This is a genomic window from Pedobacter petrophilus, assembly GCF_009674725.1.
GTDB classification, from domain to species: Bacteria; Bacteroidota; Bacteroidia; order Sphingobacteriales; family Sphingobacteriaceae; genus Pedobacter; species Pedobacter petrophilus.
The window spans coordinates 1-111,074 of record NZ_WKKH01000016.1 but is presented as its reverse complement, the minus strand read 5'-3'; the positions used below and the strand labels follow the sequence as shown (position 1 = coordinate 111,074).

General features: G+C 40.8%; 63 protein-coding genes. 15 read left to right on the top strand and 48 right to left on the bottom strand.

Annotated elements, in window-relative coordinates:
- Nucleotides 1–1,081: 1,081 nt before the first annotated feature.
- From GJU39_RS12195 to GJU39_RS12175, 5 genes are all read left to right on the top strand, one after another.
- Nucleotides 1,082–1,456 (top strand): hypothetical protein, encoded by a 375-nt coding sequence (locus tag GJU39_RS12195; protein ID WP_154281078.1) that lies wholly within the window; start codon nt 1,082–1,084, stop codon nt 1,454–1,456.
- An 89-nt stretch (nt 1,457–1,545) separates the two neighbouring features.
- The gene (locus GJU39_RS12190; RefSeq protein ID WP_154281077.1) at nt 1,546–2,241 is read left to right on the top strand and encodes an ABC transporter ATP-binding protein; all 696 of its coding nucleotides are present in this window, start codon (nt 1,546–1,548) and stop codon (nt 2,239–2,241) included.
- 13 nt (nt 2,242–2,254) lie between these two features.
- Entirely contained in the window at nt 2,255–4,762 is a 2,508-nt protein-coding gene (locus tag GJU39_RS12185; RefSeq protein ID WP_154281076.1) for a TonB-dependent receptor, read from the top strand.
- A complete protein-coding gene (locus tag GJU39_RS12180) occupies nt 4,762–6,207 on the top strand; it encodes an ABC transporter permease (protein WP_154281075.1) in 1,446 nt (481 codons plus the stop codon). Before GJU39_RS12185 ends, GJU39_RS12180 begins: the two co-directional genes overlap by 1 nt.
- 4 nt (nt 6,208–6,211) lie before the next feature.
- Nucleotides 6,212–7,591: a DUF3526 domain-containing protein gene (locus GJU39_RS12175; RefSeq protein WP_167515680.1), complete on the top strand. Its 1,380-nt coding sequence runs from the start codon at nt 6,212–6,214 to the stop codon at nt 7,589–7,591.
- Between the two features lie 166 nt (nt 7,592–7,757).
- On the opposite strand, the gene GJU39_RS12170 is transcribed toward GJU39_RS12175, so the two are convergent.
- The 5 genes from GJU39_RS12170 to GJU39_RS12150 all read right to left on the bottom strand — a co-directional run bounded on the left by GJU39_RS12170 (nt 7,758) and on the right by GJU39_RS12150 (nt 19,814).
- Nucleotides 7,758–10,856, bottom strand: a complete 3,099-nt coding sequence (locus GJU39_RS12170; RefSeq protein WP_154281073.1) for a glycoside hydrolase family 2 TIM barrel-domain containing protein — start codon at nt 10,854–10,856, stop codon at nt 7,758–7,760.
- A 190-nt stretch (nt 10,857–11,046) separates the two neighbouring features.
- On the bottom strand, nt 11,047–12,309 hold the full coding sequence (locus GJU39_RS12165) for an NAD(P)/FAD-dependent oxidoreductase (protein ID WP_154281072.1): 1,263 nt from the start codon (nt 12,307–12,309) through the stop codon (nt 11,047–11,049).
- Nucleotides 12,310–13,255: 946 nt separating this feature from the next.
- The gene (locus tag GJU39_RS12160) at nt 13,256–15,085 is read right to left on the bottom strand and encodes a glycoside hydrolase family 35 protein (RefSeq protein WP_154281071.1); all 1,830 of its coding nucleotides are present in this window, start codon (nt 15,083–15,085) and stop codon (nt 13,256–13,258) included.
- Nucleotides 15,086–15,180: 95 nt separating this feature from the next.
- Nucleotides 15,181–16,806 (bottom strand): RagB/SusD family nutrient uptake outer membrane protein, encoded by a 1,626-nt coding sequence (locus GJU39_RS12155; RefSeq protein ID WP_154281070.1) that lies wholly within the window; start codon nt 16,804–16,806, stop codon nt 15,181–15,183.
- 11 nt (nt 16,807–16,817) lie between these two features.
- Nucleotides 16,818–19,814, bottom strand: coding sequence for a SusC/RagA family TonB-linked outer membrane protein (locus GJU39_RS12150; protein WP_154281069.1), 2,997 nt, complete (start codon nt 19,812–19,814; stop codon nt 16,818–16,820).
- 538 nt (nt 19,815–20,352) lie between these two features.
- On the opposite strand from GJU39_RS12150, the gene GJU39_RS12145 reads away from it, so the two are divergent.
- The 4 genes from GJU39_RS12145 (at nt 20,353) to araA (ending at nt 24,783) form a co-directional block, all read left to right on the top strand.
- Nucleotides 20,353–20,577, top strand: coding sequence for a CDGSH iron-sulfur domain-containing protein (locus tag GJU39_RS12145; RefSeq protein ID WP_154281068.1), 225 nt, complete (start codon nt 20,353–20,355; stop codon nt 20,575–20,577).
- 153 nt (nt 20,578–20,730) lie between these two features.
- The gene (locus GJU39_RS12140; RefSeq protein ID WP_154281067.1) at nt 20,731–22,431 is read left to right on the top strand and encodes a ribulokinase; all 1,701 of its coding nucleotides are present in this window, start codon (nt 20,731–20,733) and stop codon (nt 22,429–22,431) included.
- The gene (locus GJU39_RS12135) at nt 22,428–23,129 is read left to right on the top strand and encodes an L-ribulose-5-phosphate 4-epimerase (RefSeq protein WP_154281066.1); all 702 of its coding nucleotides are present in this window, start codon (nt 22,428–22,430) and stop codon (nt 23,127–23,129) included. Before GJU39_RS12140 ends, GJU39_RS12135 begins: the two co-directional genes overlap by 4 nt.
- Nucleotides 23,130–23,292: 163 nt before the next feature.
- Entirely contained in the window at nt 23,293–24,783 is a 1,491-nt protein-coding gene (gene araA, locus GJU39_RS12130; protein WP_154281065.1) for an L-arabinose isomerase, read from the top strand.
- A gap of 304 nt (nt 24,784–25,087) precedes the next feature.
- Here araA and GJU39_RS12125 read toward each other — a convergent pair whose 3' ends face one another.
- The 16 genes from GJU39_RS12125 to GJU39_RS12050 all read right to left on the bottom strand — a co-directional run bounded on the left by GJU39_RS12125 (nt 25,088) and on the right by GJU39_RS12050 (nt 51,724).
- Entirely contained in the window at nt 25,088–26,101 is a 1,014-nt protein-coding gene (locus tag GJU39_RS12125) for a zinc-binding alcohol dehydrogenase family protein (RefSeq protein ID WP_154281064.1), read from the bottom strand.
- A 103-nt stretch (nt 26,102–26,204) separates the two neighbouring features.
- Nucleotides 26,205–26,993 (bottom strand): L-fucose dehydrogenase, encoded by a 789-nt coding sequence (locus GJU39_RS12120; protein ID WP_154281063.1) that lies wholly within the window; start codon nt 26,991–26,993, stop codon nt 26,205–26,207.
- Nucleotides 26,994–27,096: 103 nt separating this feature from the next.
- Nucleotides 27,097–29,349, bottom strand: a complete 2,253-nt coding sequence (locus GJU39_RS12115; protein ID WP_154281062.1) for a DUF5703 domain-containing protein — start codon at nt 29,347–29,349, stop codon at nt 27,097–27,099.
- A gap of 127 nt (nt 29,350–29,476) precedes the next feature.
- Entirely contained in the window at nt 29,477–30,904 is a 1,428-nt protein-coding gene (locus tag GJU39_RS12110; protein ID WP_154281061.1) for a sialate O-acetylesterase, read from the bottom strand.
- A 165-nt stretch (nt 30,905–31,069) separates the two neighbouring features.
- On the bottom strand, nt 31,070–33,301 hold the full coding sequence (locus tag GJU39_RS12105) for an aceric acid hydrolase (protein ID WP_245227851.1): 2,232 nt from the start codon (nt 33,299–33,301) through the stop codon (nt 31,070–31,072).
- Nucleotides 33,298–36,702 carry a glycosyl hydrolase gene (locus GJU39_RS12100; RefSeq protein WP_154281060.1) on the bottom strand — a complete coding sequence of 1,135 codons (3,405 nt, stop codon included), beginning with the start codon at nt 36,700–36,702 and terminating at the stop codon, nt 33,298–33,300. The genes GJU39_RS12105 and GJU39_RS12100 overlap by 4 nt, the downstream gene beginning before the upstream one ends.
- A gap of 96 nt (nt 36,703–36,798) precedes the next feature.
- A complete protein-coding gene (gene fucP, locus GJU39_RS12095; RefSeq protein WP_154281059.1) occupies nt 36,799–38,091 on the bottom strand; it encodes an L-fucose:H+ symporter permease in 1,293 nt (430 codons plus the stop codon).
- 94 nt (nt 38,092–38,185) lie between these two features.
- The gene (locus tag GJU39_RS12090; protein WP_154281058.1) at nt 38,186–38,650 is read right to left on the bottom strand and encodes a MaoC/PaaZ C-terminal domain-containing protein; all 465 of its coding nucleotides are present in this window, start codon (nt 38,648–38,650) and stop codon (nt 38,186–38,188) included.
- 81 nt (nt 38,651–38,731) lie between these two features.
- Nucleotides 38,732–39,799: a Gfo/Idh/MocA family protein gene (locus GJU39_RS12085; protein ID WP_154281057.1), complete on the bottom strand. Its 1,068-nt coding sequence runs from the start codon at nt 39,797–39,799 to the stop codon at nt 38,732–38,734.
- On the bottom strand, nt 39,800–41,035 hold the full coding sequence (locus tag GJU39_RS12080) for an extracellular solute-binding protein (protein ID WP_154281056.1): 1,236 nt from the start codon (nt 41,033–41,035) through the stop codon (nt 39,800–39,802). It abuts the gene before it with no gap.
- On the bottom strand, nt 41,028–42,191 hold the full coding sequence (locus GJU39_RS12075) for a CaiB/BaiF CoA transferase family protein (RefSeq protein ID WP_154281055.1): 1,164 nt from the start codon (nt 42,189–42,191) through the stop codon (nt 41,028–41,030). Before GJU39_RS12075 ends, GJU39_RS12080 begins: the two co-directional genes overlap by 8 nt.
- A 751-nt stretch (nt 42,192–42,942) precedes the next feature.
- On the bottom strand, nt 42,943–44,118 hold the full coding sequence (locus GJU39_RS12070; RefSeq protein WP_154281054.1) for a CaiB/BaiF CoA transferase family protein: 1,176 nt from the start codon (nt 44,116–44,118) through the stop codon (nt 42,943–42,945).
- Entirely contained in the window at nt 44,115–45,275 is a 1,161-nt protein-coding gene (locus tag GJU39_RS12065; protein WP_342448206.1) for an ABC transporter substrate-binding protein, read from the bottom strand. Before GJU39_RS12065 ends, GJU39_RS12070 begins: the two co-directional genes overlap by 4 nt.
- A 61-nt stretch (nt 45,276–45,336) precedes the next feature.
- On the bottom strand, nt 45,337–47,871 hold the full coding sequence (gene galB / locus GJU39_RS12060) for a beta-galactosidase GalB (RefSeq protein WP_245227844.1): 2,535 nt from the start codon (nt 47,869–47,871) through the stop codon (nt 45,337–45,339).
- Between the two features lie 6 nt (nt 47,872–47,877).
- Nucleotides 47,878–48,972: a glycoside hydrolase family protein gene (locus GJU39_RS12055; RefSeq protein ID WP_154281053.1), complete on the bottom strand. Its 1,095-nt coding sequence runs from the start codon at nt 48,970–48,972 to the stop codon at nt 47,878–47,880.
- On the bottom strand, nt 48,959–51,724 hold the full coding sequence (locus tag GJU39_RS12050; RefSeq protein WP_154281052.1) for an alpha-L-rhamnosidase: 2,766 nt from the start codon (nt 51,722–51,724) through the stop codon (nt 48,959–48,961). Before GJU39_RS12050 ends, GJU39_RS12055 begins: the two co-directional genes overlap by 14 nt.
- A gap of 282 nt (nt 51,725–52,006) precedes the next feature.
- On the opposite strand from GJU39_RS12050, the gene GJU39_RS12045 reads away from it, so the two are divergent.
- Complete coding sequence (locus tag GJU39_RS12045) at nt 52,007–52,780, top strand: IclR family transcriptional regulator (protein ID WP_154281051.1); 774 nt, start codon at nt 52,007–52,009, stop codon at nt 52,778–52,780.
- Nucleotides 52,781–52,951: 171 nt separating this feature from the next.
- Here the strand turns inward: GJU39_RS12045 and GJU39_RS12040 are convergent, their stop codons facing one another.
- The 20 genes from GJU39_RS12040 to GJU39_RS11945 all read right to left on the bottom strand — a co-directional run bounded on the left by GJU39_RS12040 (nt 52,952) and on the right by GJU39_RS11945 (nt 90,122).
- On the bottom strand, nt 52,952–55,126 hold the full coding sequence (locus GJU39_RS12040; protein WP_154281050.1) for an alpha-L-rhamnosidase-related protein: 2,175 nt from the start codon (nt 55,124–55,126) through the stop codon (nt 52,952–52,954).
- A 70-nt stretch (nt 55,127–55,196) separates the two neighbouring features.
- Complete coding sequence (locus GJU39_RS12035) at nt 55,197–56,786, bottom strand: sodium:solute symporter family transporter (protein ID WP_154281049.1); 1,590 nt, start codon at nt 56,784–56,786, stop codon at nt 55,197–55,199.
- A 148-nt stretch (nt 56,787–56,934) separates the two neighbouring features.
- Nucleotides 56,935–58,020: a Gfo/Idh/MocA family protein gene (locus GJU39_RS12030; protein WP_154281048.1), complete on the bottom strand. Its 1,086-nt coding sequence runs from the start codon at nt 58,018–58,020 to the stop codon at nt 56,935–56,937.
- Nucleotides 58,021–58,061: 41 nt separating this feature from the next.
- Nucleotides 58,062–60,572 carry an L-rhamnose mutarotase gene (locus GJU39_RS12025; protein ID WP_154281047.1) on the bottom strand — a complete coding sequence of 837 codons (2,511 nt, stop codon included), beginning with the start codon at nt 60,570–60,572 and terminating at the stop codon, nt 58,062–58,064.
- Entirely contained in the window at nt 60,572–61,465 is an 894-nt protein-coding gene (locus GJU39_RS12020) for a sugar phosphate isomerase/epimerase family protein (protein WP_154281046.1), read from the bottom strand. Before GJU39_RS12020 ends, GJU39_RS12025 begins: the two co-directional genes overlap by 1 nt.
- 9 nt (nt 61,466–61,474) lie before the next feature.
- Entirely contained in the window at nt 61,475–62,968 is a 1,494-nt protein-coding gene (locus tag GJU39_RS12015; RefSeq protein ID WP_245227841.1) for an acetylxylan esterase, read from the bottom strand.
- Nucleotides 62,965–64,101 carry a sialidase family protein gene (locus tag GJU39_RS12010; RefSeq protein ID WP_154281045.1) on the bottom strand — a complete coding sequence of 379 codons (1,137 nt, stop codon included), beginning with the start codon at nt 64,099–64,101 and terminating at the stop codon, nt 62,965–62,967. Before GJU39_RS12010 ends, GJU39_RS12015 begins: the two co-directional genes overlap by 4 nt.
- A gap of 62 nt (nt 64,102–64,163) precedes the next feature.
- Nucleotides 64,164–64,829: a DUF3826 domain-containing protein gene (locus GJU39_RS12005; protein ID WP_154281044.1), complete on the bottom strand. Its 666-nt coding sequence runs from the start codon at nt 64,827–64,829 to the stop codon at nt 64,164–64,166.
- 199 nt (nt 64,830–65,028) lie between these two features.
- On the bottom strand, nt 65,029–67,764 hold the full coding sequence (locus GJU39_RS12000; protein ID WP_154281043.1) for an alpha-L-rhamnosidase: 2,736 nt from the start codon (nt 67,762–67,764) through the stop codon (nt 65,029–65,031).
- A gap of 370 nt (nt 67,765–68,134) precedes the next feature.
- The gene (locus GJU39_RS11995) at nt 68,135–70,903 is read right to left on the bottom strand and encodes a glycoside hydrolase family 2 protein (RefSeq protein ID WP_154281042.1); all 2,769 of its coding nucleotides are present in this window, start codon (nt 70,901–70,903) and stop codon (nt 68,135–68,137) included.
- Nucleotides 70,903–72,231, bottom strand: coding sequence for a sialate O-acetylesterase (locus GJU39_RS11990; protein WP_154281041.1), 1,329 nt, complete (start codon nt 72,229–72,231; stop codon nt 70,903–70,905). The genes GJU39_RS11995 and GJU39_RS11990 overlap by 1 nt, the downstream gene beginning before the upstream one ends.
- Nucleotides 72,232–72,403: 172 nt before the next feature.
- On the bottom strand, nt 72,404–74,236 hold the full coding sequence (locus tag GJU39_RS11985) for a sialidase/neuraminidase family protein (RefSeq protein WP_154281040.1): 1,833 nt from the start codon (nt 74,234–74,236) through the stop codon (nt 72,404–72,406).
- 155 nt (nt 74,237–74,391) lie between these two features.
- Nucleotides 74,392–75,321, bottom strand: coding sequence for a glycoside hydrolase family 43 protein (locus tag GJU39_RS11980; RefSeq protein WP_245227839.1), 930 nt, complete (start codon nt 75,319–75,321; stop codon nt 74,392–74,394).
- Between the two features lie 97 nt (nt 75,322–75,418).
- On the bottom strand, nt 75,419–76,819 hold the full coding sequence (locus tag GJU39_RS11975) for a glycoside hydrolase family 140 protein (protein WP_154281039.1): 1,401 nt from the start codon (nt 76,817–76,819) through the stop codon (nt 75,419–75,421).
- Between the two features lie 3 nt (nt 76,820–76,822).
- Nucleotides 76,823–79,975, bottom strand: a complete 3,153-nt coding sequence (locus tag GJU39_RS11970; RefSeq protein WP_154281038.1) for a DUF6298 domain-containing protein — start codon at nt 79,973–79,975, stop codon at nt 76,823–76,825.
- Between the two features lie 110 nt (nt 79,976–80,085).
- A complete protein-coding gene (locus tag GJU39_RS11965) occupies nt 80,086–81,717 on the bottom strand; it encodes a pectate lyase family protein (protein ID WP_154281037.1) in 1,632 nt (543 codons plus the stop codon).
- Nucleotide 81,718: 1 nt separating this feature from the next.
- Nucleotides 81,719–83,374, bottom strand: coding sequence for a pectate lyase family protein (locus GJU39_RS11960; RefSeq protein ID WP_154281036.1), 1,656 nt, complete (start codon nt 83,372–83,374; stop codon nt 81,719–81,721).
- A 389-nt stretch (nt 83,375–83,763) separates the two neighbouring features.
- Nucleotides 83,764–85,779 (bottom strand): RagB/SusD family nutrient uptake outer membrane protein, encoded by a 2,016-nt coding sequence (locus tag GJU39_RS11955; protein WP_154281035.1) that lies wholly within the window; start codon nt 85,777–85,779, stop codon nt 83,764–83,766.
- 39 nt (nt 85,780–85,818) lie between these two features.
- On the bottom strand, nt 85,819–89,016 hold the full coding sequence (locus tag GJU39_RS11950; protein ID WP_154281034.1) for a SusC/RagA family TonB-linked outer membrane protein: 3,198 nt from the start codon (nt 89,014–89,016) through the stop codon (nt 85,819–85,821).
- Between the two features lie 437 nt (nt 89,017–89,453).
- Nucleotides 89,454–90,122, bottom strand: coding sequence for a DUF3826 domain-containing protein (locus tag GJU39_RS11945; protein ID WP_154281033.1), 669 nt, complete (start codon nt 90,120–90,122; stop codon nt 89,454–89,456).
- Nucleotides 90,123–90,540: 418 nt separating this feature from the next.
- On the opposite strand from GJU39_RS11945, the gene GJU39_RS11940 reads away from it, so the two are divergent.
- Nucleotides 90,541–91,410 carry an AraC family transcriptional regulator gene (locus tag GJU39_RS11940; RefSeq protein WP_154281032.1) on the top strand — a complete coding sequence of 290 codons (870 nt, stop codon included), beginning with the start codon at nt 90,541–90,543 and terminating at the stop codon, nt 91,408–91,410.
- Nucleotides 91,411–91,598: 188 nt separating this feature from the next.
- Here GJU39_RS11940 and GJU39_RS11935 read toward each other — a convergent pair whose 3' ends face one another.
- The 7 genes from GJU39_RS11935 to GJU39_RS11905 form a co-directional block, all read right to left on the bottom strand.
- Complete coding sequence (locus tag GJU39_RS11935) at nt 91,599–92,531, bottom strand: dihydrodipicolinate synthase family protein (RefSeq protein ID WP_154281031.1); 933 nt, start codon at nt 92,529–92,531, stop codon at nt 91,599–91,601.
- Between the two features lie 59 nt (nt 92,532–92,590).
- Nucleotides 92,591–94,159 (bottom strand): sodium:solute symporter, encoded by a 1,569-nt coding sequence (locus GJU39_RS11930; protein ID WP_154281030.1) that lies wholly within the window; start codon nt 94,157–94,159, stop codon nt 92,591–92,593.
- 284 nt (nt 94,160–94,443) lie between these two features.
- A complete protein-coding gene (locus GJU39_RS11925; protein WP_245227837.1) occupies nt 94,444–97,893 on the bottom strand; it encodes a malectin domain-containing carbohydrate-binding protein in 3,450 nt (1,149 codons plus the stop codon).
- Between the two features lie 50 nt (nt 97,894–97,943).
- On the bottom strand, nt 97,944–100,760 hold the full coding sequence (locus tag GJU39_RS11920) for a glycoside hydrolase family 95 protein (protein WP_245227835.1): 2,817 nt from the start codon (nt 100,758–100,760) through the stop codon (nt 97,944–97,946).
- 9 nt (nt 100,761–100,769) lie between these two features.
- A complete protein-coding gene (locus GJU39_RS11915; protein ID WP_154281029.1) occupies nt 100,770–102,347 on the bottom strand; it encodes a glycoside hydrolase family 28 protein in 1,578 nt (525 codons plus the stop codon).
- A gap of 111 nt (nt 102,348–102,458) precedes the next feature.
- Nucleotides 102,459–104,006 (bottom strand): MGH1-like glycoside hydrolase domain-containing protein, encoded by a 1,548-nt coding sequence (locus GJU39_RS11910; protein ID WP_209437634.1) that lies wholly within the window; start codon nt 104,004–104,006, stop codon nt 102,459–102,461.
- Nucleotides 104,003–106,741, bottom strand: a complete 2,739-nt coding sequence (locus GJU39_RS11905) for an alpha-d-galacturonidase (RefSeq protein WP_154281028.1) — start codon at nt 106,739–106,741, stop codon at nt 104,003–104,005. Before GJU39_RS11905 ends, GJU39_RS11910 begins: the two co-directional genes overlap by 4 nt.
- A 381-nt stretch (nt 106,742–107,122) precedes the next feature.
- Here GJU39_RS11905 and GJU39_RS11900 point away from each other — a divergent pair, with 381 nt between their 5' ends.
- From GJU39_RS11900 to GJU39_RS11885, 4 genes are read left to right on the top strand one after another with little or no spacing between them, the layout of a single operon-like run.
- The gene (locus GJU39_RS11900) at nt 107,123–107,887 is read left to right on the top strand and encodes an SDR family NAD(P)-dependent oxidoreductase (RefSeq protein ID WP_154281027.1); all 765 of its coding nucleotides are present in this window, start codon (nt 107,123–107,125) and stop codon (nt 107,885–107,887) included.
- 31 nt (nt 107,888–107,918) lie between these two features.
- Nucleotides 107,919–108,773, top strand: coding sequence for a fumarylacetoacetate hydrolase family protein (locus GJU39_RS11895; protein ID WP_154281026.1), 855 nt, complete (start codon nt 107,919–107,921; stop codon nt 108,771–108,773).
- Nucleotide 108,774: 1 nt separating this feature from the next.
- On the top strand, nt 108,775–109,104 hold the full coding sequence (locus GJU39_RS11890; protein WP_154281025.1) for an L-rhamnose mutarotase: 330 nt from the start codon (nt 108,775–108,777) through the stop codon (nt 109,102–109,104).
- A gap of 23 nt (nt 109,105–109,127) precedes the next feature.
- A complete protein-coding gene (locus GJU39_RS11885) occupies nt 109,128–109,949 on the top strand; it encodes an amidohydrolase family protein (RefSeq protein WP_154281024.1) in 822 nt (273 codons plus the stop codon).
- Nucleotides 109,950–111,074 lie beyond the last annotated feature (1,125 nt).

The following is a 111,074-nucleotide window of genomic DNA, read 5'->3' as shown; positions in this document are numbered from 1 at the left end:
CCTGCAGAATTGGAACTTGACATTATCTCAGCTATACATTATGTTTGAGGATAGAATAAAGCTGCATTTGCAAAATGGTTAAACTGGCTGACACAGTTCAATTTACACTACCGTCCTCCAGTATAATTGCCATTTATTAAATCGCTTCATTCATTATGCAAAACCCTCTCGATCGTCTTCCTAAAACCCGCATACGTCCTCCTGAACTTCTTTCAGGATCTTTTATCACAATTATTCAAATTAGAAACATTAAGAAATTAAGGCCATTAAGATAAGTCCTCCCGTATAATCGTCATTACGAAGCAAATTTTCCATTAGATGAAGCAATCTTTATTTAAATGTTTAAAAGCAGTTAATCACTATTGCCATTTATTAAATCGCTTCATTCATTATGCAAAACCCCTCTCGATCGTCTTCCTAAAACCCGCATACGTCCTCCTGAACTTGTTTCAGGATCTTTCATCACAATCCTTCAAATTGAAACATTAAGAAATTAACGCCATTAAGATAAGTCCTCCAGTATAATTGCCATTTATTAAATCGCTTCATTCAATATGCAAAACCCTCTCGATCGTCTTCCTAAAACCCCCATACGTCCTCCTGAACTTGTTTCAGGATCTTTATCACAATCCTTCAAATTGAAACATTAAGAAATTAACGCCATTAAGATAAGTCCTCCAGTATAATTGCCATTTATTAAATCGCTTCATTCAATATGCAAAACCCTCTCTCGATCGTCTTCCTAAAACCCGCATACGTCCTCCTGAACTTGTTTCAGGATCTTTCGTCACAATCCTTCAATTGAAACATTAAGAAATTAAGGCCATTAAGATAAGTCCTCTCGTATAATCGTCATTACGAAGCAAATTTTTCATTAGATGAAGCAATCTTTATTTAAATGTTTAAAAGCAGTTAATCACTATGGCCATTTATTAAATCGCTTCATTCAATATGCAAAACCCTCTCCATCGTTTTCCTAAAACCCGTATACGTCCTCCTGAACTTGTTTCAGGATCTTTATCACAATTCTTCACATAATTCAAAAAAATTGCTGAAAGTTTTTTTCATAAATGTATCTTTGTTGCAATTGAATCACCTAAGTAAAACATATCGCCAGCAAGTACTCACCAAAATTTGGGCATTTCTCTTATTGATCTTGTTTACTAATGCGTTGTTAATTCAGGCGCTTCACCACCATGATCAGGATGCTTCCGATTTGTGCAAAACCAAATCAGAGCAGGTGCAATCGTCCTCTCAGTTTAAAGTAAGCAAAGTAAATTGTAAACTGTGCGAGGTATTAAAACACCAATCTCACGTTTATACATTGCCAACTGCCTGCGAAACAGCATTCAAGTTAGCTAAACCAGCTGATAATCAAGTTGGTTATTTAGGGAAACATCCCGTTGCCTATATTCTTTCTGCGGCCAACAAAGGTCCGCCAAGCCCAATCGCCTAATACCCTAACCAGGGTTTCTTCTTTCCAATCACAGATTTTATTTAATGTATTGCCGCCTGCGGTATACAACCATTTATTATATTTTTTTTATGCTTCAAGCCATTTCGCTATCCAAAAATTATGGATCGTATCAAGCCCTTAATCAATTAAATCTAACCGTTAATCCAGGTGAAGTATATTGCCTGCTGGGGCAAAACGGTGCCGGAAAAACAACAACCATCAACTTGTTTCTGGGTTTCATTGAGCCCAGCGCCGGGAAAATTCTGATCGATAACGAAGAAATTTCTGCTAGTGATGATCAACGGAGAAAGCACCTTGCCTATATTCCGGAAGTGGTTATGCTGTATGGAAACCTCTCTGCAATAGAAAACCTTGATTATTTCTCCAAATTGGCAGGTTTTGATTATAGCGAAGCCGAACTCATGAAATTCCTTTCCAACTGTGGCTTACAGGAAGCTGCACACCATAAACATCTGGCAGGTTTTAGTAAAGGGATGCGCCAGAAAGTGGGGATTGCCATCGCTGTTGCCAAAAATGCAAAAATCATTTTAATGGATGAACCGACCAGCGGACTTGATCCAAAGGCTACGGCGGAATTTACGGAACTAGTCAAAAAACTTGCTTCAGAAGGTAAATCCATTCTGATGGCTACCCACGATATTTTCAATGCGGTAAGCCTGGGCACACATATCGGCATTATGAAACAAGGTGAACTGATTCACACCCTCCTGGCCAGCGAAATTTCGGCTTCAGACCTTCAGGAATTATACTTACAAACCATTTAACCAAACATTTTTAATGTATCAACAATATCAGTTTCGCCGAATATGGCGGACAGTTTGTCTTTTTTTATTCATCATTACCATTAGCTCTGCAGCATTTGCCCAGGTTAAAGTAACCGGAAAAGTAAACGATGCGCAAGGCACAGGTATCAATAAAGCAACCATCAGATTTAAAAGTGGTAAAGATCAGTTAAACCTCAGTAGCGATTCAGCCGGGAGCTTCTCTATTGTGTTGCCTAAAACCGCTACCTACACCATTACCGTTTCCGCAATTGGCTACAGTACTTTCTCTAAAGTTATCCCGGTCAATGGCTTAGGAGATCTCAACATCGATCCCATTGTTCTGGCAGTAGCCAACGAGGAGTTGCAGACCGTAGAAATTGTCGGCACGAACGGGAAAAAGTATTATGGAAACTACTCTTTCTCGGCAACAAAAACGGCTACTTTAAATAAAGATATCCCGCAGGCCATTTCGTCTATTTCGAAAGAGTTAATAGCTGATAGACAGGCCGCAGTATTGGCTGATGCTATTAAAAACGTAACCAGTGTATCTCAAAGTAGTTTTTACAACCAGTTTTCTATTCGCGGCATTAATCAAAATGAAGAGGGAACCATTATTAACGGGATGCGTACGCGTCAAAACTATTTTAACCAGCCACTTACCAATAACCTCGAAAGAATTGAAGTAATTAAAGGTCCTGCGAGTGCTACATTTTCAAGTGTAGACCCTGGCGGAAGTATCAACCTGGTGACTAAAAAACCGTTAACGGAAGACCGCAAAGAGATCAGTATTTCTGGCGGAAGCTTCAGCACGGTTCGTGGCGCACTGGATTTTACCGGTCCTGTTAATACGGAAAAAACCTTGCTTTACCGGTTAAATGTGGGTTACGAAGACAGTAAAAGTTTTCGCGATCTGCAATTTAGAAAAGGTTATATGATTGCCCCGTCCTTCTCTTACATTCCGAATGATAAAACCAGTTTAAATGTAGAGCTGGTGCTGAATAACAGCAATTCGAGGTTAGATCGCGGACAGGCAATTTTCGGTGCAGCAGCCGGGCAAACCGATTTGAACAGCACCCCAATCCGGTTCAATATGGGCGCTAGCAATGATAAATTCAATACACAAGACCTGATGCTAATGGCGAATTTTGCGCAGAAGCTTACTAAAAATATAGCGTTTAATGTGGCTTATATGAAACAGAACTGGAACGAAGATCTCTTAGAACACCGTACCAATAATGCTTTCGCCACCGATGAGAACAATCAGCCGATTCGTTCCCTTGCGGGAATGATTGCTGTTCAGCGCCAGCAAAAATATTCGACAGACAATATCAGTACTTACTTCAGCATCAATGCGAAAACTTTTGGCCTTGAACATAAATTAGTGGTCGGTTATGATCGCATCATTACCCAAAAATTACGGGGTGGCGGCATCAATACTGCGCAGGGCTACCGCCTGAAAGATGGAACAATTGCAGCAAGATATGATGTAACGAAGAAAGATTTGTACCGGTTTAGCGTAATTAATGGTGTAAATGCGCCTGTTCCGAATGTGGAACATTTTAACCTTTCCAATCCAACGTATACGTTAAAAACCCTAAGCGATTACGTGTTTTCAAAAGCGGAGATTCCACCTTCTTACTACCTCATCAATGGTGTTTATCTTCAGGATCAAATCAAATATCAGCAACTTACTTTAACGCTTGGCCTGCGCCAGGAATGGTATGAAGATTATGGCAATTACAGGTTAACCAATGAAACTAAAATCAGTCAGCACAAACTGTTGCCAAGGTTGGGACTTACCTATGCCGTTAACAGCCACATCAATATTTATGGCACTTACCTTCAAGGTTATCAACCACAGGGTAATACCTCCAATCTGGTTATTGTTCCACCGCCTGCAGGTACTAATTTCAAACCTTTGGAAAGTGATTTGAAAGAGCTTGGAGCCAAATCTGAATGGCTTGATGGTAATTTAATGGTGAATGTTGCGATGTTTGAAATCAACCAGAAAAATCTGTTAATGAATGCCAATGATCCTTTGGATGTGAACCGTTTAATTGAACGTGGTGCGCAGCGAAGCAGAGGAATTGAGGTAGAGTCATCTGGCTTTATTAAACCGAACTGGCAATTTAATGTGGGTTATAGCTATGTAGATGCCATTGTAACTGAAGATTTGAATCCTTTAGTTGTTGGCGAACGCGTGCAAAACACACCAAAACACAGTGCCAGTTTATGGACCCGTTATGATTTACAAACCAACACACTGAAAGGACTTGGTTTTGGTGCCGGCGTACAATACAGCGGAAATAAACTGCCCTTATACATCAGAGACTTTACCCTGCCGGCCTATACTATTGTAGATGCTGCAATTTATTATTCGCCTGCAGCATCTAAAGTTCAGCTATCTATGAACATCAACAACATCCTGAATAAAACCTACTGGGTTGGTGCACAAAATTATTTACGCCTCTTCCCGGGTACGCCCAGAAATGTCATGTTTAATGTAACCTACAGAATATAATGCCGAATATAACCGTTACAATCGCCAAACAAACTTACAAATCAACCTTTGGTAATCGGGCAACGCTAGTTCTCACTATTTTATTGGGGCTTTCGCTCTGTCTGGCCACCTATGTAGGCTGGCAAAATTTCAGAACACAAAATAATCAACGTTTACATTATAAAAACCTGGTGCGGGAGCAGTGGCTTTCCAAACCAGACAAACACCCGCACCGGATGGCGCATTATGGCTACCTTGCTTTTCGGGAGAAACATGAATTGAGTTTCTTCGATTTCGGGATAGAAAGTTTTGCCGGTGTATCCATATTTCTGGAGGCACATAAGCAAAATACCGTTAACTTTAGCGAGGCAGGCTTTTCTAACGGAATGTTGCGCTTTGGTGAAATCAGTATTGCAATGGTACTGCAATTGCTGGTGCCACTGCTCATCTTCTTTCTGGGTTATAACAGCATTTCCGCAGAGCGGAAATCTGGAACTTTGAAAATTTTACTTTGCCAGAATGTAAGCTGGAAGAGGCTGCTTTGGGGAAAGACTTTCGGAATTATTGGCGTGGCTTTAACCATTTTTATTCCACTTATTCTCCTCACTATTTTACTTTGGGCATCTTTAAGTAACTGGGAGATCAGCATGGATGCTGCATTGCGCCTCCTGATCCTGATCATAAGTTATTCGGCTTATTTTTTTGTCGTTTCGGCCATTACCGTATTGGTTTCAGCATTTCAGCGCAGTTCCAAAACGGCATTAATTACGTTATTATCCTGCTGGATCTTTTTTGCCGTGCTGATGCCAAGAATTGTTCAGGCAATGGGTTCCAAAATACACCCCACACCATCCAAAATCGAATTTGCTGATGCCGTTTCTGCAGACATTCACGAGCAGGGCGATAGTCATGATCCGAATGATGCCCATTACGCAGCCATCAAAGATTCGTTGCTCCGGAAATATCAGGTTACAGATGTAAAAAAATTGCCCTTTAATTACGGTGGATACATCATGGCCGAGGGCGAAAAAATTACTTCGGCCATTTACAGCGACCATCAACGTAAGCTGAATGAAACCTTCGGGAAACAAAACAGCTTTACTGTATTTGCGGGTCTGCTTAATCCTTACTTATCGTTGAAACAAATTTCGATGGCTTTAACCGCTTCAGATTTTAAGACTTATGTTAATTTTCAAAACCAGGCTGAAGCTTACCGCTACGGACTGGCGCAAAAAATGAATAAACTTCAAATTGATAAAATCAGTAATATTTCGCCTGGCGAGCATGAAAAACCTTTATCCATCAGCAAATCCAACTGGGCCGAACAGCCAGATTTTAATTACAAATTCGATCACTTAAACCACGTTCTGGCACACGAATCGCTGGCGCTTATTTCCCTGCTGTTCTGGTTATCTGCAGTTCTTTTCTTGCTTCAATATGCACCAAGGTGGATTAAAACAATATAACTACATGAAAAAAAGCACTTATAATTTAGAATTCAAACTTTTCTTCAGAAATCATTCTGCCTGGATCGGCATTATTGTACTGCTCCTTACCGGCTTTGCAGGTTTATATTTTGGAAAATCTTTCATCGCCAACCAAAAGGCAGTAATTGAAAAGGCTGCCGTATTGCAAAAGAAAAATACACTGGAAAATATTGAGCATTTTAATAAAGATATCGGACTGATTTTCTTCCACAATAAATTCTCTTCTGCTAACCTGCCAGATCAATGGGCAGCTTTTGCCAATGGCCAGAGAGACGTAAATCCGTACCTGATTTCGGTTACCATGCTTGCGGTAGAAGGTCAGCTTTATGATACCGATATCAACAATCCGGTGAGCATGCTCTTGGGAAATATGGATCTCAGTTTTGTTTACATCTTCCTTTTCCCACTGGTGATCATTGCCTTTACCTACAACTTAATTTCCGAACAGCAGGAAAATGGCGTGTGGTCATTACTAAAATCTCAAAGCAACGAGTTGGCTAAAGTGATCTGGCAGAAATTTCTGATCAGAATTGCAGCTGTTTTCACTGTAGCTTTTTTACTTCTTGTGCTTGCAATTATCTATCTGCAACTGCCAATAGATACTACTTTGTTTGCCGTTACAGGATTAATTGTGCTCTACCTCGCCTTTTGGTTTGCGGTTTCGATCTTTATCATTTCTCTGGGTAAATCTTCTAGTTATAATGCTTCGGCATTAGTGGCCATTTGGGTAGCCATTTGCATTGTGATTCCGGCATCGCTGAACCTGTTGCTTACCCAAAAATATTCTGTACCCGAGGCTTTGCAGAATGTGATTAATCAACGCGAAGGCTATCATGAAAAATGGGATCTGCCAAAGGAAGTAACCATGAAACCGTTTTTTGAGCATTATCCGCAGCTGAAAAAATATCCTTTTCCAGCTGACAAAAGTTTCAGTTGGTTCTGGTATTACGGCATGCAGCAAATGGGCGATGACCAGGCTTTAAAAAGCAGATTGGCCGTTGCAGATAAACTGGCCGCCAGACAGCGGTTTACCAATATTGCAGCTTTGTTCTTCCCTACTATTCAAACGCAACTGACGGTAAATGAACTGGCAGGATCAGATCTTGGTGCCCATCTGGAGTTTCAACAGGCCGTGAGAAATTATCATGAGCAAATCCGTTTACATTTTTATCCGGCTATTTTTCAGGAGCAAGATATCGCATCAACAGATATCAAAACAGTTGGATTGAAAGCTTTTATGATCCCGAAAGTTCAGGATTGGAGCAGATTGCTCCCACTCCTCATCTGGACATTAATTTTCTCCTTAATCGCTTTTAAAAACCTAAAAAGCAATGCCCTTATCAAAAATGCACAGTCTGTTTAAACATAAATATAAGATTAAAGTGTCGTAGCCTCGCGCTACGACATTTTTCTAATTAGATATTAATGGATAAACGGTTAGGCTTCCTGTCATTCCGATTGCAGCGGAGAATCTCACACCTACAAAATACCAAACCCAACTTACCCTACCACGCTCCCTGTCTCCCAAATTACAAAACCCTGATCACAAAACCATAACTATATGATTTGCCTGAAAACCGATATTCATTTAATGGTTTAGCGCCCCAGGAGTTCAGTCCACCAACTCCTCGTTGAAACAAATCAACCGCCAGGATCGAATCTGAATTGGGTACAACATCAGATGGGTGCTGCTGTTTCTTCGTCACACCAGGATCCAGATCTTCCGGCAGGTTATTCGTAGCACTCACGGAAAGCGGTTGCAACCCGATAATCTCAACACCATTACCTTTTTTATTCAACAATTTTAACCAACGGGTATCGGTTTTATTTCCTGATTCCTGCGGACGGTAATATGGGTGCAGCTGATCTTTTACTTTACCAGTCCAGATTTTCATAAACGCATCTGCATTTCTGTCGATGTAATTTTCATCAGGGCCGCGGCCGTACCAGGTAAACTGATCATGGTCGCCAGACAAATTCATCAGCATGCCGAACCTCATCATTTCCGGGAGATCATCCGCAAGGGCCTGGTAAGCAGCCTGAACCTTTAAACTTCCATCACTATGAACGGTATAAATGAGGTTTACGATGGCAGAGATGCCCCTAAGTTTTGCCTCATACGAAACAGAAACACCCTCCGCACTTTTTTTCATGCCTTTATAATTGTAATTGATATTGAATCCGGCAGCTTCCCACAAACGCAAACTGCGTTGTGCACCCTCACCAAATTCGTTATCTGTTGGCGCGCGCCAGAAATTAAGACGCGGCAGTTCATTGAAAACATTTTTCCCATCTTTCGTCATTTTTAATAATCCCTGACCATTCTTTTGGGCGAACTCATATGCCACCTGATGGGCGTTCACTACGATTTTATCTCCCTGCTCTTCAGTTACGACCTCGCCAGCTTTAATTTTTTCGGTTTCAAAAAAGCGATTGGATTCAAAAGCAAATTCCTCTTTCGCCACCTCGAAACCAGCAGGAATAAACTGATCACCTTGTTTACGATACGCAAATACCTGAAGGAAATATTCTACCCCAGCTTGCTGTTCCATTTTTGGCAAATTGAGCTTAATGTCTTTTTTAGTATCGGCTGGTATGTTCATATTGAATTTGCCTTTTGCTACTTCCGCTCCGTTCTTCAATAAAACCCACTTATACTCGTAATTCTTCGACGTTAAATCTGTGAACTTAAAATCATTAATCACCGTAATTATTCCATTGGAGATGTCTTTTGGTTTGAATAAAATATTCTGATAAACCTTTTTAACAATGGCGGTATGTGGCAAATACTGCTGATCGGGCGAGATGATTCCATCCATACAAAAATTCTCACTATTCATTTTCTGGTAACCATTTAAGTCGCCACCATAAGCCCAATAAGCCCTTCCCTGCTCATCAGTTGCTTTAAACCCGTGGTTATACCACTCCCAGATAAAGCCCCCCTGCATGTTTTTGCTCGATCGCATCAAATCCCAATAGTTTTGAAAGTTACCCATGCTATTGCCCATGGCATGCGCATATTCGCACATAATGTAAGGGCGGCCGAGGTCTTTTTTAGCATCGCGCAGCATGCTTTCCCAGGAAGGATACATCGGGCAAATGATGTCTGTATTTCTATCTTTTTGATGCGCCTGCTCATATTGCACCGGCCTACTCGGATCGCGTTTCTTCGCCCAATCGTACAGATCGAAAAAAGCTTTCCCATTACTGGCCTCATTCCCCAACGACCAGAAAATCACCGAAGCATGGTTTTTATCCCGCTCCACCAAACGCACCATTCTATCCAGATGTGCATCATGCCATTCGGGAAAGTTCGATACATTTTCCGGTCCGTAACCCAATCCATGCGATTCTAAATTGGCTTCATCTACCAGATAAATTCCATATTGATCACATAGCTTGTACCACAATGGCGGTTGAGGATAGTGCGATGTACGAACGGCATTGATGTTTAATTCCTTCATTAGCTGAATATTCCGCATCATTACCTCTTCAGAAACCACCTGTCCGGTTTTAGTATTAAACTCATGTAAGTTTACGCCTTTAAAATAAATCTTCTTTCCATTAATGAAAACCTGCCCATCTTTGATCTCGATTTTCCTGAACCCAATTTTGTGGCTGGTAGCCTCAACAACATCGCCGGCACTGTTTCTTAACACCAAAAGCATGTTGTATAAATTTGGCGTTTCGGCAGTCCATTTTAAAGGAGCAGCCACTAAACCTGATAAATTAAGGTTCACTTCTTGTTCGGCCGGGAGTGCAACTGTGTGCTGCTTTTTAAAAACCGGATGATTTAGCTGATCCATCAGAACCACTTCTATGGTTTGCTGTTCGGGTTTTTTGCTATAGTTTTTTAAAGTGAGATCAACATCAAAAAGTCCGTTTTTGTAAGCTGCATCCAGGGTTGGGTGAGCGAAAAAATCAAGGATTCTGGTTTGGGCTGTGCTATACAAATACACATTACGATTGATACCGCCCATGCGCCACATGTCCTGATCTTCCAGGTAATAGCCATCACTAAATTTATGAACTTCGCAAGCCAATGTATTCATACCGGGTTTCAGGTATTGGGTAATGTCGAACTCTGCCGGACTTTTCGAATTTTCTGTATAGCCTACTTTTTGTCCGTTCACCCAAATATACATGGCATTTGTTCCGCCCTCAAAGTGAATCATCACCCTGCGGCCTTTCCAGTTTTCATCAACGGTAAACTCACGGCGATAGGCACCAACCGGCGAATCATTGCGATCAATAAAAGGTGGATTCGGCTTGAAACCAAAACCCTCACTTACGTAGATTGGGGTGCCAAAACCATTAAATTCCCAGGTACCAGGAACTGGAATAGTTGCCCAGTTTTTAACATCGAAATCCACTTTGTAAAAATCTTTCGGCGTTTCGCTAACTTTAGGCACCCATTTAAACTTCCAGAGCCCATTTAATGATTGGTAAAAACCAGAAGATTGATAATCATTTTTTAGCGCCAGATTTTGGTTGGCATAAGGGAGCGCAGTAGCACGGGTATTTTCTTTGTTAATGGCGTAAACCTGTGGATTTTCCCATTCGGGTGTTTCTTGTGCACAAAGATTGATGCTGAAAGATAGCAGCAACCATATCAAAAATTTATTCATTTGCCGTAATATTTTTAAAAGACAGGATCTTGGGTTTTATTTATCCCAATATACACCGGATGTCTCCTACTTCTTACTATCCTTTTAAAAATGGCAAAATCAAATGAATATTTGTCAAAATATGGTATTTCGGCTAGCACAATTATTGCGCTGATTCATCACTTGTTGAACCAGCGCAATGGGTTTTAATCTATTTTTTATCGTCTTCGCCATCCGGGCGGATAATTAAGCGTAAAGTAGGATCATTGGTAATGAAACTCCACAACCAGTTGAATGCCAGTTTTGCTTTATTACGGAAACCTGCAATTGGAATAATGTGGATGAACAACCAAACCAGCCAGGCGAAGAATCCCCTGAAAAATCCTTTAGGCAAATCTACTACGGCTTTGAATTTAGCAATAATCGCCATCGATCCTTTATCATTGTATTTAAAAGCTTTCATCGGTTTGCCCTGCTCCACCGCAGCTAAATTTTCACCGAGCAAATCGCCTTGCTGAATGGCTACCTGCGCCAGCTGAGGGTGACCGTTGGTAAATGCTGCATCGGTAAGTTGCAAACATTGGTCGCCTATGGCATAAACCCCTTTCAGGCCTTCTACATGGTTAAAAGCATCAACCAGAACGCGTCTTCCTTTTCCAACCGCCTCTTTCGGCAAGCCTGGCACTTCACGTGCAATTACACCAGATGCCCAGATTAGGGTGCTAGCTTCAATCTGTGTACCATCGGAAAGTGACACCACATTACCATCGTAATTCTGAACCAGCTTACCCAGCATAATTTCTACACCCAGATTTGTAAGTACTTTGATGGCTTCGTTCTGGCTTTTCTGACTCATCGGTGCCAAGAGGGTTTGTAAACCATCTACCAGGTAGATTTTACCCAGACCAGATTTTGCTTCCGGATAATCTTTTTTAATGATGTGACTTCCCATTTCGGCCATCATCCCGGCAAGCTCTACGCCTGTCGGGCCGCCACCGGCGATAACGATACTGGATAGCCTTTTCTTATCACTATCCTGCTCAGACCGTACCGCTTTTTCCAGTTGAAGAAGAATGTGGTTCCGCATCCGCAGCGAATCATCAATACTTTTCATCGGCAAGGCGTGTTCTTTAATCTGATCATTACCGAAGAAATTAGTTTCCGTTCCCATCGCCAATACCAGAACATCGTAATCAAGCACGCCATTATCGGTTACTACCTGCTGCTGCGCGGGAAGAATCTCTTGCAAAACCCCCATAAAAAACCGCGTACTGCTGTTGTGAAACATTTTACGGAACGGATAGATAATGTTCGATGCTTCGATAAAGGCTGTTCCAACCTGATATAATAGTGGTGGAAAGAAATGGTAATTATGCTGATCTACAAGGGTAACCTGATGAGACGTGCTTTTTGATAGCTTTTTAGCAAGATTTAAACCTGCAAAGCCACCGCCAATGATGACAACTTTTTTCATATAATATTTTTAATGCTAACCACGCCAGGTTCAGATTGTACAAATTAATTGAACATCAGCGCTCTTTTTTTGCCTGTTATCAACAGAACAAATTTAAAAGGATAAAGTTAGTATTTATTCATTTTATCCGAAGCGGATGCCAGGAATTACCTAATTTTCACCACTTGAACAGTGTAATATTTATAATAAAACTGATAGCGGATTAGCATTTGATATATAGTTCAGCTTATATGTCCTTCTTTTTCTTAGATGGTAAGGAAATATATTTAATTATCTATTTCGCAGATTAAAAATCTGCAGTTAGGTAGATCCGGATTATAAATCCGGACCAGCGCAAACAGTGTAATATTCATATTAAGGCTAATAGTGGATTAGCATTTGATTATAGTTCAGCTTATATTTCCTTCTTTTTCTTAGATGGTAAGGAAATATATTTAATTTCTATTCCGCAGATTAGAAATCTGCAGTTAGGTAGATCCGGATTATAAATCCGGACCAGCGCAAACAGTGTAATATTCATATTAAGGCTAATAGTGGATTAGCATTTGATTATAGTTCAGCTTATATTTCCATCTTTTTCTTAGATGGTAAGGAAATATATTTATAAATCCGGACCAGCGCGAACAGTGTAATATTCATATTAAGACTAATAGTGGATTAGCATTGGATATATAGTTCAGCTTATATTTCCTTCTTTTTCTTAGATGGTAACGAAATATATTTAATTATCTATTCCGCAGATTAGAAATCTGCAGTTAGGTAGATCCGGACCAGCGCGACCCTCGATCGTCTGCTTAACTTGATTCAGCATCTTTATCCACTCAATCAGTTCCTGAAATAAATTCAGGACGACACCTCGAATAGCCGCCATGGAATGATACTACACCAGCTAAAAAAAATGCCATCCTGAAACAATCAGAATGGCATTTAAAAATCAGCTAATTTTTTATTTTCTCACCTGATCTAAAATTGGTGTTGTTCTGGCTTCAAGCTCATTTTTCTCTGGCCTAAGTAATTCCAAAACGGAAATCTCATTCACCCCTACTTTCAACCACTCTTTCGGCACATAAATAGTCTGCTGTGGTCCGATAGACCAATATTTACCTAAATTGTGCCCGTTTAACCAAACCACACCTTTCCCCCAATTGGTCATATCCAGATACGTATCTTCAGCTTTGCTTAATTTAAAAGTTCCTTTTTGAATTACTGGTCCGTCCCCTGTTTTTAAACCAGACTGAGATTTTGCAGTAACGGCATCGATATGATTAAAAGGCAAACTGAATATTTCCCAGTTTTTAACTTCTGTTCCGGCGAAAGATACACGTTCGGTAATGCCTTTTTTGTTATCGAGCAGGTACTTGCCAAAATTGATCCTTCCCATATTCTCTACAAAAATATCAAGCTGCACCTCTCCTGCCGGCAATTGCATTTCCAGGCTATCCAGTAATGTTCTGCGGTCTAAAATTCCTACCCGCTTTTGATTTACAAATACCAGGGCATAATCCCTCAACTGTTTTACCTGCAGCAAACCTTTTCTGCCGCCGGCAATTTTGGCACGGTAAAGTACGTAGCCATAATCCTGTTTCAGATCTTCAAAAGTTAATGGTTTTTCACTTTTAACGGCCTTCGGAAGTGCGTTAAACACATTAACTTTATTGGTCAGCTTAAAAGGTTTGATCGCCATACTCGGCTTGTTTTTTGGAATCTCCGGAAGTTTTTCCCCTTTGGGAAGATGCTTTTCGATCACCGATCTAAACTGCCTGAATTTTTCGGTTACATTTCCGGCTTCATCCACAGGCGCATCATAATCATAACTGCTGGTCTGCGGTTCGTAGGGAGAAATATCTTTGTAGTTTGCACCATTCATAAAGCCCCTTGTGGTACCGCCATGAAACATATACATATTGATGGAAATACCCGCAGCAAGTACCGCATCCAGTTTATCTACATACTTTTCTACAGGAACCGTGTGATGTGGCGTTCCCCACCAATCGAACCAGGCCGGGTACCACTCTGCAATAAAATAGGGGCCTTTACCTTCGTGGTATTGATTAATGCCTTTTTTTACCCGTTCTGGATTATCCTGCCCGTTAATGGCTGGCAAAAGACCTTTTAAATGTCCGCCAACAATATCACTTTCGGGATCACAGGTATACAGTAGGCCATCAAAACCGGCTTCGATAAACATCTTTCTGTTGATGTCTAAATATTCTTTATCTGCAGCGTAAGAACCATATTCATTCTCCACCTGAACCATTAAAACATTGCCACCGTGATTAATTTGCAACGGCGCCAGTTGCTTTCCAACTTCGATAATGTATTTTCTATATTCTTCGAGATATTGTTTTTCCTTGCTTCGTACTTCCAGCCCTTTTTCGGTAAGTAACCAATAAGGATAGCCACCAAACTCCCACTCTGCGCAAACATAGGGGCTGGGTCTGAGGATTACCCATAAACCTTCTTCGGTCGCAATTTTAACGAAAGCGGCAATGTCGTTATTTCCGGAAAAATCAAACTTTCCCTTTTCAGGTTCGTGCAGGTTCCAGAAAACGTAAGTTCCGATGGTGTTTAAGCCCATGGCTTTAGCCATTTTCATTCTTGCCCTCCAGGCTTCGCGTGGCACACGTGGGTAATGAATCTCTCCTGAAATAATTTGAAAGGGCTGATCATCCAGCAGAAACTGAGCTTCGCCTAATTTAAAAGTGTGTTTTGCCTGCTGGCTAAATCCCTGAAGCGAAAGGCACAACAAGGTAATTAATAATAATCTGTTTTTCATTTAGAAGTATGGTAGTGTATCAGAGGCGTATTTTGTTGGGAAGAATAATAATCGGGCCATCCGCAGACGACCCGAAAAACTAACCAACTTTCTTTTTAGTAACCCGGATTTTGCGTTAATACCGCATCCTTGTTCAACTGGATCTCATTTAATGGAATTGGCAATAACAACGCTTTTGTAGTTAAGCCTGTAATGGGTTTAGAGGCATCGTTCGAGTTTAAACGAAGCGCACGTTCTACCAAAGTTCCGGTCCTCATTAAAGTCATTCTCCTGTTTTCTTCACCAATCAGCTCTCTTGCTCTTTCGTCAAGAATGAAATCTTTTGTCATTTCTGCGGCAGTAACCTGAGCGGCATTTGCCCTTGTTCTTAGTACATTAATAGAAGTAGCTGCCTGTGCTGTTTTACCTTGCGCTACCTGTGCTTCGGCAAGTAAAAGATATGTTTCGCCTAACCGCATTAAGATAAAATCTTTAATCATGGCATATCCAAAAGTATCATTAGGATCAAAAGCGCCCCACTTGGTGGTACTTGGGCAAATGTTAATTAAAGTATCGGGACCAGTGAATGGAACTTGTTTGCCATATCTTGCCGCATATATTGGGTTTGGATCGTTATAATAGTATTTTCTACGGATATTGTATTGAGAGTTACGGATATCGTTTCCTTTATACAAACCATAGAGTACCCAGTTGCTCAAACGCAATCTACCAATCGAACGACCACCTAATGAATCGGCCACTGCCATACCGGCAATATTATAGTAAGCTGCACCCCAAACCCTTCTTTGCTGTGGGCTATCGGTACTACCACCCACAACGGTATTAGGATTTTCTTGCTCTAATACCCAAATGACTTCTGTATTTCCTTGTGATCTTCTCTGGTTTCCGTATAGGAACATGTCTGAATAGTAGTCTCCCGCCTGGCTTGTTTTTACACCGTAACGACTTTTAATTAAGTTAAATTTACCACTGTTGATTATGGCCTGTGCCTGTTGCTCAGCCAAATCTGGTTTGCCTATTCTTAAATAAACTTCTGCTAAAAGCTGCATGGCCATAAATTTATTGGCTCTACCATACATTTTGCCTTTGGTATTGTTTTTTACGGCCTCAATATCTGGAAGATTTGCAGCAGCAAAAACTAAATCTGCCACGATAAAATCGTTTACATCTGCTATTGGTGCCCTAACAAAATCGATTTTTGGACCAGATAAGGCGTGTGTAATTAAGGGTACACCTCCAAATAGGGTTGCCAGGTTGTTATACGCATAAGCCCTGAAAAATTTAGCCTCAGCACTAATCAGGTTTTTACCATTTGCACTTATTGTTGTGGTACTTGGATTTTCTATTCCATCTACAATGATATTCGTTAAATTTACCATGATGTAATTTCTGTTCCAGGCTCGTGCCGCGCCGCCATCTGTGGATGCTAATGTTGCGTAATTGTAGTAAGGTATTTCTACACCTTGCTGGTTATTTGTTGCATTGGCAACATCTGTTCCTACTTGCCAAACGCTTGACCAGCCCTGCTGGTCAGACCAAGAAAATATGGTACCGGTGTGGTTATACAAACCAATTAATGAAGCCTCAAAACCAAGCGAATCGGTAAGGGTTAACGGTGTGTATGAAGAAAATGGTTTTTCATCCAAAAATGCTTTTTTGCAGGATGAAAATGCAAAAATTGCAAAAGTGAGTGATGTTATAATGGTTATATATTTTTTCATGATGATGATGATTAACGTAATGAAACATTTAAACCGAGAACGAAAGTTCTTGTTAAAGGGTAGTTATTGGTCCAGTCGCCAGATCCTCTTGAAGAATAATTATTTTCAGGATCCCAACCAACCCAATTAGTAAAAGTATGCAGGTTACGTCCGCTTGCATAAACGGTTAAGCTGCCTAAATGAAGCTTATCCAAAAGATTTTGTGAAAAAACATAACTTAAAGTCACATCTTTAATCCGGGTGTAACTGGCATCAGATGCATAACCGTAGCCTAAAGTATTGTTGTAAGATAACGCCGGGCGGGTTTGGCTTTGATTCTCCGGAGTCCAGTAACCAATTTCTGCAGGGGTATTTCTTCTGCCAGTTTCATCGCCATAAGTTAAATCCTGATTGTTTTTCGTCATGCCCTGAGCAGTTTGAATAAAAATGCTCAGGTTAACATTTTTGTAGTGAAAAGTATTCGTTAACCCTCCAGTCCATTTTGGTGCCGTTTGACCTAAAATCATCCTATCACCATCACCAGTTATTTTACCATCACCATTTAAATCGGCAAATTTCAAACTACCTGGTTTGGCTGTTGGATCTTGCTTAGACGCATCCTCTCCCGTTTGCCAAATGCCAGTCATTTTGTAATCGTAAATAACGCTGATTGGTTTTCCTAAAAACCATGTGTTTCCTAAATCGTCTTTACCATCACCATACAAATCGGTAATTTTATTTTTATTGGTTGCAAAAACAACCATGGTTTCCCAACGGAAATCTTTGCCTGTAAAGTTTTGAGTGTTTAGAGTTAGCTCCAAGCCCTTATTTGTAGTTTTGCCTATATTTCCCAGTACATTACCATAACCAGTTATAATAGGTAAGCTTCTTTTCAATAATAAACCGCTCGTTTTATTTTGATAAGCTTCTATGGTTCCAGAAATTCTGTTATTCAAGATTCCAAAATCTAAACCAATATTTGCAGTTTTTGTAGTTTCCCATAATAATGAAGAATTACCTAAGTTATTAGGAATTACCCCAATTGTACTTATGCCATTAAAAGGAAAGCGAACAGAGCCTTCTGTTGTAATTGTTTTATAAACATCAACTGCCTCATTACCCGTTTTACCGTAAGAAAGTCTCAATTTCAGGTTATTGATCGCTTTGATGCTTTTCATAAAGCTTTCATTGGTAATATTCCAGCCAATAGCTGCTGATGGGAAAACGCCGTATTTAGTTGTATTAGAACCAAAGACAGATGAACCATCTCTACGAGCAGTTAAAGTTAATAAATAACGGCTATCATAGGAGTAAAATAAACGTCCCATTTGTGAATTTAATCCATATCTATCCCGATAAGAGCCACTAGTTTGTGTAGCACCAGCACCAATATTATCTAATCCTAATTCATCATTGATAAAACCGACAGCACCTGCAGTAGTTGAATTATATTTACGTTCCTGTGAACTGTATAAAGCCGTAAAATCGAAATGGTGTTTTTCAATATCTTTAGAATAGGTTAAGATATTCTCAATGGTATAACTATTTGTAGAAGCATTAAAACTACTTGCTGTACCATTTAAATCGTTGGCTAAACGCCCCACATAACTGCCTCTTCTTTCAGGGAAATAAGTATATCCTGCATTAAATCTATATTTTAATCCCGTTAAAACACCAGGAAACTTAATCTCAGCATAACCATTGCCATTAATGTTTGTTGTTCTGCTAATCTGCGTAGTATTTAAGCCCAATAATGGATTGGTGTATAATAATTCAGGCTCCATTGGGAAAATCTTGTAAGATCCGTTTGGATTATATTCCTGTCCATACGGACTCATTGCGCTTGCCAGTAGCAAATTTGCCCTTCCACCATCAAACTTATTACTGGTTAAAAATAAAGAAGTACCTACTGTTAAAAAACTCGTTACATTGATATCTAAGTTTGACCTTAAACTCACACGGTTAAACTGATACCCTTTAATTACGCCTTTTTGATCAAGATAATCACCAGAAATGAAGTATTTTACATCGGGAGATCCTCCAGAAATGCTTAAATTATGATCCTGGATTTTACCCTGTTGCGTAGATTCAGCTATCCAATCAGTGGTTGTACCAGCATTATAGGCTGCAAGTTCACCATTATTCGGCACCGGTTTGGTTTGCGTCTGGTTGGTTTGTTTCAGGAAATCGGCATATTTCTGAACATATTCTGCACCGCTACGGGGTTCTAAAATATGAGCTAAATTATCTATACCTGCATAACCACTGTAACGAATAACAGGTTTACCGGATGTTCCTCTTTTAGTTGTAATTAAAATAACTCCATTAGAACCATTTGTGCCATAAATTGCTGTAGCACTCGCGTCTTTTAAAACTTCTACAGATGCAATATCGTTCGGGTTGATGTCATTTAATGAACCGCCTGTTTTACTTAATGGTACCCCATCTACAACAACGTATGGTCCACTGCTTGCTGTAATAGAGTTTTGGCCCCTGATTAATGCATTTGGCTGGCTACCCGGTACAGATGAAGTTGTAGTTACATTCACACCTGCAACAGCACCTTCTATGGATTGAAGCACATTCGTTACCGGAAGCTGAGATAGCCTCGCTTTCGGTACAGATACCACAGAACCTGTTACATCTGATCTTTTTTGTGTACCATAACCTACTACAACCACTTCGTTAAGTGTTTTGTCTGATTCTTCTGCAAGCGAAAAATTTAGTTGAGTTTGATTTTCTAACACAACTGTTTTCGGTGCATAACCAATAAAGGTAACCACCAAAGTTTCGCCTTTGGCTGCAGCAATTTTATATCGTCCATTGCCATCTGAGATAGCGACTTTCGATGTTTTTTGATTTTTTATGGTTGCACCGGGAATTGGCGAACCTTTTACGTCAAGAATAACACCTGATATTTCTGCGTTTGTGGTTTGGGCATATAGACTGTTGCCGCTGATACTTAAAGAAAGTAGGATGGCAAAAAGTCCAAATATGCGCCCTAAAGGGGATAGTAATTTTTTTAGCATAATTGAATTTGGTTAGTTTATTTGTTTGGAGTGGATTCGATTTTCGAACCAGATTACCGGCGCTTTTTTTAGTTCAGTGCCTTTTTTTGATCGCCAGATGTGGCGCTTAAGCGTAGCCGTTATAAGTCATAAATTTTTATATTTGATTAAATCAAAGAAACCATAAATATTCCATCATAGTGAGGGGCAATACGGTAATTAATAGGGGTTAAATTGATAATATTCATCAAAAACACTCCTGATGTAACATTTAAATAGCTTTGAAAAAACTTTTCCAGCGTTCTGGAAAGAAAGTTATCAAGGCTGATTTAGTGCATTTAAACAGGAATATTGAAAGTTAGATGGTTAATAGCTTTGACCACTTTTATAGCGTTCCGGAAAGAAAGTTATCAAAGCTGATTTCTGAAAGTTCAAAACACTTGATTTTTCGCTGCAATTTTGCTAAATCATCAACCGAATGGAACGTTTCTAAACTGCATTATCATTATTTAAATCAACAAACTTTGCTTTACTTTTGGGCCATACAAACAAAACAAAAATGGCTAAAACTAAACTAACAATAAACAACAACGGGTCGGTAAAAATTGAAGGAGATTTCGAAATTGTTGACAAAAACGGAAACAATTACGGATTACAGGGAAGAGAAGTATTGTCAATTTGCCGTTGCGGTCTTTCTCAAAATAAACCTTTTTGCGATGGCGCACATAAAGGTCATTTCGAACACGATGCAATAGCTTTTGATTTGCCTCCGAAAAAAGTATAAACAATAATCTTACGCAGAGCCTTACAGAAATGTAGGGCTTTTCTTTTGGCTAAACTTCTTAAAAACAACATACTTTAAAATTTCTTTTAACAAAGTTTCATAAAATTTTTTAATCCGAATAAATAAACGTTAATTAGACGATTATTTATTGTTATGAGCGCAGCAAACTATGTAATTGGCGTAGATTACGGAACGGACTCTGTTCGTTCGGTTCTGGTCGACACCGCAGATGGAAAAGAAATTTCAGCTTCTGTTTTTCTTTATCCCCGATGGCAAAAAGGTTTATATTGTAAACCATCAGCCAATCAATTCAGACAACATCCGTTAGATTATATTGAAGGTTTAGAACACACCATAAAAGCCTGTATTGAAAAGGCTGGCGGTGCAGAAATCGCTCAATTGGTTAAAGGAATCTCTATTGATACCACAGGTTCCAGCCCCGTTGCTGTTGATGCCACTGGTACTCCACTGGCACTAACCCCAGGTTTTGAGGAAAATCCAAATGCCATGTTTGTGCTTTGGAAAGACCATACCGCGGTTAAAGAAGCGGCTGAAATTAATGAGCATGCAACTAAATTCCCGGTTAATTATTTAAAATATGTTGGTGGAATTTACTCTTCTGAATGGTTTTGGTCGAAACTTTTACGCATTCTTCGTATAGATTCTTCAATTAAAAAAAGTGCAGAATCGTGGGTTGAACATTGCGATTGGATTCCATTTCTACTTTGTGGCGGGAATGATGTTTCCGCTATGAAACGCAGTCGTTGTGCTGCCGGGCATAAAGCTTTATGGGCTGAGGAATTTGATGGATTACCTCCAGAGGGTTTCTTCAGCAGTCTGGATCCATTATTAGCCGATTTTAGAGAGAAATTGTTTGCTGATACTTACACATCCGATGTTGCTGCCGGAACATTAAGCCCTGAATGGGCAAATAAATTAGGCTTAAGTATAGATGTGGTTATTGGCGTGGGTGCCTTTGATGCTCACATGGGTGCCGTTGGTGGCCAGATTGAACCTTACTACTTAAGTAAAGTAATGGGCACCAGTACGTGTGATATTTTAGTTGCCCCTAACCAGGATTTACACGGTAAACTGATTGGCGGTATCTGCGGACAGGTAAATGGTTCGGTAATTCCGGGGATGGCTGGATTAGAAGCGGGTCAATCTGCATTTGGTGATGTTTATGCCTGGTTCAAAAACTTAATTAGCTGGCCGTTAAATCATTTGCTTACTGCATCTGATTTAATTGACGAAGCCACAGCAATTGCTTTAAAAGAGGAACTGGAAGGTAAAATCATTGCCAATTTAAGTAAACAGGCTGAAGCGCTGGAAGATGATGACTACGCTGAACTGGCCATTGACTGGTTAAACGGCAGAAGAACGCCGGATGCTAATCAAGAACTTAAAGGTGCCATTACAGGTTTAGGTTTAGGGACAGATGCTCCAAGATTCTTCCGCGCTTTGGCTGCTGCAACCTGTTTCGGTGCTAAAGCCATTGTAGATCGTTTTAAAGAACAAGGCGTACCGGTAAAAGGAATTATTGGGATTGGTGGTGTGGCTAAAAAGTCGCCTTATATTATGCAAATGATGGCTGATGTTTTGGAAATGCCGATCAGAATTCACCGTTTCGAACATACCTGTGCTTTAGGTGCAGCCATGTTTGCCGCAGTTGCTGCTGGTCTTTACCCAAATATTGAGGCTGCAATGGCCGCTATGGGAACCGGCTTCGAAAAAGAATACATCCCAAATGTTAAAAAGCAGAAATTGTACCGCCAACATTACCAGGCTTATTTAGGTCTCGGCAGATACCTGGAGAAATACAATAAAAAAGACGTTAAACCTTACTTGTCATGAGCAATTACCAGGACATAAAAGAACAGGCTTATCAAGCCAATATGCAATTACCCAAGTTGGGTTTGGTGCTCTTTACTTTCGGAAACGTGAGTGCAGCAGACCGGACTAAGGGTGTTTTTGCCATTAAACCGAGTGGTGTACCTTACGAGGATTTATCACCAGAGAAAATGGTAATCGTAGACTTCGACGGAAACACCGTTGAAGGTAGTTTACGCCCATCTTCAGATACCAAAACCCATGCTGTTTTATATAAACATTGGGAAGATATAGGTGGAGTAGTACATACCCACTCTACCTATGGAACGGCCTGGGCCCAGGCGCAGAAAGCCATTCCTATTTTCGGAACTACCCATGCCGATCATTTAACCGTTGATATCCCTTGCGCTGCACCAATGGATGATGCCATGATCAAAGGAAACTATGAATATGAAACTGGCTTTCAGATCATGAACCATTTTCAAAGCCTGGGTTTGAGTTACAAAGAGGTAGAAATGATTCTAGTGGGTAACCATGCGCCCTTTACCTGGGGAAAAACAGCTGATAAAGCCGTTTACAATAGTGCCGTTTTAGAAGCAGTAGCGCAAATGGCTTTACTCACGCAACAGATTAATCCACAGGCACCGAAGCTGAAGGATTCTTTGATTGAGAAACACTTCGAACGGAAGCATGGTGCTGGTGCGTATTATGGACAGGTTTAGTTAGTCGGGAGTCTTTATTTCAGAGTCTTTAGTCCTGAGTCTTTAGTCCTGAGTCAATGGTTATGAGTTGAAAGTGCCGGATCATAGATATGGAGCGGAACTTAAGAGTTGGGCAGTTGGAACTGGGCTTAAATAAAAAGAATAAATTAAAAATAATATAGTAATGATTGATTTAAAGAAATTACAAGTGTGGTTCATCACAGGTACACAACATTTGTACGGTGAAGAAACCTTAAAACAAGTAGCAGATCATGCACAGGAAGTTGCTGATTCGTTAAACCAAAATGGAAATATCTCTGTATCGGTAGTGTACAAACCAATTGTTAAAACAACTGAAGAGATTTTCGAAACGCTGCAGCAGGCAAACATTGATGAAAATTGTATCGGTGTAATGACCTGGATGCACACCTTCTCTCCTGCTAAAATGTGGATCAGGGGTTTAAATGTTTTACAAAAACCACTCCTCCATTTACACACGCAGTTTAACCGCGATATTCCATGGAATACCATTGATATGGATTTTATGAACCTGAACCAAAGTGCTCATGGCGACCGTGAATTTGGTTTCATCGTTTCGCGGATGCGTAAAGACCGTAAAGTGGTGGTTGGCCACTGGCTGGATGAAGAAGTAGCAAAACAAATTGATACCTGGTGCAGGGCTGCTGCCGGATGGAACGACTGGCAAGGTGCTAAATTTGTTCGTTTCGGTGATAACATGCGATTTGTTGCCGTTACCGATGGCGATAAAGTAGAGGCTGAAATGAAATTTGGTTTTTCTGTAAACACTTACGGAATTGGTGATCTTGTAGCGGTAATTAATGAGGTTGGTGAAGATGCTGTGCAGGCTTTATTGAAAGAATACGAAGAAACCTACGACATGGCTGACGATTTAAAAGCTGGCGGTGCGAGACATCAGTCGGTTTACGATGCGGCAAAAATTGAGTTAGGTTTAAGAAAATTCTTAGTTGACGGGGGTTTCAAAGGTTTCTCTGATACTTTTGAGGATTTACATGGCATGATTCAGTTACCTGGAATTGCTGCGCAACGTTTAATGGCAGATGGCTACGGTTTCGCCGGAGAAGGCGATTGGAAAACAGCTGCGCTTGTTCGTGCCTGTAAGGTAATGGGCGCTGGTTTACCGGGTGGAAATGCATTTATGGAAGATTATACTTATCATTTCGATCCTGCTGACTCCATGGTACTAGGTTCGCACATGTTAGAAGTTGATGCTTCACTCGCAAATGGCAAAGCAAGTTTAGAGGTTCACCCGCTGGGGATCGGTGGCAAAGCAGATCCGGCACGTTTGGTTTTCAACGTGGGTAGCGGCGATGCTTTAAATGCTTCTTTAATTGATATGGGAAATCGTTTCCGTTTGTTAGTGAACGAAGTAACCGCTGTAGAAGCAGTTCATGATTTACCTAATTTGCCTGTTGCACGCGTGCTTTGGAAACCACTTCCAGACATGAAAACGGGTTGTGCAGCCTGGATTTACGCAGGTGGTGCACACCATACGGCTTATAGTCAGAATTTAACCACAGAACATTTATCAGACTTCGCAAACATTGCTGGTTTGGAATATATCAACATTGGTGCGGAAACCAAAATCAATCAATTCAGAAATGAGTTGCACTGGAATGAGGTTTTCTACAAATAGTCACATTAAATAGACGCTCAATCGGGAGGCTCGGGATAAATCCTGAGCCTTTTTTGTTGGCCACCGGATTTTGCCGCAGATTCGCTTATTATAAAATTGATAATCTGCGAATCTGTGGCTATTATTAATGTAATACTACCCTGAATATTCGGAGTAAGCATCCATTAAGGCTAAGAAAGATGCTGAAATGAATTCAGCATGAAGACCGACTAAGTAGACCCAAGCGAAAATATTTGCCAGGATAATGCAAATTAATGTCAGATAACTTCAATTTAATCTGCATAGAAGCGAATTCTGCAGGATACTACATTTTAACCATCGCCTTAATTACACCGTTTTTCGGGTTTAACCAGCTTTTGAAATTATCTTTAACTTCCTCAAAAGAAACCTGGTGAGTAATATAAGTCGTTGGCTTTACTAAACCAGCTTTCATGGATTTAATTACATGCCCGAAATCTTCCATATTGGCATTTCTGCTGCTCATTAAAGTAGATTCCCTTTTATGAAACTCAGGATGGTTGAAAATCAGATCGCCTTTTTGCAGGCCGATTAATACAAACCTGGCACCATGCGCCATATAATTAATGGCATTATTAATGGCTTTCTGGTTTCCGGTGGCATCAATCACTACCGTAGGCATGTCACCATTCGTAATTAGACCTAACTGTTCCGTAACATCTGGTGAAAGCGCATTGATGGTATAAGCCACGCCAAGTTTTTCTTTACAGAAAGTCAGTCGGTCGTCATTGATATCCAAAGCAATTACATTTCCTCCTGCAATTCTTGCAAATTCCATCGTACCTAAACCAATCGGACCAGCACCAATCACCAAAACAAATTCACCAGGTTGCACATCAGCTCTGCGAACTCCATGTGCACCAATTGCCAGTGGTTCTACCAAAGCCAGTTCATCATAACTTAAGCCTTCGCCATGTAAAAGTGTTCTGGACGGAACCTGCAAATATTCACGCATACCACCGTCTACATGTACTCCGCAAACCTGCATTTTCACACAACAATTTGGCTTATTCATCCGGCAGGCAATGCATTCGCCACAGTTAAAATATGGAATAAAAGTTACTGCTTCTCCGGTCTGGAAATCGTTCCGTCCATCAATTTCTACCAGTTCGCCCGAAAGCTCATGTCCTAAAACCCTTGGGTAATTGAAAAAGGGTTGAGTGCCCTCAAAAGCGTGAAGGTCGGTTCCACAGATGCCGATTCGTTTTATTTTGATAATTGCATGGTCCTTCTTTAATTCAGGTCTTGCTGTTTCTGAATATTCAAAAGTTCCGGGAGTTGTACAGGTTAAGGTTTTCATTTTTTTAATGATTGAATTTTGAAATGAATGAATTATTGAATGTTTTAATAGCAATTGGCAAAAACCACTCTATCATTCAAAATTCAATCATTCTCTAATTTATTTACGCGTTTGCAAGTGCCCTGTCTAAGTGAACGTAACCACCATCTACATGAATAATTTGCCCGGTAGTGTGGCTTGATTTATCCGACAATAAAAAGGCGGTCATGTTAGCGATTTCTTCTGCAGTTGTCATTCTGTTTTCCAATGGGATTTTAGCCGTAATTTCATCCAGTTTCGCCTGAGCATCCGGCAAGGTTTCAATCCAGGTTTCATAAGCGGGCGTCCAGCATTCTGCCACCACTACAGCATTAACCCTGATACCATACTTCAGCAGCTCCACAGCCCACTCGCGGGTTAAAGCATTACGACCACCGTTTGCAGCGGCATAAGCAGAAGTATTACCCTGGCCGGTTTCGGCTGTTTTTGAGGTAATGTTTACGATAGCCCCCTTACTTTTAATCAACTCTGGTAGCGCATGGTGCGCCATTAAATAGTAATGAACGACATTTTTATGCAAAGAGGCCATGAAATCTTCATAGTTTCCGTGCTCCAGGCCTACGCCGTCATTTACTCCTGCATTATTCACGAGCCCGTCGATTCTGCCGAATTGTGCTACAATGGCTGCAATTACATTTTTACAATCTTCGGGATTAGAAAGTTCCGCAACAAACTGAGCTGCCTGTCCGCCATTTTCTTCAATTGCCGCAACAACTTTTTGGTTGTCTTCCGCTTTTCTGCCTACAATTACTGCAATCGCATTTTCTTTGGCAAATACTTCTGCGATGCTCCGGCCGATGCCTTTTGCCGCGCCAGTAATTACTACAACTTTTTCTTTTAAATTTAAATCCATATTTTTTTTTCCTAATTATTGAATTAATGAGTTCTGAATTAGAGAATGTGTTAAGCATATCGCTATGACATTCTATCCATCTCTCATTCAAAATTCTCTCATTCTATTGTTTTATCAGTATTTTCACATCTGCCTTTCTCGATTCTGGCAGCACTTTTAAACTTGCTATTTTCCCATTTTTTAATTCTACTTCAACGGTTGTTTGATAAGGTGCGTGAAGTTTGAAATGCACATCCCAATCTTTCGGCCACGCCGGGAACAAAAATATTTTCTTTCCATCTACCTGCATCAGCATTTCCTGCAATCCAATCATTCCGGAGCCGCCCCAGTTGTGATCTGGTGTCCAATCGAAGCCAGGCCCCCAAAAAGCAGGGAATCGGCGACCAGAATCTTTTAGTTTTTCAGTTGTCAATTTAGCAGCATCTTCTGTTAATCCTAATCTTGCTGCAAAAATATTATCCTGTTTCCAGCCCACATGGCTTCTGAATTTAAGCACATCGGGATCAAATTTGAACGTATTCACTGCGGTATCCAAACCTGATTTTCCTATACCATAAATCCCCCAGGGGTACACCGGATACAATTGTGGACTTTCAGTATTATTAACACGCTCCCAAACTTTTGCCGGGGAAATAGTGGTCTTCCCGTCGAACTGCCGAAAGTTCATCGGCGGAATCATCTGAAGCATTTCCGCCCATTCCTTTTTCTTACCCTCAGGCAAAGATGGGTGTTCTATAAGACGCTCCAATACTGTTTTTAAGCCGGCAATGGTGGACGTAGAATTGTATGCCATCTTATATGTTTCGGCACCAGAACCGGGATAGAATACCAAATGACCGTTTGCATCCAAAGCCTTCGCGCCACGTTGCTTCGCCAGATAAGTATAGTGTTCTTTGAAAAAGGTCAGCGAACTTTCGATTAGAGGAAGGTAACCATCAATGTTACGATGATCATATCTCTCTGTTTCAAGGATCATCATACAGAATTCTAAAACCGTATCCCATTCATATTCCAGCCAGGCATTGTATTCCATTCCCTGGTTATAACCAGCCGGCCGTTTCCACCCATATTCAGCCGGGTTTGGCAGGCCAAAATTTTCAAACTGTTCGGTGAAACTGGCACCTTTATGTCCCCAGGCAGCTTCCGTTCTGATTTCCGCATTTTTCAGCAAGTTGAGGTAGAAATCAAACTGAGGTTTCATCAGATCAAAATCGCCACTTTTTAACATTGGCCAATACACCAGTCGCTGGTTTTGAGCAGTATGCGTGCCTCCTCCCCAATTTCTAAAATCAGGTGTGTAATTTAAGGTAGAATCTGTAAGCTGGGGATCATAAGTAAATAAGCCACCGTTGAATTTGGTTGGGTATTTACCGAAAGCATTACACCCCAACATATAGCGAAATAACTGATAGTTTCTGGATGATTGATTGGCTCGTTCATCTTTTGAACTGATATCAATAAAACTCTTATTCCAGTAATCATTCCACCATTTTATGCTTGCTTTTTGGTTTGAATTTAGGTTTACCGCATATAATTCTCTTTCCCAATCCGGGATTTCAGTTTTGCTTGTGTTTAAAGTGATTGTGATCTCTTCGCTTAGGCCTGGCGATTTACTTTTTAATTTCCAGCCCTGAAAAGGTGTATTTAAATACGTTCCGGCGTAATTACCAGATGGAATCATATTCTTTCCTTGCATTGAACCGCCGAAAATCAAGTTTTTCAATGGATTAAATAAATTAGTTTTTCTATCTTCCAAACCTTGTTGCTTTACAGCTACATCGAAAACAGTTTCAGGTTTATTTTGATGATAAAACTGAATGCCATTATTTTTAAAGGCAATGTCATCCTTAAAAGTTTTTATGATGCCTTGTGGTGCCCATTTATAGGAATTCTGGTTGTTCTCTTTACCTTTAGTAATCCGGTCTTCGAAACGCCAGCTTTCGTAACTTGCCTCAGTCGTTATTTTTTGCTTTGATTTAATATCGAGATGAATAACCGGAGTAAACACATCAACCCAAACTTTAATTTGAATGTTTGAACCTCTGATTTGAGCGTAACCATCTTTCCATACCAATTCTTGCTTAAAGGTATTGCCTGCAAAAGGATTCGGGCTAAATTTCAGTTTTACCCGGCCAAGTTTGAGCAAGGTATTGTTTTCATCAAAGGTTCCGCTACGCGATAAGTAGAGATAAACTTCGCCTTTCTCCACCCAAAGGTTTAAACCTATATCGCCACCACCAACAGGCATCGATTCGGATGAATTTTTGCTTTGAGTAGTCCAGATTACGTCTTGAGCTTGTATTTGGCTTGTTGGAATGAAACACAAAAACACGAAAACCGCTAAGAAATGGTTCAAAAATAATGCTGAAAATTTCGACCATATAAGGCCTTTAAGGACAGTCAAGTTCTTAGCGCAAGTACTTGATGTTCTTTGAGTCTTTATAGTCAATTTTATATCAGTGGTAAAAATCATTCTTCTCTTTCTAGTTATCCCAATCATCCGTACGGAACGAAGAAACTGGCAAACCATCGTTACCGAATAAATCGCCATTTACAAAATCTTTAAATGCATACCGCACTGCTACCGGCACTTTCACTGCTGCTGCTGATACCGATACGCTACTTCCATTTATTACTGCTTTCGCAGGATAAAATTTCTTATCCGCACCAGCAATCTCAAATAAAGACAATGTTTTACCAAAGGAAGTTATACCATTTGGAACGTTCTGAAATTTCACAATTGCTTCGCTTTTCTCAACGGTTAATGAAACATAGGCCGGACTTACACCCCCAAAGCCTTTTACCCCATAGGTTTGTGCCAGCGCCAGATAAGCCAACCTTTCACCGCCTTGCTTTTTATTGGCAGGATGAATGGAGTTTTCTTCGCCCAGATCCAACAATACGGCCATGCCGGAATTGGAGATCGTGGATAACGACTTGCGCTGTGCATCTCTGATAAAAGCAGAATTGTTAATCTTCGTTCCTTTACCAGCAGTGGAATAATTGTAGCTAAAAGGCGCGATCTGCGCATAATAGAAAGGAAACTCACCAATCTTCCAATGTTCGCGCCAGCTGGAAACCATTGCCGGGAAGAGTTTTTCATATTGATCTGGTCTTTCAAAGTTGGATTCGCCCTGGTACCAGATTGCGCCCTTTATGCTATAACCAATTACGGGGTATAACATGCCGTTGTATAATGTGGTTGGCGTGCGGCTTACTTCTTTTATGGAGTCTCCTTTAGATGGGATTTTAATCTCTGGAAAGGGTTTTAAATCTTCGGGCGACATCCACGCTTCGATTGTTGACCCACCATAACTATCATTGATGATCCCGATAGGAACCGTTAACACTTCACTCAGCAACTTGCCAAAGAAATACCCTGTTGCACTAAAATTCGACACGGCTTCTGGTTCGGCCATTTTCCATTGAGAAGGTTTGCTATTGTCTTGTTTTTCGGTAATTGAAGAGCGTGGGACAGTATATAACCGGATGTTTTTGTTTGTAGATTTCAGAATCGCTTCGGCAGAACCTACAATGGGCTGACTTTTAAAGCCTTTCATCGGCATTTCCATGTTCGATTGCCCGCCACAGAACCAAACTTCACCAATCAGGATATCTTTTAAAACCAACTTCTCCCCATCATCGAATTCCATTTCGTATGGGCCGCCGGCTTTAGGCGTAGCTACTTTTACCCCCCATTTTCCATCCTGACCGGCTGTGATTTTATAAGTTTTTTTATTCCATGAGGTTTTTACTCTCACGCTCGAAGATGGTTTTGCCCAACCCCAAATGGCCACTTCACTTTGCTGCTGGAGCACCATGTGATCGGTAAAAATTGAAGCGGGTTTGACCGTGGCAGATGCAACGAGGCAATAAGCAAGATTTAAAAATATCGTAAGTTTTAATTTCATATTAATTTTATGGTTTTAAAGCATTCGTCACCCTGAATTTTTCATTTTTACTATACTGTTTTTTGGTATTCACGAGGGCTGCACCGTTCATTTCAGGGTCTTATTTGCAGTTAAGATGCTGAAATAAATTCAGCATGACGAACTGCATAAAAATTCCCAAGCTGTTTACCGACTAACCGGTAACCAGACAGACATTTCCGAATGCCCGCGGTTGCCCCAGGCAAAATAAGGAACTAATCTAATTTCCTTCTCCATATTCTTGCGCTCGACTGGTCTGTACAACACATTTTTCCAGGTATTATCTGCAACCATTTTTGCAGTACCCACTAAACTCATCATTTCAGCACCACTGATAGTTATGGCCTTTGCTTCAAATTTAGTTGAAGCCGGTATAAACGTGTTGAAAATACTTTGGCCTGGCAAGTCAGTCGATTCCAGGCAATATACAACCGGACCGCGTTTCACGGCAATTTGATTTCTGTTTTCTTCAACCAAAGGGTTTGCTTCTATCAGCGTCGCCTCCATCGGGAGGTTCAATTCTATTACATCGCCCTTTTTCCAAGCGCGGTTTACTTCTGCATAAGCACCCGAAGTAGCCTTGATATGCTGCGCTTCCCCATTGATCAAAATCTGTGCATCATGCGTCCAGGCTGGAATTCTGAGGAACATCGAATAGGCTTTGTTAGTCGTTTCGTTAACACTGATTTTTATTTTACCATCCCATGGATAATTTGTTTCCTGACTTAAAGAAACTCCACTGCCGTCACTTAATTTCGTTGTTAAGTTATTTTCACCATATAAGTTGAACCACAATCCTTTATCAGAAGCACTATAAGCATAATTACTGACTTCTGCAATGGTACGAACTACGTTTGGAGGACAGCAATTAGACAGGCCGATGTAAGGCACGCGATCTTTAGACCAACGTTGTTTGAAAGGTAAATCATCAGACTGAGCGAGTGGATTGGTGTATAAAAAATTCTTTCCATCCAGGCTAATGCCGGACAAAACACTGTTATGTAGCGCCAGTTCCATCACATCTGCATATTTGGCATCGCCGGTAATTTGCAACATTCGCCAGTTCCAAAGCACATTCCCAATATTGGCGCAAGTTTCGTTATGAGCCGTAAAATTGGGCAACTGGTAATCGCGACCGAAAGCCTGATGGATTTTCTGAACATCGGCAGGATTATATGAAGTACCATCGGGCGATGTGCCATCGTAAAGTGATCCGCAACCGCCGGTGATGTACATTTTGTGCTGATTGACATCATCCCACATTAAATTCAATGTTTTAAGCAACGATTCTTTACCGGTTTCTGCATATAAATCGGCAACGCCAGCATATAAATAATTTGCCCTGACTGCATGTCCCATGGCTTTTGTTTGTTGCAGAAAGGGAATCCGGTCCTGATTGTCATCTGTACCATCTTCTATTTTACCTTTGATGGCAATAAGGTGGTTGGCCAGTTCCAGGTATCGAGGCTCTTTCGTGGTGCGGTACATCTCCACTACTCCCATATAATGCGAGGGGCAAATGGCATTCCGTGCTAAAGTTGGAGACGCTGATTTATAAAACTTATAGAGATAATCGGTTGCTTTTTTAGCGATGTTAAGCAATGTAGTTTTGCCGGTAGCACGATAATGAATGCATCCGGCAGTCATCAAATGACCTATATTGTACGATTCAAAACTCAACCGATCCTGAAATTGATTACTAGCACCTGTTTTACGCTGATCAATCATCGCTTTGGTGTAGATATAACCATCTTCCCGTTGCGATTTCCCAATGACCACAATGGCCTTATCCATCATTGCGTTCAGTTTTGGATCTTTTGTGGAGGCATAAAGTACCGCAACGGCTTCTAAAGTTTTATAATAGTCACCGTCGTGAAACGATGGTCCGGAGTGCGAACCCGTATCTAACCCAGCTGCAATTTCGAAGTTCTTAAAAGCATGGCTGATTTTTGGATCATTATAAATCGCCCACATGTTTGGCACCATGGTTTCTGTAGCCACTTTAAAACGATCTGCCCAAAAACCTTTTGTCCATGTTACATCGCTCATATTGATGCTGTGCAACCTGGCATAAGGACTATTGGATGTATTCACTAAAGCCTTGTCCTGCGCTTTTACATTTAATCCCGGAGAAAGTAAGATTAGTAGTCCGAAGGTTGCCCCATATTTAGATTGAAGAAGGAACGAAGAGTATACCCGTCTTTTCGACTGGAGCGCAGCGAAATAGAGAAATCTTTGAACGAAGCTTATTACAAAATTCGAAGATTTCCCGGCTACGCTCGGAATGACGATGAGCACAAGATTTTTCAGAAACTGAAATTTGCCTGCGTCAAAGTACCTCGCCTTAACCTTTTTTATCATTACTAAATTCCTCATCATTTTTCTTCAATTTGAATAACCACTGGTCCGAATAATCCGGCAGGATTTAAGGGTTTACCTTCTAAACGGAATGGTGCAGTTGTTTTTGTAATTCTTTTATCTTCAGGTAATTTATTATCTCCAGTTAAACGATTAGCCCAGGTATTTACAACCTCAATCGTAATTTCATTCTCCCCTTTTCTGATCGCCTTACTTACGTCTAGTCTGAAGGGAGCCGTCCACAAGGTACCACAGGATATGCCATTAATTTTTACTTCTGCCATAGCGGAAAAACCACCTAGGTCTATCCAGGTATTTGGTGTATCGCCCTGATAATTAAATTTACTGGCGTAAGTTGCTGTACCTGAATAATACCGGATGGCACTATCGGCATTTTTAGTCCAGTCGGTTAATTCGTGAAATATAACTGGTTTTGCAGGGCCGCCATAAGCAGGATCGAATTGTACCTGCCAGTCTTTTGAAAGCTTATGAATAGTTCTGAAAGTTGACCAATTCTGGCCTTTGCCAGTTGCTTTGCTGGCTGTGGAAGGTTCAAAAATGACAAACAGCGATTGATTTGGCGCAAACCTAAGGCTCAAATTTATCCGGCCATTTGAGGCAGACCAGTTTTTAATTTGGCTGTATTGCCCGCTTACCGCATCATATAATTTAGGAACCATTCCACTAACCCTGAAAGAGAGTGCTAAATTTCTTTCGGTATCTATTTGATTAGAAATAAAATAAATCTCCTGGCTGTCAGCCGAGCGATGAAAAAAGGCCACTTTAGCTGCATCATCATTTCCATTTTCAAGCACATAAAGATCTTTCTCTACACCCAGCTGATTGAAATTTTCACCATAAAAAGGTGCTTTAAAAACCGTACCAGCGCCTAGTTTCTTCACTGCTAAAGTTTGATCGCCTTGCTGAACAGCAGTAAAGTGTCCAGACCAAATTGTTTCTACGAGATGATTAAATACTGATTGACTCACCTGCTTTATTCCAGATTGGTACAAAGGCTTATCTGCTACAATTACTTTAGCTCCGGAATGAATGAGATCTGAGAGTTTTTTCAATGTTTCATAGCTAATATACTGATAGTTGGGATTTAGTTTTAGTGAACCGGTAAAGACCAGAATCTGATAGGTTGCGCCACTCCCGAAAACTACATTTCCGTCTTTAACGGTTGCACTGTGCAATACATCGGGATTAAAGCTATCATAAGCATAACCGTGGAGTGGGTTTACCCAATTTTGAGGGTCGGCCATGTTTGCAGAATGCGTAACACCTGCCGGAATTTGCCTTAAGGGCTCGCCAACATTTGCCAAACGTTTTTTTTCAGATTCTACCACTTTAGCGCCAAAAATTCCGGGTAAGGTTTCAACCAATCTATCCGGTAAAACCGAACGGCGAGGCAACTCTTCGCCGGTAAAAACTGCAATATCTATTATAGGTTTACCCTGTTGCAGCAAATTCTGCGTACGTTCTGCATAATCAACCCATGCTTTTCCTAATTTCCACCAGGTTTGATCGCGTTGAAAGTATAAACCCACGCCATCTAAAGTCATTCCAGGTTTTCTATCCGTCCACGGGTTTTGGGTAAACACATGATAAACCAATTTATTGATTCCCAGCGCGTAATTCCGATCCTGCAGGGTTTTCATATTTCCCGGATTTTCATTCCAATCCATCCGAACAGTGGTAAAAGCTTCTGCCTGGATAATATTTTTACCATAGATATGTGCACCGGAAATGGCATCGAGCATATCGTTTGGCTTATCGTGCGTGGGACTGTTTAACCAGAATTCGCCCATGGGCACATCGACAGTTTTATAATGCATGAGACCATCACTCATCATTGTAGGTGCTATGCTTTCTGCGGTAAAAGTTACACCCTGCTCCTTTGCAAGCTTAGCTAACGTTTTATAAAACTGATCGACAACCAGTTCTGAAATCGTTTTTCTTACATCATATAGAAAATCCTCAGATACTTTTGCACTTTCAACGGGCAATCCGGTTATGATGGGTAAATAAGGTGTTAGGTCGTAACCTCTGCGTTTTAAGAACTCGGCTTTGAATACCGGCGACCAGTTCTGGCTGCCACATTCCCAGCTATCTACATGAAAAACACTTAAAACTTTTTTGGCAATTTCTGGTCCGCCGTGCTTAAGGGCTTCACCATACCAATGATTAAACTGCAGTTTTACTGCTTCCGGATTAAACTTATCACATTCTAAACCCATTCCACCGCCAGCGGTTGCGTTGGTGTGTCCGGTCGAAGTATGTCCGATTCTCAGAACCGTCCAGTTGCCTTTTGGGACTTTCCAGTTTAACGTTCCATCAGGATTTAATTTATCTGTTAGGTTGATTATTTTATTTAAGGGAACGCACAGGTCTTTAGCAATCTGCTGTGCAGTGCTCCTTTTGCTTACCCGCCAAACTGAGCCATTTTTACCTTCGTATTGATTGATTTGGGCCGCTGAGGATAATTCCAGATTGACCAGTTTTAAAGAAGGTTTCCACTTCGCTGCATCTAAATCTTCTGCGCCGGGTTCAGATCCTTTTTTGTCATAAATAAACCTGAAAAACCTGGCAGTTACAGGTACAATAGAATGCGTAACATCTTCATCGGTGTCTTGCCAGCCATGACGTGGCGGCTCTAAACGACCGATAGAACGATACTTTTTTCCATCATTACTCACTTCGATGGCTAATCGTTGCGCCTGATAGTTGTTTCCGCTGATTTTGATGCTTACCGACCTACAGGTAAATGGCTTTTCGAATTCGTACTGAATATAACAGGGCTCATTCGAAGCGAAGTTTTTCTTATTTCCAGGTAGTATTAAACCGGTGGCATCTGCCCCATTACTTGCCGTAATTTTCGGCACTACGGTTCTTGTAGAAATGCTTTCGCCAACTGGCGACCGGTAAGCGTAAACGGCAATATCTTTATAATAATTTTCTTTATGTATGGGTTTAGGTAACTTAGCTTTAGGAGTTGAACTATTGATTATTATTTTTGACCAAACTACTTTCTGCATCGATAATTCTGGGGTTATCCAGGGCCCACCTGCAAGTGCAAAACCATCGCTTACATGCATGCCTAACTTCAAATTCAGTCGCTTGGCTTCAGCCATAGCAAACTCCACCATTTGCCACCATTCTGGTGTAAGTTGAATTGCTGGCGGAGTATATACGGGTGTTTTATCAGGCCCCTGAATACTCATTAAGTAAGCGCCCCCTATTCCATTGGTTTTCATTGCTTCTAAATCAGCAGTGATGCCCGCTTTGGAAACTGCTCCCTTTACCCAATACCAGAACACCCAAGGTTTCGCATTTTCATTTTGTTGCGCATAAACGCTTGCAGAAAAGCTAAAGCTGATCAGTAAGGCAATCAAAAGAATTTTACTAAACCTTAATTTCATTTTAATTTTTCATTTTCTTCATTTCGAGATATGATGCAATCTATCCGACAATTAAAATCAGATTGCTTCGTACGTCGCAATGAAGACTTAATAATTTTATTTATGAGCGACTTTGTAGCCTTTTAATCCAAAATAAAGCACTACAACAAAGCAAACCAATGGAATGCTGTAACCAATTTGAATGTTATCGCCGTACCGATCGATTAAACTTCCCATTCCAAATGGCAAAATTGCACCACCAACAATCGACATGATTAACCAGGAAGAGCCTGGTTTGGTATCATCGCCAATTCCATCAATACCCAAAGCAAAAATGGTTGGAAACATAATTGACATAAAGAAACCAATAGCGCCCAACGCATAAACTACATAAGAACCTTGCCCTAAAATAGCCACTAAACAAAGTAAAATGGATACAACAGCATAAATTGCCAGCAGCTTGTTTGATGCGATAAATTGTAAAAGTGCAGTTCCTGCAAAACGACCAGCGGTAAACAAAAATCCATAAATAGCTAAATAGGATGCCGCTGTTTTCTCATCAAAACCACCCCCTTGTTGTGCCATTCTGATAAAGAAGCTGGTAACACAAACTTGTGCACCCACATAGAAAAACTGGGCAACTACCGCCCACCTCAAATGTTTATGCCGTAATGCGCCGAAAAAGTTACCATTCGCCTCACCATCAACACTTTTTGTTTTGATTTCGGGTAGATGAATAAAATAAAATATGACAGCTATAACCAATAAAATGATTCCTAATGTAATGTAAGGAGTTTTAACAGAAGCGGCCTCTTCCAGGAAATAGCTATTTCTGCTGGCGTCTGTCATTGCCGCAAGCTCTTCCTTAGTATGTGATTTTCCAGAAAGGATAAATAAACCGCCAATTACGGGCGCAACCATTGCCGCTAAACCATTAAAAGATGCTGCTAAATTTAATCTGCTTGTTGCTTTGGATGGGTCGCCTAAAACTGCCGCGTAGGGATTTGCAGAGGTTTCTAGCATGGTTAAACCACAACCAATAATAAAAAGTGCAATTAAAAACGTGAGGTATGAAAGGTTATTTGCTGCAGGTACAAATAGGAAGGCACCAAATGCAAATGCTAATAATCCTGAAATCATGGTTGCTTTATAGCCCCATTTTTTCAAAATCATTCCCGCAGGGATAGCCATTAAAAAGTAGGCAAAGAAAACAGAAGTATCAATTAATGTTGATTGACTATTACTTAGATTACAAGCTTTTTTTAAATGCGGGATCAAAACTGAATCCAGATTATGGGCCATTCCCCAGAGAAAAAACAAGCTCACTACGAGAATAAACGGCAATAAATATTTCTTTCCTGATGAGGGATCGCCCTCAGTTACAATTTCTGGCTGTGTGTTGTGGTTCATTATATTTGGTTGAATTGGTTTAATTGTTTATTGGTTCATTAGCTCATTGGTATCAATACGTTCATTGTGCATTGGTTCATTATTAAAACTCTTATTAAGCATGTTGACTAATGAACAAGTGAACTTTTTTAACTACCAGTAGATGGTCGCAAACGAGTACCACTTCTCCGTGCTGGTTAATTATTTCTACGTGCTCAGTTACGGTACCGTATTCCGGTCTTTTACTTTCTGCTTTTTCAGAAATGGTGATTTCTGAATGAATCGTATCTCCAATAAAGACAGGTTTTACAAAACGCAATTTATCATATCCTTTTGACATTGCCTCAGGATTAATTTCTGATGCCGTTAATCCGATACCAATACTAAAAATCATGGTTCCGTGCGCTATCCGCTGTTTAAAAGGCTGCGTAGCACACCATTCTGCATCCATATGATGTGGAAAGAAATCGCCTGTATGACCGGCATGAACCACGAAATCAGTTTCCGTTATCGTTCTACCTAACGTAACACGCTTATCTTGTAACTGGTAATCTTCGAAAAAGATTGATTTGAAATACATTTTAATATTTTTTGTGTTAACTCTTAATCCCCCCCTGACTGAAGCCAGGGGCTATGTTTGTGATTCTTCACCCAAACCTCATTACCTAACTTTAACTCCTCCGATGTCACTTGATTGATAAGCACTTTCCACCACGGCCATCGTTTGAATCACATCTTCAACGCTTGTATGCAGCACATCTGTAGCGCCTTCGTTATACCGCATCAGATTTGCCATTGTTCCAATAAATGCTTCCGGAAACCAGGATCCTGCTAATTTTACCGTTTGCCATTCTGGAGATTTTCCATCTTCTACGATACAATATTCAAAAACGTCTGGCACACCGTGAGGATAATCCATCAACAAACCGATTTTAGCTACAATTGCACCTTTCGTTCCCTCCCATTTGATATAACTTTCCTGGTGATCCGGACCAAAATCATGATCGTGATTGGTGTTGATTACGGCATGCATGGTATCGCCATAATCCATTAGAATTGTTGAGCGGGATGAAGACAATTTCTTTGCAGGATGCTTCAACGTCTTTGCCAATACAGATTCTGGATTTCCTAAAAAGGACCTGATTAAATCTACATAGTGAATACTGTGGTACTGAATTTCCAACCGCGGATGAATAATGACGTGAGGAAAAATTTCCCATGGTGTTTTAATCGTTACCCGAACTTCCATATCATACAATTCGCCAATTAAACCTTTATCAATCAGGTATTTTGCAGCACTCACAAAAGGCGCAAAGCGCAATTGAAAATTAATAGCGGCTTTGAAATGCTTTGATCTGCAAAGCTCCAGAATTTCATTTGCCTGTGCAAAATCATCGCCCATTGGCTTTTGAATCAGCACTGCACTTCCATCGGGTAACTGTTTTAAAGTTTCAACATACTGCTCTGGCATGATGGTTAAATCGTACACTGCATTTTCTGGAGCAGCTAAAACCGCCTCCGCAACCGTATTAAATACATTCGGAATACCAAAAGCACCGGCAAGTTTTTGTGCCCGTTCTTTGGTTCTGTTTACGATTCCAAAAACCTCGAAACCTGCAATTTTATACGCCGGCAGATGTGCGTCAGCCACAATTCCGCCTGCCCCAATGATGATAATGGGTTGCTTTTTTTCGGGTAGCTCTGGTTTATATTTGATCTCGATGCTCATTTAATTCAATTTGTTAATTTGGTTTTGTGCCTGCTCAATTAACAGTAAAGATTCTTCATTTGTATTGATTGCTTTCAAAACCATTTCATCAATTATTTTGGCAATTAAAGTCCAGTTTTTATGTTGAGGAAGCATGTTAGCCACCTCATGTAATTTTTCTAATTTATAATAGTAGGGAATAATTTCATTTACTTCTTCATCTTTCCAGGTAGAAATCCGGCATCCTATTCCGCCTTCCAGCGTTAACAGTTTATCCTGCTCAACATCGGTTACGAACCTCAAAAATTCATAAGCAAGGTCTTTATTCTTACTGCCTTTGCCGATGGTATAGAGCCAATACACATTTAAAGATGCTGATTCTTTCCCCACAGCCGCAGGCAATAGCTCTACACCAACCTTCCCTTTCACTTTTGAATTTGGGTCTACTTCACACATTGCTGCGAAACCAAACCAATTGATCATCATCGCGGCTTCACCATTTGCGAAAGCAATTCCGGCCGCTACCGATTCGAATTCTGCCGATTTCGGATGAACAGCAGTGCTGTCGTTTATGATGGTTCGATAGAAATCTAAACCATCAATGGCTGCCTGCGAATTAATTTGAATAGCTCCCCCCTGATCAATCAAAGTTCCGCCCCTTGTCCACAATTGCAGGCAAAAATCAAATACCGTATTGTGCCCATCGGGATAACAGGCAAAAATACTTCCATATAAACGATCTTCCGGACGGTTAAAAAACTGCGCTACCTGATAAAAATCTTCCCAGGTTTTAGGCACTTCCAGCGTTTTTCCATACTGCTTTAAGTAGCCGGCTTGTTCTGCTTCACTTTCAAATAAATCTTTCCTGTAAATAAAACACTCCGGACCATCATGAAAAGGCAAACCTACTACTTCCCAGCCGAAACGTTGCAGCGACAGTAGCGATTTGCTCCACCCATTCGGAAAATCGGCAGGCTTTTTTGTATTGATATATGGATTCAGTAATTCGAAAGCATGATTCAAATATCCTTCGTAAACCCAGTTGGTATTGATATGGGCGATGTCAAAATCGCCATTTGCCAGGCCTTGATTGGTGATGGTAGTTTCGTAAAGCTCGTGCAAGTCCATGATCACCAGCTCCAGTTTCCACTCACAGCCAGAAGCAACACAAAACTGATCCCAAAACTTCTGCATGGCAGTTTCGAAGGGACCAAATTTCCGCACGGCTATTCTGAAAGTATCTACTTGGTTAGGCATTTGCAATGGTTTTCTGCGTGATAAACTCTCTTATGATTTGCTCATTATCCTGGCCCAGTTTTGGTGAACCTTTTGCCGAAGTTAGCAATTCTCCATCAATCCGAATCGGACATCTCGTGGTTTTATATTGATAGCCATCAACCATCTCTACTTCCTGGATCATCTCCAACACTTTGAAACCATCGTGGGCCATTAGCGCATTCCAGTTTAATACGTCTGAACACCAGATATCTGCAGGTTCCAGTTTTGAAAGCCATGTTGCTGTAGTTCCGGTACGCAAATGACCAGCTAGAATGGCTTTAATCTCATCCCGCTTATCAAACGCTTCTTCGATATTTGTGTAGCTTAATAGCGCATGGCAACCAAGTAACTGGCCGAGTTGGGGGATTGAGCCCATCGCCAATGCGAGGTGACCATCACTTGTTTCATAAATCCCATAAGGTGCACCCAGATAGGCGTTTGCATTATTTTTTTCGGAGCGTTGCGGCAATTCGCCTCCATCGTTTAAAAATGCAGTAACGGTTTCGAACTGAAAATCATAAGCCGATTCCATCATGCTGATTTGCACGAAACCCCCTTCTTTTTTTATCGCTCTGCGATACAAACAAGCTAGTAAGCCTTGCGCCAGATGCGCGCCCGCCAGCATATCGACTATTGATAATCCCATTGCCACCGGCCCGCTATCTGCATTGCCGGTAAGCGAAGTTAAACCGGTAACAGACTGCAAAAGCAAATCCTGACCAGGTTTATTGCGCCACTCGCCTTCCGTTCCGTAGCCTGAAATTTCTCCATAAATAATTGTTGGATTTAAGGCGATAACTGATGGATAATCAAATCCCAAGCGTTCCATTACGCCCGGACGAAAATTATGAATCATAACATCGGCTTTTTTCAGGAGCTCACGAACCATATCACAGCCTTCTTCGCTTTTTAAGTCGACTTCAAAACTTTCCTTGTTCCTATTGATGGCATGGAACACCGAAGATTCGCCATTCATAATCAGGTTAGAGGTGTAAAGTGTGCGGCAAATATCGCCAACACCTAAACGCTCAATTTTAATTACACGGGCACCCATATCTGCTAAACGCAAGCTTGCAGACGGCCCGGAAAGGAACTGACTGAAATCGATAACTAAATAATCTTCAAGCGGTCTCATAATTAATTTTTTTAATATCATGCGAGTCTCTTTTTACCCGACTCGTTCAATTGGGGATTTAAAATCCTCAGGTATAACAGACGAGATTATAAATCTCGACTAACTAATGCCGTCATCCCGACTGCAGCAGAAAGATCGTTGAACATGATCATACCTATTCAAAGTATTTCTCCATTTCGTTGCATTTCAGTCGAAATGACAACCAATGTTTTGTTCAATTGAGGATTTAAAATCCTCAGGTATAGCAGACGAGATTATAAATCTCGACTAACTAATGCCGTCATCCCGACTGCAGCAGAGAGATCGTTGAACATGATCATACCTATTCAAAGTATTTCTCCATTTCGTCGCATTTCAGTCGAAATGACAACCAATGTTTTGTTCAATTGAGGATTAAAAATCCTCAGGTATAGCAGACGAGATTACAAATCTCGACTAACTAGTGCCGTCATCACAGCAGTGGAAATATCTTTGAACATGATCAGTATATATTCATAGATTTCTCCATTTCGTTGCACTTCAGTCGAAATGACAACTAAGTTTTCTTCAATTGAGGATTTAAAATCCTCAGGTATAGCAGACGAGATTACAAATCTCGACTAACTAGTGCCGTCATCACAGCAGTGGAAATATCTTTGAACATGATCAGTATATATTCAAAGTATTTCTCCATTTCGTTGCACTTCAGTCGAAATGACAACTAAGTTTTTTTCAATTGAGGATTTAAAATCCTCAGGTATAGCAGACGAGATTATAAATCTCGACTAGCACCTGGTCCATTCAATTTGAACTCTTGATCAACAGCAGTAGTATTTAATCCTAACTTCGGTGCTGCTTTCGCTGCAAATAATTTCTCATTATCCAGGCGAATCGGACTTACAGTTGTTTTAATATTCTTTCCATTGCCTAAAGATATCTGCTGTTCAATATCCAGATTTTTATAAGTTTCTAAGGACGTTGCAGTTTGATAGTTCAACACTTCAGCACACCAGATATCATGTGCTTCCAGCAAATCAACCCAATCTTTCGTATTCTTTTGTTTAAAGGTTTCAGCTAAGCGCACGATTAATTTATCGCGGTTTTCAAATGCGGAGCCGGCTTCAACGTATAAATCTGAAATCTCACAATTGATGATCGCACAAATGTTCGGCAGGTTTCCCATCGCCATAGCAATATAACCATCGTTGGTTTCGTACATGCCATAAGGTGCGCTCAGGTAGGCATGTGCACTTCCTTTTGCGCCACTACGATCGGGCAGTTTCCCACCATCATTTAAGTAAGTGGTGAGTACCTCAAACTGTACATCTAAAATCGATTCAAGCAAACTAACCTCAACCAGAACACCCTTACCTGTTTTTGCCCTTTTGATTAAGGCCGCCATAATGCCTTGTGCCAAATGGTTTCCGCACATGATATCAGAAACTGATAAGCCAAAAGGAACAGGTCCGTCGGTATCTACTCCAGACAAAAACGTTAACCCTGAAACAGATTGCACCAGCAAATCCTGTCCGGGTTTATTTTTCCATGGCCCTTCATTTCCATAGCCAGTAACTATTCCATAGATAATTTTAGGATTGATTAATTGAACATTAGCATAATCCAGTCCAATTTTCTCCATCACCCCCGGACGAAAGTTATGGGTCATTACATCAGCCTTGCTCATGAGCTTTTTTAACTTCTCAAGATCTTCCGCATTTTTTAAATCGGCTGCATAGCTTTCTTTGTTTCTGTTAATGGTATGGAAAAGCAGGCTATCTTCATCAACAAATAGATTTTTAATGGATAACTGACGGCAGGCATCGCCCGTTTTAGGTCGCTCAATTTTAATTACCCTTGCTCCCAGATCAGCTAATTTTAGCCCAGCTGAAGGTCCCGCCAAAAACTGGCAAAACTCCAAAACTAAAAGTCCTTCTAATGGCCTGTTCATGATAGTACTAAACTTTTAGATTTTTGGTATAATTCATTCAGTGCGGTTAACACCTGTTTTTCATCGTCGCCATTCATTAGATAATTCCGCACCACATCGCCGGCATGATCTTGAAAAAACATGGACCCATGGTACCGTGGACGAAGAAATGCACGTTCTAAAGCAGGCAAAGTGTTTGAAAAATAATTCTTGCTTTGGCGATTTACTTCTTCGTTTTGCCAGGCGCTTAAATGCCCAGGCTGACCGCCACTTTCAAAAAACAATGCAGACTGGCAGGCCGGAGAGCCTACAAATTCGACATATTTGGCGGCCATATCCGGCTCCTCACACTTAGATGAAATGGCCAGTCCCGTTCCGCCCAAAGTACTTCTCAAATTTGTTTTACCATCTATCGAAATCATATCATGAAAATGAAGCACCTTTCGTGCATAGCCGGTTCTAGCGTAATTGGAATAACCATACGCAAACGGACAATAAGCAATATTATCGGTTAATGTCATCGCTTCATAAACCTGGATCGGGTTTCTATTAAAATTAGCCGGATCTATTTTCGAGGCCAATTCGCGATACATTTCTAAAGCTTTAGTACCAGTCGCCTCAGAAATCACCTCACCGTCGTTCTGACAAGGGTCTTCCCCAAGCGAACAACAAAGGGTATAAAAGTTCATCAAAACATCTATCGGAATTCCGGCAAAAGCAACCAAGCCTTTATCGGCAAGTACTAACAAATCTTCGAATGATTTTGGCAATTGTAATTCTTTATCAGCAAGTAAATCTGGTCGCGATGCGGCTACCGGAGTTGCCGCATCAATTGGTAAAGCCCATAAATGGCCATCGTAAGTATAACTTTCGTAAGACTGACCAACAGAATTTTCTTTTTGGTCTTTCAAATATTCATCAGAAAGGTAGAAATCCAAAGGCAGGATTGATTTAGTTTTAGCTGCAAAACCTGCCCAGGGATGATCGATTACCAATAAATCAAATCGTTCAGCCAGCTCCTGAATAGAGAAATCTGCAAATTGCTGCAAACTCCGTTTCTCCCAGGTGATGTGAACATTTGCATGCAATTCTGAAAACCGCTGCGCTGTTGCCACCATAGGTAAAAGCCCACGGCTGTGGTTCCAGGTTATTCCTTTTAAATTAATTGTCTTCTCCACTTAATCTTTATTTATATTCTTCTTTGGTTCCCGGTAAAATTTATTTTTAATTTGATTCCAATCATTTTCCAGTTTTAACTACAATCGAAGCCTTTGACAATCCTGATGAGGTTGCCGTTAATTTAATTACGCCCACCTTTTCGGTTGATTGCAATATGGCTAAACATAAACCATGAAATGCTTTCCGGTAACTGGCCTTGAACGGTTCTAAACTTGCCTGGAAACCGTTATCAACACCTGCAATAAATCCATTTCCTTCTACCTTAAAATCAATTAAATTTTCTGCATCAGGCACCACGTTTCCTGCTGCATCTAAAATCCTAACGGTGATGAATGACAAATCTTTTCCATCAGCTTTTATATTATTCCGGTCTGCTACCAGTTCTATTTTAGCGGCTGCGCCGGCTGTTTTCACTACACGGGTTAAAATATCTCTTCCACTTTTTCGGGATACGGCTTTCAATGTTCCAGGCTCGAAGTTTACGTTCCAAAGCACATGTAAATCATCATTTTGCTTCGATTTTTTACCTAAAGACTTCCCGTTGAGGTACAATTCAACTTCATCAGCATGGTTATAATAGGCCCAGACTTCTACTGATTTACCCTGCTCCCAGTTCCAGTGCGGTAAGATGTGAAGCACTGGCTTGTTCGTCCATTCGCTTTGATACATGTAATAAGAATCTTTCGGGAATCCTGCCAAATCAACAATTCCGAAATAAGAGCTTCTGGCCGGCCATGCATAAGGCAATGGTTCGCCAAGGTAATCGAATCCGGTCCATACGAACAAACCCGAAACATGATCGTATTTCTTTGCTTCCTTCCAGGTTTCTTCATGTGTAGAACCCCAATAAGCAGAAACATTATCATAAGAAGAAGCCGACCACGCTTTGTTTCCTTCGGTAAATTTCGTTTTGCCATCTTTTGGCCAGCGCCGGATGGTATCTGCCGTATCATAAAATCCACGGGTTTCCAGCGCTGAGGTAGTCTCCGTTGCCAGGAATTTAACACCCGGATAGTTTTTTAGAAAATCTTTATATAACTTGTGATTGTAATTTAAACCGTAAATATCCAGGGCGCTTGCCTGATAAATAAAATTCTTTTCTGCTTTGGTCTCTGTTAAAGCTGAAATTACGGGACGGGTTTTATCCAGGCTTTTTACGATCGAAACCAGTTCTTTTGTAATTGCGGTGCCAGTGCTGTCAAATTGCTCACGGATTTCATTGCCGATGCTCCAAAGAATGATGGATGGATGATTTCTGTCGCGAACAATCATATCTTCCAGGTCTGTTTTATGCCATTCAGGGAAGTTTAGATGATAATCATTTTTAGTTTTCTTTTTCGCCCACATGTCGAAAGCTTCATCCATCACCAGGAAACCCATTTTATCACACAAATCTAAAAACTCAGGTGCCGGCGGGTTATGGGCAGTTCGAATGGCATTCACACCCATTTCCTTCATTATCTCCAATTGGCGTTCCATTGCCCGAATATTCACGGCCGCACCGAGCGCCCCTAAATCGTGATGCAGGCAAACGCCTAAAATTTTCATTGGTTTTCCGTTCAAGGAAAAGCCCTTTTCCGCATCAAATTGGAAACCCCGGATGCCGAATTTGGTCTCGTAGGTATCAATTAATTTATTGTTCTGCAAAATTTGAGTCTGCATGCTATATTGCTTCGGATTTGCAACTGACCACAGTATGGGGTTGGAAATTTGGGTCTCACTGATGATCGTCCTACCCGAAGTATCTAGCTTAAGCGATTGCAGTTTGGTTTTCAGAACTAACTTTCCATTAGGATCATAAATTGTATGAGCTACCAAAACCGACTGAGATTTTAGTGTTTTATTTTGAATTTGTGTTTCGATTTTTACACTTCCGGATTGCGCTGCTGATACAAATGTGCCCCATTTGGCAACAGAAATTTTAGCAGCTGAGGTTAACCATACATTCCGGTAAATGCCTGAACCGGAATACCAGCGGGAATCTGGTTGAGCAGAATTATCAACCTTAACCGCGATGAGATTTTTTCCGGATTTTAAATATTTGCTGATCTCATAAGAGAAAGAACTGTAGCCGTACGGGCGTTTACCCAGGTATTTTCCATTGATCCACACTTCGCTGTTTTTATAGACGCCATCGAATTCGAGTGTGATCAATCTGTTCGCAAAGTTTGCAGGTGCATTAAATTCTTTCCTGTACCAACCAATTCCTGTTGGTAAACCTCCGCCCTCTGGTTTCGCAGGATTTTTTTGATCAAATTTCCCTTCGATGCTCCAATCATGTGGCAGGGTTAATTTACGCCATTTCGTATCCGTAAAAGCAGGAGATCTTGCACCCGGTTCATCGCCTAAAAAGAATTTCCAGTCTTTGTTAAAACTGGTTCTACTTCGTACTTCGTCATTGGGAGTCTGATTTTTCATCAGACTAAGCAATCTCTCTTTCGAAATAGATTGCTTCGTAGTGCCTCCCCGCAATGACGATGATTGGAACGACCTCGCCATTACCGGAATAGAAGAAATTGCCTCGCAATTACCCGATGCCAAAAACACCATTAGCGATAAAACAAATATTTTATATGTTAGTTGAGTTATTCTCATTGCTAATTATTGAACAAAATCTACCTTACTTTTTCCTAAATCTTTCGATGTGGCGACGGCAATTCCGCGTTGATCTAATTTGTTTACCGCGCAATAAAAGTGATAAACTATGCCTTTATGTTTCATAACGAACGATTTATGTGCGTATAGTTCATCGTACTTTTCAGATGATTCAATTAAATTATCACCTGTCCAATCCGTCCAGTTTACTAAATCTTTCGACACTGCAAAGCGATTAAATGATCCTTTTCTCTCCTGCCAGAAGGCACCAAAATAAAACATTACGTAATTGCTTCCCATCTGCTGAATAACGGCATCGCCGGTAATGCCCACAGGATGATGTACAACGGGATCTTTTTGAAAACGCTTCCAATTAATCATATTGTCAGAAACCGCCATCCCGATTCTTTCATACCATCTGGTTTTCTTATTGTTCATTAGCGAATCGCCAACGGCATTGTAATACATCACGAAACGGTGACCTGTTAGTTTCTTTTTATCTTCAATTACTGTGCTTTTAAAAAGCTTGTTTCTATTTTCCCACCAGCGCACATCAGCATCTGAAGAACTTAATACCGGCTTTTCCAAACGGTTCCATTCCTGAACAATTGATGGATGTTTACGGGCGTAGGCCATTCCAATTGATAACGGCTCTACTTCGTAACCCTTTTCCTTACCGCCGAAATATGACATCCAATATTTGCCATCAAACTGGCTCACACCGTAACTTCCTCCCCATTTCGTGTCCAGCAATGCATTGTAGCCGGCTTTTTGATTATCATCCCAATTGCCTGCATGGCCAAATGACATTATTTTGCCCAGGTTTTCCCAATGCAGTAAATCCTTGCTTTTCGCCATCCAGGTCTCGTAACCTCTACCACTAAAAATCAGGTAAGTCATGTACCAGTCTTTGCCTTTTCTGAAAATAGTCGGGCAATCCATTTTATGGTCTTTATCACCTGGAACCATCACCAGACCATATTTAAAAGGCGTTTTGATTTCCTGATAAATCTTTTCCATTTCTGCCTGAGAAACTGTATTCTGAGCATATAAAACAGATGCACAAAAAACTAGAAATAAAATAATTTTACATCTCTTCATCTGTACTCTTAAATTTATAATGCCCTGAACCAACTGTGATTTTGGCTTTTCCGTTTTCAATTTTTAAGCCGCTTATTCTAGGGTTAATTTCATCTGTGATAGTCTGTTTCAATTTTGAAGGAAAATAAATATCTGCGGTAGTATTAACAGGGATATGAACTTCAAGCAGGAAACTTTTATCCATTTTTTGCCATTTAGATGAAATCTTTCCATATGGAGAATCGTAACTCACATCAGCCGAAGTCAAATCACCAACTACATGAGGTTCGATTCTGATTTTATTAAATGCTACTGAATTTTCATCCTGACGGATGCCACCCACACCGCTGTAAAACCATTCCATTAGATGCCCCAGCATAAAATGATTATTTGAAACCGTTGGTAAAGCCGCCCAGCTTTCGGTTAAAGCCGTTGCTCCCTTGGCAATCTGCATCCCGTAACCCGGAACATCCGAGCGACTATTCATATCGAAAATTACATCCGATCTGCCGGCATCTTCCAGCACGCGTAATACATAACGATAACCAATATCGCCAGCTGTTAATCCGTTATTATGACTTTGAATATCCTTTACCAAATTTTCAACTACGGCTTGCTTATCTTTTTCATCAACCAATTCCATGTAAACGGCCACTGCATTCGCCGCCTGACTACCAGACCCATATTGCTTCGTTTCAGCATTAAAAAACCTGGCATTAAATGCCTTTCTAACTTTGGCAGCAAGTTTTGAATAAGCCAGAACATCTTCTTTCTTGCCTAATAAAGCGGCTATTTTTTCAAGAATTTTTAAATCGTAATGATAAATAGCTGTCGCCGTAATGCCCATTGGCGTGAGCTGCGAAACACCAGGTGGCTTCGGACCTAAATCGTACCAATCGCCCAAACCCTGAGATAAAATATGTTGATTCGCTTTTGATTCTAAATATTTGATATAGCGCTGCATTACGGGGTAATAGTCTGTTAACGCTTGCAGATCACCATAGTATTTGTATAGATCCCAGGGCACTAAAATGCAACTGCTTCCCCACTCCGGCGAATCGCGGAACATATCTCCACCCCATTCAAATTTTACATATTCAGGCGCAATTTCGGGTACAAGGCCGTTGGCAAGTTGTGAATTGCGCATATCTTCCATGGCCTTTCTAAACAAAGGTGCCGTGGCATAGTTGTAATTTACCGATTTTCCCATCAAATGCAATTGCTCCAGCCAGCCAAGCTTTTCCCGTTGCGGACAATCGGTAAAGACACTCATCATATTACTTTTGATCGACCAATCAATTAAAGTAAATGTCTTGTTAAACAATTCATTAGACGACCGGAACGATCCAACCGTTTCCGCGGCATTACGGATGTGCAATCCCCTTAAATCTTCGATAACCGGTTGTTGCAATGAGTGTTCTTTACCTGCCGGAACACCGCCTTTAACCTGAAGGTAGCGGAAGCCGGTATAGAAGAATCTTGGACGCCAGGTTTCCACTCCATTGCCCTTGAGGATGTAAGTGAAATACGATGGCCCGCCGGTATTTTTCTGAGTTACCGTTCCATCTTCCTTCAATAACTCTGCAGGTGTAATGCGAATGGTATCTCCTTTTTTACCACGAACCTTCAATTCTATAATTGCAGAAGCATTTTGTCCCAGATCATAAACCCACTCCTTATTTCGTGTAGGAAGGATACTTTTAGCGTTAAAAGTTTCGAAAACTTTTACTGGTGCTTCTTGCTGTGCGTTTAATTCCGGACCATCAACAAGGAGTGATGATTTCCAGCTTCTATCGTTAAATCCGGCGGCATTCCAGCCTTTCTGTTCGAGATTTGCGTCGTAATCTTCTCCGCCGTAAATACTGGAGAAGATAACAGGCGATGGGGCTGTTTTCCAGCTTTCGTTGCTGACGAGATTGGCAAACGTTCCATCTGTATATTCAATTTTCAGGCGGCAAATCATTTTTGGGTACCCAAATGCCGACTTCAACTTTCTGTACCTGCCCTTAACGGGAGGCACGTAATAAAAACCATTTCCCAGCATTACGCCAATCGCATTTGCTCCTTTTTTTAACTGATTGGTGATATCATAGGTAACGTACAATGCTTCTTTATCATATTTTGTCCAGCCGGGGGCAAGAAAATCATCTCCAACTTTGGCTCCGTTTAAGCTTAATTCAAAATGGCCGAGGCCCGAAATAAAAATTGTTGCGTTTTTAATCGGCTTTGCCACTCTAAACTCCTTTCGAATCATAGGCAAGACATTGTTTGCATTGTTTTTATCTTTCTTCCCATCTGTTGGCAGCACATTGACATTTGAATCGGCTAACTTTTCATAGGCTATCCATTTTGCGTCTTTCCAGTCGGTGCTGTTCAGTAATCCCATTTGGAAAAAAGCGGGTTTACTCCAGCCGGAACTTTTGCCATAATGATCCCAAACGCGTACTTTCCAATAATATTTCTGTGTTGAAACGAGTCTGGAGCCTTTGTAATGAACCTGAATGGATTGATTTGATGCTACTTTTTTGGTATCCCATACATTACCGATATTTTTATTCAAGTTGCCGAAGCTGCTGGCAACCAAAACCTGATAGGCCGTTTGCGTAACATTGTGTTGTTTAGACTGCAATTTCCAACTTAAACCCGGAGTACTGGTGTCTATTCCAATGGGATTATTTAAGTAAGCACAGGATAATTGAGCAACCTGAATATCTTGCGCAGACAGCGAAATGCTGATCGAAAATAGCCAGGAAAAAAATAAAATTCTGCTCATTTTTTTATGTTTAACTCCGCGTTACCAATTTCACGCAAAGCAATAATAATTTGGGTTTATAAATGGTTATTGATACCTTGAAGCAGAAAAAGAATCAGTTTCCATCATGATGAAATGAATCTGCATTTCCGCTGAGCATCAATTCAAATATAAATGTTTTTTTTAAATATGAAAACATATCTTCGTATTTAAATTAATACAAAATGTTGTAAGCGATAAATATGAATGCATTTTGTATGTTTGGAATTGTAAAAAAACTGCTACAGCCAAATTTAGACCCGTATGAACGAAAAAGAATCGAAGTATCAGGCACCAGCCCTGGATAAGGGGCTTGATATATTGGAATATTTATCAGCGCAATCTATCCCACTTTCCCAGACAGAAATTGCAGTAGGCATTGAGAAAACGCCAAACGAAATTTATCGGATGTTAATGAGCCTGGAGAGTCGTGGTTATATTCTGCGTGATGAAGTTTCCGGGAAATATCGTTTATCGCTGAAGCTGTTTTATCTTTCTCACCGCCACTCTCCTATTGATGAGCTTCGTAAAGCTGCGCAGTTTCCGTTGGAAGAGTTGGCAAACGCCATCCGCCAGTCGTGCCACTTAAGTATTTTATACATGAACCAGGTAATGGTGATTATCCATGCAAAAAGTCCGGGGCCGATTGCACTTTCGATAGAGGAAGGCAACTTGTTCCCGCTCCCGCTCACGGCTTCCGGGAAGGTTTTACTGGCCTACATGCCAGAAAGCGAACGGAATACCACATTAAAAAACAATTCGATTTATAAAAAGTATGCAAAGCCTCAACAAGAAGATTTTCTCAGCTCATTGAATGATATTCAACAAAGTGGCTCTTACGTAAAAAACAGCGATTCTGTTTCCGGTGTAACCGACATATCCGTTCCGGTTGGTCTTGCCGGGAGTAACGGAGTAATCGCTTGTTTAACCATTTCCATGTTAAATGCCCTAAATGCAGATAAAGCCATGGAAAACGAAGTAATCCTTGCAGAAGCGTACAAGTGCGTGAAGAAGATTGAACAGCGGATTGGCGTTTAACCCCCAACCCTCTGAAGGGGGCTTTTGACTTTCTATAGGTTATGCGAACGCAATACCCTTCAACCACTTAGAGGGGCGCTTTGAATTTTCGAATTCTATAGATTATAGACTTTTCGCTCTATACCTATCGTAATTTCCACCCGCTATTGCCACCATGCCTTTAGCTCCCCTTTACGGGGCTGGAGGGCTATATTTTATGATATAATTCTTATGTTTCCTGATGGTTACCTGATATAAATCTTTAGCAACAGATTTAACTGCCGCTCCTTTAACTACCGGCTTTGTTCTGCTTTTTATTCTTAATTGCCCAGTGCCCACGGCGGAGTTTATTTTAATTTCGTTTTTATTCATGTAGACAGAAATATCACCATCTGCTGTTGGAACCTTACCTTCCATCCATTCCAAACCGCCTAAATTGGGTTGAATGGTATAGGTTTCATAACCTGGAGCATCAGGACTAACGCCTAAGTAGTATTTTCCTAAAAGATAAATAGGGCTGGCACCCCAGGCATGGCACAGGCTTTTTCCAAATGGCCTGCCATACATTTCCAGGTGCTCCACTCCTTTCTTATCAGGATTATATTCTTCCCAGAACGATGTGGCGCCAAGTTTAAGCATGCCGCCCCAATAATTTTTCATCTCTTTAAGTACGTATGACTGCTCACCCAGTGCACACAGTGCCTCCAGCTCATAAAAACGCATGTATGGGGTGGTGATTTTCGCAATTTTATCATTCAATAATACATGTTCTTTCACAGCCAGTTTTTGTTCAGGCGTGAAATAGTCGAAGAAAATTCCAAACATGTTTGCGTAACGGGTAACATTGGCAGTAGGTTGATTTCCAACTCTGCTGTGAACCAGTGCACTTTTAGTTTCGTTCCAGTATAATTCGAAAATTTTGGCTTTAAGTGATTTTGCCTCTTTTTCATATTTCACTGCATTCGTAGTGTCGTTCGCTAATTTGGCACATAAAGCCATGGTTTCTAAACTTCGGGCGTAAAGCAATTGCTCAAAACTGACTTCCCCATCTTTGCTTAATTTATCGGCCCAATCGATGAAAATCCAATCGCCCGGCATCCATTCTAATAACCCATTTTTATTTTTTCGGCCATCTATATAGGTCATGAGTGATTGCATTCTTGGATAGATGTCTTGTACAAACTTCTTATCTCCGGTGAATTTATAGTAGTCGTAAATTCCCAGGAACCAATAAAAAGAGTAATCCATAATGGTATTGATGTGTGCCGTAACCGGATCTTTTCCGCGTTGGGCCAGCAGCGTTCTTTTTACAGTTGGCGCATCGAAAAAAGAATAGTAATTCATTAGATAGCTTTGGTAAGCATCACCGCTCCATACCCAGCGATCGCGCTTAATGCCATCAATAAAAAACTCGCGGGTGTTTAAATGAAAAGTGTATTTCGCCACATCATAAATTTTATTTAATTCCTGATCAGATGACTTAAAACTCCCTCTCTCTGTTACCGGTGCATATTCGTAAAGCATGGAAATCGAATCTGCCGTAACCCCATTTTCTGCTTGAAAATTCACATAACGAAATGCTTTGGAGAGTGGCATAACAGAGTCTCTCTTCGCGGCAAGATCAACGTCAAGGTAATCGAGCGTTTCGCACTTTTCTTTGGAGAGTGCCTCTTCCTTTGATTCGCCATAGTACATCCCCAGCTTTCCTTTCCCTTTTAAGCCATGTATTTTAACAAAGCCAAAAGTCTCTTTTCCAAAGTCGGCTACATAGCCGTTTCCTGCTTTTTCTTTTTTAACAGCATATTGGGCGGTTACCGGCAATTTGAAATTTGAAGGCAAAACGTTAGGATCGGTGAAATTCCAGGAACCTGCCGTAACAAAGGTTGTTCCCGATTTATCAGATACCTTTCCACTTTGATCTATCCATTCTTTGTCTTCAAAAGTGGTCAGCCAGGTTTCATCAGAAACAATTGTTTTACCTTGCACAAAAATGGCCGGTACTGCTCCCTGACTGTAAACCTTCAGACTCAGCTTATGCTTTCCCGCCGGGATTTGGATGGTTTTAGGGAAGCCTGCAATTGCTTGCCCATCAATTTTAACGTTGTAAGTTCCCTGTACAAAAATTTTAACTTCTTCTGGCGCATTTATAGTAAATTCTTTGTGGAAATCTACCAAAACATAGTGGCTATCCATCTTCCAGAAAACAGGAAAGAACGATCCGCGCTCGGTTCTCCGGTTTTGCATTACATTACTCATGTAGATATCGAAATCGCCGGGATACCAGATCCAAGACGCTCTTTGCGCGAAAACGGGTAGGATTGAACAACTCAGGATGGAAAGCAGAATTATTTTTTTTAAGTTTCTCATATGGTGAAGATTAAGCAAAGCATCATTTATATTATTATCATCCGACTTCGGGCTCCCGACTCAAGACTTCTCAATGTCCGTTGAAGAACAGGTATAAGGCAATCATCACGACCGCTAGAACTGCCCAGGAAATCCAAACTGTTCGATCTGGCTTTTCGATGTTGGCCTGGTGTTCATCATTGATTTTGTAAAAGCTTGGGCTTCGATCTAAAATTGAAATGAGAAGAGCAGTGATGAGCAGGCCTGCAAAAATGTAAAAAGATAACATGAGGTAGTGAGGCCAGAAAGTATATTCATTGGGTGGCAAGATCCACAGATAGGTAATTCCGATGCCCAAACTAAGAATGGAACCAATAGATAAGGTAAAGTTTACTGCTTTTCTGGTGGTTTTCTTCCAGAACACGGTTAACAGGAATACCACAGAGAGTGGTGGGGCGATGAAGCCTAAAACCGATTGAAACACATCAAATAAGTTTAATCCTTTAATATTATCGATGGCAAGCACTACAATGACTGCGATAATGCATCCGGCAACTACCGTTAATCGGCCAATATTTATAATCTGTTTATTGGTTGCCTGCGGATTTATTTTCTTGACATATACATCCATCGTAAAAACAGTACTTAAGGAATTTAAGGAAGATCCGATCGTGCCAACCAACACCGCAATTAATACCACAATGACTAAACCATTCATCCCCGGCGGAAAAAGGTTGGTTACCATGGTCATGTAGGCTTCGTTTGGATCTTTAAGATCAGGAAATAAAACGTAGCATAAAATACCTGTCACGATGAATAAGGGGAGCGAAAGCAATTTTAGCCAGCCGATAAAACTCACACCCAATTGCCCCTGCTTCAAGTTTTTCGCACCTAAAACGGATTGAACCATTGATTGATCTGTGCAGAAAAACGCAACAGCTGCAACCGGATAACCCAGTAAAATTGCATACCAGGGATATTTTGGATCGCTGGCGGGTTGAATTAAATTCCAAAAATTACCGGGTGTTTTAGCATACAAAGCAGAAATTCCGCCAACCTTGTGTAAACCTAAAAGGGTAAGGGAAAGCGAAACAGCAATTAACAAAATCATCTGAAAAACATTCACTTTAGCGATGGCTTTTAAGCCGCCGAAAAAGGTGAATAGACCCGCAAAAGCGACCAAAACCGTAACAGACTGCCACATCGGAATCCCTAAAATTTGCCTCACCAGAAAGCCACCTGCAAATAAGCCTAAAGACAGCCAGGAGATTAAAATCTTCACCAAAGCGTACCACGCTAGTATGTTCTGCGTAGAATCTCCATATCGGTTTCCCATAAACTCTGGCATGGTGCTTACTTTTGCGGCCAGGTATTTTGGCGCAAAAACAATTGCAAGCAAAAACAAAAATATAAAAGCATACCAGTCGAAATTAACGGCTACAATGCCCGTGGTATAGCCAATACTGGCAAACGCCAATAACATCGAGGGCCCCACATTGGTACCCCACATGTTAAAACCGATGCTGGCCCAACCGAGAGATTTGTTAGCGAGGAACAGGGTTTCATCTTTGTTCTTGTCTTTCGAAAAGCTTGCCCGATACCCGATCACGATCAGGATGATGAGATAAACGATTACAATAATGTAATCCAAACTGGTTAAACGTTCTACAATGTTTCCCATTGATTTACTTTGGTTAGTTTTTCTATTTTCGCCATGGAATCACAGTATTCACGGAGCTACTTTTATTCTTGTTGGTTCGTGAAGACACAAACCATGGCTTGTTTTATTTCCGTGTTCTTCGGTATCTCCGTAGCAAATAAGCAAACAATTACAGCCCGATCGATTCTCTGCTAATATGATTTGCTTTTAGAATTTCATCAACTTTTACAGGCAATCCGGTTTCCATCGATTTATCCATCGCCTGGAGCAATGCCACCGTTCCAATACCTTCTTTCAGATCAGGATAGGCCGTAAATTTGTTATTAATACTATCGGCGAAATAATCCAGGTAATTCTGATATTCACCGGCGTGATGACTTTGACCCTCAAAACGGAAATAGTGCTTCAAGGTAGCATCGCCCCAGGTAACAATTTTTTCTTCGCCTGTTTTTGTGGTCACTGCATATCGCAACTCGTGGTAATCGGCCTGACTGGCACCTTCTGTTCCACGCAGAATGCAACTCATTCCACTATCGCGGCTGGCGGGTTGGGTTGGCCCGGTATACGCCCCACTCACTCTGGCAATTCTGCCATCTTTCGCTTTGAAAATAAAGTGCATGGTATCCTGATTTTTTAAACCAGCCTTTAAACCGTTGCTACTCAACATTCCATAGCCCATTACTTCATCTATATTCGGCATATACCAGCGGACAAAGTCAACAGGATGACTTAATCCGCCATACAACCATTTAAATGATTGTTTCAGCGACCATCCTTTTTCTAAAAACCAGCGGTGATCGGCATGGTAATAACTTTCTATCGTGATAAGTTCACCAATTAAACCCTTATCGAAATCTTTCTTCTGGCGCATAGCAGGTTCGAAAAAACGTGAGCTCTGGCCAACAAAAATCTTCTTCCTGGACTTTTTGCTCAGTTCGAGCAATTCGTTCGCCTGAGATAAATCATCAATAAAAGGCTTTGTACAAACCACATGTTTACCGTGTTCGAGTGCCAGTTTAATGTGCCCGAAATGCAGATGATCGGGTGTGTAAATCGCAATCATGTCGATTTTATCACTGGTTAACATATCTTCGTAGCTGGTGGTCCAGTTATGAAAATCGAACTCAAGCGCCCGTTCTTCACAAAGCTTTTTATTGGCGTCGCATATCTGGATGAGCTTAAACTTCTTGCTCGCTAACGAGGCCGAAATGGTACTTCTGCCTTCTCCTAATCCTAAAATTCCTAATCTTAACATATCTATATTTAGCGTTTATTTTTATTACTTTTCTGTCATTGCTACGCTATCGGTTTAAAGAAAACCCAAACCTCCTCAGGTTTTGCACCTTCAATTCCCTCCTGGTATTTTTTCATTATAGCATTCCATTCATCCACTCTTGGATTGTTTAAAGTGGTTTTAGGGTTCAAATCGTCTAGCTTTTTCCCTTTCGAAATACTGATCATCAGCATCAATTGTCTATCCTTTTTAAAAATAGCCAGGCGCTGAAATTGTGCATTACAAAATCCCTTTGAAACCTCAGGCCACTTTTCAAACTGCGTCTGATGATAATCAAGATACTCGTCTTGCAGTTTTTTGTCTTTAACTAAATTTGCGGATAAGATGATATTATCCCATTCCTCTACGGTCGAATCACCACAATTTTTCTCCCTTTTGAAATCGTAAATCAAATCCTCATACAGCTTAATTTCAGAAGCATTTAAGCGCTTCAACGTTTGCTGCAAACTTTCTGTTTTTAAGCTTGTAGTATAAACCACCAGGCGATTATTCCACTTATAAATTGCAGCAGGTAAAAGATTATTTTCTTTGGCGAAAGTCTCCAATTCCTTGTTCCCCGGAAGATCAGCATTTTTAAAAATCAGTTCGAATACAGCAGATTTTTCGATGGCTTTGTTGATTCCGCTCTTCGAATAAATTGATTTTTCTTTCCGTAAATACTGATAAGGTTTCTCCAGACCAGCGTTCTGTTTGATATGCTCCGCTACCTTCGGACCATTGTTTTGCCAGAGGTTACCGGGCCCGTTTGCATTTTGCAAATACTTCTCAGCTGGTGTCCAATTATCCTTTATGGTAAAATAAGATGAGCCTTCATCTGTATATAGGTAAAACCAATGTTCGGGAAGATGGGCATATGGTGCTTTATAAATACTATCTACAACATTCTCATTTATAATAGAATGTAGTTGTGCAGATAAAGTATAGATACCGGCAACATCATACATGTGTTTGCCATAATGATGAATCCTGTTTCCGGCGATGGTATTATTCTTCATTGCGTTTTGAGTTTTAGTCCAGCCCCAGCCTACACTAATTCCGGAATAAGAAACATCACTGATTTCATTATGGCGGATGTCGATTCCTCGAACGTAACCTGCGCCAATGCCAACTGCACCCCAGTCTTCGTTGGTTACATCGGTGATCAAATTGTTCTCGATGGTATCGTTGGTCGAGATTTCCCGCTGATCAGACGGATTATACGGTAAATGAACTTCCGTAGCTTCGTCAGAAAACGTTCCGACAAGAATCGCTGAACCACCAATATCCTTAAAGAGATTTCCTTTAATTAAATTATGTGATGTCCCTTTTTTATAATCTAAACCTGTAGAGGCCAGGTGTTCAAACCGACAGGATTCAAATGACGTGTTGTTTGCATAATTTACTTCAACGGCCGCTGCCGGCCGGCCCACCCAAGCCTGATTTTCGAGCGCAGCCTTATCTGCTGTTCCCGGGATTTGAAGTTTATACGCATCGACCATATACATCCCTGCCTGGTGTGGCACATGGCCCTGTTGCGATGGCCGGAGCCAGGTTGAATGTTCGAAAGAGATATTCTTAAAACTAATATTAGCCACCTGATGGTCTATTGTTCCCACAATTTTAACCAGGTTTTCTAAGGCTGGCGCAATTACAGTTGCATTAAGCATGTTTTCTGATGGTCTTGGCCAGTAATAAAGCTTGTGATTTTGCAAATCTTGAAACCATTCGCCGGGTTCATCTAAAAACTGAATGGCATTGGAAAGGTAAAAGGCAGAATTTCCGGTCTTTTCAGAGATCCACGGCGCAGGCCATGGGTGTTCAGACTGGATTCTACTTTCAGGTTGCATAAACGAAAGTTCGGCGGCATTGCCAACCCGTTTGATGGTTTTTATACGAAGATTTGCAATCGCCCACCATTGATGAATGAGCATTTCCATTCCATTAATGTTTGTCAGATTGATATTGCGGGAAATGGGAATTTTGCAAGTCTGGTTCTTTTTATCCCATGATAAAATCCTGCCCATTTGCTCGCCGTTGTAGTTTTTTGCCCGTGTGGCCTTGTTTCCGTTCACCCAAAGCTGCCTGAATGGTAGATCAATCCCGCCAGGTTGGGGCAAATTTGCAACCCAAACTTTGCCTGCTGATGCTTTTGGCAAACCTGGAATATTGGTATTTGGTTTCCGCCAACCATTAATACCAATGCCGCCACTTAAAACGGCCTTTGTTTCAGGCAGTGCCAAAATTTCCGTCGGACTATCTTTTGTTCCTGAATCCTCGGGTCGCAATACAATCGGTTCGGTTAGCTGATAAACCCCGTTACCCATGATGATCCTGATGCCAGTTTTAATGGAAGGATCTTTCAGCCGGCGCAATTCCCTTGCTTTTCTAATGGCCGAATGGAGTGATGCCAATGGTTTTTCTTTCGTACCCGGATTTGTCTCTGCGCCCGTAAGTGATACATAAATATCCACCGCCCCAGCTTCAAGGAACATTCCCACAAAAATAAACAAGATGAACAGACTAATTCGTTTCATTATAGCAGTTGGAAAATAGACTTTAAGTACTTCGTGTTGGCGCTGAAGTTATATTTTACATTTGTCGGCTGTGCTGCATCGCGACTTCTCTCTACCACGAGCCAACCGCTCCAACCCATTTCATCAAGCGTTACTTTCACCTTTTTCAGATTTATTTTCTGATCATTTTCTAACCAAACCCCATCTTCGTTAGTGGCGTGGATTTGAACAATATTTTTCCTTCCTAAAACTCTGAGTTCCTGATGCAAATCCCTCCCGTTCTTGATGGCATTTGAAAAATTAAAATAACTTTTCACCTGTTTAGAACCAACATCTTTCAGGAGCTTTAATTCGCCTGCCGCATCTAAAGCCGTTTCTATACCAATCACTACGCCTGCCTTCGAAGCCAATTTACCTGCCACCTTTAATCTTTCTATAATTGGCGCGCGTAGTTCAGGATTTTTAACTAAATCACCCTGAACGCCAAGGGGGAGAAAAACAACCTTTACATGCATCGCGTTAGCAGTATCCAAACAATCTTGAATCATTTTCTGGTACGTTGGCCGCGTAGCGAAAGATTGCGCATAAAATCCCGTCATGGCCAATGAACAAATCTCCAGATTGAGTGATTTCGCCTGATCTAAATATTCTTGTCTGATTTTAGGATCTGAAAGTTTATTATCAAAAGTTTCACGATTTCCCAAACCACCCATATCAATCTCCAGACCATCGGCGCCGATCTCCTTTGCGAGCGGTAGTGCACTTAATTTCTGACGCTTTAAAATCATCAGATCTATCACGGCCACTTTGTACCTATCCTGCTTTTCAGCAGCCATAAGCCATTGATTACTAAGAACCAAAGCACCTGTAAGCAAAGTAACATTACCAATAAATTTTCTTCTGTTTTGCTCCATTATCCCTATTTATTTTGTTGCGCCTGCAGAAAACATCTTTGCTAAATTTTCAAATCCCATTACCGCATTTTTAGGTAACCGCTCGCCTTTATCACCAAAAACATATAGCGCAGTTTCTTTCTCAATTGTGACTTTACTTTCATCGTATTTACCTGCTTTATCTTTTACCGCAGCACCATTTAGCTTGAAGTTTTTAATCAGAAAATCATATAGCGCGATGCGTTTATTCACGCCAAAATCGTGACCTTCCGTTGGCAAATGAACATTTTCAACCTGATTAGCTACACCATAATAACCATACATTTTTTGTAGATAAGGAAAATCATGTTCAGGCGTATGCGCGGTCCAGTCACTACCGTCTGACACCAATAACTGAGGTCTCGGCGCTGCCATTGCCGCCAATTCTACATTATCAGTTCCTCCGCCACATTGATGAACTGGCATCCCGCTTTCGCAAGGACAACCACCATAAAAATAGGATGACATGGCTACCACAGGTGCGCTAAGTTTAATTCTATTGTCCAGAGCCGTCATCAAAATAGAATGACTGCCTGCACCAGAGCCACCGCTAATACCTATCCTTGTTGTGTCTGTTTCTTTTAGCGAAGTAAAATAATCCAGAATTCTGATACCACCTAAAGTTTGCACCGCTTGTGCTAAGCTTCGGCGATGGTCTTCATATTTGAACTGCAGCATAGATTCGCCCCAGGCAAAGAGATCATAACTAAAAGCCATGGCCCCCATTTTTGCAATAGTTGCACAGCGAATCTGGCAATCTGCACGGTAACGCTGCTGCGCCCAATGTCCATCAGGACTTAATACAAGTGGAATTTTACCTTTGTTTTTCAGCGGCTTATACAACGAACCGTTGATCCAGACGCCCGGTAAAATCTCCAGCGCAATGTTCTCAACTGAATAACCATTAAAAATTCTTTTAGTTGTTATAATTGGTTTCGAATTTGGTTTTGCGGGTAGCGGCGCGAGTTGTAATGCCTGATAAAGCTGTGGTTTAATGGAATCTTTTCTTTTTTCCCAGCTTGCCTTATCAGTATATCTGGAAGCTAATTCATCCAGGTATGCCCAACCATCCTGAACTTCCCAGCGGTAATATTCGTATTCTTTAAGCTTATAAACGCCTGCCTTCTCCTGGTTTACTTTCATATCCAGCGGCGCTAATACGTTACGCAAAGTTTCATCCACATTCGCACGAAAGCGCCAGTCTGCATAGTTCACCCATTTATCTTTTACCTGTGGTGCAGAATATTTGATCTGAACTTTGAATCGGCTTTGAATTTCTTTAATCACCACCTCAAGCGGTTTTTTATATAAGTTATCGGTATTTTGAGTTTGGGCGGGAAGTTGAAAAAAAGAAAAGAAACATGTTAGTGCAAGTAAAGCAAACTTAGTAAAAGATCCTCCCCCTGCCCCCTCCGAAGGGGGATAGCATGGCCCATAAAAACCCTTTTTCCTATTTTTCGTATAAGCAAAAATTACTTTTCTCATGGCTCCTCGCTTTTAGTTTCGGTAATTACCGGAGCTGTATAACCCTTTAATTTTGGCCAGATTCCGTTTTTTATTTTCTTCAGTTTTAGTTTAGCAGGGTCCACCACAACGTGTTTAATTTTTTGCCTTCTCCAGGTGTAAATAAAATGCAACATCCCGTCTGAGGTTTGAATTACTGCCGGGTAAGAATATTGGCTAATCGGCGAATCTTCGAGAATAAGCGCTGCCGACCATTCCTTTCCATCTTTTGAAACAGAAACATTCAGTGGCGTCCTTGCTCCTTTTGCCAAAGTACCCGAAGGCAGAACGTGGTTATAGACCAGCACATGCCGGCCATCTATCATGGTTACCGCATCAGTTCCTGAATTGTTATTGGGTAAGGTGGTCTTCGTCATTGGCGACCAGGTTTCGCCATTATCATCTGACCAGGATTCTGCAATTGCCCTGTTGGCGGTCCTTGCTAAAATTTGAAGTTTGCCATTCCTATGTTTTAAAATGCTAGGTTGAATGGCCTTAATGCCATTTTCATTTAAAGGGCCAATGGTTCGCCAGGTCTTTCCGTTATCGTTAGTCACTTCAAAATGAATCTTCCAGCCATCTCCCTCCCGGCTCGATGGCGCGAAAAGATTCCCGTTACTTAAAAGTACAGGCTTGTTTTTTACCGGTCCGATGGAGCCATCGGGTAATTTTGTTGCCTCAGACCAGGTGACCCCACCATCTTCCGAGGTTTTCATTAAACCCCACCATTCAGATGGTTTAGGTCCGATTTTGTAGAACAAGATTAATTCGCCTCCTGGTACCTGATAAAGTACAGGATTCCAGGTTGGTAACCTTTTTCCCTCTGGTTGAATGCCGTTGGCTACTGAAACCGGTGCCAGCCATTTGCCGTTAACAAATCGACTAATGTAAATCTCCACATCAGGGTTTCTTTCTTTTGTTCCCCCAAAAAAAGAAGCCACTAAACCTGTTGGCGTTTCCGCAATTGTTGCAGAATGGCAGGATGGAAATGGTGCCTGATCATATAAGAATTCTTGTTTTACGATTCCCGTTTGCCACTTCTCTATTTGTGCATTGGCCGTTATTGCTGTTGCAAAAATCAAATTGAGGATGATGTATATTTTTCTTTTTAACATAATATTCTTTTTTACCGATTAACTATGAACGGTCGTCATTGCGAGGGAGCAAAAATATCCTACTACTGTTTTGCCTTATTTGCTTTCTCTTCCTTTATTTTCTTCGTATAAGCGCTGTATAAAGCTCTCCAGCTGCGCCCGTTATTATTCAACATTTGCTCCGATTTCGTTTTATAAATTTCAAATATTGCCGAAATTTCCTTCATGTTCTTATAATCTACCGCTTGTTCCCGGGCTTGTTTCATATAGGCCAAAATCTTAGCTTCTTCATCACCGGTTAAATCCGGAACAATCGCTTGATAACCTTTCATAGTGAAAGCGACTTTTCCAATGGTGTATTGATCAAGAACAGCTTCTACCTGTTCAGGTGATAATGTCTGATTTAAGCCATCCATTAATGTTTTATGAACGGTTGATGGAATGGCAGAATCTGCAATAATCTGCTTATCTAAATCACTTAATTTATTTCCGGTAACCGGATTTATTCCATCAGGCACTGTTGATGAGGGATGGTCGTTATGCCAGTTTCTTATTGTAGTTAGATGCGTAGCAATTACATGCTGGACAGCGGTTTTCTTGCCGGCATCGGTTAGATTTAACGCCGAAACCCATTCTTTTGCTTTGGTTAAAATTTCCTCAGGTGCAACTACTTCTTTCGTTTGACTGAAGGCACTTACTGAATTGATCAGCAGGGTATAAAGTAAAATTGGTTTTAAATATTTTCTCATAATTTTTTATTTATTTCTTCAAATCCTCCCCCTCCCAAATCCCATCCTTACGCTCCCCCCCAGAGGGGGACAAAGCGAGCGTATTATCAAATACAAAATTTACACATTACTTTCTATGCTCCCCGCAATCCCCCTTTTGAGGCGCAGGGGGAAGAAATCCGGGGATTCTTCCTCCGCGGCTCGTTTCCTCACGAACCATCTATTTCTTCTCTACGACAAACGAATAATCTCCTGAGCCAACCTCATAAATTGCCTTCCCATTATCCATTTTTACAAATTTTATATCTCCTATATTTCTGCTTTCCGAAACTTCATTCCTCTTATTTGCAGGGATATAAAGCGTCGCCGTTGTATTTGGAGGAACAGTAATATTCCATTTAAACTGACTTACCGTTTTTGTATAGTCACTCTTAATCAGACCATAAATAGATTTATAACTGGCATTTACCTTATCCAGGCCATTTATCATTTCAGGTTTCATGATGATTTTCCTGAACGCCTCGCCGTCTGATTTTATACCTGCAACATTCTCATAATACCAGATTAAAAGATCGCCGAGCATCATTACATGGTTTTGTGAGTTCATTTTAGGATCTGCAGTATTTCCATTCCATAGTTCCCAAATGGTTGTTGCGCCATTTTCTACCATGTAACCCCAACCTGGATAGGTTTTCTGAGTGGCAATTGTATAAGCTAAATCTGGCCTGCCATTGTCGTTTAAGCAACGCATTAACCACTGAATTCCGACCAGGCCATTACTTAAATGCTCCTTATTTGTTACTTCGATAGTGTAGGTGATATTGCTAAAAACCTGCTTAACGCTATCCTTTGGAACCATTCCGAAGTAAAGGGGAATGATATTATCCGTTAAAGCATTTGAAGCATAATAACCTTTATCATTATAGTATTTCTGGTTAAAAGCGGTTTTGATCTGATCGCCTAACTGCTGATAAGCAGCTACGTCATCTTCCCGGCCAATTGCTTTTGCAAATTGCATCATCAACTGTGTGAAATGATAATAATATGCGGTGGAGATCAACTCCGACGGATATTTTTTATCGGCACTCTTCCCACGCCCAAATTCTATGGTGATGGGTGGCATACACCAGTCGCCATAACTGTCTTTGGTTAAAATATAATCCTTCATATAGCGATCCTGCATGTAAGACAGCCATTTTTTCATTGCCGGATAGTTATCCTGAACAGCCTGAAGATCGCCGGTTTGTTTATAAAGCATTTCTGTAACCAAAAGCATTGCACCGGGCCAGGTCATGTTATCACTATAATATCTCCAGAAAGCGGGCGCAACATCCGGGATGGCGCCATCCTCTTTTTGAGAATTTCTAATGTCCTGAAGCCATTTAGCATAAAACCTTCCATTGTCAAAAACGAAACTTTCGCTGTAAGCTACCGCCCCGCGGTCGCCTAACCAGGGCATGCGCTCGTTCCGTTGCGGACAATCAATCGGAATCCCTTTATAATTACCGGCGATTCCCCACCAGGCATTTTTAAAAATCTGATTGGTTAAAGCATCCGAGGTTTCAAATGTTCCGACTGTTTTAATATTATCGTAAATCATTTTCCCAATAAAGTCGCCAGTTGAGGGTTGATAAGCATAACCTGAAAGTTCTACGTATCTGAAACCCCGATACACGAAAGTCGGTTCCCATGTTTCCGTGCCTTCTCCTTTAGCGGTATACAAATCGGTACATTTTGCATTGCGAAGATTGGCAGTAAATAGCTCGCCATTTGCTTGTAACGACTCTGCAAACCGAAGTTTAATCTGTTTCCCTTTTGAGGCTTTTACCTTAATCTGTAACCAACCCACCATGTTTTGCCCCATATCGAGGATATAGCGATCGCCTGAGAGTTTCTTTATCGACACGGGTTTAAGCGTATTCATCACGCGGATATTTTCGTTCATCTGCGCCTCTATCCTTCCGGTCGGTTCCTGTACAAATTCGGCCTTTAACCATTTGCTATCATCGAAACCAACCTTGTTCCAGCCCATGGCTTCTTTTGTAGCATCATATTCTTCGCCATCATATTCGTTGTTGGTTCGGATGGGTCCGTCTGCAGTTCCTTTCCAGCTGCCATCGGTATCTATATTTGCGGTACTGCCATCGCTGTAAACAATATTAATGTTCATCAGCATTTTCGGAAATCCAAATGTTTTAATTTTATAAGGCTTTTCATTCTGTCGCATGGCGAAGAAACGACCATTCCCTAAAACCGTACCTACTGCATTTTTCCCGTTTTGCAGGTAGCTGGTCACATCATAAGTATTGTATTTTACGTTTTTAGTGTAATCCGTCGGCGAGGGTGCAAGCACATCTTCCCCAACCTTTTTCCCGTTGATATAAAGCTCATATAACCCCAAACCAATAACTGATGCAGTTGCATAGCTGATTGCTTTGGTGGTTTGAAACTCTTTTCTGAAATACCTCGCCGATAACCGGGAATCGGTTTTCATATTATCCCATGGAAAAGCCTGGTCGAAGCCAATCCAGCCCTTTGGCCAGTCTTTATAGTACAGTAAACCCATTGTCCATAACTGTGGTGCAGACCATTCACTTTCACCGGCACTTGTCCAGGTTTTCACTTTCCAGAAGCAGCGCATCCGGCTAGCCAGTTTCTCACCACCATATTTTATGTGTACAGTAGCTGAAGAATTAACTTTTTCTGAATTCCATAAGTCTCCCTCATTCCGTGCCAATTGCTCTGATGAGGAAGCAACCAGAATCTGATAAGCCTTTTGAGATACGCTGCGTGCTGACGATCCGATCTCCCAGCTTAACCGGGGCTGAACAGCATCTATGCCTAGCGGATTGGTTAACATTTCGCATCGTGGATTTTGCACAAGAACCTGCGCCACCATTTTTTGAAAAGATAGTAGCAGGATGCCGATTAGCGATATGTATATTTTTATTTTCATGCTTATGTTGTAGTGATTACGCTTTGCGATTGGTTACGCTTCAGGGTTGATTTCACAGATTATGCGGTTTAGAATGTGTTATCTATTTACCGGCGTTTAAATACTATTTATTTCGCTTCGCGGTTGATTTCACAGATTATGAGATTTATAATGTTATAAGCTATTTCCTCATACTATATTATTTTAAGTTACGCTTCGCGGTTGATTTCACAGATTATGAGGTTTATAATGTTCTACCTATTTACCCGAGTTTAACTAATATTTATTTCGCTTCGCGGTTGATTTATTCTTTCCTTTGTTTTCTTATCATCTTTTTGACTATCTCTTCTTTTTTCTTTGCGTAAAACTTTGCGTGCTTTGCGGTTTAACCCTATTTCGTTGAAAAATCAAAATACAATGTCATATCCAAAGCCCTACCTGGCTCTTTATCAAAATCATAAAACACATGTTTCATTCCCATAGGCCCTGTGGTTTCTGGTTTTTGCGTTTTTGTGCCTATCGCCGAAATCCCGTTCATAAAAGAAATATCTCCGGTCGGGAATGTCGGACTCATGTTATCATATTCCGTATCTTTCGATTTTTTCGGAGTAAAGAGGCGCAGGAAAACATCTTCCCGATCAGTTACCACTTTAAAGTTCTGCGTTTTACCAATAAATTCGCACCAATATAAGTTTGAGTAATAACCTTTAAACTCAGGGTATTGCCAGGCCGGCTCCCCGGTGGCAGAATCGTTATAATCCTTTTTCCAGATACCAAACTGGGTTCCCTTCATCCGGTTTTTCCACACGCGATAAGGCCCGTTCCCTTTATATTCTACACTTTTAATCTCCGTTTGAGGATAAGAAAAGTTTAATCCCACAAAAGTGGTAAAGTATTCAGAAGGAAAATATTTAACCTGCATTTTCAGCCAGCCTGATGGATAAACAGTCCATTCTAACGTGTTATAACTTTCTTTTTTATCAAATGTGGAAGTGATGACCAATTGATCTCCATCCATTTTCGTTTTAAAATTCCTGAAGTTATTTACGCTTTCCTGTAATACAGGGCCATTTGAAAAAGGAATAATGCCTTTGGCATTTTGTGCCAGCTTCAATAAGCCGGTTAACTTATCGAAAGTTAAGTTAATTCCGTTGGCTGAAACTTCATAAGCAGTAGCAGATTCTTTTAAACTTACTTTTGATGAACCCGTTTTTACCACAATTTTTTCTGCATCATCTTTGGGCAAAGCAATCGGGAAGCTCCAGGTAAAAAGTTCTTTACCAGAAAAATCTTTAATTGTTAAATACAAGGCATCAAAACTCCTCCAATCTGCCGGGAGGTTAATTTTCAATTTCCCTTTTTCCAAAGGTTTGATGTTTGGCGCATCAGCTTCTCCAGCTTTAAACACGGCCTCAGCTCCGGCGTTTAATTTCTTCAATTTCCATTCAAACTTACATTGGTTAAGATTGGTAAATGCATATCTGTTTTCGAGCAGAAATGAACCATCGAAGCCGGCTGTCATTTCTCGTTTCTCTACAAAAACCGGACTCCAAACTTCTTTAATTGTATAGAAACTTCCTTCTTTTTCATGGTAAGGACCAACAATTCCATCCGGACCATGATTTCCATCGGTATCCAATTCGCCGTTTTTATCGGTTCTAACCACTGCCTGATCGGCAAAATCCCAAAGAAAACCACCAGCAGAAAGCGGGTTGTTCCACATGGCATTCCAGTAATCTTCAATGCCTGCCCCATGTCCGCCATCCCACATGCCATGCAAAAACTCCGTTGGCATTAAAATGTTGTGGCCGTGATCATAATTACCAATTCCGTAATTAAATTCCCGGTAGTGAGTGGTTTCAAATCCATTAAAAACTTCCCAGGGATGAATTAAAGGACGTTTTTGAAGGTCGTTTTCGGTAAACAAATGATCAAGCTCACGGTTGTGACCGCCTTCATTCCCATTCGCCCAAAATACAATTGACGGATGATTTTCATCATTAGCCATCATCTCCGTATACAATTTGGTACCAGTTGGCGTATCGTAGGTTCCATGCCAGCCCGCCAGTTCATCCATCACATATAAGCCGAGAGAATCACAAACATCCAAAAAGTGGCCGTCTGGTGGATAATGCGACATTCTAACGGCATTCATGTTCATTTCTTTCATCAGCAAAACATCAGCAACACTGATTTTTTTGCTCGTTGTTCTGCCGGATGCAGGATAGAAAGAATGACGATTTACCCCTTTAAACTTCATTTTAACGCCGTTCACATAAACGCCGTCACGTTCCTTTACTTCAATTGTTCTGAAGCCAATTTTTTTCGAAAGCTGATGAATGGTTTTTCCGTTTCTGATCAATGAAAAAGTTGCGGTGTATAGGTTTGGAAATTCAGATGACCATAATGCAGGGTTTCTAAATTGTTGATTAATTTGGGTGGAAGCAGAGGTTATTTTTGTCGAAAATTCGTTCCCCAGTTTTTTCCCGTTCGCATCTGTAAGTAGTACGTTAATTTTATCGGCTTCGCCAGATGAGAAAACATTAGCCGTAAAAACACCATTCGCTTTTGCATCAATTTGTACGCGATTGATATGGCTTTGCGGTAAAGATTCGAGGAAGACCGGTCTGAAAATTCCGCCGAAGATCCAGAAATCAGCTTTTCGTTCGGCCTCATTAACAGATTGGTTTGCTGAGTGTTTAGAAACTTTTACTTCAAGTAAATTATCACCATTAAAAGTGACTAATTTTGTAATGTCATATTTAAAAACGTAAAAAGAGCCCTGGTGAATTTCGCCGGCAGATTTACCATTAACCTTAACTTCTGTATCGGTCATGGCACCTTCAAAAACAATATTGACTTTTTTATCTTTCCAGGTTGCAGGAACTTTAAATTCATACTGGTAAAGACCTTGCTCTTTTCCCTTGTTTGCCTCTTTGTTGAAGCCATAATTGTACTTACCAAAACCTTGCAGCTCCCAATTGGAAGGTACCGGAATGGTTGTCAATTTACCAGCATTCATTCCCTCGGTACAGAAGAAATCCCAGTTAACGGTATCATCGTTTCCAGTTCCGGATAGATACAATTTCTCCGTTTGCTGTGCGCGAACGGCGCAAAACGTGAATATAAAACAAAGGAAGAATAGAATTTTATACTTCATTAATTGGTTTTGAATTGGTTTACAAGTGGATTATCCGTTCTGAAAGGAAGTGCAGGTAAGCCATTGCTATTAAAATTTCCGGAAGGGTTTTCTGTCCAGTTATACCGAACGGCGGTTGGTTCTTTAACTTCTTTTGAAAAAACAATTACTTTACCACCCTGCACGTTTGCATTTGCCTCGACGAATTTGCCGTCTTTACCAGCGATGGTAAATCCCTTAATCGGGTCTTTAGAAGCCAGATGCCCGAAATTAAGTACAGCCTTTCTTGCCTTAAAAGAAATGTTTTTATACACCGGCCCCGAATAATTGATTTCCTGGTTATATGTTTTTGCCAACGCTAGCAGGGCCAGCCTTCTGCCTACCTCCCATTTGTAAGTTGGATGAAGGTCTTCGTTCGAATCAGTTAGATCATTTGTAGAAATCATTCCTGTTTTTGCGAGTCTTAGCACCTGCATCTGGGCTTCCCAAAACTCAGGTTCAGTATCCGGACCCAAAGCAACTTTGCCTTTAGTTTTTGAATAGTTAAATGGCGCAATCTGAACGTAGTAAAAAGGGAGATCCTGCTCAGCCCAGGCCGTACGCCATAGATTAATCAGCGTTTTCATCTTGTATGAATAACTGATCTTTTCATTTAAAAAGCAATTGGTTTCGCCCTGATACCAAAGAAAACCACGGATTTTAAATTTCGCAAGCGGTTCGATCATGGTGGTATAGAATTTCCCAGGATCATTACTAACTTTCTGATTTTCAAAGTAGGGTTCCTGCTTAAAGGCTTCCTGCGAAATCCAGGGCTCAATTGCACTTCCGGAAACAGCAGAAGAAATCATTCCTACCGGGATGCCTAACTTTTCCTGCACTTCTTTCGCAAAGAAATATCCGGCTGCCGAGAAAGCCCGCAAGGCTGAATCCTGCGCTATCGCCCAGCTTTTATGTACAGAATCCGGTTTGGTCAACGCTTTTCGGTTCACCAGGAAAATTCTGATTTGCGTATTCTTCGCCTTCTCTACTTCATCAGCAGGAAAACCTAATTTTTCATTTTTAGGCTTCGGAATTTTTGCCAGTTTACGCATTTGATATTCCATATTTGATTGGCCTGAACATAGCCAGACTTCGCCAACTAAAATGTTGGTTAGTTCGATTTTGTTAGCCCCGGTAATCGTCATGGTTTGAGGTGTTGATGATGTTTTTAAAGCATTTAACCTCACTTCCCATTTTCCATTTTGATCTGTAATAGTCTGTTTGCTTTGACCGGCAAAATCTACTTTTACGACCTCACCAGCAGCAGCAAAACCCCAGATATTAATGGGTTTCTCTCGCTGCAAAACCATATTGCTGGATAAGATTTGAGGCAGCAGGATTTTTGCTTGGGCTGAGAAAGATAATATGATGAAGATTAATAGCGGGAGAGATTGCTTCGTACCTCGCAATGACGATGTACTGAAACGCACTGAGGGGAAGACCCCAAACTTCAAACCCCAAACTCGAGACTGCTTTCCCATCCTAAAACCCCTCCGTTTTTAAGTATTTAATTGAATAAACAGCCTCCTTTTTCTCTGATTCTCCAGCGTTTTTCAAATCGTAGGTTTGATCTGCCGGCGTATCCACATCGGGAAAACGACGTACAGATCCGGTACGGAAAACAATGCGTGAAACATCTGCTACCGGCTGAAATGCCAGGCTTGTTAACGCATCTTTTCCGTTCACGGTGATGGAGTAGAATCTCGTAAAAGCATCAAGCTTTAATTTAATGTCGTAAGTTTTACCAGCCTCATACTTCATAAAGTTTTTATAACGGGCACCTGCCTTGGCGCTCAAAGTGCCAGCGGAATCAAAAGTTAACCTCACAGTAGCCAAACCTTTGGTATCTTGCAATTCTATCTCCAGTAAACCGAAATCATTTTGCTTCGGGGTAACAGAAAACGAGGCTATAATTTTCCCCGATGCCGGAAAAGCCCTTTCTACTTTCGCATAATCGAAGGGGTCTTTATCTCTTAAAACAAGGTTGCCTTCTTCAACGTTAACCGGCGCCCATAACGGACTATAAATATTCCATTGATCGAGCGCTCTGTCTTTCGGCATTTTCGAAAAATCATCATTAACAGGGTTAACCATGGTATTTTTAACCGGCAAGGGAATAGATGACACCCAGATATCTTCTTTGTTCATACTATAAGTTACCCAAAGCTTTCCATCGGCTGGTTTTCCATTGCCCTCCATAATTCCACGAACGTATTGCGGACCGTAAGATTTATAATTCCCGCCGTAGCGCATTGGCGAAACTTCTCCTGTTACCAGATTAAGATCAGTATAATCTAAACCATTTTTACTGGTTGAAATGGCTAAGGGCCATCGGTATTCTGAAGGATTGTAAACAGTTGCGTAATTTCCGTCAGCTGTTTTTTGGCCCCAGATTTTGGCATTGCTATTTACGAAACCTGGCGCACGTGATGCATTTTCCGGCCAGCTTTTACCGTTATCGTTACTGATCGCTGTTAAGGCATTCTTCCACAAACCAACCACCCTTCCATCAGGCAAATGGTAGTAGCTGAATGCTTTATATTGTTTCTGCAAGGTTATTAAAGGGTCTTTTCGGTCGGCCTCCTCATTCCATTGCTGCGTCATTAACTTATTAGTCAACAACTCTTTACATGCCTCCACGAAAGCTTTACTTTTGCTTTGGGTAAAGTATGGGTATTTTGTATTTTTTTCAGCGTAACCCGGGTTGTAGTGGATAAAATAAATGGGTCCGTATTTACCATCTTTTTGAACCTCTCTTACCGCTCTGCCAATTCCGTGACCATCATTGGGATCATCTTTTGCATCGAAACTGATTGCATAAAAGCCTAAAACCAGGAATACATTTTTAGTAGAAACATAAAAACCCATTCGTTGGTGCATTACAGCATCTAAATCTTTAGCTACATCTGTTCTTCCTTCTTTAGTTGTACCATCTGCAATTCTGTAAATGGGAAAAATCACCTCTGGTTTGTTCCAGGTATAACCATCGTTTGAAGATTGTAATAATGTTTGCCCCGGAGGAATGCTTTCTCCTACTTGATCACTTAAATATTCTACATAAAATTTGTTGTTCCAATAAGCCAGCATTGGGGCATGATTATAGGTCCAGCCGAAGTTCTCGGCCAATTCCGGGTGTTCCCTGTTTGCCCTAAAAGTCTGAATACTGTGCACGCCAACTACAGGTGTTAATTGCCCATGATGGTAATCTGCATTTACCAGGGTTTTGCCTGTGTAACGTACGGTATCCTGCGCATCAGCGTTTATTATTGCAGTTGCAAATGGTAGAATTAAACAAAGTATTTTAAATATTTTCATCTGTATTTTTTCCTATCAAGCCTCAATGTCATTTCCTATTGAAGGATTAAAAATCCTGAGTTAATTGAGTCTGGAAAAAATTTCCAGACTAACGACAATTTCACGACTTTTATTCCTATGGATTTGTAATCCATCTAGAAGTATCTTCTGATAAACTATTTCCCATTCAATCCTTCAATTACTTTCCGCTTTATTTTTATAATCGTACCATGTTTATGTCCTTCCGGCACTGAAACTTCCGAAGTCACATCTTTAAAAGATTTAAAGTCGGCCGTTTTGTAAGCTGAGTAAGTCTTTTGTCCATAAGCATCAAAATAAATGAGCCAGTTATTTTTTACTTTCACAACCGTTGGGCCTTCGGTTAACTTCGGACTAAAAGTTGCTGAAACATTTTCATAAGGACCTAAGGCTTCCTTTCCAAACGCCACCTTTAAATTTCTGTTCGGCCGGGTGTTATCCTTTAAAACCAAAACATAATCTTTGGTTGCTCTTTTAACAATAACCGCATCAATTACACTAAAGCCGGGATCAAGGAACAGCCTGGGCTGAGAAAACGTGATAAAATCTTTAGTGGTTATTGCGTACATCCTATGGTTGTTATCTTCCTCCTCCACACCTTTAGCAAATCGAGAAGGAATGGTTGATGCCCAAATCATTACATATTGCCTGTTCTCCTCATCATAGAAAATTTCAGGTGCCCAAACGTTCACGGTTTTTGGCTCGCTTTCCATCACAGGAATAAATTTTTGTTCGCTCCAATTGATTAAATCTTTAGAACTGGCATACCCGAAACCTTTATCGCCTTTCCAACTGCATGTCCAAACCAGGTGGAAAATACCATCCGGTCCCTGAACGATGGAAGGATCCCGCATCACTTTTTGAGTACCCACCGTCGGCTTCAAAAATGTTTTGTTTAAATCCGTCCAATGGTAAGCGTCGTAGCTGTACAACAATCTTAAACCATCTGTAGCAGGCTCATGGAATGAGGTAAATAAATAGGCATGCTTTGAGCAGGATGATAATCCGCAAAAGGCAAGACCGATAATGGCTAAACGAAAGTTGAATATGAATTTGAATTTAAACACTGATTTTTATTTTTATATCACTCATCATTTCAATGCTGAAGATTTCTCCGTTTCGCTGCGTTTCAGTCGAAATGTGGATCTGGCATTATTCTACTATTTATTCCTGATCTAAAATTAACACCCAGTCATTTCCATTTTTAGGTTCTCCAGGAGGATTAAACTCTTTAACTCCTTTGTTTTCAAATGTTCCAATTGAGGTAATCTTTCCTGTTCTGGGGTCAAACCACGATGCTTTTACTTCATCGCCATCGGTTTTACCCAATTGCACACTAAAATTTTTTCCTGTATAAGTATAAAGCATGGCAAATTCTTCGCCTCTTGTTCCTATCACACGCTCGTATTGCAGTCCGTTTTTGCCTGCAATTAAAGTTTGATCAGGCACCCGGTCAAAATAAGAATGCGATAACATTAAGTCTTTCAGGTATTTCATCTGAGTTGCGCCTGCAGCATTTAATGCGGTTGTCCATGGCTCTTTCGGACCATAAGCTGGTTTTTTATCCGTCAGCTTATACATCTGCATCACTGCATTATTTCCATAAGTATAACCGAATGCACCCGCAAAAACCGACCAATAGCCATATCTCCTCACATCTGCATCATTCCATCGCGGCTGTAAAGTATCATGCAAACCCTGCGGAATTCCTTCGTAAGAAGGTTCACCATCGATAGTGGGTTTGGTGGGTTTCAGTTTATAATCCGTTTCAATGTACTTCCAGTTATCTTCGCCATAGTGCAATTTTTCATTTGCAGAAGTATCCTGATCATAGCGGCGATGGCCGGATTGAATCATATCGAAATCGTTCCAGCTGGCATTGTGAAACCAGGTAGATGAACCCGTTCTTCCTCTCGGATGGAACGTAATTAAATGGTTAGGATCGTTAGTCCGTAAGGTTTCACCAATGGCATTCCACACTTCCAAACCATCACTACCTTTAATATCACCACCGTTAAGCCAGATGATATTACTCTTGTCGTGGTATCTTTTAGCCAGAAATTCTGCATAAATTCTCGCCTGCGGTACCGTTACTTTCTTCTCTTTCACATTAGTTCCCCAAACCGGAACCAGGGCCATGTACATTCCCTTTTTTTCGGCTAAATCGATAATATAATCCACATGATCCCAAAAATCATAGGCTTTGCTGTCTTTAAAATCATTCCCTTCAGTGATGGCGGGCTTTGAAACATCTTTATTGATAATAGATGAGTCACCATAGATGTTCACAGATGGCACTTCATGTAAAACCATTACTTGTATCACGTTAAAACCTTTTTGCTTGCGGTCTTCCAGATAGGCATTTGCCTCCTCCCGGTTCAGCTTACCAAACAACAGCCAGCCCGTATCTCCTAACCAGAAAAAAGGTTCACCATTACCGGTGGTTAGATAGCGTCGGTTTTCTGAAATGAGCAAACTTTTATCTCCAAAATGTGGCTGCTCTTTACAACCAAAAGCGAGTAAACAAGCCAGCGAAAGAAAAAATATTCTAGTTTTAATCGTCATATCTTAAATTTTATTGATGAAGATGACTTCCTCACCACTTCCAGCTTTATCAATTTTGGAGATGGTATTTCCACTTATCCGCTCCTGTTTCAACACCTTTCCATCCTTACTGTCAATTATTTTCACGCTGAATTTTCCACTGAATTTTGTCAAATCGATCGTACTTGCTGCGTCAGAAGCATTATATAAAACGTAAGTTTTCCCTGCGTTTTCCAAACCATATTGCTTATTACTTTTTCCTGCCGGAAGAAAAGGCTTCATCAAAGAAATATTGTTTAACGAGGCCTGATCTATATTTTTTGTATTGGATAATGACCCGCCGCCCATCAAAATTGCCCAGCCGTAACTGTCAAAATTATCGCCTGAATACATCACTGCTTTCGCCGGAAATTTAGTTTTGTATTCAGAAACCGCATGGTAAACTTCTTCAAATGAAGTCTTTTTCGGTTTGAGTAAGCGCGCATGCTGACGAGGGGCCAGATTTTGCCCACCCTGTGGTGCATAAGCGGCACCATCTGCCTGATAATGCCAGTACCTGATGTCGATGATGTCAACCACATCGGCAAGCTTGGCATCTGCCAGGATTGCATCCTGAACATCTTTAGTAACACTTAAACCAATAATGGGATGTTTGCCCGTCTCTTGCTCCCACTCTTTAATTGTGGTTAGCCAGAACTGTACGAAGTGCAGCGGACCTGTAAATTCCGCTCCGATTAACTGAATAACACCTGTATTGCCATCGAAATTTTCGAGGCATTTACGGATATATGCTTTGTGAATCGCTTTGCGGTTTTCATTGCTGATATCGTAAAACTGCTCAGCCATAAAAATTCTTTTATCGCCGGCATAAGGAACAGGTTCCGGAAATCCGGTATTGTTGATGTTGTTAGCCGTACGCCATGGAAAATCAGCATAATGTGCTCCGGCTTCAATAATATTGTGTTGGAAATAGTTTTCGTGAATCAATACCAAACCTTTCTGATCGGCAAGATTGGCGAAGGCCTTCAGCCTGTCCCAATACCACAAATTGTATTTAGTGATGTCGTATTTACTCAAACCATCCCATGCTTTATCTTGTCCGCTCCGGGCGAAAGGCAACTCATAAAATGGCGCCCAAACTTCGCCATCCATGCGGCGAATCCGTTCGTGATCATCTCTCCTCCTATCGTACCAAAGGCCATAATTATGATCAAGAATTTTAACAGAACCATTTTTCATGGAATCAGTAATGGCATCTAAATCATCTGTTAAGCCATTTCCCGCACGCCCGGGCACGAAGCGGGTAATATGGAATTTGGTGTTTTTCAATCCATGCGGCCGGGCGCTTCCATTCCACCAGGGTACATCCTGGCGGTTTCCTAAAACAAGTTCATTTCCACGAACCAACCAACCGTTTTTAATTGCCATCGCACCAGCCATTGCGGGTTGAGGAATTTTATCTAATCCAATGTTATCAATATTTTGCGCCTGATTACTTTCAATGGAAATTTTATTGCGCTCACGGGCGGCATCGATATATTCTGAAACCGTTAAAGCAGGCTGATAGGCAAGCCTGGTCAGTTTTTGTGCAACATCAACCGGTGGACTACTCGAGGCTTCTGTTTCTACCGGAAGGATAAATGTCCGGGCTTCTACCTCATTGCCTAAGCGGTCTTTTAGTTGCGCGTAATACAAACTTCGTGGTTGGATTTGTTCATTAGACATGTCCCAATACCCGTTTCCAGAGAACTGCGCCCAGGTGCCGAATGCCCAGTTCTGTGCCGTTGGTGGTTGAAAATTATCAACCCGGGCTGCACTACATTGCCAGAAAACACTGTTCGCGGCGCTCCAGCCGGCACCTTGCCCGTCTTGGCCACGGTTTAGATAACTTAACGCCTGCCCGTCGATGTTTACAATATCAAATAGAACACCGGAAGCCCAGCTATCAATGGTTCCACTGAAACTGAAAGGTAAATAAGACTGGCATTGCACAAATGCATTTGGACCCGGGGCACAAAAACCCACAGCGAAATCATGGTAACCATATTCTGAATATAACCGCTGAAAAAGCGTTTGCTGCCCGGCGGTTAAAAAGGTATAACGGCGTTCGCCACCAATTTCCGAGATCGGCGCAAGTGATTTACAATCTTCTACCGTAATTCTTTTAGCTGTTTCGAGCACATTAACTGCAGAACCTGCGAAGTGTTCAAAAACGACCTGACGAACCCACGCATCCTCCACATTTTCGAGCGAGATGGCCGTCCAGCGATGGTATTCATCTTTAATATTTTCTTTGTGATAATCTGATTCGAGTTTTAAATTTTCAACACCAGCATTTAAAATCCGGCCATCCCATTTATATCTTGATATGGTGGCCCCTCCGAATTTTGAATCTAAAGCGGTGGTTAAGGGCGCATCTAGGGTGAGCGTTGAACCATCGACTGCTAAGATTTTTCGATCAAAATGAAGATCCCTTGTTCCGGGTTTCCAGCCCAACGCACTTTCGCCTCCACCAAATTCAACAGTTTTCAGGGTTTCAATCCATTCTTTTGTAGATGGACGGTGAATGAATATTTTGTCGCCAACTTTAAAACCCTTCGCATTTGCCAGGGTAATTTTCTGTCCATTTACCGGAACATAACTGTCGGTAATCGCAATCGGCGATTCTTCTACCTTATCTTTTTTACCTGAAATTCTGATCACTCCGATCCGATCCAAACCTTTGGCGAGAATTTTGGTTCCATCCTCAGCCATTCCACTGCCGCGAAGTACAACGCCCGAAGCGGAGATTTTTAATGTTCCGCCAACTTCATAAGTACCTTTTTCTAACAGAACGGCTCCACGCAACCCATCTTTACCCACGGGCAATTTAGATACATAATTAATGGCTGACTGGATTCTTAAAGTCGCATCTCCGTCTTTTTGCGGAACGACAACTTTCACAATAGCCGATGGAATGGCTTTTTCTCCAGCCATATAACCTGCATAAGAAAAATCGGGAATTCTGTTTCCTTGCTGATCAGCTGTATAACCCATTTTACCATCCTTACCTTTAAAGATAGGTTTTGGCGGTTCGACAACTTTTGGTTTTTGCGCAAAAGAAAAACTTACACCAAAAAAAAGTAATACCATTACCGGCAATACTTTGATTTTATATATATGGTTAGTTTTTGGCATTTATTGTGATTTCTAAGATCGTTGTTTGTGGATCGTCTTGAGTTGTTCGTTTTTCGTCTGGGTTTTCATTTAGCTTAGTTTTTAAGCTTTCGGCTTTAAGCTTTCGCTCCCTACGGTTTCACTTTCTTTACATCTACTAAACTATTCAAATAAACTTCAATATTCGAATATCCGGATTTTGTAATTTGAACGGCATCAGCAGCATCTTTAGGATTTAAACGTTTTTTAATTTCGTAAGCATCAGGAATTCCGTCATTGTCGCTATCTTGATAAGGCTTCCCCTTATATTCCGGATAGCCACCAACCTGAGCGATGTCGGAGATGATTCCTTGTTTATAAGAATCTGCCGGCAAACGGCGCTTTACATAACTTTGTTTTGCCGGGAGTTTTCCATCTGCAACCACTTCAATTTTTCCAGTGGCTACTTGTTTAACAATCCGTTCATCAACTGCATCCCGAATGGGTAAACTCGCGCCAGCATTTGCTAACACATAATCATAAGCTTTTTTCGTATCAATAACCGAAATTTTCGCCATGGGTAAAGGCTTATCGGCCCGGATCGAATCCAATAACTTTTGCGTATCGCGTTTGCTTTCTGGTTGCACGCCGCCATCCCAGTTGTTTTTGGTTACCTTTTCATTTCCTTCCACAATGTTTCCGGTTACGTAGGCTTTTCCAAATTCATTTACAAACCGCTTATCTCTCCCAGATTCCGGCTTTAAAATCCGGTAAGCGATGGGTTGGCCAACTGGCGTAATTGGTCCGGGTTTATAATAATTATTAACGAAACTATAAAATGACGCATTATCGCCACCATCTGCACTGCGGTTCCACCAGTTAAAAACTACGTTATTCGCAAAGCCGAAATCACCATACATCCCTACGGATGGGTTTCTGGCAATATTAGATGCCCAAAGGTTACGCATAAAGGTGGAATTTAATCCGCCTATGGTACTTCCGAAAGCATGGTTATAGGTATCTAAAGCTTCAGAAAAGATTGAATTCTGAATGGTAACGTTTACTGTTGGCAATTTCTCTGGCTTTGAGCCATCTTTTTTATCATAAACATGGCGGTAGATGGACATATTTTCATCCAAACCCCAGCTTGCAGAAACGTGATCAATGATGATATTTCCTACCGGATTACCTCCGATTGCATCATCCCTGCGGGTAACATCTGTTGCGCCACGGCGGAAACGCATATAACGAATCACTACATCGTGCGTATTGATCCAAACGGATTCACCTGCAACACAAACGCCATCGCCAGGTGCACTTTGCCCGGCAATCGTGATATAAGGTGCACGAATAATGAGTGGTGTTTTCAATTTTATGATCCCTGAAACATTGAAAACAATAGTCCGGGCGCCGCCTTGCTCACAGGCTTCACGTAAGGTGCCCTGCCCTGAATCTTCCAGACTGCTTACGACATAAACTTTGCCTCCGCGACCACCAAATGAGTAAGCACCACCACCTTCAGCACCCGGAAAGGCGACTAATTTTGATTGTGGCAGGTCGCTGGGTTTTGAAGCCCAGGGAATATATGGCTTACCTTGCTTTGCTTCTGCATCTACAATTGGCTTCACTTTTAAAAACTGCAATTCAGATTTCTCTTCAATGCTTTTTAAAAGTGAATCAGCCTTTTTCTCCATTGCTTCCGGAATAACCGGGTATTGAGCGGCCGCAATATTTGCCACAGCACTTAAAGCCAGGATGCTAAAAATTGAATTCCAGCTGCGCATTTTAGTTAGGTTTTACAGTTGAAACCGGAACAACACTATTTAAATAAATTTCGATATTCGAATAACCACTTTTCGAAATTTTTGCCGCATCTGCTGCATCTTTAGGATTTAAACCATTTTTCAACTCATAAGCATCCGGCATTCCATCGTCGTCAGAATCTTTGTAAGGCGTACCTTTATATTCAGGGTAACCACCTACCTGACTTACATCAGTAATGATGCCTTGTTTATAGGAATCTTTTGGTAAACGACGGTGTTCAAAATCTTTTTCAGGCAGTTTTACGCCCTCAATAAAATCGATTTTACCTGTTTTTACCTGTTTAATTACACGGGTATCAACCGGATCTCTTTTCGGCAGGTTAGCACCAACATTTGTTAAAACATATTCTTTAGCAGCCAACGTTGGAAGGATGGTAATTTTCGGCATTGGGAAAGGTTTTTTAACGCGCATCGCAGCAAAATACGGAGATGCCTGTTCGAACGTCAACAATTCGCCTTTTTTGTTCTCCAGCTGCACGCCGCCATCCCAGTTATTTTTAGTTACTTTTTCGTTCCCTTCGATGATATTTCCTTCTACATAGGCACGTCCGAAAACAACATATGGCAATTTACTCCGGCCAGATTCTGGTTTTAGGATTCTATAGCTGATCGGCTCATTTAAGTCCGTTACCGGACCTGGCTTATAATAATTATTTACAATATTAAATAAAGCGGTATAATCTCCACCATCAGTAGATCTGTTATTCCAGTTAAAAACGACGTTGTTAGCAAAGTTGAAAATACCATTCCAGCCGATAGATGGGTTTCTTGCACCATTATCTGCCCATAGGTTACGCATAAAAGTACAGTTCTCACCCCCTAATGTGCTACCGAAAGCATGGTTCCAGGTATCTAAGGCTTCAGAAAAAATGGAGTTTTGGATGGTGATGTTTACCGTAGCCAGTTTATCTTCGATTTTGCCTGTACTATCGTTATACATATGGCGGTACATGGACATATTTTCGTCTAAGCCCCAGCTGGCAGAAACGTGATCTATCATGATATTTCCGACCGGATTACCACCAATGGCATCATCGCGGCGACCAACAAAGGTTTCCCCTCTTCTGAAACGCATAAAACGAACAATCACATCATGCGTATTTAACCAAACCGATTCACCAGCAACACAAACACCATCGCCCGGCGCCGTCTGACCTTCTATGGTAATATATGGTGCACGAATAATTAGGGGTGTTTTAATTCTGATGATTCCAGAAACGTTGAAAACGACTATTCTTGCTCCGCCCTGCTCACAGGCATCGCGAAGCGAACCCGGACCACTGTCATTTAAATTTTTAACTACAATTACCCTTCCACCTCTGCCGCCAAAGCTATAAGCACCTCCGCCTTCAGCGCCTGGAAAGGCCAATAGATCTGACTGTGGCAGATCATTCGGTCTACCTGCCCATGGAATATAAGGCTTTCCTTCTTTCTCCTCTTTAAGAATAATGGGTTTTGCTTTTTCCCAGGCGATATCAGAATGACGATAAGCTTCCTTCATCATCGAATCTGATTCCTTTTTAACATTATCCGGAATTTTAGGATACTGGGCAAAAGATGAACCAGCTGAGAGTATTAACGCTGCTGAAAACAGCAGATTTAAAAAGTTCTTTTTCATTTGTGTTTTGCTCGTTGGAAGAACAAAAGGTAAGTCGATAAATGCTTCTCTGAAATCGCTCAGCAATTTATATTTATTTTTCGGCTCACTTCTTTGATCAATCCTGGTTATAAGTTTTTGGTTAGAAATACATTATGCTTTAAATTAACATTTAATCTAAAGTTTTTCAACTACATTTTTTCAATGCTAAATGAGTATTAGTCTCATTTTTTAACACTCATAATACGTAAATATCACCTTCGTAGCTGAGTTACAAGATAGAGATAATATTCATATATAAATGTAACATTCTTGAATAAAAAAAGAGGAGCGCACTCGCTGCCCCCCTCTTCCAAACCAAATATATAAATCGAGATTGCGCTAACTTATCTCAATGCTTTAAATCAACTTTATTTTAGCGGGTCGAATGTGCCTGCACCTTTTAAACTATTCCATCCTACTGTTTGATCAAGGTAAGGAGAAGCACTTAAAATATTTTCGTTCAGTCCGAAGAAATAATATTGCGGATACCAGGTAAATTTCCAGCTGGCAGGATTTGTTGGATCCAAATCATCCTTTTCAGTGATTACAAAATAATTATCGTATAAATAATCTAAATAGGCTGCATAGTTCGCACTGCCGTTCGGTGTTGGATAGGTTGCCGGATCGCGATCAATAACGGGTGCATTTCCGGTTGCCGGTTTAATTAGCGGATCGGCAGTACCTACATATTTAGCACCAGCAAGTGTTTTAACCGTAATAAAATACCCGGTTCTTCTGGTGCCGTTTAAAGGTTTGATCCCTAAACGTGCTGCAGTAGGAGAGTTTTCTTCAAATAACATCCAGCGTCTTAAATCAAAAAACTTTTTCCCTTCATATGCAAATTCAACGTTTCGTTCTTTCAGAACAGCCGAGAATAGCTGATCTCTGCTGGTTGCAGTAGCTAAACCGTAAGCACCATCTAAATTTTCTACACCGGCACGTTCTCTTATCGATTTGATGCCTTCTAAACCTTCTCCTAATCTATTTGATCCTATCGCAGATTCAGCAAGATTTAGAATAACTTCTGCAAAACGCATTTCCATAAAATCCATACCGTTTTGTTGGAAATTGCCATTTGCATTAGAAGCAGCCGGATCTGTGGCTTTACATAAATAGATACCACTTGCGTTTGCACCTTTTGTTTCTGTTGATAAACTCGGTATCGTTTCTGCCGCAGTTTTATACCATTTGTAAGTCCATTGTTTATAGTTTGAGCCAGTATTGCTGTTATAAGGCCATATTGCACCGTTATAAACAAAAGTTTTGTAGAAACGTGGATCTCTGTTTTTATAGAATTTTTTAGCATCGTAAGCATAGCTTGATGAACCTGGCATTTTACCATCTTTCATTGGAAAAGCATCTACCATTTGCTTGGTTGGAGAAAGAGAGCCACCTCCGTTTATCTCTTTGGATCTGGCTGCCTGCTCCCATCCATTATTTTTCGTCGTATTTCCACCGATCGCTAAATTGTTAAAGCCATATACAATAACTGCTTCCGGATTATTTACCTCTGTAAACCACATGTTTCCCCAGGCTGTTCCATTTGCCGTGCCACCGGTTTTAAATAACCCGCTCCCGTTAGCTTCCAGTAAAGTTTTGGCTGCTAAATTAGCCTTGTAAGCTTCTTCCCATCTGGTCACATCATCAGTACGGTTAAATAGCGGACTCGCCCAGGTTAACAATACTTTACCTTTCATTGCTGCACACGCACCACTGGTAATGCGGCCCCAATCGTTACTGCTCCATTTGCCAGGCAATAAAGACTGCGCCATATCAAAATCTGCAATGATCTGTTTGATACACGCTGAAGTTGAACTTCTTGGAATCTGCAATGAAACACCATCTTCTGAAATGGGATCCTGAGGCACTAATGCAAGCGGAACTCCCCCATATAATCTTACCAAATCAAAATACTGCCATGCTCTCCAAAAGTACATTTGCCCTTTAAGCTTATTTCTTAAGTCTTCCGGCAAACCATATTTATCTACTTCGGCCAGGAAGATGTTGATTTGTTTTAAACGGGTATATGGATTATTTACCACACTGGTTGTTAATCTGGCGCCGAAATAAGGTAAAGCATGACTGTTGGTATAACTAATAGTTGCCCATAGTTTATTAAAGTCAGTTTCGCCTGCAAATTCATCCGTAGTTCTTGCAAAAACATCACTACTTGTTCCTATATTCCATGATAACGTTTGTGCATTGTTTGCCGGTAAAAACAAACCGTATACATAATCTACATAACCCTGAGCAAGTGCAGGATCTTTAAAAACTTCCTCATTATATCCCGCCAGGTCACGCTTTTCTTCTAAAAAAGAATCTTTACAGCCGGCAACAACCATTGTTACCGCTGCTATTAAACATAATATTTTATTTCTTTTCATCTCTATAACAGATTATTGAATTTCAATTTTTGATATAAACTACAAGGTTAAATTAAGGCCAAAAGAAATGGTTCTCAAATTTGGATAGGCATCCCATGCGCCATCCGGGCCCTTGTATGTATATGGATTATAAAGGTTTACCGGATTTAAAGCAGAAGCAAAAACCCTTGCGTTATTAATTTTTAATTTTTCAACGATCGATTTTGGTAACGTATAATTCAAATTAAAACTTGGAATACGAATTCTGAAAGCACTTACCCTGTAGAAGTTAGAAGTTGGTGTTAAGTTTATATCGGCAAAATTAGGATTCGGCATTGTTCCGGAAGGATTAAGAACCGGGTCATAAATATTTCCCCAGATATTTGGCAAACTGGTAAAGTTTCTGGCGATGGAAACATTTAACGCTTTTCGCTCGTCAATTTCTGCCCAGCCACCAAATGAACCGGCGATTACGGCATCAAAACTAAAGCCTTTGTATCCTGCCTTCAGGGTAATACCAAAACCATAATGATTAGCTGATTTTTTCGCCAGTTGAACCTGATCATTTTCATCTATGATTCCATCTGGTCCGGAAAAAGTTCCATCAGATTGAAGCTGCCCCCTAACATCTCTGTAGTAAAGCGTACCTGGTCTTAATTGCGCTGACGGTAATTTAAATACCTGGGTAATGTTATGGTCACGAACATAGTTATCAATTTCCTGCTGATCTTTGAACATACCTAAGTTATCGTATCCCCACTTGCCATTATCAGATGATTCGCCTGGTTTTGCAATCCATGGTTTTAAATTATCATTGGCATTAAAGTTTCCAATTTTAACCCGGTCATCGCTCCAGCCAAAACGTGCACTTACGCCGTAGTTAAAGTCGGAGCCGATTTTATCATCCCATGAAATACCCAGTTCGTAACCAAAATAATCTGCAGAACCAAAGTTAACAGAGGCTACTGTTCCTCCGATTGTTGCCGGCAAACTTGCTGTTGGCTCAATTAAAATATTTCTCGCTAAATTATAATACCCTTCAACGTTAACGCTTAAGCGGTTTTTTAAGAATTTGGAATCGATCCCCACGTTATTTTTGTATTCTGTACTCCAGGTAGCATCTCTGTTTGGTGCTGCCTCCATTTTAAAACCTGCTGTTGTTGCACCGTTTCCTCCAAATACGCCACCTTTACCATCCTGAAAAGTATAGCGCTGACGCCATAACCAGGGTTTGGTTTGATCGTTACCCAATACCCCAAAAGCATACCTTAATTTTAAGTAATTTACCGCCGGGACTTTGAAAAAACTTTCTTCTGAAATTACCCACCCCACTGATCCTGAATAAAATTTACCCCAGTAATTTTCAGGAGCAAATTTGGTGGAAGCATCGGTTCTGAATAAAAATTCGGCCAGATACTTGTTGGCATATGCATAATTTGCCCTACCAACGTAAGATAATGATCCTGCTTCGTTAGCTGTTGTAGAACCATCAATCGCTCCGGTAGCAGAATTAAACTGTCCATTGGTGGCAGCGATGGGATTTGCTTTAAAAACCACTTGCTGGGCATTTTCAGACTCTGATTTTTCTACTGTAAATAAACCACTTACCGAGTGTTTACCAAAATCTCGGGCATAATTTAAAACAAAATTAGTTTGCTCACTTTTTTGATTAGTATTGGCATAGTATAGTCTGTCGCCGTTAGAAACCCTTAATGAACTCGACATGGTAGCCCCTTCATAAATGTGTTGGTTTCCACCTAATCTTTTAAATTCGTACAGTGTATAAGATGTACCTACCTGATCACCTACAGAGTTTCCAGAGTTCCTGGCATACGCTAATCTTGCTTTTAAACCTTTAACATATGGTAATTCATATTCTGCATAAGCATTTACTGTAAATAAATTGCTTTTGGTGGTGGCTAAATTATTAAGCCTGTTAATTTCACCAAAGTGATATCTCGACAAGTCATTTGTGGTTCCTGGTAATTTCACGGGTAAACCATCAATATATTCCGGCACATAACGCGGAGCTAATAATAAGTTCTTGTAATCATCTTCTACGCCTTCACCAGAAACTTTATTAAAAGTTTTTACCAGATCATTGTTATTTCCGGAGAGCTGGATTCCTACTCTAAAGTTTGCAGCTACGTTTACATCTGTTCCGGCTCTGAAATTCCAGCGGTTATAATCTAATGTAGCTAAGTTTCCTGTTTGTTTATTGTAAGATGCGTTAGCGAAATAGGTTGCCCGATCTGCCCCACCGCTGATACTTAAAGTATGGCGTAAATCGTAAGCTGATTTCCATGCAGATTCTAAACGATCATAATCAACATTTTTGAAATGCTCCAACTCATCATCCGTAAAAAAGTTATCCACGCCAGGAAGTTTTGCACCACCATTCGGACCATTCATAATATTAATGTATTGCCCAAATTCATAAGCACTCATCATTTTGGTGCGATAAGCCTCGTCATTAATCGCATAAGACCCGCTGTAAGAAATTCTGGGCTTACCGGTTTTGCCACGTTTCGTAGTCACCAACACCACCCCGTTACCGCCTCTGGTACCATAAATAGCAGCAGACGCATCCTTTAAAAAGGACATGCTTTCGATTTCAGAAGCATCTAAATTTCCGAAATTTGTTGCATCTGGTTTACCCTGACCATCAATCTGAATTACTCCATCAATTACATATAACGGATCGGTACTACCGCCATCTTTAGAAAATAAGGTATTTGGGTTTCTGATCGTGATCTTCGCTGGCACCCCGGGACGGGAAATACCGCCACTTACGCCAACACCTAAAAGACGACCACTTAATGCTGCAGCTACGTTTGTTCCCGGTAAATCTTCAATTTCTGAAGCCTTAATATCAACAACAGACCCGGTGAGGGTTGCACGCTTTTGAACGCCATAACCCACCACAACCACATCATCTAAATTTTTATTATCCGATACCAGCTTCACATTTAGCGATGTTTGTGTACCCACTGTGATTTGCTGCCTGGCGTAACCGATGTAGGAAAACACCAAAACATCAGTGTTACTTTTTACCTGAATGGTGTAAACGCCATCTGCATTTGTACTTACGTTACTCGGCACTCCTTTAATACTTACATTTACACCGGGTATACCCTGTCCGTCAGACTGATCAACCACTTTTCCGGTGATTTTTCTTTCCTGAGCAAACAGAATTGTACTCGCTACGATCATCAGCAGAAAGGACAAAGAAATTTTGCGTAAAAATTTTAAGTTCATTTTTATATTTGGTTAGTTGTTATTCAGTTTAGTCGGCTTGGCTGATGGTAGCCGCTTACAACCAGTTGATTGCTGCGCATTACTTTCAATGACAAATATGATTGCTGTTTAATTTCTTTTTAGAAGAGCGGCGATGGTTATAATCAGACTATCGTATCTGGTCATAATACATGATCAATGGCTCATCTTCGTTTGGTATCAATTATTTTGGTTAGAAAATAGGGTTCAATCTTTTAGCTTTAGTAAACAGCTCTTTTGGGGCTGATTAGATTTGATATCAATAATTTGATCAAACCTTATAATTCATTTATCCAGAGAAAAATACTGTTCTAAAACTAAAATCCAAGGTAGGAATAAAATTCATATATAAATGTAACATTCTTGAATAAAAAAATTAAAAAAAAACAGGAGATCATTTTATATCTCCCGATGCCAATCTAATTTTGTCGTGCTTTTGCTTTTCGCCGCTGCTCCCATGCTATCCCCTCTTTTTTAAGGTCGTAACCGGCAGCAGATAAATAGTTGTTGATTCTGCCTTTATACTTCCCGAACCAGGCATGTTTTTTATCTGACGATTCTGCATCCATTGCATGCTCTCTGGCTTCTGTTAACCACACCAGAATCTGTTTTTTCTGATCATCTGTTAGGGTTAGAATCTCTTCCTGATAAGCTTTGTAGGTAATGGGCAATACATTATATGTCATGCCGTTTTTCACTAAATCTACTTGTGCGGCAGTTAATTGCGCCGAAAGTTTATTGAGGTATTTTTTGTGAAGCATGTTTAAAGCACTTTCCGTATTGCGGGTTTCCCTTGCCAATGCCGAATCTCGCTCCGCTTTATTATCTTTCTGCAGTTCTTTAATTTGCTTTACCTTTAAGTCTCTCGCCGAATGTATATCGTTCAGGTTGCTGTATTGATCTTTTATGAGATTCCTAACCTTTTCAGATTTATGCTGATCTGTTATGCCTAAACCAACCACAATTTTGTCAGCCCTTTCGGTAATTGCCTTTTCATATTTTAATTTTTCTTCGGCGGTCATTTGCTGCGCGAAGACTGTAGCTATACTGGAAATGGTAAGTAACAATGCGAAGATTGATGATTTCATATTTGACTTGGTTAAATTTTATCTGATTTGGTTTGTTGAGCCTTTACAACGAACGCATTAGTATGGAAGGGGTTTGTATTGAATCGTTAAAATATTCTTAATCTGGAAATCTTTTGCTGATGCGTACCCCGTATAGAAACCCTAAAATATTTACTGATAACCCCGGAAATTCTCAACGTTTTATTCGGACTCATAATTTATTAATGAACAAAAAATTTATATAAAAATAATTTGTAAGTTCTATATTTGGTTAATCCCTATGGGCATTACACAAAACTCAACAATCAAAAATACTATTTTATGATACTTTTTATCTAGTTATTGTACAATATTATCATAACAACAATAACCAACAACTATTAAAATCTGCTTTACAACAGATTAGAATATTGATGCTAACCAAATTCCTTAACCAAGTATGAAACCACATTTTCATAAAGTTCCGGTAACCCTTCAAAACTCATTTAGCATCAGGCATGATGTAAAACCCGACTTTGGCAATATCTGGCATTATCATCCCGAACTGGAGCTGCATTATGTGATTAAGGGTGAAGGTGTCCGTTTCATTGGTGATAACATCAATAATTTTGAGCCTGACGAAATGGTGCTCTTGGGCGAAAACCTACCCCATACCTGGCGCTGTAAGGATGAATACTTTCAAAATAATCCGGCACTCCATACCGAAGCCATGGTTATGCATTTTCTTCCTGATTGCCTGGGGAAACATTTAATGAATTTACCGGAGGCGTATCTCCTTCCTAAATTATTGGAAAAAGCAAAAGGCGGCATGATTATATATGGTAAGGCGAAAGCGCATTTGGTTTTGCTCATGCGTGCCGCGATCGGCGCCACTAACCTAGACCGAATTATTATTCTCCTTTCCATATTGAAAACATTGGCAGAAACTGATGAATTCCAGACGATTGTAGCCGGCAAAAACGCTTTTTATCAATCCAATGAAGCAGAAACGCTGAGAATCAATAAGATTTGCAATTATACTTTGAGCAATTATAAAAAGGACATTACCCTCGGGGAAGTAGCTTCTTTAAGCAATTTGAGCATTACTTCATTTTGCCGGTATTTTAAACTCATGACTAAAAAAACATTTTATGATTTTCTCATCGAAATCAGAGTAAGCCACGCCTGTAGATTCCTGATAGAAAATAAACTTCCAACCGAGGTTATCTGCTTTGAATGTGGATTTAATAATGTATCCAACTTTTACAGGCACTTCAAAAAAGTGACCGCAATGACGCCGTTGGATTATAAACGTAAGTATTTAAATTAAGTTTACTCGCATGTTTTTGAACCTGCAAGGTTAAAAAACCGCCTACAAAAACCATCATTGCGAACGGAAGACAAGGCCATAGCGATGGTGTGAAGCAATCTGCCTAACGAAAAAAATTGCTTCGTTTCGATGAAGAATCGAAACCCCACACTGACGAAACCGTTAAGCCTGGAAGCCTATAAGTAGTCTCAAATATTAACCTCAATATTCAGTTCACTTCGCAAAGCGGTATAATCTGCAAAGAGCTTATCCACATCTCCAACTACTGCTGAAGTTAACGCACCAACCGCTCTTCGCGTATAAGTTGAAATATTTAAACCTCTTTTTTGCAGGAAATATTTAGATACTGCAGGATAAACAGTATGCATCACCTCCATATGATCAATTAAAAATTGCTGAACCATCGCAACTTCTTCAACTAAAGTCTCATCACTATAATGATTACACAACCAGACTATTAATTCCGGAAAATAATTGCCCTGAATACAAGATAAACCGGAAGCCCCGGCCTTTAAGGATTCTACTGCGTGGGCCATATAAGCATCATACAAACCAAAGGCATGTCCCTCAGTCAAAGCTAGCTTTTGCTTAATCTGCAGCAAATCCAGTGAGGTATCTTTATGGTAAATCACCCTTCCTGTAGCAACAAATTCTGCCAGTTGCTGTGGTTTTAAAACCCTTTTGTATGGAACCGGACATTCATAAAAGCCGAGTGGAATCTCATTGGTTTGCTTCAGTAAATCAAAAACCCGATCGTTGAAAATCGCATCAGAATCACCTTCCCGGGCCAGCAAACCTGTAATTGCGATAACAGCTTCTACGCCTGTGTCGCTCACCTTTTTCACGAAATCTGCCTGTTGTGGGATTGTACCACCGAAGGTACCTGTAGCCACAACCGGAACTGCACCATTTGCAACCTTAACCACATGTTTAATGACCTGAAGTCGCTCTTCAGAATTCAATTCGAACATTTCACTCGAAAGGCAATTGGCGAATAATCCAGATGCACCTGCCTGTAGATAAATTTCTGTAAGTTGCGTTAAGCCAGGATAATCAATGGTTCCATCGCTTAAAAAAGGCGTGAGCATAACCGGGATGAACCCTTTCTGTGCGTTTTCCATCGTAATTTTCTATGGTAAATATTGTGTTTAAATAATCATTTCTGACCAAGTAATATGCCCTAATGCGCAGACTTTGCTTTCTGTTTCTTCCATTTAGTCAGGCCAATTCCCACCAAAAAGATGGTTAATGTACCTACAACGATGATCATATTTTGATGCAGTGGATTTCTAAAAGCTTTATATTCGGGTGGCAGAAGCGAGGAAACTGTCATCCAGATAATCACTAAGATCCCGATAATGGTGGCGATGACAGCTTCGTGATTTTTAGTTCTTTTGCTAACAATGCCTAACAGAAATAAACCCAGCATACCTGCGGCAAAAATGCCCGAAAGCTGCCACCATACATCCAGAATACTTTTCACACCAATCATGGCAATTCCAGCAATCATGCCCAACAAGCCAAAACCAACAGTCGCTACATGCAGCAATGATAAATTTTGCTTTTCGGTAACGTCAGGCTTTAAATATCGTTTGTAAATATCAATCGAAAATACCGTTGCCGAAGCGTTCATTCCTGAGCTGATTGTACTCATGGCCGCCGATAAAATGGCAGAAACAATCAACCCTACCAACCCGACTGGCATTTTAGTCACCATAAAATGTGGCATAATCTTATCTCCGTAATCTGATGGTTGCAAAGCATTTTGGACTTTTAAGAGCTCTGCCGTTGATGCATTTAAGGGCAATCTTTCCAGCGCTACCTGGTGTTTAATCGAAGCAATCAAATCCGGATTAACCTCATAGTAAGCGAACAAACAAGATCCTATAATAAAAAACAGCAGCGATGCAGGGATATATAAACAAACACACAGCCAGATTGAATTTGAGGCAGCCTTACCGGATGACGCGGTATGATAACGCTGGATATAATTTTGATCCATCCCGAAGTTATTCAGGTTGATAAAAAAACCATACAATAAAACCACCCAAAATGACGAACCTACAAAATCTGGCTTGAAGCTGCCGAGACTAAATTTATCGGCAGATTTTCCAATCTCAATAATTTTAGAAACGCCACCATCCATGTTACTAATAATGAGGTATAGGATTAATAGTGCACCAAAGGTCTTCACTACGGCTTGCACCACTTCCGTCCATATTACGGCTTCAATACCGCCTAAAACGGTGTAAATAATGATGCAAATTCCCATCACCACCATAATCATTTGCATCGAATAGCCCGTTAAAGCCTGCAGGCTTAAGGCAATTCCGAAAAAGATAGATCCCATTCTGGCCAGCTGAGTAAGCAAAAAGCAAACGACTGCGTAAACCCTTGCCCAGGCACCGAAACGATTTTCCAGATGTGTATAAGCAGAAATTTCTCCGCTACTTCTGTAAAAAGGAACAAAGTATTTGGAGGCAATCCAGGCGGCTAAGGGCATTGAGATGCTAAAGACAAAAGCATTCCAGTTGCTTCCAAACGCTTTTCCGGGTACCCCTAAGAATGTATTGCTGCTTAAAAATGTTGCATAAATTGATAAACCTATTGCCCATCCGGGAATCAGGCCCGAGGCTTTCGTAAACTGCTCGGAGTTTTTATTTTTTCTAGAAAAATAAACCCCAACTAATATCATTCCAACAAGGTATATGACGATAATGGCCAGATCGAAAATGGGTAGACCTTTCATTATTTGTTGGCTCGTTTATTAATTTGGTTAAAACAAATATGCATGACTAAATATCAACATTAATATCATATTTTGGCTATATGTTGTAGTATGTTAGCCTTTTCGTTATGAGTTGCAGGTTATAAGCTGCCAGTCTAGACGGCTATACCAGGATTTTTAAATATCGTCTTTACCCTTATAAGGTAAACTTACCTTATGGGCTAAAGTTGTAACAAGAAACCAATATACGCCCAGCTCAATAACCTGTAACCTTTAACCCGCAGCCTATAACCCATAACCTTCAACTATTGTACATCCAAAGCATCGATGCTTAATTCATTTGCATCTTTGGCAATCAGGCGAACTTTGTAGCTCCCGGCATTAATCATGCTGCCGGTATTGGTATTTAAATAGTTCCATTTCCCTTCTTTAGTTGGCGCAAATTCTAATGGCTCTGTCTTCATTAAAGTGCCATCAGCAGATAGAAATTCCATGGTAGCTTTTAACACCTCTTTAAAAGGATTATGATATTTAATAGTCAGTGAATAGGTATCGGCGACACCAACCCCTATATTCCATTCTAAAATTCCACCTTTAGCTGCTGTGAATTTTACCCTCGGTTTATCCATCAATTCTGCCCTAACAATGCGCTGTCCTCTTAAAGTTGCCTCGGTTGCCTTATAGGTGGAAACGGTTTTTAAATCATATGCCGGTGCTAAATCACTCGGTGGAATAACGGCAACCGTTGCAAAATCAAAATTCAACGTTACTTCAGCTCCTTTTTTAAACCGCTTCCGGTAAACGGGAAACTTTTCACGCTCACTATTTTCAATTTGTGTTTTGGTATCTTCATAACCCTCTGGTATTTTCGATTGCTCAGCAATCGCTACAAAAACATCCGCCACATCATTTAACTGGAATTTCAGATTACGACTGGTCCCGGAATCCAACGGCTGAATCCATTCTGCACCATATAAGTTTGGTGGCAGTTGCGTGAATCCTTTCTGTTGATTTAAAAACTGACGATCTCCAATATCCATCCAGCTATTTGCCTTGAAATTCTGCTCATTTGCCAGCTTGAATATCGAATTGCTTTGCGCACCTGCTTTTATCTTTTGATTTACAGAAGCAATCGCGATGGCTGAAATAACTGCCTGACCAACCTTGATTTGCGGGAAAGAAACCACCAGCTGCCCTGCCTTCACTTTCACTTTTACCGTCTCTTTCAAAACGTGGTTTGTGCCGGCCAATTTCCAGATATCTACATCTTTCAACACCGTTTTATCATTAATTGCAACATCAAACAACCGCATTTTTTCGGCATCCATTCCACCGCCAATGCCCAGCCAGGGCTCAATAAAATAAAGTTCAACTAAATATTCGCCGTCTGCCGGAATTGGAAAACTAAATTTTAACTGATCTCTTCCATATCTAAATGATTGAAAAAGTTTCCAGTCTTCAGTGCCTTCAATAGGAGAAAATGTTCTTCGCTGACTTGCAAAAAATGCCGGAACACCGGGAAAAGCGGCCGTCCAGGAGGTAGATCCATAATGTTTTAAGTCATTACCAAGTTGCTGATCTGCAAGCCATTCATTACCCAAACGATCCTTATAGGAAGGACCGCCACAATTTAAGCGGTAAAGGTATTGATAACCTTTTTCCGGCTTCAAAACATCCTCATCTTTACCAATTAAACGATTAAAGTTCGGCGATTCCGGCAAATTATTTAATACAATCTGATCTTTTGCAACAGCCTTTCCGTTCACATAACCCACTGCATAAAGTACATTGTATTTAATGTTGGGGTTATTCCACTGAAAATGCGTACCGGTAACGCCACGTTTCTGTTTGCCCAGCGATTCGCCATCTATATCATTAAAAAGCTCCACCTCATCGCAGTTTGAATACACCACAATACTGTCTTTTATTCCGGGTTTGCTCCAGCGGTTTGGCCAGGTATGCGAAACAATGTAAGCCATTGGCTCCGTTTTTTTCGGCGCATAGTTGGCTCTGAACAGGTAAAAAACATCAGTCGGTTCTTCCCAGGGGGTAAACATGCCTTTATAATTCACCGGACCAATTCGATCCAGATCCCGCAGGCCTTCTCCGCCCTGTACCCGACCCGGATTATCATGCGAACTGTATAACCAGAAAAAATGACCTGCCGTTTTATCTTTCACCGTTTCTGCCAAACGCACCTTCGTTTCCATTAAATCGGTCATTTTGTTTTCAGAATAGCCTTTGCCATTCGCATCCGTCTGGTGCAAATCTATCGTTCGCCAGGCACCATACTCCCCTACCAAAACCTGCCGCTGTAAATCTTCACCATAAGTTAATGGATTACCACCGTAAGTACCCGTCCAGTTTTGTGGCACATCCCAATCCGTACCTTTTCCACCGTTGCAAGTAGTTACTTTTCTTTGGGATGAAGCTGTTGGATCTAATTTCCGAATTAGTTCAGTGCATTCTTTTGCGAAGTCTTCTGGTAAAGTACTTTCATTTTCCAGTCCCCAGAGCACTACCGCCGGACTATTCCGCCGTTCCTTAACCCAATCTGTTAAAAGCTTTTTAAAATTAGACCTGAATGCCGGCGTATCATACCAGATGTGTGCCGCCATCTGTGTCCAGCATAAAATCCCTTCCTTATCCCAATAATCAGAATATAACAAATTATGGGGTTGGTGTGCATCGCGAAAAGCATTAAAACCTGCCGCCTTAATCTGCCGCACGCGTGAGGAAATCTGTTCATTTGTAAACGCATGGCTCTGGCCTATTAAATGCTCATATTCTGCAATTCCGTTAACAAAAACCGGCTTTCCATTAAGCAGAAAGACTTTCTGACTTGCCTGTTCACCAATTGGCCAGCTAATCCAACGGATGCCATAGGGGGTTTCCAATGCATCAACCAACTTTCCGTTCGCTTTGATGGTGGTTTTTAAGGTGTATAAGTATGGCTTTTGCAGCGACCATAATTTAGGGTTGACAATTTCATCTGTTTTTTGGCTAACATCTGTAATTTTTCCTGCCGGAAGATTAATTTCTTTATTCAGTGTTTTTTCGAGATTGCCTTCAGCATCAAATAGCTGATTGATTACGGTTATTGATTTTGCTTTTGCCGAATAGTTTTTTACCGTGGTTGTGAAATTTAAAACCGCCGATTTTTCTGAAATTTTATTGTCGTTCCAGATGTGAATGCCGAAAGGCTCTATTCTGGTTTCGTTGGTTACAATGAGGTGAACCGGCCTGAAAATCCCCATAGGCTGCGAGCCTTCAGAAAACCCACGTTCGGTTGAGCAACCGCCATCTACCCAGGGTAAATCCTGAATATTCGCCGGGTGGTCTGCCCGTACTGCCAGTAAATTGTCCTGATTCTGCAACCTGATTACATCGGTTACGTCTAACGTAAAAGTGGTTCTTCCCCCGGGATGATAACCAACTTGTTTGCCATTAAGCCAGACAGTAGCATAAGAACCAACGCCCTCGAAATACAGAAAAAAGCGTTTACCAGCTTTCAAATCATTTGTTTTAAAGCTTTTTCTGTACCATGCATAACCATGTTTATTGCCATGAAGTTTCCGCTGATAGCCTTCGTATTGATCCCAGTTATGTGGAACTGTTACTTTTTTCCAATCGGCAATACTGTATTTTTCAGACTGAAAACCATCATGCGCCTTTATATTTTTTTCATCAGCAATACTCAGCCAGTCGCTGTTCAGCGAGATATCTTTTCGAACCGCCTGTTGCGCTAAGGCCATTTTTGAGCCCAACAAAATGAATAGGTACAAAAGAAGCTTACCGGGTCTCATCATTTTAAATCTCCATTCAATTTATAGTTCTCTCCAGCTTTGGTCTCAATCTCAATTTCCTTAAGCTGATATTTCACCCTGCATTTGCCCCCTACTTTTGATTTAATCTGGAGCGAAGTGAGTTTTCCATTATTCCAAATTAAATCTACCTCAAAACCGCCCCGAGCTTTCAAACCCATAATATTACCATTGGGAATAGCCGTTGGAAGCGCTGGCAAAATATCGATATACCCCTGGTGACTTTGCACAATCATTTCGGCAATGCCTGCTGCCCCACCGAAATTTCCGTCGATTTGAAACGGCGGGTGTGCATCGAATAAATTCACATAGGATCCGGCTCCTGTACCTGCTGGTTTCATCAGCATTTTAATCAGCTTCATGGCATGGTCGCCATCTTTAAATCTCGCCCAAAAATTGATTTTCCATGCCAGGCTCCACCCGGTGGCCTCATCTCCCCGGTATAAAAGGGATTGTTTTGCGGCATTCATCATCTTCGCGTCCTTGTTCCAGGTGATGTCGTTCCCGGGATAAACGCCCCACAAATGGGATACATGCCGGTGTTTACTGGCGGTATCATCTTTATCTTCCAGCCACTCTTGCAACTGTCCGTATTTGCCAATCTGATTGGGTGCAATCTGGTTGATTTTGTCTACCAAAGACCTTTGAAAAGATTCATCTGCTTTTAACACCTGTGCCGCAGCGAGGCAGTTTTTAAACAACGAGCGGATAATCTGGTGATCCATTGTTGGTCCGGCCACCATACCTCCATTTTCCGGAGAATTTGAAGGTGTGCTGATTAACCAACCGGTTTTTGGATCTTTTACCAGAAAATCTTCAAAAAAAAGTGCCGCTTGTTTCATCAATGGATAAGCTTCTTTTTTCAAAAATTCCTGATCCTGCGTAAACAAATAATGTTCCCACAAATGCTGACTCAACCACCCGCCTCCAGTTACCCAAATGCCATGATCAGACGCATTTATTGGCGAAGTTCCATTCCAGATATCGGTGTTGTGGTGCAAAACCCAGCCTTTGGCATTGTAATATTCTTTTGCGGTTACCGTACCAGCTTTTGCCAAACCTTCTATTTTTTTGAATAACGGCTCGTTTAAAGCCGATAAATTTAATACCTCCGCGGGCCAGTAATTCATTTCCATGTTAATATTCGTCGTGTATTTACTGTCCCATGGTGGTGCAAGGAGATCATTCCAAATTCCCTGAAGATTTGCAGGCTGTGTTCCCGGCCGCGAACTGGAAATTAGTAAATAGCGGCCATATTGCATGTAAAGGGCCGCGAAGCCTGGATCGTTGGCCGTAGCAAACTGTTGTAAACGCTCATCTGTCGTCAGTTTTTCATTTTCTGAGCGACCGAAATCTACCTTGAAAGTATTGTAGTATTGCTGGTATTCACGAATATGATCTTGTTCGATCTGCGAATATGCTTTTCCTTTTATTGAATTTATTGCTTTTGTTATCGCAGTTGCTGGATTGCCGGAAACATCATTTGCGCTGATAAAATTGGTTCCTGTGGTAAGGTAGAGCGTTACTTCATCTGCTTTTTGAATGCTGATTTGGTTATTAATTGTTTTTACAAGGCCGTTTTTAACAACAGCCGTTAACCTGCTTTCACCCCGTAATGCACCATCTTTAACTTGTACGGAAAGGGAAATGGTATGCTTATCCAATACTTTAACAACCGAGTGCTGATGAACGCTCGAAAGGGCTGCATCAAAACTGACAGAAGCTTTTCTATTGGCACTTAAATGAATTACCACTGCCTGATCAGGCTGGCTGGCGAAATACGTTCGCTGGTATTGAACATTATTTACGCTATACGAAGTTTTGGCAGTTGCTGTGGTTAAATCAAGCGATCTCCGGTAATTTGTAATTGCTGCTTTTCCATGATTAAACCGAAGATTCAAATCGCCAAAGGGCTGATAACTGGCCTGATAATGAGGAATTTCCGGAGGAGCCGCATTTTGAATTTTATATTTCCATTGCTTAACCAGCGAAACGCCCGTTTCTATGTTAGAACCTATCGGATAAATACCGATTTTTTTGGTTACGTCTTTGTATCCACCAATACCACCACGATTATAGAAGTTAAGCACCTGGATGGCAATGGTATTGTTTCCCACCTTAATCAGTTTTGCCGGAATAGTATATTTCCTGGCATCAGTGCCCGCTGTCTGACCCAGCAGGCTACCGTTTACATAAGTGAAATCCTGATCGAAGATCTTATTCAGGTCTAACACTAAATCTTTTCCAGCCCAATCTTTAGGCACACTAAACGTTGTTCTGAACCATACCGCCCCGTCGAGGTTATCTAATCCAACCCTTTCCCACCCTTCGTAAGAGGGAACTTTTATTGTTTTCCAAAGCCGATCGTCATAATTGGCCGAAGCAGGATTTCCTGCAATGCCCTTTCCGGCGCTGATTTCCTTTATCCAGGCATCACGGTCTCCAGCCTCACTTTGCAAGCCCATAAACTGTGCTTGAGCCAGGGTCTCAGCTTCCTTCTGTTTGCCTTCAAAAAGTAACTTTCTAATTTCCGGCAGGTATTTCGATGCGCCTTTTCGATTGTATTCCCGCGGTTTGCCTGTCCATAATGTTTCTTCATTGAACTGAATCTGATCGTTTGCCACACCTCCAAAAACCATGGCCCCCAAACGGCCATTACCAATTGGCAATGCATCCGTCCATTTTTCTGCCGGTTTATTATACCAAAGGCTTTGGTCTCTTTCCTGCGCTGCGAGCGAAACAGATAAACAGAACAATAACGTAAAAAGCAATAGTGAATTTCTATTTGGCAACATCATAACTAAGAATTACTGACCTTTATCGCCAGAGATTACATTGATCGGTTCTAAGACTTCCTGACCTTTTTTAACTGCTGACTTTACATTTCTGAAATTGTTATTTCCTAAGGAAATATTTTTTGTTGTTCCGCCACTCAGCTTTAAATAAGTTGTGGTTTCTTTTGTAGGAAAAGCATTATACAAAAATACATCCTGTACATTTCTCAAATCAACCACCGCAACATTATCATGGGGCTGATAGGTTTTTAAACCATCTATAACTAGGTTATTCACCTTGGATGCAATAAGCGATGGTCCTGTTTCAGTATTCACCTGGACATTATGAAATTCAATTTTATCAGCAGCGCTGATATTAAAACCCGTTTTAGCTTCCATATTGATGTCGTTGAACGTGATGTTCTCGATCGGCATTTCCTCCAGGCCGTTTAGGTAAGCAGCCTGATTTACCTGACCGGTAATATTGCTAAAATGAATATTCCTGAATTTAGGCGTCCTTACGGAAACCGGCTCAACATTGGTTTTCGCATACTGCATATCCAACACAATGGCCTGTTGCTTAATGTTTTTCATAATGATGTTGCTCACGCGGATTTCTTCTACCACACCGCCTCTACCCCTCGCTGTTTTAATGCGGATTCCGCGATCAGTACCGTCGAAAACACAATTAGAGATGGTAATTTTACGCACATCGCCAGACATTTCACTCCCGATAACGACGCCTCCATGACCAGATAACATGGTACAATTGGTAATTACATAGTTTTCTGCCGGAACAGCCATCTTCCTTCCAGGTTCGTCTTTACCAGATTTAATGGTAATGCAATCGTCGCCTACGCTGATGTGACAGTCGGAAATGTGAACGTTTTTACAGGATTCCGGATTGATTCCATCCGTATTGGGCGAATGCGGGTTATTGATGGTTACAGCGTGAACCTTTACATTTTCGCAAAACTCGGGGTTCACCGTCCAGAATGGGGAATTCCGAATGGTGATTCCATCAATCAATACGTTTTTACAAAACATGGGTTGTATAAACGGTGGCCGAAGGAAACCACGTTGCATTTGTTTCGGATCATCCGGCAATACAATATCTTTATTTAGTCCGTCGAACATGATTTGCCATTTAGAACGTGGTTGGCCTTCTTTGTACCCTTCTACAAAACCCCACCACTTTTCACCGTGGCCATCAATTAATCCGCGACCGATAATCGATATATTTTCCGCTTTGTAGGCATAAAATAATGGCGAGAATGAGGTTACGTCAACGCCTTCATATCGGCTTTTAACCATGGGGAGATAGTCGTCGAAATTATCGCTAAAATGCAATTCTGCACCGGCATCTATAAAAATCGTGATGTTACTTTTCAACTGAATAGCACCGGTGAGGTACTTTCCTGCGGGGAAATAAATGGTACCACCTCCGTTTTTAACCGCAGCATCAATGGCTTTTTTTATCGCTTGAGTAGCCAGTTTGCTGCTGTCGTTTTTTGCACCGTATTTTAAAACGTCGTAATATTGCTGGGCATTAACGTTTAATGAAGCCACGATGGCGAGTACGATAATTAAGGTCTTGATCAGGTATTTCATTGTTTCATTATGCTTTTAAATATTAATTCTGCTTATACTCCTCTTCAGGAAAGGTTGCTTCACCCCTTCCCAAACCCTACACTTTGGTTCTCAATGAGGAATTTGCGCTCCCTACTTCATTAAAACTTCGATATGCTTTAACGTTTTTGATTGATGGATCTGCTTGCCATTCACATAAACCGAAAAGCCCTTCCCACTATTATATTTCTTACCCGTTTTATCCCAGATCAGTGTAACCAATTGATCATGATATGTTACGTTATCTAACTTAAACCAATCCCATTTGTTCTTTGGTATTAATGGATAAACCTCCAGTACATTATCCTGACGAGGCTTGATGCCAATCAGATCATTAATAATCAAATCGCAAAAGGTCGAGTGATTGTAAAAACTACTTCTTGGATTATCACCTTTCAGCCACTCACCTGTTTTCTCATCCTGATACTCGCCAATATAAGGCCTGCCATTTTTTACATGAGAAGCGGCGTATTGATGCAGTTCCTGATAAAAAACATCAGCATTCATTTTACCATGTTTCTTATAATTGGTAAGCAGATTCGAAAGCCCTTTTAGGGTTTGCGAACTGGCGAAGGGCCAGAGTGCACCATCCCATTCGCAACTGTGACCGGAGCCACGGGTTCTGAAAGTCGGTTCTCTGCGCTCAGCAGTTGTTAAACCCCACGGCGCTTTAAAACCGGCAGTATCCAACAACTGATCCCAGGCTTTTGCATAAGTAGCATTGTCGTTTGGCAGGTTGAAATCCCAGGGTGTAAAACCGATGGCCTCCCTCACATTTGCGAGTCCTCCTTTGGCTTTCCTGGTTTCAAAAAACATTGATTTTGCATTCCACAAACTATCCTGAACCAACTTTTTTAATGTCATCGCTTTCGCCTGGTATTGATCGGCCAGGGCTTGATCGCCAAGCAAGGCAGCTATTTTATGTAGTGCCATCGCATTACCATACATATAGCTGTTAATGGTTGGGCGTTGGTTCTGATCTCTTCTAGATCCGCTGACGGATTCTTCCATCCCATCCTTCACATCATTTTGCCAGAATAATCCATCCTTTCTTTGTCGCTCTGTCTCCCATTTTGTATAATCAGCATCAAGGGCAGGCAAAATTTCTTTTAGAAATGCCTGATCGGGTTTAACCAGAAAGTTCTGATAAACGGCATCATCAATCCAGCTGCTAAACTGGTGGAAACGTTGCTTGCTCTGACCTACGTCCGCTTTGTATAGCCAGAATTTAATATAATCCTTAAGGTAGCTGTTGTCTTTAAACCAGCGACCTTCATAAATATGGTGGCCTGAAGCACAGCTGATGGAATTATATTTACCAGCATGTTTAACCGGCTCTATAAACTCGGTAAAGATAAATCCCTCCGGACTTTTTACCAGGTGTTTCCTAAAACTCCATAAACGGTAGTAATAATTCTGCTCTAAAACCGAATCCGGACATTCAAACAAGGGTGCCTGATCTGCCAGAAACTCGAAAGCCTGCGCATTTGAAATGTAGTTTTTAACGGCTTCAGTATCTATTGAATTGAAATATTCAACATACTTTTTCAATTGACCGGTGTTTGCCTTTTGTTGAGCAAAGCCGGTTACAGTTGCAATTGATAAACCAATTGCAGCGATTAAATTTCTCTTTTTTATCATTCGAATAACCAATCTATATCTTTTCCGCGTCCATCTAAACCTGCATTAAATATCCTCAGTTCCTGCTTATCATCAATAAAACCCAATACCAGGCATTCGCCTTTTCCTAAGTTTAACGTATGTGTTCCAGCCGGGAAAGAATAAGCGTGAACATTTGCCGGGGCATAACCATTTAGCACCAAAGCGTTAGAGATTTTAATTTCAGATTGCCCATAGTTATTTGCACTGGCATCTGTTTCCAACTGTGGAGACGCCAGAAATTCAGGATCTTTTTGATTAAAAAAAGCAACCAAAAGTTTCACTGGCGACTTTGCATTAAACTTGATTTCTGTTCCGGCTTTAACTTGCTTCCCCTTCGCCAGTTTAACCCCTTTTAAGCCAGCCAACTGTTCGGCAACCTCTTTAATTACAACAGCTGTATCAGCAAAAACAGCTACATTTTTATTAATTACATAACTTTCCGTTTGATTTAAAACGGTGACTTCTGCAGGCTTATAAGGAGTAATTTTTGCCACAGCGTTTCCTTTAACAGACTTTAAAGAATCTATGCTTTTTTTAAAATGATTCAGTTCTTTTGTAAAAACGGGCAGCATCTCTTTCCAATGGATGAAGGTTTTGTCTACTCCACGCATTGGTATTTTGCGTTGTTTAGTTTGCATACTATTGGCGTACAGGTAATGATCTTCTGTTAGCTTTACCAGCTTTGCGTAATGATTAACGCTATTCTGCAAAAATGGAAGTGCTTTTTCAAGGTCGGTCACGTCGTTAGAATATTTATACCTTAGTACCCAAAGGGCCGATTTAACCTTCTCCGCATAAAAATTAGCCATTGCATCGTAGCAATACATATCGTTTTTCAGGCGGGCAAATTCTGCAGTATCTTTGGTAACGAAAGCCGAGGCTTCATTGATCGAAATCAAAGCCTTTTTTCCATGTTCTACCACTTCTTTTGCAATCTGAACAGGCGTTTCACCAATATGGCCTTGCTTTTTCCATTCTTTTTCAGCGTATTCGATAATCATTTCTCCTTCCGGTGCCTCAGATTCGTACATTAAAGTGAACAGACCGTAACGGAAAGGATTGATAAATTGCGTCATCAACATGCCTAAAGTCAGCGTCTGTCTGTTCCCATCCGTAATGCCATACCTTCGCAGCAACTTTGGCGAAATCTCTCCAGCTTCTTCGTAAGCATTTAAAATGGCTTTTCCACCCGCGAGGCTTGAACCGTACTTTTTAGCTAACTCTTCACCCCAATAATTTATTTCCTGGCTACGATCGCGCATCGGGTTCCAGGCATACCTCGCCCATTCTTTATACCAAATCCAATCGCGGTCAATTTGTAGTTCCTTGCCCTTGACATCATCTGCAGTGTAAGGCCAGTCCCAATAGCTGGCTTGCGGATATAAATGCAAACCTTTTGCACCATAAATCTTGTTCATTGCCTGTACCGATTTTTGAATAAAATCGGCCGAGCCATATCTAAAAGGTTCCAGATTGGCTAAAATATGAACGTTGGAAATATTAACCGTTCCAATGGCAGCCAGCTTTCTATTTAACTCGGCCCATGCGCCCCGCGGCTCATAGGTAGTTAAAGCTTCGCCATTGAACTTATTTTCAGTATATAAATTTTTATACAGGGGCAAGGCCGCCTTCATTACCGCTGGCGCATCCGTATCATGCGCCCTTAAAACAAGTGGCGGCTCGCCCTGAATATTAGCAGCCTTTAAGCCGTCTTTAACACCTGGGATAATTGTTTTAGTAAACCAATCGATATCATCCTGACCAACACCTTCCATCGCTTCACCCAGCGCCACCATTAAACCAACGTTTGGGTATTTTTTTACAAAAGCAGCGATGGACTTTCTGGTATAATCGGCAATTAGCGGCACAATCGGACGGTTCCGGTCTTGCGTTTTCAATCCATGTTTATCTGCAAAGGGCTTCGGAATAATAATATTATAAAACATTTGAATCACCCAGATGCCGCGTCTATCCGCTTCATGGGTGAGGAACTGGAAAATTTCTTCATTTTTTTTTAATGTTGCATCATCCACCTCTACTGCGTAAGGATAATCTTTTAAACGGATGAGTGAAGAAAACGGGTGACCATTCCACAGGTAAAGCGAATTATAACGGTTCTCGACCATCATATCTAAATACTTAATCCATAATGCTTTGTCGTAGAGCCAGGGGAATGTTTCTGGCGTGTACGGATACTCGTAAACATCATGACCAGGCAGGTAATCAGGCTTTTGCAGGCCAATACACGTACCACGAAGCACCATTTCCGGGCGATCAGTAAGTGCAATTTGAGAAGGTATTTTTTGCTGTGCTTTGATCTGATCAATCAGTTCCAGGCAACCATATAAGGTACCGGATGCATCGGCCCCTAAAACATAAAGTACATTATCTTTACCTTCGGTGATGGAAAAACCTTCCTTCCCTGCACCAATAGCTTTATCCCTTGATGATTTCGGCAACAGCGTAAAAGCTTTGTCGCTGGCCAATCCCACTACAATTGCATTTTTCCCAGTAGAATATTTTTGTTGATTTTGAACCTTGGTACTATAGCCGATTTTGTTAAGGGCTTGAGCAAGTCGTTCGGCACCGAACTTAATTCTTTCGGTACTATTTGAGGAAATGATTATCGATTTTTGTTTTTGGGCAGACGCTGAAACTATTGAACTGATCAGAAACAATAAGGTACAAAAAAACGGAAATGTGAATTTTCTCATTTAAACTGGCGCTAACACTACAAGCCTTTCTCAAGGTTTACAGCGACTATTTGGTTAAAATATTTATTTAAATATAAAAATATTATTCAAATATAAGGAATATAGCTTTTGCGTTTTGTAAAATTTCCGCAAGGTAAAACGGCTTAAATGCCCCGAAATGAAGGATGGTAATATTTATGAAGATTTAGATAAGAAGATAAAATGTTTAATCAACATTATTTATTTTATTTGTATCTGTAATCTAATCAATATTATTTAAAGGCGGTGAATGTAATATTTCCATTTATCAGAACGGAGCAAAATGAACGTTATATTAACACTGCCATAATTTTTAATTTCTATCTTTCGATTATCGAATCAATCATCATTTAAACCATAAACATGTTTTCATTAACGAACAAAAAAGCAGTAGTAACTGGCGGAGGAAGTGGCATTGGAAAAGCGATTGCAACCATTTTGGCCAGGCAAGGTGCTGAAGTTCATATTTTAGAACTCGGCATTGAGCAAGCTGAATCTACACTTGCAGAAATCAACGGCAATGGCGGCAAAGCTTTTAGCTACGCCTGCGATGTGGCAGATCATCAAAATGTGAAAGAAATTTTCAATCAGATCGGGGCGATTAATATCCTGGTGAACAATGCCGGTATTGCTCATATTGGCAAAGCAGATACTACAGAAGAATCTGATTTCGACCGCGTAATGAACGTGAATGTTAAAGGTGTTTATAATTGTTTATATGCTGCAATTCCACAACTCCGGGCGGCTGGCGGTGGCGTGATTATCAATATGGCTTCGATTGCATCCTTAATTGGCCTGCCAGATCGTTTCGCTTACAGCACCGCGAAAGGCGCCGTAAAAGCCATGACCATGAGTGTGGCGAAAGATTACATCGGCGAAAATATCAGGTGTAATTCTATTTCTCCGGCCCGGGTACATACGCCGTTTGTAGATGGTTTTTTGCAGAAAAATTATCCAGATAACATCGACGAGATGTTTGAGAAACTATCTAAAACGCAACCGATTGGCAGAATGGCCAAACCGGAAGAAGTTGGCGCTTTAGCCTTATATTTATGCAGCGATGAGGCTTCCTTCATCACAGGTTGTGATTACCCGATTGATGGCGGCTTTACCACTTTAAACAACTAACAGAATTCAAATACATTTATAAGTAAATAAGATGAAATTAATCAGATTCGGCGAGCCGGGAGCAGAAAAACCAGGTGTGATAATCAACGATAACTATTTCGATGTTTCGGCATTGGTGAGCGACTATAACGAGGAATTTTTCGGTGGTGATGGTTTAGAAAAACTAAAAAAAGACATCGAATCGGCTGACTTACCAGAAGTTGATAAAAGCGTTCGTTTAGGCGCTGCTTTGGCCCGCCCTTCTAAAATTATCTGTGTGGGTTTAAATTACAAAGACCATGCAGCAGAAACCAATGCGGCTATCCCAACCGAACCGATTTTATTTTTTAAGGCAACATCGGCCATCGTTGGTCCGAATGACGACCTGATAATCCCTAAAAACAGTAAAAAAACCGATTGGGAAGTGGAACTGGGAATTGTAATCGGTAAAAAAGCCAGCTACGTTTCAGAAGAAAATGCTTTAGATCACATTGCAGGCTACGTGCTCCATAACGATTACAGTGAACGGGAATTTCAGATTGAGCGTAACGGACAATGGGTAAAGGGCAAGAGTTGTGATACTTTTGCGCCAATCGGGCCATTCATCGCTACCCAGGATGAAATTGCAGATGTACACAATCTTCGCCTTTGGTTAACTGTAAACGGAAAAACCTTACAGGATGGAAGTACAGCTAACTTAATATTTAATGTGCCTTTTATGGTGTCTTACATCAGTCAGTTTATGACACTTCTTCCAGGCGATGTCATTTCTACCGGTACACCAGCTGGCGTTGGCCTGGGCCAAAAACCTGAACCATGGTATTTAAAAGCAGGCGATGTAGTGGAACTAGGTATTGATGGATTAGGCACTAGTAAACAAGAAGCTATTGCTTATAGCGCAACATAAAATGAGGAGATACTGCTTAACACTCGATTTGATAGATGATGAAAAACTGATTAGCGAATATAAGCAGTATCACCTTCAAATATGGCCGGAGATTACCGAAAGCATTCAGTCTGCAGGCGTAGAAGATCTGGAAATCTATCTGCTCGGAAACCGGCTCTTCATGATTATGGAAGTGAATGACACTTTTTCTTTTGAAGAGAAATCTGCAGCAGATATGGCCAATTCAAAAGTTCAGGAATGGGAAATGCTGATGTGGAAATATCAGCAGGCATTACCGCGGGCCAAACCTGGCGAAAAATGGCTTTTAATGGATCAGATTTTCAAATTATAATACCCATAACTAACGCTCCACTTATGATAGATACCCACGTTCACTTTTGGAATTTTAGTCCGGTTAAAGACAGCTGGATTACAGATGAGATGAGTGTAATTCGCCATGATTTTACACCCAAAAACCTCACCCGTACATTTAATGATCTGCAAATTTCTGGTTGCGTAGCCGTTCAGGCTAGTCAGACAGAACAGGAAAATGAGTTTTTACTTACGCTGGCAGATCAAAGTGAACTGATTAAAGGAATTGTAGGTTGGGTGGACCTCAAAAGCCCTGATCTTGGCAGCCGACTTACCTATTGGAATAACTTTAAAAAGATAAAGGGCTGGCGCCATGTGCTTCAGGCAGAAAGCGCAGAATTTATTCTGGATCCTGCTTTTATCGGTGGTATCAAGCAGCTTAAAAACTTCGGTTACAGTTATGATTTATTGTGTTACCATAATCAGTTGGAAAGCATCATCAAATTGGTTGATCAAGTTCCTGATCAACCATTTGTTCTGGACCATTGCGGTAAACCCGATGTTAAAAGTCAGGATTTAAAAACCTGGACGCAAAATATAAAACTATTGGCGGAGAACCCGAATGTGTTGTGCAAGATTTCAGGATTATTGGCCGAAGCAGACTGGAAGAACTGGAAAGAGATTGAACTTTTTAATTGTTTCGATGTCGTTTTCGAACATTTTGGCGTAGATCGGGTGATGTATGGCAGCGACTGGCCGGTAGTTTTAGTGAGCAGGCCATATCAGGATTGGTTTAATCTGGTGAGTAAATATGCAGAACGGTTTAGTTCTTCAGAAACGAAGTTGATCTTTACCGATAATGCGAGGCGGTTTTATAAGTTGTAGCGTGTATTTTTTACTGCTTGTTTATTTGGGCTAACTGCACTTGATCATAATACGGTATATGGTACGAACTATGAGCTGTCGTCACTAGAATTTATTGAAAAAAATATACCATCTAAGGTATGGACGAAAATATACCCTGTGAGCTTATAGGAAACTTATATGCCTTAATGTTTAAATTTCTTATTGCTAAACCCTTGTAAACATTTCGGTATTTTGTTTTACCATATAAGATATTGAAGGAAATATAAGCCGTTTAGCTTATATGTCTTAATAGTTGTAGCGTGTATTCGTTGCCTGTTGTTTTATCTGGACCAACTGCACTTGATGCCTATATGATATAAGGCATGAACTATGAACGGTCGTCACACTGAATTTAGTTCAGGGCCTATTCAACCAATCAAAATCAATTTTTTTCAGCAATCAGAAGTTATAATCACCCAAATCAAAAAGATCACCGCAGACGCTATTTTCCACTTTTGCTAAAATCATTTAATCGGAAAATGTTTACCATCTAAGATATGGACGAAAATACCCTGTGAGCTTATATGAAACTTATATGCCTTAATGTTTAAATTTCTTATTGCTAAACCCTCTAAACATTTTGGCATTTTGTTTTACCATATAAGGCATTGAAGAAAATATAAGCCGTTTAGCTTATATGAAAAACTTATATGTCTCAAATAGTTGAAGCCTGTATTCGTTGCCTGTTGTTTTATCTGGGCCAGCTGCACTTGATCCCTATATGATATAAGGCATAAACTATTAACGGTCGTCACCCTGAATTTAGTTCAGGGCCTATTCAACCAATCAAAATCAATTTTTTTCAGCAATCAGAAGTTATAATCCCCTAAATCAAAAAGATCACTGCAGACGCTATTTTCCACTTTTGCGAAAATCATTTAATCGGAAAATGTTTACCATCTAAGGTATGAACGAAAATATACCCTGTGAGCTTATAGGAAACTTATATGCCTTAATGTTTAAATTTCTTATTGCTAAACCCTCTAAACATTTTGGCATTTTGTTTTACCATATAAGGCATTGAAGAAAATATAAGCCGTTTAGCTTATATGAAAAACTTATATGTCTCAAATAGTTGAAGCCTGTATTCGTTGCCTGTTGTTT

Coding starts and splice junctions, on each gene's coding strand:
- GJU39_RS11990 (WP_154281041.1), bottom strand. CDS start 72,231: ATGGTTTTGCAGCGAGAGAAACCCATTAATATCTGGGGTTTTGCTGCT.
- GJU39_RS12045 (WP_154281051.1), top strand. CDS start 52,007: ATGAACGAAAAAGAATCGAAGTATCAGGCACCAGCCCTGGATAAGGGG.
- GJU39_RS12080 (WP_154281056.1), bottom strand. CDS start 41,035: ATGCCTAACCAAGTAGATACTTTCAGAATAGCCGTGCGGAAATTTGGT.
- GJU39_RS12010 (WP_154281045.1), bottom strand. CDS start 64,101: ATGTTAAAAAGAAAAATATACATCATCCTCAATTTGATTTTTGCAACA.
- GJU39_RS12165 (WP_154281072.1), bottom strand. CDS start 12,309: ATGAAAAAAGTTGTCATCATTGGCGGTGGCTTTGCAGGTTTAAATCTT.
- GJU39_RS11970 (WP_154281038.1), bottom strand. CDS start 79,975: ATGCCAAAAACTAACCATATATATAAAATCAAAGTATTGCCGGTAATG.
- GJU39_RS11975 (WP_154281039.1), bottom strand. CDS start 76,819: ATGACGATTAAAACTAGAATATTTTTTCTTTCGCTGGCTTGTTTACTC.
- GJU39_RS11900 (WP_154281027.1), top strand. CDS start 107,123: ATGTTTTCATTAACGAACAAAAAAGCAGTAGTAACTGGCGGAGGAAGT.
- GJU39_RS11925 (WP_245227837.1), bottom strand. CDS start 97,893: ATGGCCTTAGCGCAACAGGCGGTTCGAAAAGATATCTCGCTGAACAGC.
- GJU39_RS11995 (WP_154281042.1), bottom strand. CDS start 70,903: ATGAAGTATAAAATTCTATTCTTCCTTTGTTTTATATTCACGTTTTGC.
- GJU39_RS12175 (WP_167515680.1), top strand. CDS start 6,212: ATGAAAAAAAGCACTTATAATTTAGAATTCAAACTTTTCTTCAGAAAT.
- GJU39_RS12120 (WP_154281063.1), bottom strand. CDS start 26,993: ATGGATTTAAATTTAAAAGAAAAAGTTGTAGTAATTACTGGCGCGGCA.
- GJU39_RS12030 (WP_154281048.1), bottom strand. CDS start 58,020: ATGTTAAGATTAGGAATTTTAGGATTAGGAGAAGGCAGAAGTACCATT.
- GJU39_RS11915 (WP_154281029.1), bottom strand. CDS start 102,347: ATGAAATACCTGATCAAGACCTTAATTATCGTACTCGCCATCGTGGCT.
- GJU39_RS12015 (WP_245227841.1), bottom strand. CDS start 62,968: ATGAGAAAAGTAATTTTTGCTTATACGAAAAATAGGAAAAAGGGTTTT.
- GJU39_RS12050 (WP_154281052.1), bottom strand. CDS start 51,724: ATGAGCAGAATTTTATTTTTTTCCTGGCTATTTTCGATCAGCATTTCG.
- GJU39_RS11955 (WP_154281035.1), bottom strand. CDS start 85,779: ATGAAAAGAAATAAAATATTATGTTTAATAGCAGCGGTAACAATGGTT.
- GJU39_RS12170 (WP_154281073.1), bottom strand. CDS start 10,856: ATGAATAAATTTTTGATATGGTTGCTGCTATCTTTCAGCATCAATCTT.
- GJU39_RS11950 (WP_154281034.1), bottom strand. CDS start 89,016: ATGAACTTAAAATTTTTACGCAAAATTTCTTTGTCCTTTCTGCTGATG.
- GJU39_RS12025 (WP_154281047.1), bottom strand. CDS start 60,572: ATGAAACGAATTAGTCTGTTCATCTTGTTTATTTTTGTGGGAATGTTC.
- GJU39_RS11910 (WP_209437634.1), bottom strand. CDS start 104,006: ATGATAAAAAAGAGAAATTTAATCGCTGCAATTGGTTTATCAATTGCA.
- GJU39_RS12055 (WP_154281053.1), bottom strand. CDS start 48,972: ATGAAGAGATGTAAAATTATTTTATTTCTAGTTTTTTGTGCATCTGTT.
- GJU39_RS12140 (WP_154281067.1), top strand. CDS start 20,731: ATGAGCGCAGCAAACTATGTAATTGGCGTAGATTACGGAACGGACTCT.
- GJU39_RS12070 (WP_154281054.1), bottom strand. CDS start 44,118: ATGAACAGGCCATTAGAAGGACTTTTAGTTTTGGAGTTTTGCCAGTTT.
- GJU39_RS12190 (WP_154281077.1), top strand. CDS start 1,546: ATGCTTCAAGCCATTTCGCTATCCAAAAATTATGGATCGTATCAAGCC.
- GJU39_RS12020 (WP_154281046.1), bottom strand. CDS start 61,465: ATGGAGCAAAACAGAAGAAAATTTATTGGTAATGTTACTTTGCTTACA.
- GJU39_RS11890 (WP_154281025.1), top strand. CDS start 108,775: ATGAGGAGATACTGCTTAACACTCGATTTGATAGATGATGAAAAACTG.
- GJU39_RS11945 (WP_154281033.1), bottom strand. CDS start 90,122: ATGAAATCATCAATCTTCGCATTGTTACTTACCATTTCCAGTATAGCT.
- GJU39_RS11940 (WP_154281032.1), top strand. CDS start 90,541: ATGAAACCACATTTTCATAAAGTTCCGGTAACCCTTCAAAACTCATTT.
- GJU39_RS12090 (WP_154281058.1), bottom strand. CDS start 38,650: ATGTATTTCAAATCAATCTTTTTCGAAGATTACCAGTTACAAGATAAG.
- GJU39_RS11920 (WP_245227835.1), bottom strand. CDS start 100,760: ATGATGTTGCCAAATAGAAATTCACTATTGCTTTTTACGTTATTGTTC.
- GJU39_RS12145 (WP_154281068.1), top strand. CDS start 20,353: ATGGCTAAAACTAAACTAACAATAAACAACAACGGGTCGGTAAAAATT.
- GJU39_RS12035 (WP_154281049.1), bottom strand. CDS start 56,786: ATGGGAAACATTGTAGAACGTTTAACCAGTTTGGATTACATTATTGTA.
- GJU39_RS12040 (WP_154281050.1), bottom strand. CDS start 55,126: ATGAGAAACTTAAAAAAAATAATTCTGCTTTCCATCCTGAGTTGTTCA.
- GJU39_RS12085 (WP_154281057.1), bottom strand. CDS start 39,799: ATGAGCATCGAGATCAAATATAAACCAGAGCTACCCGAAAAAAAGCAA.
- GJU39_RS11935 (WP_154281031.1), bottom strand. CDS start 92,531: ATGGAAAACGCACAGAAAGGGTTCATCCCGGTTATGCTCACGCCTTTT.
- GJU39_RS12100 (WP_154281060.1), bottom strand. CDS start 36,702: ATGAAATTAAGGTTTAGTAAAATTCTTTTGATTGCCTTACTGATCAGC.
- GJU39_RS11965 (WP_154281037.1), bottom strand. CDS start 81,717: ATGCGCAGCTGGAATTCAATTTTTAGCATCCTGGCTTTAAGTGCTGTG.
- GJU39_RS12110 (WP_154281061.1), bottom strand. CDS start 30,904: ATGAAATTAAAACTTACGATATTTTTAAATCTTGCTTATTGCCTCGTT.
- GJU39_RS12075 (WP_154281055.1), bottom strand. CDS start 42,191: ATGAGACCGCTTGAAGATTATTTAGTTATCGATTTCAGTCAGTTCCTT.
- GJU39_RS12000 (WP_154281043.1), bottom strand. CDS start 67,764: ATGAAAATAAAAATATACATATCGCTAATCGGCATCCTGCTACTATCT.
- GJU39_RS12005 (WP_154281044.1), bottom strand. CDS start 64,829: ATGAGAAAATATTTAAAACCAATTTTACTTTATACCCTGCTGATCAAT.
- GJU39_RS11895 (WP_154281026.1), top strand. CDS start 107,919: ATGAAATTAATCAGATTCGGCGAGCCGGGAGCAGAAAAACCAGGTGTG.
- GJU39_RS11960 (WP_154281036.1), bottom strand. CDS start 83,374: ATGAAAAAGAACTTTTTAAATCTGCTGTTTTCAGCAGCGTTAATACTC.
- GJU39_RS12155 (WP_154281070.1), bottom strand. CDS start 16,806: ATGAAAAAATATATAACCATTATAACATCACTCACTTTTGCAATTTTT.
- GJU39_RS11905 (WP_154281028.1), bottom strand. CDS start 106,741: ATGAGAAAATTCACATTTCCGTTTTTTTGTACCTTATTGTTTCTGATC.
- galB (WP_245227844.1), bottom strand. CDS start 47,871: ATGAGAATAACTCAACTAACATATAAAATATTTGTTTTATCGCTAATG.
- araA (WP_154281065.1), top strand. CDS start 23,293: ATGATTGATTTAAAGAAATTACAAGTGTGGTTCATCACAGGTACACAA.
- GJU39_RS12150 (WP_154281069.1), bottom strand. CDS start 19,814: ATGCTAAAAAAATTACTATCCCCTTTAGGGCGCATATTTGGACTTTTT.
- GJU39_RS12180 (WP_154281075.1), top strand. CDS start 4,762: ATGCCGAATATAACCGTTACAATCGCCAAACAAACTTACAAATCAACC.
- GJU39_RS11930 (WP_154281030.1), bottom strand. CDS start 94,159: ATGAAAGGTCTACCCATTTTCGATCTGGCCATTATCGTCATATACCTT.
- GJU39_RS12105 (WP_245227851.1), bottom strand. CDS start 33,301: ATGATGAGGAATTTAGTAATGATAAAAAAGGTTAAGGCGAGGTACTTT.
- fucP (WP_154281059.1), bottom strand. CDS start 38,091: ATGAACCACAACACACAGCCAGAAATTGTAACTGAGGGCGATCCCTCA.
- GJU39_RS12125 (WP_154281064.1), bottom strand. CDS start 26,101: ATGAAAACCTTAACCTGTACAACTCCCGGAACTTTTGAATATTCAGAA.
- GJU39_RS12185 (WP_154281076.1), top strand. CDS start 2,255: ATGTATCAACAATATCAGTTTCGCCGAATATGGCGGACAGTTTGTCTT.
- GJU39_RS12160 (WP_154281071.1), bottom strand. CDS start 15,085: ATGAAAAACAGATTATTATTAATTACCTTGTTGTGCCTTTCGCTTCAG.
- GJU39_RS12135 (WP_154281066.1), top strand. CDS start 22,428: ATGAGCAATTACCAGGACATAAAAGAACAGGCTTATCAAGCCAATATG.
- GJU39_RS11885 (WP_154281024.1), top strand. CDS start 109,128: ATGATAGATACCCACGTTCACTTTTGGAATTTTAGTCCGGTTAAAGAC.
- GJU39_RS11985 (WP_154281040.1), bottom strand. CDS start 74,236: ATGAAAATATTTAAAATACTTTGTTTAATTCTACCATTTGCAACTGCA.